The sequence below is a fragment of the Paenibacillus sp. A14 genome (genome assembly GCF_036864815.1).
GTDB lineage: Bacteria > Bacillota > Bacilli > Paenibacillales > Paenibacillaceae > Fontibacillus > Fontibacillus sanfengchensis.
This window is the reverse complement of sequence record NZ_JBAGJD010000008.1, coordinates 1-115343: the sequence shown is the minus strand read 5'-3', so window position 1 is coordinate 115343 and position 115343 is coordinate 1. Positions and strand designations below refer to the sequence as shown.

Sequence of the window (115343 nt, the reverse complement as noted above, 5' to 3'; positions counted from 1 at the left end):
CAACCCATAGGGAAACCATCCGGACAAACGCAATGCCCGCCATCCAAATCCAGACTTCCTTTGCAATCTGCTGTGTCGTTAAAACTACTACTAAAATAACGCTCATCAGAACCATGTCGGCGATGCTGTCCAGCATGGAGCCGAGTTTACTCGACGAGTGGGTCCTTCTGGCAATGTACCCATCGAGTATATCCGTAACGCCGCATACTACGTATAACGTCCAAAACATGGGGTCCACCGGGGGCAAAACGAACAGGAACAGGGAAAAAACAATTCTCAGCATCGAGAGCAGATTCGGTATGGTTTTCATCCGGTACCTCCCTAAAATGTGGATACTCTATCCATTCTCTGCCTCTTCCTATATTCCTGTTAAGCGAAGGAAGCATGACTACTGATACCTATTATGGATAAATATGAAGATCCAGCTTTTTGTATATTCATGACTTGCACGTCCTCAAATTTACCCATAATCTCGTCGCAGTTGCCCTCCTTCACTTCATGTCCTAACGCTTCAAATATTGCGCGGACCGTTCCTTTTCATGTAATTGGACAATTAGTTGATCCACCTTTTACTTTGAGTTTTGAGTGCGCTGTTTTTGTATAGTGGGATTCCCTTCGCCAGGCATTCGTCCCCAAATTGATTCAATTTTTGTCTTTCATCTTTACGCGGAACGAATAGGCCAAGTTCCTAAATTTTGTGCCGATATTGAACGCGGACAAGTAGGAATGTCGATTGAAACCATGTTGAGTATATGTTCTCTGCTTAAACTGTCTCACAACCAACTTCTGTTGGGGGATTCGGGACAGCCTCAAACAAAGGATGAAACGAAATTGGATCATCGACGCCCTGAATCAATGCACAGAACAACAGCGTAAAGATGCCTATGCCCTAAATTAAAGCTCTTTCTTACTGCGATTGGATAGTTAAATCAAAATGACAAAAACACTCGGATCGAAGGAGCGAGCGTCTTTCAGTCTGTATAGGGTTGGTAATGTTTTCCCGTTCTTCTTATATGTACTCCCAGCATCAACCACCAGTGAATGGCGAATTGGTCTGAATAGCATTATTGTTTGACTTAGAGGTGCCGTCCATTATAATCAATACGCAGATTATTAATAGATTGCGATATTAGTTAGCTCCTTAGCAAACAAATGCAGAAATGGTCTGGGTCAAACCCAAGGACCATGTCATCACTAAAAACTTCCCATTGCCCTACCGTCAATCTCCGAATAATATTTCTCTTGGAGATATTCGGAAGAAGAGATTAGAAAACCATACTTACTACATATAGGAATAAATCTCCATTGAAATGCCTCGAAGTTCTCATTTTCAATTTCTTTCCTATCCAGCAAGCCGATGGAACAGTAAGTATATTACTTCCTCAATGACCGTAATCGGGGGTGGAGGTCCCCACCGGCCGGATACCAGAACAGATATGTCGATGTTATTTCGTACTTCTCCTGTTAATTAATGCCCCCTAGTTGTTCTACCCAGTAGTATTGAATGCTCAAACAAATAAGTTAAACTAAAACAGATTTGATAATCAGTACTACACATCATCTTTCTATGTTGAGACCGCAATATCAAAAGAATAATTGGAATTTTTTCATAAATATAGTATAAAGGGATTAAGATTATTAGTCTATTTATACTATTATTTATTAGTTATAGATTGTGACGGAGGAATGGGCCAATGTCGAACTCACTTAAATTTGCAAATGAAACAGTTGTTACTGAATCCTACTGGGATGAATTGCTTGTCAATCATGAAAGAATAGCTGAAACTTTTTCAGAAACTGACAAAACTTTGTTTATCGCTTGCTTGAGCCCACAAGATAAAGAAGGTCTTCAATTGATCCTGAACTTGCCTAATTTTGAAGACCAAGAAAAATGGACTCAGTATCTAAAAGCAGTCCCGGAATTTATACATTTTCTTTTCTTGAAGGAATTCCTTAAAAGAAAGAAAAAGGCTGTAGAAGAAGTATTCGATCATAAAGTATCGGATTATGGGATTTCGTCTGTTTCTCCCCTTATCAAATTAATTCACTTATTTTACACTAATCCATCGTGGTTGCTTGAGATTCTAGTTATGCACGAGTGGAAAAACAAGGCATCTGGTGACGTTTTTACTGCTAATAAATTCCCTGAAACATGGCGCCGATTAAACAAAGAGGAGACTTACAAAACTAAACTGGTAGAAACATTACATAGAAGTTCCAGACAAGGTAATGATTATAGAATTGTCGCGCATTGTGATGATGGGGAAAAAAGATCCATCTATCTTGTATACAAAATGGTAAAAGATACAAAAAAACCTGGATATGACCAGAACAAGCGCATTAAAGACCGTGATCAGATCATGTTTGCTGTCAACGCCGACAATTTTACAGTGGAAATTAAAGCACCGAATAGTGATTCACTTGGTATAAGGAATTATTTAAGCGAACAGTTTAATATTACGCTCCAAAAAACAGAAAATAAGTTGTTCACTGGATATGAGGTGAACGATGTCTTGCGACTTTTTCAGGAGGGCAAACCAGTCGGAGATGAGGAGCCTGAAGACTTTTTAATTGATTATATATCATTCTCGAATTCTCTGTTAATCAAGTCACCGGATGTTATTCTTCAACATAAAGGCAACGATATTTGGCCTAGTGTTATTGATGCATTTCAACGTAGAATAATTGATATATATAGCTTAAAAGATATCAGAAAAATCGCTTTTCGATCAGAAAAGCACTCCAAATCTATACGAACGATTGTACTTGAGGATGGAAGTGTTATTTTCAAGCTGAACGATGGTAATTTGAGTGAAGCCACTAAAACCTCCATAAAAGAGAAGTTCTTTAAAAAATTCGGCTTTCCACTTGATCAGCCCGTAAAGAATAAATTTAACGGTGGTATAGCACAGAAAGTTGATCAAATTTTTAGATTCTCAAGGATTGACCAGTTGAGTCAGGAGCATTTGGATTTACTGAGTGAACTCAGGACTTCTGAATTAATTACTGTAAATGAGGAAATAAGCTATCATTGTTCATACTGTAGCTTTGCAACAGGTGAGCGTAGTTTACTTAAAGAAGATGCTAATAAAAAACTAATTTGCCCTGAATGCGACGAGTCTATCATCGAATCGGTAGAGGAAGAGTTAAGTCCGCATAAGGAAAACATTGAACAATTTATTTACCAATTAATTGATAATTTTATCGAAAATCATGAGCACTGTGAAAGTCAAAACTTATCTAAACAAAAATTTAAAAATATCAAATACACTTTTAAACGCTTCCTATTTAATAAACAACCATATCAAATTCTTGTGACAGATAGGGTTTTATCCAAACGGACACTCGAATGGGTTGAACGAAAGTTAATTCCAACTATTATCATTTGTTATGGAATTGATAAACAAACTAGCGAACGTTACGCCCTTGATACTATTGAACAGATAACATTTGGAGATATTTATATTTCTCTTGAATCTCAGATGTTTAATGATATGTTAAGTAATTACCTAAAGGAGCTGGAGAAACGCTCTTATCATCTCGTAGTCAATGCTGCTATGAAGGCAACAAAAAATCTTAATTTTATTGGTGATAAAACCATTGAACTAAAATATATTTATGATGAACATATGCTAGAGGATGATGTGTTTACTGTCATTAAACATCTATTTCCTAACTCTGAAAAATGGGGAAAGGAATATACCGGAGAAACTGTTCCTGAAGGTATATTTGCAATTCAATATAAGGAAAGCAATGGAAGTATGGCACCAGAAATAAAACACGGGTTCACCTATGATTGTAAATTTACAATGGATAAATCAGGATATAAATTGGGCTCTTCCGAAAATCGAAAAGGACTACATTATGTAAATAAATTAAATAGACTTGTTGATATTTCTTATTATTGTACTTTCAAAGAAATAACTTCTCATATCTTTATAGGCAACAAATTTAAAGAACGTCAAGTACGTGCCATGGCTAATTTTTTCCGTGAGGAAATTACAAAAGGACATAATACAAAACCAGTTTTTATAAATACCAAGGATTTGGCCTATCTATACGATCAAGTCATTCACAACAAAGAAAAAATTGAGAAAGTACTAGATGTTTATTATAAACAAATGGTTTCCATATTTACGACTGATGAAATCATCATAACAAAAGAATACATTGATGAGCAGCTTGAGGATATCGATATCGCCGCTAAAAGTTACTCTACATTAGATACCAGCACCTTAACAAGAAGGTTACTCGGAAGAAAAAAATAGTTATTCTCTTCGATAATAAAATGGTATAATAACGATTAATAAGAACATACGTTCTTATTAATCGTTTTTTGTGAGGTGCAATATGCTTGGTCTAACGATAAGTAATTTAATTTTTGATTCTGACCCTAATCCTTTTATAAGGGAACATATTAGTCAAGTTTTAATTGAACAGTTTAACAAGAGTCATGTAACAGAAAGTTCTTATGGATTAACAGGTTTCAATTTTTACTTCGATCATGCTGTCGTTATGTTTTCAACCAAAAAGGGGGAAATTTATTCATTTCAAAAATTTAATTATGAAGCTATGCTTCCCAACTCATTTTTGCAATCACTATCCTCACTTTCATATTGTCTCCCTTCTCACTGGAAAACATGGTTAAATGATTCACATTTAGAATTACTTCGAAAAGAAATTGCCCAATCTTTAAATTTCAATAGACTGAAATTAAGCTATAACTTGAATGAGAATAAGTTTTATTGGAACTGGAAAAGTCATAATATTACTCTACTAATGAATAGTTCTTTTGTTTTCAAAAATATAAAGAGTGGACAAATATTGGACTGAATACATAGGTATGACGAGTAATGAACAGGATGTAGTTTATAGTTCCACACACTTTAAAGCTGAGCTGCGCCCATTAAAAATCCAAGAATTAAAAATGAATCTTGGATTTTTCTGTTTTATTTTCCCTTAGTAAATAGGGCACCACTTTCCACATACACCGTGCGGAAACACATCCACCCGCAGCCCCACTCGAACCGGAACTCCCCCGACCTACAACGTCTCCGTATTAAGCGTAAACCCTTCAATTACAGCGTCTTCGTCTACCTCGATCAAAATGCACCGTTTCCCTTGATAATTCACCTGTCTCACGTATTTTAAATCTTGCGGGCTAACCGAAATGGTGGCGATCTTCGTATCGATCTTAATCGATTTCGAAGTGAATTTCGGGACGACGCTGCTCGCTTTGATTTCGTAGTTCTTGTTATCGACGATCGTTTCGAACGCCCGTTCCACTTTTTCCGCCGTCACATTCTCCACGCCGCTGACCGTCAGCATGCGTTCCACGTCTTTATAGTCCAGCTTCGGCGGTTCTTCCTCTTCATGGGTCTCGATGACCTGATGAATCTCCTCGTATACGCTGGCGATCGTTGAGGCGTCGAGCTGTTCTCCCGCCACTTCCTTCACGATCTCCTCAAAAATCGCTCGCTCCTCCAACGCCGTCACGGTCTTCTCGGCATTCAGGACTTCCTCGATGAAATGCTGATTCGGTTCGTGCGCCCTTCCCGAGCAGTACAGCACCCGATTCACGTCGGAATAGCCGTCCGTCACGCTGGGGTAGAAAAAGCCCTGCTCCGGCGAACTCAACTTAATGATCGGATCCACGATCACATTGTATTTAAATTCCCGCTCGACATAATCGAACATGAGCGTTTTCTTTTGCTGCTCCGTAGAATTGATGCTGCACAGAATGAACGGGTTGGCGAACATCTCGTCATTTTCGCTTTCCTCGGCCTCTTCGTTTCTGGCTTTGGTCGGTTGATAGTATTGCCCGCGGACGAAAGTAATCACCGTATCCTTTTCATAATGGGTATCCGTGAGCATTTTCTCCACCAGCAGGATCATCAGATCATGCCATTCCTCCGCATCACCGGTCACCAGACCTTGATGGAGAAGCACCCGCGTCGGCGTCTCCGCTTCTTCGTGAAGCTTTAGCTCGAACAGCTTTTGATCCAGTTCGCCGGCCAGCAGCTTTTTGAAATTCCCCATATAGAGCTCCTGCTTTTCCCTGTCCACTAGCGCAAAAGGCTGACGCTCATAATGATAAATCTCGTTCGTTTCCTTCATAATATACACATTCAAAATATCGTAAATTTGGAGCTTTTCGTGATCCAGCTTAAACTGTTTGCGAATATATGCGACTTCTTTCTTTAGCATGTTCTATGGGACATCTCCTATGAAGTGGAATGGTCTTTCCGGAACCGAGGTGCCTCCAGTACTCAGACCCTCAGCGAGCCGCGGAACCCTCTGGCGGCATAGTAGGATTCCGCGCCATTGTGGTACACAAACACAGTCTCGTAGCGCCGGTCGCAAAAGAGGGCTCCGCCAAGTTTTCTAATATTGTCGGGGGTGATCACCCAACTCGATGTTTTCGTATCAAACTTTCCAAGCTTCTGCAATTCCCGGTATTGTGCTTCCGTTAAAAGCTCAATGCCCATGGCGGCAGCCATATCCATCGCGCTATTCTGCGGCTTGTGTTCTTTCCGTGACTCCAGCGCTTCGCGGTCATAGCAAACACTTCGGCGACCTTTCGGGCTTTCCGCGGAACAATCGCAAAAAATGAACTCGTCCGTCTCTTGATCATGACCGACCACATCCGGTTCGCCGCCGGTTCTCTCCATTTCATGGAGCGACCACAATTTTTCAACACTAGCCTCGAGCTTGGCTTGAACTTCACCCCATTCCAGGCCATCATGGCGGTTCATGTTTTTCTCAAATCGGGCTTTCCATGTTGCGAGTAGTTCTGCACGCTGTTCTGGTGCTAACACCTTATTGTCGCTGGTTTCATTACTCTTGGTCATGGTCGATCCTCCCTCATACGTAGTTCTAAAAAAAACGCATTTACTTCATTCTACCTCAGCTCTTTATACCACAACTTCATTATAGTTTAAATCATGTCCAAATAAAAAACAGGGAAAGGCTTGAGAGATCAGGATTCTAGAATAATCATTTTATTCTGTGGTTCCGGTAAATGCCCTGTTTTGCATGAAAATAGAACTTCTTTTACGCCATCCATTCAAAAAGGCATGGATAGTCAAATCCATGCCTTTAATCCCTATGCAATCTGAAATATGTTACCCATCATTTTTTAAGTTCCGCGTTTACTAGCTACCTCGTATGCTAGGTTTTTGCTGATGGTAACCGACACACTTTGTGCTAGCAACATTACCTCATTGATTCTGAAATACACGTTTGGCTGCTGCCACAGCGTTGAGCACTTTGGGGAATCCTGTATAGGGAATGCACTGCATAAAAGCTTCCACTATTTTTTCTTGCGGGATTCCCACGTTTAACGCGCCTTGAATGTGTACCTCTAATTGCGGCTCGCAACCGCCTGCGGTAAGGAGACTGGTGATGGTAATCAATTCTCTTTCCTGCAGGCTCAGCCCTTCACGGCAATAGATGTCGCCAAACGCAAATTCAATAATGTATTTTCCTAAGTCGGGAGCGATATGCTGCAGTGACTCGATGACATGCTTACCTCCCTCACCATCCACTTCCGTCAGCTTTTCCAGACCACGTGCATAACGTTCAGTTTCCATTGCATGACTCCTCCTCTGTGTTGTATAGTACCAGCATACAATCTGGAGTTAACTCCAGATCAAGCATATTTTTAGGAGGCGGTCCAAATTTGTTATTCCATCGGGGAATTTTCGGTCCTTACAGGTTTAAGCATAGATACGTTGCGCTATTATGAGAAGGAGCATCTTATTCGAGTTGCGCGAAATGCGGCTGGCAGACGCTGCTATACCGAAGACGATCAGAACTGGATTTTGTTTATTAAGCGTCTGAAAGAAACCGGTATGGCGATCAAGGAAATAAGGGACTATGCCGGCCTTCGTTACCAGGGCGACATGACGATGCAAAGCAGATTAAGCATGCTGACAAAGCACCGCCTTTTCGTTCTTGCCGAAAAAAAGAAGTGGGAAGACAATTTGAAGCATTTGGACGATAAGATTCGAATCTATGAAGAAAAAACAAACGGCGGCTTCCGCCTTGTTGGCAACAGAGCAGTTCAAACTGAAACGCCCTAAACAAAAGATCATTTCATAAACAAGGCACTGAATATGACGACATCCTGTAAAAAATGAATCAACAGCGCCCAGAAGAATCCTTTCGTTTCCAACATCGATTTGGCCAAAAACCAGCCGATAAAGGCAGCCATCAATACCCCCGGTATCCCGCCGGGGTTTCCAAAATAATGAACGATTCCAAAAGTCGCCGCCGCTAACCCTTGCGCTGCATACGGAGAGAATCCATATCTGCTAACAACGGCCACGAATGAAAATCGAAAAATGATCTCTTCAGTAAAAGCATTCGTAAGCGCAAAACCGAGAATGAGAATAACCCCGGGAAACAGCTCCAGGCTTACGCTTTTACCATGAACCACTTGAAAATAGATGACAACTGCCGTTACCAGTGTAATCACGATCGCAAAGTTTACACCTAGGTTTTTCCACGTTTCCGTTTTTTTTGGCTTAATGCCGATCCACGGTTCAGGCCGTATTTGCCCATCCCGCCTCTTCAGGCTTAAATACGTAAGCCCCTTTTTGCCTGCCAACCCATATACAATGCCGATGACGATAACCGCTAGGAACAATGCCGTGATTTGATAGCTGATCTCTAAATTGTATACTTCGCGATCGAATACTTTTAAGGCCAGAGGCGGACTGCTTCTCATCCACAGCAGGAGAGGGGCACAAGCCATCACCACGACCGCGATGAACAGGATGGGAGCCAGGCTGCGCTGTTTTAGGTTCATTCTCGTTTCTCCTTTTCGGAAGGCTGCAACAATGCCAACGCATGTTGACACCACTCGATAGTCATTCGCAGATATCGCTCACCGTAATCGAGCGTCAGCAACCAGAGCTGCACTTGCTTGCTATTTCCGTTAGGAACATTCGCTTTAATTCCGGCAAGCACCGCCATTAATCGCTCACTCGCTTCTAATTCTTCCTCGAGATAGGTGACTAATTGCGGAATATGACGTTCCTCGGAGACGAAAAGCTTCATGAGCAATTCGTTCCTCATCACCGATTCCTCAGGCGGCACGGCTAACCAGGTATCAAGTTGGTCACAACCCTGCTTGGTAACGCCGTACACGATTTTACGTCTCCCCGTCTCCGTTTCTTCCACTACCGACACAGAGCCCTCTAACTCCAGCTGCTTAATGCTCTTGTGAATATGTCCATAGGATTCGTTCCAGAACAGGCCGATGCTTTCCTTCGAAAACTTAACAAGCTCATAGGCGCTCATAGGCTTAATACGAAGCAAGCCGAGAATGGCAAAATGAGTGGTATTGATTCTTTTCATACGTTCTCCCTCACGAATAATATATCTTTGAGATATATGTACATTTGCATCATACCCCATTAAGCCACAGATTACAATCCAATCCCCATATAAAGAAAAGCCCATGCTATCCTTAGCATGAGCTCTTTTGACATATATACAGAGTACATCCTTTACAACGTATTACGCCGTAGTTCATAAAAATACTGCACAATCGGATGCTTTAACTTCAGCCCTTCGGACATGTTCAAGATCCGCTTTTTCCCGACCCTTCGATCCACCAAAGCCAGAACGTTCAATAGGATATCATCGCTCTCCAGGCTCTCCTCGAATGGGGTAGTTAAGAACTTATTGGCCACCACGATAAAATTGGATTTACTTAATGAAGCCTGTGCGGACAAAAGCGCTTTGGCATGCTCCGAACTTTTTCTGCTTCGGGCAATGACGATTAAACGATCCTCCGGCACGGGTCCCTTGGTATCTTTTCTGACCACCTCAATGTCGTCATGGGTGATCGGAATTTGAATACCCGGATCATTCTTGATTCCCAGTTCCGTTTGGTACCATCTGATGGGGTTCGTCTTATCACTCATATTAAGGATGTTCTTCTTATCCACCGAGATATAACAAATCCCTGATTTATCCGGTACATAACGGTAACCCGGCGCGCGGTATTCTACCCGTCCCTGTAACGCGGGACTGAGAAAGCTCTCCAACTGCTGTTTTAATTTGCTCCAGGACATATAAAACTCCCCCCTCCATATAAAAAACAGAGGAAAGGCTTGTTGGTAGGGGCTTGTCCCATCTCCATTCATCCGATCCTCCATCTTTTTATGCCTCTCTCTATAATTCACGCTCTTCCGCCCCGGCATGCTCCTTGTTTCTAAACTCATCGAGCAGCGCACGCACCTCATTTGTGGACTTAGTGTTCATCAAGCTGTTTCTTAATTCGCTTGCCCCTCGAAACCCGCGGACATATATTTTAAAGAATCGGGGGAGCGGGCTGAACGAACGCGGCGGCCCCAGTGCTGAATAGTGATCATGGAGATCCAGATGCAGCCGCAGCAAATCAAGCAATTCTTCGCTGCTGTGTTCCCTCGGCTCCTTCTCAAAGGCAAACGGATTATGAAAAATACCGCGCCCGATCATAATCCCATCCACCCCGTACTGCTCGGCCAGCTTGAGGCCGGTCTGACGGTCAGGAATATCCCCGTTAATGGTCAAAAGGGTATCCGGCGCCACCTCATCACGAAGCTTCTTGATCTCGGGGATGAGCTCCCAATGCGCGGGTACCTTGCTCATTTCTTCTCTTGTCCGCAGATGAATCGACAAATTCACAATGTCTTGTTTCAAAACATGGGTTAGCCAGTCACGCCATTCTTCGATCTCGCTGAAACCAAGTCTTGTTTTTACGCTGACGGGCAGTCCCCCGGCTTTGGCGGCTTGGATAAGTTCCGCTGCGGTCTCCGGACGGCAAATCAGGCCGCTGCCCTTCCCGTTCTCCGCTACATTCGCTACAGGACAACCCATATTAATATCGATGCCTTTGAAGCCTTCCTTCGCCATACCGATGCTCATTTGACGAAAATACTCCGGTTTATCCCCCCAAATATGCGCTACCATAGGCTGTTCATCCTCCGTAAACGTCAAGCGCCCGCGCACACTATGGTTCCCCTCCGGGTGACAATAACTCTCCGTATTCGCAAACTCCGTAAAAAACACATCCGGTCTGGCCGCTGCACTAACGACATGGCGAAAAACAACATCCGTCACATCCTCCATGGGCGCCAGAATAAAAAAGGGCCGTGGCAAATCACGCCAGAAATTATTTGTCATGTCATAAACCTCTCTATAGATACCAGGACAGTTCTTTATCCCGTAGTAGTAAAATCAACCTGTCTGTTAAAGGTAGACATCTAAACGAGTATATCATAACCCCAGGTGAAGTTCACTTACCCAATAACTTCTAAAAATCCATGAAAACCGAATCATGGGACTGGCCGAACGAACCCTGATAAAATAAAAAGGCATGGGTTACGCAAGCAATGATCCGCTTGGTAACTCATGCCCTTTACCTTATTTTTTACCGCCATAACCCTTATAAGTAGCGTAAACTGCATCTGCATAGAGATTAGCCAGAATAGGACGGCCATATGAATCCGTGGCTCCCGGATACCAGTTATCTCCTCCATTATAGTGTAATAATCCGTTATATATATTTCCAAACTTCACAATCTTCTCATCTAAAATCATTGCGCCCATACATACCTGATCCTGTTCACTGCTGTGATTATACGCACGGCCAAATTTTGAGCTGAATTGCGATAAATAGGCATTGCGTGTGTTTGGTTCTACTTGCATCAATCCGTCGCCGGCTGACGGACTACCTGGTAAGCCTGCTCCAAAACTGCTTTCTTTTTTGATAACAGCACTTAGCAATAAAGCAAAATCTCCGCCTTTACCAAATTTGTTGTCCACATTCATTACATATCTCCATATATGGCTTGGAACTTCGGACGGCTTTGTTACTGAAGGAGATGGCGAACCCGTATAAATTTTAACCGAGGACATTTTATCATTGATCGTGTTGCCAACCCAGGAAGAATTCGAAGTAAAGGTCCACTTTGTTCCTCCGAAATTATCATTCTCATATACTTCAACAGTCCAACCGCTAGGAACCTTGAGAGAGGACATCCAGTCATTCGGAATTCCTTTTGCGTTCAGTTGAGACAATGTGTAATTGCCTATTCCAACTGTTACTGCCTTCCCGCCATAGTTGATATCCGCATAGAATGTCACTCCGGTAGTCGGTGTTGTTGGTGTAGTCCCGCCACCACCCTTCTTCCACAAAGCAGGAGCATTGGCCGGCTCCCAGCCTACGAGGGAAGTGTGCGCCTGAAGACAGTTATAAGTACTTCCATTATAGGTTACCGTGTCATTTACCGCATATGCCGTATTCGGAGCCCATGCTCCTCTAGCTGCTGCGCTCACCGACGGTGGGGCGGTGAACCATGTGGATAGAAATACTGCCAAAACTACCAAAAGTGATAAGGGGTTAAAAAGATACTTTTTTGTAGTCATTTCAAACCTCCTTGGTCATTAATTATTCCAATTATATCTTATTTCCACTTTTTAAATTAATTCCACTTGCGTTCGGGTATTTTATCATTATTTTATAGGTAATGGGAAGGTGATTTACCTACCTCCGTAGTAAGAGGCTACCCTGCAAATCCAGATTTGAGTAAAAAAAATTTTCATATTACAATGAAACCCTGGAAACTTCAGTGCTGCGTCTTCCGCCGCTAACGAGTTATTATCATGAAGATCCACGTCCCGACAAGTTTGGAGGGACTGCACTCACCGGGGTTCAGGCTTATAATGGAAATGATATGAAAGTGGCTGAGCCGAACCTAGGCACTGTATTTGAGATTGTTCCCTTATAAGCAGAATTGTTGAATATAATCATATTCTACCTAGTAAATACGGGATAATACCACTAATATACAGACAGTCACTTTTGAGGATTAAGGGAGAATACCATGCAGAAGATTATATTTACGAAGGATTATAAAAACAATGAAGCACTTCGAAAGAGTTTTTTCGAACTTGCTACCGACACTTTTGGTTTAAGTTTTGAAAATTGGTATCAAAAAGGATTTTGGGGCGAACGATATATTCCTTTTTCATTTGTTGAGGGAGATAAGATTATTGCAAATGTTTCAGTAAACATTCTTGAATTAATTATGAATGGAGAGAGGAAGAAAGCCATACAGATTGGAACCGTAATGACACATCCTGAATATCAAAGAAGAGGATTGTCTGCAAATTTAATGAACAAGGTTTTAGAAGAATATGAGAACAAGTATGATTTTATGTATCTCTTTGCTAATAATACGGTTCTTGACTTTTATCCCAAATTTGGGTTTAAGGCAGTAGAAGAGCATCTATTTTCAATGGACTATACACCAAGCCAATTTGATCAAACAGGCATTAGAAAACTAAATATAAGTCAAGCAGACGATTTACGTTTAATTCATAAATTTGCATCAGAGAGAATGCCCGTTTCTCAACGTTTGGGAACGGATTATACGCAAGGAGTATTAATGTATTATTGCCTGAACGTTTTTAGTGATGATATTTATTACTTGGAAAACGAGAACGCTATTGCTATCTATAAGAAAGAAAACAATCACATGGACATCTTCGATATTATCAACGCAAAGGAAGTCAAAATTCATGATATTTTAACTAAGATTGCAGATCGGGATACCGAAAAAATAACTTTCCATTTTACTCCGGATTATAAAGGTATCGATATAGAAAGTAATACCTTTCATGGCGGCTTATTTGTAAGAACAAATGGCGAGAACCTCTATCCTGTACACGTAAAACACCCAATTACATCAATAGCTTAAGGCTAGGTCGGACATTCGGTAACTCACCTCTAGAAAGCCAATTAATATCTCCATTCCAAAAAAGAGCCAAGAAATAATATCCTTGGCCCTTTCCCGTCAATTCTTACACATTAATACCCAAGATTCTCAACTGTTCATTGATTTTAGCTTCAAGTTCAGCAATTTCTTGTTTGTCCTGCTCTAATTGCTTAATCACTTCATCAAGATCGATGGTTTGCTCTTCTGCAGACGTATCTACGTAGCGAGGAATATTTAAGTTGAACTCGTTTTCTTTAATTTCCTCAAGCGATGCCACATGAGCGTATTTATCAACATCTACACGATCTCGGTACGTTTCAATAATCTTATTGATGTTGTTATCCGTAAGTTTATTTTGATTCTTACCTTTTTCAAACTCGTTGCTTGCATCGATAAACAAGATATCTTTAGTTTTACGATTCTTTTTGAATACTAAAATTGTAGTAGGGATACTTACGCCGTAAAACAAGTTGGCAGGCAGCCCTATAACGGTATCAAGGTAGTTCTTCTCAATAATGGTTTGGCGAATCACGCCTTCTGCTGCACCACGGAACAAGACACCGTGCGGTAATACAATCGCCATGGTTCCCGTATCATTCAGATGATACAAGCTGTGTAAAATGAAAGCATAATCCGCCTTGGTTTTTGGAGCGAGCTTACCGTATTCACTAAAACGTGGATCTTTCAATTTTGTTTCGCTATTGTCCCAATGCGCAGAATAAGGAGGATTCGCAACCACAGCGTCAAAAGAGCGCGGGCGGTCGATTCCCTTTTCATCCGGTCCGTCAGGCCAATCGCTTTCAAGCGTGTCCGCATTAGACAACGTCATGTTGTTAAATGAAACGCCATGCATCATCAGGTTCATGCGAGCCAAGTTGTAGGTTGTCGTATTCTTTTCTTGACCAAAGAATTTAATCGCCCCTGGCTTATCTCCACCAGGCAGCTCCCCTTGAACGGTTAACAGCAAGGATCCAGATCCACAAGTCGGGTCATACACTGCAAAAGTCTTGTCCGATTCTTCCACACCATCCGTGACGATTTTAGCCAGAATTTTAGAAACTTCATGAGGTGTGTAGAACTCTCCACCTTTTTTACCTGCACTTGCTGCAAATTGACCAATCAGATATTCATAGATCGCGCCAAGAATATCTTGGCCATCTTCACCTTTGTAATCAATACCATCAACCAGCTTTACGATCCGGTTCAGTGATTTCGCACGTTCATTTGTAGAAGAACCAAGACGAGAGTCTCCAAGGTTGATGTCGTTAAACACACCGCGAAAATCATTCACGGCTTCTTTGTTTAATTCAGCGTTCTTATTGAAGTTGTCAAACATCGTTTGATAATCACTTGGAATCACCATACTGTTATCAATCTTGTCAACTAAGGATGCCCATGTATCAAGCGGTGCAATGGCATAACCCAAACTTGAGGAGATATCCTCCAGGTAGTCCTTCAAATCGTCCCCCTTCGCTTGCTCTAAATAGGCCTGGTTGATCGACTCGCCTTCGGCAACATCAAGAATATTATTTTCAACTAAATATCGTTCCTGATGCTCGGACAGATAACGATAGAACATAAAGGCTAAAATGTAGTTCTTGTATTCTGCAGCATCCATGCTTCCACGAAGCTCGTTTGCCATCGCCCATAGTTTTGTTGTAATGCTTTGTAGTTTATTACTCATAATGTTGTTATCCTCCTAGATATACAATCGTCACATTTACTGCTCATTTTTGAGGTTTTCCGTTTTAAATACGTTGTACCCCTCATAAAGATAGCTGGCGTCGATGCCTTTCATATAAAGTTCACGGTCATTGATCTTATCGGTAAGCGCTGCTTTAAGGAGAACCTTGATCTCAACGTCCTTAACAGGACTGCTTTCCATGGCAAGCAGATAATCATCTTTATCGACCTTACTCCAATCGACAACTTGCCTCAGTTCCTTAACCACCTTTTGCGATATTTACATCTCGCACTTTTCCGGCGAAGTCATAAATGTCTTCGAACAGATGCTTGTGAATTTCGGATAAAGACTTAAATGTTCCGACCTCAAATGTATCTAGCAGACCCGTTTCAAACATTTCAAGAGCTTTTTGCTTGCTCTACACGAGCAAGTTCTGAAGAATCGGTAATTCCTAACTTGTTTTCTAAAGCCATAACTTTATCCTCCTATCAAACAAACATTTGTTGTAGTAGTGCTTTCTTCTGTTCTTGCAAGTGTTCCAGCTTACGCTGATGAAGGGTGATGAGGTTGTCGAGGCTCTTGAAGAAGATACCTACTTGATTTTGTTCTTTAATTTGGCTAGGAAACATTATATCAAGATTACTTAGTTCGCTTGCTTTGATCAATGGTTGACCTGTTCCGAAAGCAAGATTTTTCAAATTGAATTTTGTCAGTGAGTAGAAAACAAAATCCAAATTTTTTCCTTGCAAAAATACTGTATTATCGCTTATTTTCACGTTTCCAGAGTATCTATACAAATCCCCTGCATTTGCACCTACTCGAGCAGTCAATACAAAATCTCCTGAATAATCATACTCATCGTCATAACTTATTACAGAGGTAGATCCTAGGACTGCATACTTTTTCCCTTCCGTATTTTGAATATTTGAAATGAACTTACTCTTTCCAGTTCCAATAGTATGAACCGTATCATTCAACTTACGCTGTTCCCAAGCGTCAGTAAATCCAGGAAAACGAACTTCAGGAAAACCTTCGCCATCTTTCGGAAACATTTTTTGGAGCAAGCCAGCCTTCATGTTTTTCACGTTATTTAGCTTACTCTGATGAAGGGTGATGAGATGGTCGAGGCTACGGAAAAACGAGCCGATTTGCGACTGTTCCTGCGCTGAAGTCGGATAGCATATTGTTGTTTTGGATAGATTCGTCCGGCTTATCGAGAGGACCTTGATTCCCTGCATGATCGGTAGCAATTGTTGACGATATGATGGTGAGTTCATATAATATCCTAAAAAGTTGGGCTGCATTTTCACCTTAGGTCTGCAAGCTATTGTGTGTAATCCTGATATTACAGGAATGCTTGTAATTCCTGCTACTTCAGTAGCTTTGCCAACCGTTGCATCCTCGGCGGCATCGGCAATCAGAACATCACCGTTTTGGAGAAGATGACTCTGATAATCTGAAACCTCCGCTCCTGTAATGAACGGAAGCACATCTTTGCCGCAATCAGTAACGGCACCATATTTGATGAGAATATCGCCGTAATGAATGTTCTTTATTTTTCCGTCGTCATAGTTCAAATCAGCTCTTGAAAGAGTGTTGCTCCGTACCGGATCGAACACTGAATCAAACCTACGTTGTTCCCAAGGACCAGTAAATCCAGGAAATCTTATTTTAGGTACATTTTCTTTCATTTTGTTCATTTCCGCTCTCCTTGCATGCCCTTAATTTTAAACCTTTTTTGTGTTTTCCTTGTGTTATGTGCATTTTCTGCACTAACCACTTATTAATGGTTGGATTGGTAGTTCTCTAATTGAAATAACCCCATCCCTGCCTTGACCGTTACCTCTCCGCCAATTCATCCGCCAGTTTGTAAATTGCATCGCGCAAACCATTGCGATATTTCATTTTAGGCAAAGATTGCACTCCTTCGTCAAGAGCAAGTGTCTGATAGTTAGAACTTGCTTGAGCGATGATGTCACGGATTTGACCGGTGTCATCCAAATCTTGCATGCCGTAGCGATGGCGGCTGAACAACTCACGCATCCCGGCACTTGTGATAATTTCCGTTATTCCCCACTTTACTCGGAAGTCCAGGAATATTCGATCCAGGCTAACATTGTTCGCTTGCTGGATGATCTGTTCACTGTCAGTTAGCTTTACAGGATACTTGAAGTCAGAGTCTGCTGGGGGAAAATGACCTTTGATAATTGCATCCGCTGCATTCATAATCTTGGCCGCATAGTTGCGATCATCCAATCCATTGGCAAATTGGTTGATTTTTTCCTGCGTCTCTTTGGCTTCTTCCTTCTTACCTTCGTGAACCTGGTTCAGTAATTGTTCAACGAGTTCAGTAAGATAATCATAGTCCACTTTAACATCCTTCACGTGAGTCATCCGCAGTTCGATTTGGTAAAGAGGAATCTTCTTCTCTTTAGCAATATGTGACTTAAGTTCATTGGTTAAGACCGTGGTCAACATCACTTCTTGCTCGGAAGTCATCCCTAACTTCTCTAGTAACTCGTCTGGATCGTCATAGTTAAATCCAACTTTTTCGCCATCCACTTCTTCAGGATCATATTGCTTTAATTTGGCCATGCCCCTGTTGTATTCACGGAGCAAATCAAGCATATCGTCCTTCTGTTTCTCAGAAGGCGGTAACTGTTGAAAATCCATCGTCATGCTGCTTAATTTTTCAACAACTTGTTTCACTTCGTTGAACACATCTTCAAACGGTTTGGCAATGATCCCGTCTTTTTCATTAGAATCGCGTTGTTCATCATCAGACAAAATAGCTGAATTTTTATTGGCATAAACCGCGAGCGCTTTATTCATCAACTTCTCGTTGTGCGCCGGCCAGCGGTAATTGACTACCCGTCCCCAAGGTTTCTCTTGCATATCCGCAATCCGGTTCGTTCGTGAATAAGCCTGGATTAACCCGGCTCCTTTTAAGGTTCGATCCACATAAAGCGTGTTCAGCTCAGGCGCATCAAATCCTGTTAATAATTGATCCACCACGATCACCAAATCGAGGAACTTACCATCTGTGGCAGATTTATTCAAGCGTGAAGTCACATCTTGCGTATAGCCAGAAACATCATCCATCCCGAAAGCTTTACCAAATTCAGCATTATAAGCTTGGATGGCCTCATACAAACCTTGATTTGTAGCAAGCATGCTATCATTATTCGATGAATTTTGACTGAACGTCACGGCAACTTTTAGAGTCTGTCCGCCGTTCTTTTTATTTTCTTCATTAACACGTTGAAACTCCTTAAAATACATCATCGCCATTGGCGTGCTTGCTTTCCCGCCGCCCACATGCGTCGTAAACAAAGCATTGTATTTGCCTTCATTCGAACGGTTGCGCCAATGTTTGAAAATATCCTCCACGACCAGTTTGACATGATCCGGATTTTCATCGTAGAAGCTGGGTTCCACCGCATCATCCATATCTTCCTGGGAGAGATGGTTGATTTTCTGTTGAATTTGCTCATCCGTCCATTTTGGATAACGTTCACGGTAAAACGCAGGAAGATAGACTTCCTTCATCTGTTTTTCGTCAATCGTTGTCTCAAAATCAACCTTGAAGCCTAACACATTCCGGTCCGCAATCGCCTCGCGAATGGTATAGGCATGTAATAACGGGCCAAAAATATCTTCCGTTCGAAGCCCGGTCGTTGTCTCGTCAAACATCGGCGTTCCGGTATAACCCACCCAGGCCGATCTCTTAAAGGCTTTCTGGATATTTTTGAAGGAGTCGCCGCCAGTGGAACGATGTGCTTCATCCACGATAAATACGATATTCTTGTCTGGAGCTTGAAAAGATTTACGTTTCACTAACGTATCCAGTTTTTGAACGGAAGTCACAATGATGCCGTTGTCTTTACTTTTCAGCTTACGACTCAAATCGGTTGTGTTATTGGTGTCTTGAACGCTCCCAAATGTGTCTTCTGCCGCGTCCGGGTCATAGGCTCGATAATTCTCATTCGTTTGCTTGGTCAAGGCAATTCGATCCACCACAAAGACAACCTTATCTACTTTCGGCATCCGGCTTGCAAGCCAGGCCGTCTTGAAACTTGTAATCGTCTTACCTGATCCGGTGGTGTGCCATATGTAGCCGATTTTATTGATGCCGTATTCAAAATCAGCACGTTTTAATCTCTCGATCACATTTTGTGTCGCGTACACTTGATAAGGACGCATCACTTTCAAGGTTTGCTTGTTCTTTGTTCCGTCCAAAATCATGTAGTTGGTAGCCATTTGATGTGCCATGGGAATCGAGAGCATAGAGTCTGCGAATTCCTTCCAGCTGCGTACGATGGTATTGTCACTTTTGCGCTGCCAGTTAAAAGCAAAGTCTTTATTAAATTTATCTGCCGTCGTATTGGCCATGTACTTCACATTGTTTGGCGTGATCGCCACCAAAATCTGCAAAGTTGAGAAAATATCACGATACTGCTGTTCATCCGCATATTGTTTCATTTGATTGAGAGCTTCATCAACATTACGGGTGTCACGTTTCTCTTCAATTTGAATAATTGGCAGACCGTTAATTAGAAGCGTCGTGTCAAAACGGCAATTTTTTTTCCCGGTAATCACTGCAGGTCGATAAATTTGATTGACCACTTGATAGACGGTATCCCCGGCCCCTATTTGTTTTTGATCAAATACTGTAAGGAACACATGCCGTCCGTCATCCAAATCAATCTCAATTTGCGACACCCCGTTAAGGCCATACAGAAACTGCCCTGCTTCATAAGGGGTCTTAATATCCGAGATAATCTTCTTCACTTGATTGAATTCCACGACACTCAAAGGATGATCCAGCGTGTTCTGATTGTGTTGTTCCAGGATGGACTTGAAGTTATCCCAGAGCTGTTCTGTCGTTTTAATATGTGGTTCATATTTCCAAAGTTTAGTTTTCACTATGTAATCAACATTGGATTCTCTGGTAACAAAGTTGCCTATCCCTTCAAGATGTTCTTGTTTTGTAATAGTGCCACTTGTAAGGTATTGAATTAACTCCGTTTCAAATTGATTCTCGGTCATTTATGGACTGCCTCCCTAAGCTTTTCTAATAATATTTGAATTTCCAAGTTTGCCGCTCTTTTTTTTAACGCTTCTAGTCTCAGTTGGTAGAAATAAATATCACCGATTATCCGCTGTCTATCTATTGGTGGCAAATCGGGTAACTCAAGTTCTTTCACTTGTTTCAGCGTATATTTTAGAACTTGAGAACCTTGCAATTCCTTTTGAAACTGTTTCTTGATGAATGAATCTTCATTAAGCAAGAAGGCAAGATATTTTGAATCAACCTTGTCACCCGCCACTAACTTGACGTAGTTTTGTGTGTAGAGATACCCCCGATGCTTCACACCAACGATAGCAGACTTTCCCGATATCAGACTGAAAACAACATCACCTTGACATAGTGTATTGACCTTATCAAAAGTTCGCACTTGTTTGCCGTCACTACCATTAGAATCCATATCAACCAAATCTGCTTCAAGATCGGATTGACCATAATAGGTATACTTTGGCGCCGAAATATCAGATGTTTCTATAATTCTAAATTGTGGCGAACCACTTACAAACTCTACCATATTCTTTAATTTATTCATATGAATTCGTGCCTTTCTTAAATTAATTTTTTCTTGATGTTTCCATTCTATCTGATTGATATTGAAATGGCAATATTTATTTTTTTAGTTTTTATAAATTACATTTTACACATGGGAGGTTGTGCTCAATTCTACACAAAAAAGTTGTCTGCCCAGTAAAGAGCAAACAACTTTATTCTGACTAATTATGACATATGACCTTTGCGGAGCGAATTTCCCTTTCAAATTCCATGTTATTTTTTAGCTGTAACACTTACATTAAGCATATTCAGCGTTTTAGAGAAGTCATGATTAGACTAGCGTCCTCATCTTTAGTCCATTACTTGATCTTTTGCCAATTCATCCAGAAAGGCCGGCCGCCTGCTATATTGAGATTTTAATTGAAGTAGGACCTCTATCTGGCTTGCTTGGCCCTGATTCCAGTGTCCAAGAGACATAATTTTCGAGTTCCCGCTTCAGCGTTCGCAATCTATGTAAAGTTGGAAAACACTCGCGGATCCAGGTATGGTAGGCTTTCGCGAGATCCATCACTACAGCTGTAGGTTTCAGCATTCGCAACTGGGGTTGCAAGCTAACATCGTTACCCAAATCGTTTACGACAGATCTTCTGTATTTCTGATTATATCCCTATTTGTTCCCTTTAGACGACCATGTTTTCATGAAGCAGTTTAAAACTAAATACTACATAATCTTCCTTTTGTTCATAATCGGTAATATACATAATCTGACCTCTAACTTTTCTTCCGGTGTATACTTCACTTGAGGAGTCCCATTCGTTAAGTAGTATCAGATCTCCAACTTGAAAATTTCGGTTATTAAATCTAATTTCGAATGTTTTTATTCCTTTTAAAACCGGATCAAAGAACTCTCTATTGATTTTCAAATGGTGTTCCATAATGGAAGTCCTCTCTAAATCAATAATTAAAGAAAGCGATAAGCTCTGAGATCGGCACACTGCCTTCTTCATATCTGAATAAAGGAATATTATGTTTTCTAGAAAAATTGATTGCTGACTTAATTTCACATTGTTGAAATTCATTTAATAACTCTAAAGGATAGTCGATTCCATCTCTATTCAATAACCTATTTTTAATTATTGAGGGTTCAAGGGTAATTAAAACAATTTTCTTTAAGCTGGTTCCAAGAAAAGTGTCCTCTGGCAGAATAATTATTGATTGCTTATTATCCAATAAACAAAAATGTCCGTCCAATACCAAAACGCCACTTTCGTTTTTAATGTCATTTAATTCTTTTTTCCACAATAGCTGATTAGCTTGTACATCAGCAGTATTTTTATTAGTACTATCTATCCTCTTACCAGCTTTTCTAATCAAATCACTGATTGTATATACATCAAGTCGCAAATATTCATTAAGTGTCTTCGCGAGAGACGATTTACCTACCCCATGAATACCTGTTAATAAGATATAACCATTCATAAGGAGGTCTCTCTTATATAACAAAAGGACTGCGGGGCAACCTTAATATCTTCATCAATATCTTTTAACTCCAGTGGAGTTTCATAGGCTATAAAGTCCCTAATTTGTATCGCATAGCCTATTTCCTTGTTTTCGAAATAACTATTAAAGAAACTTTTCTTTATCCCCGAATACTTCTTCGTTCTTTGCCAAATTTCATAAGGGCTATCTTCCAATATGTCTTCTATCTCAAATTCACCAACCACTTTTCCATAGGGTTTAGTAGCATATACAACAACAGTAGAGATATCTGCTCTCTTAAAGATGCTCTTTCTATACTCGAATTTTTTATTTCCTGACATGATTTCTTCCACAAATTCAGGCTTAATCGATAATAAAACTTTCATTTGTCTCACCTAATTCCAAGATTTTATTAAATTGACTATCCGTTAACTGCATAAATCCAGAATATGCTGTTCTGTCTAACCCTACTTCTTCAATAAGTCTTTGTCTAATTATTCGCTTGTTTAGAGAAAAATTATACAACATTTTTATAATAATGGGATATCGTTTTGTTCCCCAGAAGCTGCGTAATTCCTTGTCAGTAAAAACTACGCCTTTTCCACAATAGCTCAGAAATTCATCCAATCCTTTAAAACTTTCAATTCTTCTCGTCTCAACAACAGTGCAGATTGATGTCGCAACTGAACCGTATTCTGCTGACTTTCCTTCATCTGTCATTCTATATATTACAATTTTGTCTTCCGGTGCTAGGTTTGCCGTTCCTCCCATTTTAGTTAAATATATTTTTTGCACAGTGTTAGTAAAGGAAAGATCTTCGATCCTGTGATCTTTTTCTGTATTCAGTTTAGAATAAGGAAACAGTTTTGTATGATATTCAGGACGAATAGCCAACAAATATTTGTTGTTACCTTCTATTTGTATTCTAGGAAAGTCTTTAAATATATCATTCTGCACTTCCAACATTTTGTTATAGACTAATTCTCCATTCTCCTTTTTGCCCCAAAAGCGAAATCCAAATTTTTCAAAGAGTTTAATCAAACCCTTTTGTTCTTCAAACAAAGTGACATATGTTTCTTCATGAGACTCTTCGATCATTTTTTTTAAAATAATCCCTAGGAATCTTTCTCCTAAAACTGTACCATGAGCCACAATTTTAAATGTCCCAATTTTCAAACGTCTCTTTTTGCAAAAAGGTGGGGTAATAGTGTTGTCTTCCTCATTTTCATCTTTTAAGTACATAAAACCTAACAATTGCTCTTGATCCTCAAGAATATAAACCTTTTCTTCACCCAATGACTTCTTCATAAACCAAGCACTAAACCCATCATAAGCTTCTTTAAGGGAGTCAAAGAAAAGATTGTTAACATCTAAGTCAGAGAACTTCACTATTTGAATCACATCGTTACTCATATTGTATCTCCTCCATCTTATCATTATAGTGAATGAATCACAAACATATGTTCCTAATATCTTGTTCTATATTGCCTATGTATTTGTATGAGTTTCATATATTTATAAGTGAACACCTTCCTTTATTAGCAGCAGTCCATTCTTAAATGGAATTTATTTACTCCTTAATAGTATCAAATGAAGTCCAAAAATATTGTCGAAATATAGCTTATAATCTTCACTTATTCTCAGTTGTTACATTAAAGCTCAAACAAGATCATTTGGGAGCAAAATAGCAACTACTCCCCCCAACATTCACAAACTCCTCCGTTTACCCTCCGGCAAACAGCCGAAGATCAATTCGACAAGCTCATTAAGCACAGACCATTTTTCTTCGGCTTCACCTTGTCATGTCAGTGTGATTTGGTTCATGAATTCGCTGGACGGCGGAAGCCCTGACAAACCTGCTGAAAAACGCTTCGGAATATTCGCCGGTGAACAGTAGGATCACAGTGAACAGCTGCATCAATCCGATTTACCGATGGATCTCCGTGACTGACTACGGCAAAGGAATCCCGAAGGAAAAATATACTGGCCTTTTAAACGGCTTGTATATTCCCAAAGTGAGAACGGGTATGGCATCGGGCTGCCGCTGGCACCATTGTACGCAGTCAAAACGGTGATATTGAAATTGATGGCGGAGGCAAGGGAACCGGCGCTACCTTTACCGTGAAATTTTTTAAGTGAATTTAAGTGAATAGCTTGTCATTTTAAAATGTCCCGTAGTCACGATGCAGTCACTTTTGTCTGCTACAATGTGGGTATGAAAATCATAGGAGACATAAAATGGCGATATTGGAGATCAACGGACTTACAAAAATATATGGGAAGGGCGATACAAGCGTAACCGCCCTGGATCATGTAAGCTTTAGCGTGAGCAAGGGGGGGAATTTGTTGTAATTATAGGCGCATCCGGTTCGTGCAAATCTACGCTCATGAATCTGATCGGCTGAGTTGACCGGCCCTCCTCCGGAAACGTGAAAAATTGATGGGAACGAAATTTACAACCTGAGCGAAAGCGAGCTTGCCATATTCCGCCGCCGATATATCGGGATGATCTATCAGTTCTACAACCTGCTCCCCACCCTGACGGCAGAGGAAAACATTATGCTTCCACGCCTGCTGACCACCGCAAGCCGGCCCCGGATAAGCTTTCTTTCATTCTCGAAACGACTGGACTTTCGGAACGCGCAAAGCACTTGCCAAGCGAATTGTCCGGCGGCCAGCAACAGCGGGTGTCTGTGGCAGAGCCTTAATTAACGACCAGGCCTTTGTTCTTACCGATGAGCCTACGTGCAATCTGGATAGTAAAGCAAGCCGCGAGATTATCGACCTTCTGAAGCTTGCGAATAAGCGCAGCAATCAGACGCTGCTTGTCATAACCCATGATGAAAAAATAGCCTTGCAGGCAGACCGAGTCATCACCATCGCGGATGGTCGGATCCTTTCGGATGAGGTGATGAAAGCGTGGAGAATGTGTACAAAGTATCGTGGACCGAACCAACAGGCACTGATGTTTCTCTGAATTTTATGACCGAGGAGTTACCCCAAAAAAATTTGGCAAAAGAAAAGACAGCCCTGCGGCTGTCGTTGAGTTTAAGCTTTGGATGGTGAATGTAGGGAGTACATTTTAGCTTACTGTCTCAGCACTTTGACTTCTTCCATAGACAACCCCGTTGCTTCCGAAACAGTTTGCAGATCTACCCCTCTGTTCAGAAGTCTGACGGCAATTTCTTTGCTTGTTTCCGTCTTGGCTCCCTCAATTCGGGATTTCTCATCGCTCAGCGCCTTCATTCGGGGCGTCATAAGCCATGCGCGCTGCCCGATCCTGGCTCAGAAACTCCAGCGTATCCATCGCTTTTTTCAGCATCGGCTCCTTCATCGTCAGCACCTCCCAATTTGATTTATCTACACCCTTTAAAAACACAGCCAGTTCACCAGACCGCCTTCTTCAAGCTCTGCTGCATGCTCATTCAGCTTGGTCAGCTCGTTGATGTGAATCTCAATATCATCTAGAGCGGAATCCCTGTACGATCCTTACGTAAATGAAACACACTATGATAGCGGTCGTTAGGCAGAGATGAATAATTCAGTATATTGATAGTCACGCATTTCTTTAAAGTATTGTAATTGCCGCCTTTAGGTATCTGATGGTAGTACATTTCAGACCAATAAAACAGCGTACGTTTTTCCATATGATACGGATTGAACAATTGCATTTCGATATTCAAATGTTCGCCCTTGGCTGTCTTGGCCTTGATGTCCATAATCGACTGCTTATCATCCGGACTGTCTGGCTCAGTGTAAGGGTTGAGCAGCACAATCTCGGTTAGCGGCGATTCGCCAGCCTCACGAAACGTGCTGTTCAAAAAAGCCAGCAACACATCCTCACCTGCCTTCACTACAAAAGTCAATCAAGGAGATCGAATGTGCCAGAAGCATTATCGCCCCCGATGCGTTTCGCGGCTCATTGTGTTTGTTCACAAGCGATACCTCAACCGCCGACAACTCAATATTGCTTGGCATGAGCGCTACGCCCTCCTGATCCATCTGCCCCAAGGCAGTTTTTCTGACTTTCTGACCATCCCGTCAAACATAAAACCAGTAAAATAATTTATTGCTCAACTACCCCAAAATCATCCACATAAACATATGCTGTACCAGAATTCTTGTAAGCATACACGGTTGCCCCGGTCGCGTCTGCTCCGGTTGTAAAAGGGATGTTTACCATTGTCCAGGTTGTACTGTCGGATGTTACAGATGCATCCGTTCCTTCAAAGTCCTTAACGCCAATCTGAATCTGCTCTCCTTTGTCTGCCTTAACCCAGGCGGTACACATATAGCTGGTATTAGGGCTTAGCCCCGTAAGTACCTGCTCGATACCAGCTTCTCCGGGTCCCAATCTTACACTCTTAGAGCCGCTTCTTGGTACCGATACACTTGCAGCAGTATCTGAATATGTTGCTGCCCATGGTGAGATAATCCCTTTCTCGAAATCAGATTGCCTTACGTTATTAACATAAGGTAAGCTGACACTCTCAAAAATCGGGTCCGGAGGTGAAGAAAAATCATGCCCGGCAGTCCAGTCAGTTCCACCGAACTCATATGCTCCAATATCCGGTGCCGCACCAACATAATCATTCGTGATTCCAGCTATTACAACCCCTGCATTAATAGCTGGAGAAGTAGACCGCAACCTGAAATCATATGCTGTGGGATTCACAAATAACGGATTGGTTTCTGAGGTAATATTATTTCCCTCTATATGAGTACCAGGCAGTGTAAAGGCTGTAGTAAAGATATTGTTGAAAATTCTGTCGCCGTACATATCTGACTGAAAATTACTTCCCCAATATCCTACATTTCCGTTACTGTAGGTGGTATTGTTATAAATCAGGTTAAAATTACTGGGTGTATTCAATCTTATCCCTGTATAGTTTCCCCATACAACATTATGATGCACAATATAGCCCTTGCTACCGTTATCCAGATAGATCCCGGTGCCGGAATAATTCTTTGCCAGATTATCATGGATGTAATTATGATGAATTACCGTCCCTTGCCCATCCCAGGCAAATTCATAGAGTATTCCGCAGTCTTTTGTCAGCTTTCCTGCATTGTACAGATTATTATATTGTATCTGGCTGTTTTGGGTAGGCATGAATATCAGATGACGTCCAGCGTTATATACCGTATTATGACTGATTAGATGGTTTGCCCCCAATAGATAGATTGCCGGAATATCCGCTGCCGAATAATTGGCTTCATGAATAAGATTATTAATTACCTTATTTCCTGTTCCCTCTATACTCACCAAATTACCGGAACTGTAGGTCAAAGTACTGTCTCTAAGCTCATTATGGGTACCGGACATAAATATCCCTGTACTGTATTGGCTGGTAACATCCGAATCATGACTGACATATTCCGCAATCATATTAGAAACTTTACAGTAATTAGAATTAGACATTTTAATGCTGGAGGCAAAGATATTAATTCCGGTAATATTTATGTAAGAGCGAGAACTTAAATCAAACGCATAAGTCCGCCTCTTTGCTTCTACTGTCAAAGTATTCGGATCCACTCCACCAGGTGCCCATAAATAAAGTCTGCCAGTAATGCTGTCGTAATACCATTCTCCCGCACTGTCAAGATCTTCAAGATTACCAGTAATATAGTAGCTGTTACCGCCTGTCGCTGCAGTAGCCATTTGATCAAAGGTAATGGAACCTTTACTTGAGCCGGTAATGGTACTTTTATAAGATTTGTAGCCTGTCCCCGGAACACTCCAAACCGTTTTGCCAACCCAGTATCCAGGTGCTTGAGTTAAGTCCTTATCCTTGATGGTTGTAGCGGAACCGGAATCAACGGTTGCATATGTTGAATTTAAGGGATCAAGTGTTGGTGAATTGGGCCATCTGGCTTCAAATTGCATTTGCTTATTAACAAATATTTGATCTTTTGTTCCCAGGGAATCCGTCATTTCCGCATAATAGATGGATCCGGAGTAATTTTCCCAGCCAGTAACCGGATCGGCACCGGATACCGTTACGTTCTCTCCTGGATAAGCCTTAAAGTTTATGGGATTTGCAGAAGTTCCGGAAGTCTGAAGTGTTACTGTCTCCTGATATGTACCCCCTCGTATGATGCAGGTATCTCCGGCTGTCATGGTATCTGCCGCCTTTTGTATGGTTTTCCATGGCTTTGATAGTGTGCCGGTTCCAGTGATGTCATTCCCCGTTGTAGAAACATAATATACGGAATTTGCCTTTACAGTTTCCCCACCCAGATGAAAAGTAATTGCATAAATCATCATAATTACAACTAAAAATCTAATGCCCGTACTCTTACTCACTGCTTACCTCCCGTAATGAATTCTATTTTTAGATACGGCTTTTACGCCAGGGCTCAAGTTCACTACCAGGTATGTTCTAATATAGGAATTTATGTATATAAGCCCTGATTATTTTATCGACTTATAACGACATAAAGTTTATGTTTTTTTCAGCGAAGCTTCCCCGAAACTGAACCAATCCAGCCATTTCATTGACCACCACCCAACATTGAAATTAGGATTAACCACATTGCATAAGAATCTTTCTATTGGCAACCCCCTTTGTTGGATTCGATGTCCCTCAGTATTAGAAAAGGGCTTTAAAAAGCAAACACGCCTCTCTGGATGAACCAGAAAGGCGATAATCAATCATTGTTCAGTTTGCATACAGAGCCTACATGGTAGGTGGTCGTTGGATACGCGACCAGAAGGTAAATTTGGTGAAATTAGTGGAGAACGCATGCATGGTATTATTTTCTTTCCGAAATGGGTGCAGGAGCATCCAGAGATTACAGTACGCTATCATGGTGTCCGCCATTTCCGGCCAAATCTTCACTCCACCACAATAAAAAGCCATACTCGCATCCCAAATATGCCCCTAATAACCATTCCTTTTTGGCTTTTTTATTTTGGAGAATGGTCGTTATTTTGGGTCAACAGTACTGATAAGGTTTTTGTTTTTTCCCTTCATACGTTTATTGTTGCTCGGAAAATCTCCACCAAGCAAATATTCCAACTATTCCGGCTATTCCCGTAGAGCCAAGAATAATTATACTACTCAAATTTAAGAACCCGATGCTTTGAAATACCGACGGGATTGTCCACGGGAAATAGGGGGCAAACCCAAAAGAGGCTAAAACATTTGAGAGAATAACGATTACCAGGATGAGTCCCAATGGGGCCAAGTATCCCCTGCCAACATTTGCCAAAAAAGCGCCTGGTGTGGTAACAATAATAAACAATAGCGATGTTATAATAAATTTTAAGAAAATATTCCAAATAAGAGGATCTGACCAGCCCGTAACCCCAAGAATACCTCCAACAGCAAGAGCCGTGGCAAACATATAGATGGAAAGTAATATGCTCCACGCTAAAATTACCAGCAATTTGGACAGTACAATATTTGATCTTGATACGGGCTTTGCAAGCAAATCCTTAATTGTTTTATCTGTAAACTCTCGCCCAAATACCCATGCAGCGATAAATGTGTATCCGATAAGTCCCAGTGGGGCAAGATTATTAAGCAAATCCGTTAAATACATTTGCCAATTGATGCTATCGGTGTCACTGGATAAAATAATTCCGACTCCCATCATGATTGGTCCAAATGCAAAAACAAGGAACACCAACCAAAACACATTAGCGCGGATAATCTTACGAATCTCACAATGTAAAACAGAAAAAATATTCATTATATTTTTCCCCTCGCCATACCAATTGTACGAAGAAAGTAACCTTCCAAATCTTCCGTAATCACTCGAAGCAGTGTTGGCGGTTGATTAGATTTAACCAGCAGTTCGGCTAGCCGTTCAGGACGATCTGCTGCGTGATCATCGGTTAGTTTGATATAACCGTCCATGGTTTCCTCAAATTCATATCCATGCTCTTTAAGCACTCTCTTTAAAGCATTTTTGTCGCGGCCATTCACCACCAAGTTTTTCTGTAACGATTGTTCCAGCCTATCCATTGCGATTTCCTTCATAAGTTGACCATTGTGAATAATTCCAATGCGTGTGGCAACTTTTGAGAGTTCTTCTAACAGATGGCTGGATATAAAAATAGTTACGCCGAAATTTTTCGCTAAGTCATATAACATATTCCGTATCTCAACAACTCCAGCCGGATCAAGACCATTTATCGGTTCATCCAGTATTATGATTTCCGGATTGTGTATCATGGCTTTCGCAAGTCCCAGGCGCTGTTTGTTTCCTAAAGAAAGATTCTTCGCCTTTTTCTTTTTGTGCGGCTCAAGCCCCAACTTACGGATAACCCGATTAACGGATTCTTTGTCAGGTACTCCTTGCATACGTCGTGCTATGTCAAGATTTTCAACTACGGTTAAATCAGGATAAAACGTAGCTTCCTCCAAATACCCAACCTTATCCCATAATTTATAGTTTCCGGCATCGACCTTTTCGCCTAACATATAGAGCTTGCCGGAGGTTGGCTTGAGCATCGCTAGGAGCGTCTTTATGGTCGTTGTCTTTCCAGCGCCATTCAGCCCTAGAAATCCAAATATCTCTCCTCGGTTCACTTCCAGCGAAAGATTGTTCAAAGCTGTATATTCGCCAAATTTTTTGTGCAATCCCTCAATTTGTATTGCGGCTGTTCCACTGATTGTTTGCTTTGAGAAAATACTCATAGTCTTCAACTCCTCCCTCATGGGCTCTAAGTGTGGAACTCCTGAACAAGCTCAATCAGAAATCTTCTAGCGACCACTTGGGCGAGGTGCGGCCGGCCCAAGCCCGATCGAGCAGAGCCAGTTCAGCACGACCTCGTGCAGCACATTGATGTTGTCTACCTGACAGTGTTCTAATCCGCCAAGTCGTCTATCCTCTATCGGGAAGAACGTCTTGTTTTTCGAACCAGCCTGCTCGTAATTCTTCAATGCTTGTGTCAGCGGATTTGGCTGAACCAATATCTCTTCCGCTCCGTGCATTACTAGAAGCGGGCATTCTATCTGGTGGAGCACGCCCTCGAGATCGTAGGCAAAACGCGGATTGCCCGCAAAGTCATCCAGGCTTTTTGCCCCCAGAATTCTCATGCCGTGCGCGGCCAGACTCGGTGGCATCCATTTAAGCATGGCATCCCAGTCGAACGCGTGCGTACCGCCGTCGGAGATGACGGCTGCAATCCTGTGGTCGAACGAAGCGAATCGCAGAGAGTCGTATGCCGCAAAACTCTCACCGTGCACGATAATCTTATCGGGATCGACTTCCGGCCGTGTTAGAAGAAAGTCGATTGCTCGTGAATGGAAAGCCTCGCTATCAGCTCGTCTCCCCTTCCCCTTTTCATACAGTGATAGGCCGGTGCCAGGCTGGTCATAGACCAGAAAGTTGTATCCACACGCAATAAAGGCGGGACCTAGCCAGAAATAGTTCTCAATTGACCACTCATCGCCACCGTTGAGAGCAAAAACTGTCGGTTTCGGACCTTTTATCCAGGGAGGGGAGAAGAAGTACCCATCCAGCTTGACATCCTCGTAATCGACTTGGATCTTCTCGGGGGGGACATCGAAGTACTTTCCGGCAGCTTCGAAAAGTTCATTTACCTTCCTAAATAGACGGATTTTCTCGGTGTCATCGTCCATCACCACATATTCCGCGATTCGGTAGTAATTGCAGGCTCGAATATAGCAGTTTCGCGCTGTATACCAGTTTCCAACCGCTTCGGCCTCCTTGCCGTGCCTTTCTAGGGCTTGAGCGGTTATGAGCCATTCTCTGTGCCACGTGTCCTTGTCATTTGGGTCGATTTTTTTGCAGGCTTCGTAGATCTCGGTGACGTCCGTAGCACCGAGGCTTGCCATACCCAGAGCTTTGGTGACTTGGTATGACATCATGTAGTTATTGGGCCAACGGCTGAATTCAATTGACATTGCAATATCCTCCTCTTCTAGTTCTAGCGATTATGGCGGTGCCGCGAAAATGACTACAAGTAAGTTTTACGACACAAAGATGAAGCTTCCCTAAAAGGAAAATAAATGTTTGTAAAGAAAATATAAAAAATTATAAAGCACTGAAAAATAAAAATGGCCACTACCTTAGTGCTAACAGCTGGCAGCGGCCTTTAACTTTGTTGTAAAGAAAATGTGCAAAAATAAAATTAGTGTGATGCCACAAGGGGGAGGCTGAACTTTATCCCCAAACCTCCGTATTCGGAAGAATATGCATAAATTTTGCCCCCATGATGTTCAATAATGGATTTACAACTTGCAAGGCCAAGCCCCAACCCGCCCTTTTGGATTTGCCGCGATTTATCCACAGTGAAAAATTTAAGGAATAGGGAAGATATATCCTTATCCGGCACTCCAATTCCATTATCTTCAATTTGAAAATAAGCATAATGTCCTTGTGGGTATCCGGTCATATACACTTTCAACTCATTTTTCCCTCCATATCTTACAGCATTGCTGAAGAGATTGCCGAAAACCCGGCGTATCATCGGTTCATTGACTGTCAGCAACATATTTCCCGTGAATGAATGGCAGCAAGTAAGCTCGCAGTTAAGTCCTGCCAACTCATATTCATATTCTAGGGCAATGTTTTCGAATAATTTTGATGCATCTATAGGTTTGACTATCATTGATTCTAAATCCAGTTTTTCTTTGGTGAAGCTGGAGAAGTCATTGATGAGTTCAACCATATATTTTGCCTTCCGTTGAATCAACTCATAATATTCCTGCTTTTCAGTTTCTGGTAGATTCTTGCGCGTAGCTAGCAGTTCAGCAAAACCATTAATAGATGTTAAGGGTGTTTTTAAGTCGTGGGCGATTGCCGCAATCATATCGGTTTGCTCTTTGTGCGCTAGTCGGAGCCGCTCTTCCATCTTATTAAAGTGTCTATAAAGGTCTCCAATTTCATCATTACTCCTTAGAGCAAGTGGAGGCATTGGATGCACAATATCTACTTTCTCCAACCTGGTATTAAGAAGCTGAATTGGTTTTTCTATACGAAAATGAATATAGATAATCAGAATAATAAATATGAAACAGGCAATGGCAAATATGGGCAGCAGTAATCCTATATATCGCGGGTCCAGCAATGAACTGCGTATAGGCGAATATGCTGCAAAGATAAGCTTCAGATATATTCCAATTGAAAACATAAAAACTATAAACATCAGCAGGAACAGCAGAGGAAGCTTTATTTTCAGTGTCATACGATTACTCTCTTTCCGTGTATTTATATCCTACGCCCCAAATTGTTTTAATAAAGTCATATTCAGGACCAAGTTTCTTACGGATATTTTTTATATGAACCGTAACGGTATTTAATTCTCCGTATTCGTCTCCCCAGACATTTTCATATATCTGCTCACGAGTCAATACATTATTGGGGTGATGCATGAGGATGGACAATATTTGAAATTCCTTCGTTGATAAGTCGAGCTTCTTGCTATTCAGGAATGCTTCAAACGTCTTATCGTTCAAAATGAGCGGAGAATCCGCCTTTTCGTTATTGGGACTAAGTTCATTCCACTCTTTAAACAGCCTGTCAACCTTTCTGAAGTGGGCCTTTATCCTGGAAGTAAGCTCCTGAATACTGAAAGGTTTGGTCATATAATCGTCTGCTCCTATTTCGAGCCCAACGATTTTATCAATATCCTTATCACGCGCGCTTAAAAACAGAATTGGAACATTATAAGATTCTCGGATACTTCTGCAGACATCAAGTCCATCCATATCAGGCATCACTATATCAAGAACGATGAAATCAATGTGATTTTCTTCCAATGCAGATATGGCTTCTTTCCCGGAATATGCCGGAAGTATTTCAAATTGCTCGTACCTTAAACTCTTTGTGATGAGTTTTACGATATCTTCATCGTCGTCTACAACTAATATCGTTTTTAGCATATTTATTCCCATTCCTTCCGCTTTGTTGTGGAATCGATGTTTACAAATCTTTTGTCGTGGCTTGTATCGTTTCCACCAATATATATCCTAAATATAATCTTAAACCTTGGGAGCCACAAATGAGTTGGCAATTACCTGTAGGAGATCCCCGGTGGCATGAGCAAATTTCCTCTCACCCGGTATGCAGGCGGCAAATGATTTAACAATGGCTTGCATGAAGAAATAATTGGGGAATGTTGTCAAAGAGCCAATAAACAAAATACAAGTTTATTTCTAATAAAAAAAGCCCGTATACCGACTAAAAGTGTTAGTCAAGCACACGGGCTTTTGATTGTCTCACTTTACCGGTAATTCGATCTTCGCAAATATTGCACTTTGTCAGCCGGATTTTTGCTCCATCTTCAATTCTAAACCACATTTCGTCATCAGAACCGTACACTCCACGTGGGATGAGTGCTGACGGTTGAATAAAATAAGATGTGGCTGTATTCACCCTTAGAGTCATACCTTTTTAATCGCTTTCTTCATCATTTTACATAGTCTTCTATTAAAATACTGTATATTTCTAAATCGACAATCCCTTTACCTGACCATAATGTTGCTTGTCTTAGCGTTCCTTCTTTGATGAAGCCGTTTTTCAATAGTACCTTTTTTGAATTCTCATTTAGAGGCATCACTTCTGCCTGAATTCTGTTTACGTTGACATCCATGAACAAGAAATTGAGCAATATTTTTAGAGCCTCGGTAGCAATACCTTTTCCCCAATGAGATTCCGTCAAAAAGTAGCCAATCGTTACCACATTTACCTTTTGATTAAAATCAAGAGCTTCAATAATACCAAGCAACCGATCGGGTTGAGAATTGTAGAATATCCCCCACTTAACCCTTGACCTTTTATTATAATCTCTCTCGAAATGCCCTATCATGTTTTTCACAGTATCTTTATTGTGTTTGGGGATTATACCGCAGTATTCAAATACTGTGTCATTGTCATAGATTTCAAAAACTTCGTCTAAATGATGATCTTCAATCTTTTTCAATACGAATTCATCTGACTTTAGGATAGGAAATTGGTCAAAAACTGCTTCAATGTTCATTTCGTCACCGCTCCATATTTTCTTTTTTTATTGGAAAATCTTTAAACTCCAACTCTTTTAGGAATGAATTATTTGTTATTAAACCTTTTACCCTCTCTATAGAGGTTCCCAATAATTCTACTCTCCATGTGGTTATTATATTCTCTTCTTGATCGGTATGTATAAATCGACTTTCCATTTCCCTTCCTTATCCTTAGCGGGATCATTCATACAAAATTCGAGGCATGGTAGCAAATTCATCTACGAGATTTCCATCATCCAATGATATTCCGATAAAATGATGGTTTTTCGGAGTAAGTCCCTGTTGGCTTGCCCAACGTCCTAACTTGTCCCAAGCTATACGAGTATCCAAATAACTCCCGACATGTCTAACGTACGCCACTTCATGTTCTGGAAGTTGCTTGATTGTTACCGCATTTTCCCACGCCCTTTTTAAGAGTTGATTTTCTTTATTTCTATTGTAATCCTGAAGAGGAGATAACTCTTCTTGCTTATTGCTGAAGTGTAATGAGAAATTGCTATTTTTCCTTACGCTATTTCTAACGTCACTTGGTGTTTTGCTGTAGTGTTTCTTAAAGAGGGCATTGAAGGTTGATATAGATTCGAAACCGCTTTGATCAACTCGCCTTTCTATTTGTTGTTTGTGGTTCTATCCACCCTTATAGCAGGGAATATAACGTTATACCTACGCACATTTTACAAGATAATGAAACCCTTCTTTATAGAGAACTTTTCCGACTACTGATTACGGAACCGGGGCTTGACATATCCAGGATCTATGTAGACTTTGCATATATTATCGATTCTTTCAGTGAATTCTAAAAGTACCTGACTGATCAGGGAAATCCTATTGACAGCGACGATCTGTTCGAAAGAGTGGAAACAATGCTCGAAAACCATATAACACTGTGGGAAGAGAAGAAAATAGACCTGTCCATCACGGCGTTCGGCCATTTTGTTCCGGAACTCAGAAAGCATGGAGTAAGATATATCTTAATACGATCCACTTTGGAACACGTTAAGGAGGCCATAAGCGGGATTATCAACGAAATTACCATCCTCAAGCTTAAGAACCGGAGCGCAGTTGTAGCATGTTTGTCGATTGAAACAGAGCACTCGCCATCCGAAGAGCAACTTTATGAGTTGAAAGTCCTGGCCAGCAGGTTTCTGCGAAACCTAAATCTTGCCGACACAGCCCAAATTTCGGAAGGCTCTGTCAGACTTTACACCACCTACGGAAGTTTTAAGAAAATCACCTCTAACGCACAAAACTGCACTCTACTGAAATATCTGGAAGAGTGTGTGATCGACAAGGTGAAAATCGGGTGGGGCTCGGGGTATGAATATTATCAGGCTAACGAAAACGCAGCCAAAGCTCACCGACAGGCCAAAGCCTATACAGGTAGCTGCAGCTTTTTTATAAACGAGGAAGAAAATAAATATGCTCAAACGGTATTTGAAAAACGAGAGACCGGCAAAGGAAGGCCCCAAAAGTACTATGAGCTATTGTTTCTCGACAAGGACGGGCGCAATTCAGGATTGTAACCGCGGTACTGCGGTTTCATTAGCTTGCGGAAAACTACACGGTATCTAATTATTTTGATTTGGCCAACATCTTAGCATAAAGCGTGTATTTACGATTGCCGCGATGAAGCCAAAAACTACGAATGTAATCACATACCCAATTACCTGTTGTATCGAGATAACAACTCCGTATTGCAGTTGAACAGCAGTTTGCCCAACTACAATAACGGCTATTATCATCAAAAAGGTGAGCATAATGGGCGGTAGAATATATCCCATCGGCCTTTTTTGCAGCAATAGAATACCGCCTAATATGCAGGTTGGGAAGATTAGGCCAATGTCAATAATAAAAGTAGGCTCGGTGGTAGAAACCTCTATAATATCCAGAGGTGCATTCGTGAATACAGTAGGCAGTATGCTCATGAGCCAAACCAATACGGTACACCCGGCAGCCATCGTAAAGATGGCTGTTCCAGTGTGTTTTCCGTCATTTTTCACAGGTCTGATTGTTTCATTCAAATCAATCATTGTAACAACAAACGCAAAAAAAGCAGAGGAAAACATAGAAAGATATAATAAAAACATTTGGCTGTAAGCTATACCAAAGGCTGTTGTTGCCGAATAGTACAAAACTGAAACGAGAAAACCGCCGTGCAGGAGCTTCATCTTGGCCCCGGTGTTTCGTTTTAGAGTAGTTATAAGCAATCCAACTGATACCAAGAGCACAACTAAATCCGTACCTTTTGCAGTAGTGGCCTTGAGCACCGAGTTATTAGCATAAGCCCCATTTCCAAATAATTGCACTGTTTCTCCATATATGTTTTCAACCAGTTTGGGGGCTCCTCCATCGTTATAAAGTAGCCCCAGGCCAGCACTACACCAGATAAATATCACAACAATCATAGAGAGTATAGTAATCCCGGGTTTTTTAACCATTATGGTTTATCCTTCTTTCATCTAAATGTTAGTTCTCATAAGAGATTTACTTATCGCATCTATTTTTCTTCCATTACTTCTAAGTTCTGCATGACCTGTGCAAGCAAAAGTCTGCCACTTTCCAGTTTGTCATTTTCGACACCTGCAAAGAATTCTTTCATGAACTTTATTCCGTCATTTTCGGCCGCTTTCCAAAAGTCATGGCTTTTTCCAGTAGCAACAAGCCGTGTGGCCCTTAAATCCTTTTTATCCCTTTCAAGCTTTAACATTCCTTTTTCTTCGAGTTTCAACGCAACTTGCTTTACATTCTGGTGGGAAGAACCCATCTCCTTCGCCACTTCCTTTATTGTTGGCGGGTGCTCAAAAAGATTAAAAAGAATTAACAGCAAAAACCACTGCTTTGAAGTGATATTATGTTTGTTTAAAGCCCTGTCAAGTAAAGTATCCATTTTGTTTGCGACCACCAATACCGAACCAAATATGAAAGCAGGGTCATAAATATTATCAAGATTCTTCATGGATCTTCCTCCTCGTGAAATAGGTAATACATTACTTAATTGGATAACATATTACCCATTATCGTTTGTCAAGGATTGAAGCAAAAATCTCAAGTATATACCGGGCGTGCATTGAATTGTGAGAGTGTGTAGAATACCCCCGTAATTTCGTCGCGCAAGCACCACCATAGCAAAAGGCAACCAACCTTTGCCGGATACGCCGATCAGTATTAGTAACTTATCACTTGTCTTTCTTTCCAAAGGGCCGGTCAAAAAGGTTTGTACTAAAATCAAAACACCTGCCAGCACCATCCAAACAACACCAGCTTGCCCGGTAGTAAATCCAAACTTATCGACAAAATACAGCCCTGTAATACCTTGCAAGCCAAAAACTATTGGTATCAAGAGGTAAATCTGTATTTAATAAATGCTGATGATCAAATTTTTGGTGGAATCGTTAGCGAAATATGTTGGAATTGGATGGAAGTTCAATATTTGTTTGTTGAGGAACAGCTTCGTAAGTTAGGGTATGGGAAAAAGCTTTTATATGCGGCTGAAAAAATCGCTAAAGAAAAAGCGTGCGATTTCATAAAACTTGATACACTAAGCTTTCAAGCATTAGATTTTTATAAAAAGCTAGGTTTTGAAGTTTATGGAGAAATTCAAAATGCAGGCAGGCATACACATTATTATCTAAAAAAGGACATATGAATTGACTTGTAATCACCAAACCGCCTTATTGAGGTTATAACTAAATTCAAGAATCAACATATTCGATAATAAATTCAACAAAAAAAGAGGGGTTCGCCGCCCCTCTTTGCTATTTCCGCCAATACATCTCCGATTTATTTGTCCTTCCGAACTAACAGTGAACAGCACTCCACGTGCACCGTATGCGGGAACATATCCACCGGCTGCACCTCGACCGTCCGGTACCCGCCGTCCTCCAGCACGCGCAAATCCCGGGCCAAGGTCGACGGATTGCAGCTAACGTACACAACACGCTCCGGCATCATTTCGAGAATCGTCTCCAGCAGGCGCGGGTCGCAGCCTTTGCGGGGCGGATCGACGACGATGACGTCGGCTTCGACGCCCTGCTCCTTCCAGCGCGGGATCACGTCCTCCGAGGCGCCGACCTCGAACTTGACGTTGGTCATCCCGTTCAGCTGCGCATTGCTGCGCGCGTCCTCGATCGCTTCTTTGACGATCTCGACCCCGTACACCTGGTCGGCGTGCTGAGCCAGGAACAGCGAGATCGTGCCGATGCCGCAATAGGCGTCAATGACGGTCTCCTTGCCGGTCAACCCAGCGTACTCCACCGTCTTGTTATACAGAACCTCCGTTTGCACCGGATTCACCTGGTAAAAAGAACGTGCCGAGATCGCAAACTGCACCTCGCCGATATAATCATAAATCACGTCGCGTCCCCACAGGACGCGCGTTTCGTCTCCGAAGATGACGTTGGTCTGCTTCGGGTTCACGTTTTGGCAGATGCTGACCACCTGCGGGATTTGCTCCCGAATGAGGCCGATCCAGGCATCGGCATGCGGGATGTCCCGCCCGTTGGTGACGAGAACCAGCATCATCTCGCCCGTGCGGAACGCCTTCTTCACGACGACATGGCGCAGCAAGCCGCGCCCGGTCTCCTCGTTGTAGGCGGTGACGCCAAGCTGGCGGCCGATCGCTTTGACGCGGGAAACGACATCGTCGTTATGTTCGTGCTGAATCAGGCACGTTTCCATATCGACGATGCGGTGACTGCCCCGCGCGTAAAAACCGCCGACCAGGCCGCCGTCGGCGACGCCGATCGGCACCTGCGCCTTGTTGCGGTAGCGCCAAGGCTCCGCCATGCCGAGCGTCGGCAGCACCATGACGCCCGGCCCGCCGGCGGCGTCCGCATCGGCGTCGCCGCGGGCCTCGCCCGCCACGCGCAGCTTGCCGATGCGCTCCAGCGCATCGACCACGTGCTGCCGCTTCCAGGCGAGCTGCCCGGCGTAGCTCCAGTGCTGCAGCTGGCAGCCGCCGCACTGGTCGTAGATCGGGCAGGGCGCAGCCACGCGGTCCGGGCTCGGCGTCAGCACGTCCAGCAGCTTGGCGTAGCCGTACTGCTTTTTGGTCTTGAGCACCTTGACCCGGACCTGCTCGCCGGGTAGCGCTCCCTGCACAAAAAGCGTATACCCCTCCGCGCGCCCCACGCCCTCCCCGTCATGGTTCATGCCGATGATGTCGATGACGGCCTCGTCGTTTTTCGCCACGGGAAGCCCGGCAATCGCTGCGGCCGACTCGCCCGCGTTACCCGCACCGCGCCCCCGGCCGCCCCGCTTGGCCCCGGTTTCCCGGCTTTGACTAAGCCCCCAGCCACTCCCATCCGCGCCCCGCACCTTCGCCCCGCTCTCCCGGATCTCGCCCCGCTTCGCCTGTCCGTTTTGCGTCCCCCGCTGCCTCTGCTGTTTCTTCATGCACATTGCCTCATTTCCGCTTCTATTCCTGTATTCGCGAGCCGCCTCGCTTCGCACCGTTACTTTACTTGTATCTAAGTCCGCTCACCGCAAACTTCCACTTAACCACATTCTCCAACGTTCCCGCAGGACGCGCACCCCTTCGCTCGCAGATCTCGCAATCCCCCTGCACCCAACCGCTTCCATCCGCACAAAACCCCCGCCGCCGGGCAGGGGATTCACCAACACTCGTCATGTTCTGTTCAAAATAACTGGATTTTATACCGCTAAATTCCGTCTTACCGCCTCTTGCGCACAATTAACTGGAAAAACTACCTCTATTTTTTGGGAAAATAGCACTTTTGCGCGTTTCTGCCTCAATTAGCGGTAGGTTCTCCATTTAATTCGCTCCTCTGGCCCCGATACTCGATAATTAACTGGAGAAATTCCAGTTAATCGCCCCAGGAGCCTGGGCATGCGGGGCCTGGGGCTGCCCCCGGCCGACCCGGGGCTTGGGCCCGGGATGCCCGGTTTTGGCCCAAGGCTCGCCTAACGGTCCGAGGCCCCGGGTTCGTTCCCGGGTACTCGGACCGAAGCCGGGCCCCGGCTCGTTGCCCGCTCTCGGCCACGGCCGCCTAGGCCCCAACTCGTGCCCCGCTCCCGGCCACGGCCGCCTAGGCCCCGGCTTGTGCCCCGCTCTCGGCCACGGCCGCCTAAGCCCCGGCCCGTGGCCCCCGGTCACCGCCGCCCAGGCCCCGGCCCGTGCCCCGCTCCGGGGGCCACGGGCCCCTCTGAGCCTAAGCAAAAATCCGCAGATGCTGCGGCAAAATCTCGAACACGCCGGGCAGCTCGCCGCCGAGCTCGCCGTCCAGGTTGAGCAGCACGTTGCCCGGCGAGGTCACTTCCATCCGCTTCGTCTTGAAGTAGACGACGTGCGGGTCGTTGAAGTGATCGCCGCGCAGCGCCATGGTGACCAAGCGGATGAACTCCGCCAGGTTGCACTTGCGCACGGCGATGACGTCGAGCAGGCCGTCGTCGATCTCCGCGCCGGGGGCGAGCTTCTCGAAGCCGCCGACCGAATTGCTGTTCGCGATCAGGAACAGCATGAATTCGCCCTCCATCACCTCATGCCCCTCGGCGTCGATGACGAGATGGGTCGGCGACAGGCTGGCCATCTTCTCGATGCCCTTCATATAATAAGCAAGCTGGCCGATCAGCGTCTTCAGCTTGCTCGGCACTTCGTACGTCAGCTCGGTCAGAGATCCTCCGCCGGCGATGTTGATGAAGTGGCGCCCGTTCACCTTGCCGATGTCGATCGGCCGGGTTTTGTTCTCGATCACCAGGTCGCAGTATTCCTCCCAGCGCTTAGGAATTTTCATCGCTCGAGCGAAGTCGTTCGTCGTGCCGAGCGGAAAAATACCGAGCGGCGGCAGAAATTCCTTCCCCGCCTGCCCGGCCATGCCGTTGACGACCTCGTTCAGGGTCCCGTCACCGCCCGCCGCAATAATAATGTCGTACCCGCGGGCGCAGGCCTCCGCGGCTTCACGCGCGGCATCGCCTTCCCCCGTCGTCGCGTGGCAGGACGTTTCAATACCGGCCAGATCCAGCCGGTCCAGCACATCGGGAAGCAGGCGCCTCATTTCCTCCCGTCCGGAGGTCGGATTATATATTAACCTAGCTCTTTTCATGCAATGAACTCCACCTATTAGTCGTCTTGTATTGTTGATGATTTGCATACATTTGAAGTTTACCCCATCGGAGGCCATACGAAAAGAAGGCCCCTACCTAAAGGAGAGCCTTTTCCCAGGAAATAGGGACCGGTTGACGAAAAAGCCCAGCCGCAGGCTATCTCTCCATTGATCCCATTATATTCAATATTTGCCCTGACATCCAGCGGGACAGAAAAGGATGAGGCAGCAAGGCCTCCCCGGAATACCTGAAGTTAAGTCCCGCAAGCCGGGACGGAATCGCCGTCTTCGTAAAATATCCCGCGCTCAGGAACAGCGGGGCCACCAGGACCGTGAGGCCGCGCTCCTCGCTCCAGTAGCCGACTTTCCGGCGCACGCTGTCCGGATTCAGCAGCGCGTAGTCCGCGTGGGCCAGCCCGCTAACCTCGCCCGTGTGGGCCGCCAGCGACGAAATTCCCCGCTCCCAGCGCTGGCGGAAGCCGTCATGGATGCTGCCGTGGCCAACCAGTAGCAGCACCTCGCGTCCAGGGTCCATAGACAGCGGCTTGACCTTGTCCCAGACCATTTCGGCAATCACCGGGTCGTCGTCGATCGGATCGCCAAAAAACACGCGTGCGGAGCAGCGGAGACGCTCCATGTCGGTCTCCTTCTCCGGCGTGTTCTTCACACCAAAGGCATAGGCAATTTCATCAATATGCGTGCTTCCGGATGAAACGAAGAGGGGGATTACGATCAAATCACTCACTCCCTGCGCCTCCAGCCGGTCTACTCCATCCTGGATCAGCCGTCCTTTCACCGTTTCAAGAAAGGCGGCCTCGATCGGCAATCCGTCCGGCAGCCCGGCCGCCGCGGCTGCGACGGCCTCATCGACCAATTCAACCCAATGAGGGTCGGGCGAGCCGTGGCTGATCACTAACACGCCAGCGCGGACAGGCTTGTCCCCGGTCATCATCTTATCGTCCCAAACGGTCCAGCGTCATTTTATAACCGTCGTTTCCGTAGTTCAAGCAGCGCTTGACCCGTGAAATCGTGGCGGTGCTGGCCCCGGTTTCGGCTTCGATCTGGTTGTACGTGTTCCCCTTGCCGAGCATTCTCGCCACTTCCAGACGCTGAGATAAAGATTGTATTTCGTTGACCGTGCATAAATCGTCAAAAAAGATATAACATTCCTCGATGGTCTTTAATGTAAGAATCGCTTCAAATAATTGATCAATCGTTTTATCGTTCAATTTCTTAAGCTGCACTAGATAATCATCCCCTACCGTTACTTAACCACAATCTCATTGTACCCGAGCGGAGTATCCCTTTTCAAGCATTAACGGTTTCACGCATCACAGAAAGAACGCCCAAATCCGGCGAACTCTTGTTCCACCGGGACATTCGTCTATACGCATTTGCCCCGGGGATCATAAAGTGTACTATCCAAATGCCTAAATCAGCGGAATTAACGGGCAAAACAAATCCCATTTTCTTAAAAAGGAAAGTGATATCATGCCACATTATCAAACTCCCCGCCGAAGTGCGACGCCGCCATCCTATTCGCCGTACACTTCGTTCTATCCGGGGATCAACCCCTATGAAGCCGCGGAGCTGCCGGCCAAAGCCGAGGCCACGGCGCTCGTGCCCTTGTCTCCCGGGTCGGTCACCCCGGTGAACGAGCTGCCCGCGGCGACGGAAGCGGCTTCCAAATCGTCCGGAGGCCTCTCCCTACCCAATCTCGGAGACCTCAAGGGAATCATCGAGCGGCTGGGCGGTATCGAAGGCATCGTCGCCACGATGGGGAAAGTTCAGAAAGTCATGCAGACGGTGCAGCAGTTCGCCCCAATGGCTAAAATGATTACCAGCCTCCTGCCCGGGCTTAAAGGCTCAAAGCAGAAGGGGGGAGGCGGCGGGCTTGACGAATACAAGCCGACCCGCCGGAAGAGCCGCGGCAAAAAAGGCCGAAAAGGCGCTTCCAGTTCCCGCGGCCGCAAAAAAACCGGAAAACGCCGCCGCTAACCGCAGGCGGCGTTTTCCAAACCTACTTGAACCAGCCCCGTCTGTGAAAGGCCAGAATCATCCAAATGGCGAGCACCGCCATCAGGCCCAACACGGCAAAATAACCGTAGCGCCACAGCAGTTCGGGCATATATACGAAGTTCATGCCGTATATTCCCGCGATCAGTGTCAGCGGCATAAATACCGTGGTGATGACGGTCAGCGTCTTCATAATGCCGTTCATCCGGTTGGAGTTCAGAGAAATATAGGAGTCCCTTAAGTCAGCGGTCATTTCCCGGTCCGTTTCGATCATCTCCGACAGCTTTAGCAGATGGTCGTAAATGTCGGTGAAGTAAGCGCGCGGCTCCCGGTCCCCCTGGATATGCTCGGAATTCAGAATCCGGTACATCAGGTCCCGCATCGGCACGATTGTCCTCCGCAGCTTGAGCAGCCGCCCGCGCAGGTCGAACACCTGATTCATCAACAGTTCCACGGATTCGCTGCCTCCCCGATTTTCCAGTTCATCCAGTTCGTCTTCGACGGCGTATACACAGGGAAAATACTGATCCACCAGCGCATCGATGATCAGGTACGCGGCCGCGTAAGTCCCACGATCCCATTTTCTCCGGTGTGCCAGGCGGCTGTCCATCCTCTCCCACACTTCATTGATTTCTATCAGATCGCGGTGATGGAACGAGACAAGACACTTGGCGCCAATAAACAGGTTCACCTCGACCGTACCGAGCGTATCCGGATCCAGGGCATGAAGCACAAGAAACTGGACGTCTTCGTAATAGTCCATTTTCGGACGCTGGAGAATATGCAGGCAATCCTCGATCGCCAGAGGATGAAAATGAAAGAAGGTATCCAGCTTTTCCGACTCTTCCGGCGAGGGCGCATTAAAATCGACCCAACTCCACACATAGTTCGAGCTTTGGATGTCCTCCAGCGAAAGCCCGCTCTCCACCCGATGATCCCGCGTAATCCCCATCACTCGTATCAACCCGCTCATCCTCCCTGGCAAACTTTTAGATAGTGAAAAAGCCAACCTGGACAGATTGGCTTTTCTTGATACTTTTTATGGAACAAGCCGTTAAAACAGCAGCTTATAAATCAATCCGGAAAGCACGGCCACGATCGGAATCGTGATCACCCAGGCGATAACGATCCGTCCCGCCAAGGACCAGCGAACCGCGGAGAAGCGTTTGGCCGAGCCGACGCCCAGGATTGCCGAGGTAATCGCGTGTGTGGTGCTGACCGGCAAGTGAAGCATCGTCGCGCCAAAAATAACCGAAGCCCCCGTAATATCTGCGGCAAAGCCGTTGATCGGCTCGATTTTGAAAATCTTCGTGCCCATGGTCTTGATGATCTTCCAGCCGCCGATGGAGGTTCCCAGCGCCATGGCCGTGGCCGCCGAGAGCTTGACCCACAGCGGAACTTCCATGTGGTCCTGGTATTTGGCGGTAACAAGTGCGAAAGTGATGATCCCCATCGCTTTCTGCGCATCATTAGTACCGTGGGTAAAGCTTTGAATGGCCGCCGTAACGATCTGCATCGTCCGAAAGCCTTTGTTGACCGTATGCGGACTGCGTCTTGCAAAGATCCATTTCAATATCATCATAATAATATAGCCGACAACAAACGCGATTACCGGCGATAGCAACAGGCCTTCGATGATAGTACGAAAACCGCTCCAATTGAGCTTATCCGATCCGGCCCCCACAAACACCGCACCGGCGAGGGCGCCGATCAAGGCATGCGAGGAAGAAGACGGAATCCCGAACCACCAGGTGATGAGGTTCCAGATAATCGCCGCCAGGAGCGTAGCGATCAGCACCTCCAGTCCGTTATCCAGCTTGGCCGGATCGGCCACGCTGCCGCCGATGGTCTTGGCTACCCCGGTAAACATAATCGCCCCCAAGAAGTTCATGAGGGCGGCCATCAGAATCGCCGTCCGCGGCTTCAGCGCCCGGGTGGAGACAGAGGTCGCAATCGCATTCGCCGTATCGTGAAAACCGTTAATGAAATCAAACGCCAGCGCCAGTATGATAACGATGACAATTATAAGTAGACTCGTATCCATATCTTATTTGCACAGACCTTGGTTTCTCTATGTAAATCCGCGCAATTCCAACCTCCCGAAAATCGATTGTAAAACCAAAAGCGTGCTTACGAATTGCGCATAATAATGGATTCCAGCATATTCGCCACATGCTCGCAGGCATCCGTGGTCGTTTCCAGGCGTTCGTAGATCTCTTTTTTCTTGATTAACACAATCGGATCCGAGACCTTCGCAAACAGTTCCTTAATACAGATCCGCAGCAGTTCGTCGCCCTGGTTCTCCAGATCGTTCAGACGGATCGTATGCTCGCGGATAGCCAGAAGCTTCTTGTGGGACAGCAAATGAATCGCCTTTTGGATTTCATAAGCCGAGTTGCGGAGTATTTCCGCAAATTGAATAATATGCTCGTCCGGTTGACTTAAATGATACATAAAGAACCGTGATGTCGTCGCCTCCAGGCCGTCCATGACATCGTCCAACGTCGTCGTCAGGTTCATGATATCGTCGCGTTCAATGGGGGTAATAAACGTCTTGTTCAATTCGACAATAATCGTATGTGTGTAGCCGTCGCATTTGGATTCGAATTCCTTCATTTGCTTGGCAAACTGCTCAACATTCTTAAAGTCCGACACCTGCTGGGCAAAATAATCCGCCGAGTGCACGATCGTATCGGCCATGTTCTCCAAAGTTTGGAAAAAGATATCCTTTTTCTTCCCTCGCATTTGGGTTCCCCTTTTCTCTTTGTGCAATTTTTTTACACTCCTGAAACATTCCCTTAACACCTTGAATATCTTATCACAACTGATACGGCTATAGTAAATTTTGTCGCAAACATTTCACGTTCATTTGCTTATATTTACCCACCGGCTCCCATTCTTATCCTTTACTCGCCAAAATAAGCCATATCCTTCAAAATTCCGACTTAAATTCAAACCTACTCCACCTTAAGATGACTGTCGAAATCCGGCTGATTCGGCACAACATTGAAATAAGTCGTCCCCGGCGCAAGCGGAACCTCCCGGTTGTCCTTCACGAACCGAATGACATCATCCGGGCGGTGAATCCACTGCCCCCGGATCATTTTGCCGCGCTGAAACAGGATGGCTTGTCCACCCAGCTCCAAATCGACGGACAAGCGTCCCACGTCATCCATTATCTTGTGGTCCGCGCCCAGGACGACGACATTGGATGCGGTCAGCGTTTCTCCCGTCTCCAGATCGTTATGAGGGCTCCCGTTGATGTATCGTTTGTATAATTTGCTCCCGGCATCATACTCATAGGTCACTTTATAGTTGTCCAGCTGGAACTTGATCTCGACCGAGGTGGCGGGGTCTCCGGCAACAAGATCGTCCTCTTTAAGAAAAGTGTAAGCCGGAACGGAGGTATCTTCGGTCTTGTACTTGCGCTTGTCCGCCCCTTCCAGCAGCTTTTCCGCGTTGGAGTACAGATTGTGCGGAGCCTTTCGCGACTTGTCCCGCCAGAAAAAAGAACCCGCATTCGTGATCTCGTCGAGATCTTCCTTCTTCTCCCGCTGCAAAATCGCGTAGGCATCGTTGCTCGCCCCGGCATGGACCAGCACGCCGTGGTAGCTCTCGCCAAGCTCGATCATATACGGACGGATGCTGCGGATCGGCCCGATTTTGGCTTCGTCCGCGCGGCTGTGAAAGATCGAGACGAGCCGGGTGACCCCGCCCTCGGCCAGCACTTCGTACACGATATCGGCCCCACCGAGACCCGATTGCGGTCTGGCCGCGGGCGCATTATTGATCATGATCGCCAGCGGGCGCCGGGTCAGCGGTTCGTTCAGCGGCATTCCCGTAAGCGGCGCCGTGTAAGCCGGCGTAGCCGTTTCCTCGGAAACGGGAGGCGCTTCCTCCTCCGTGATCGTCTCGACCGCCGGTTCTTCCGCGGCGGGGGGGTTTTTGGCCGCACCGCAGGCCGACAAGCCAATCAGACAAATCGACAGCAACAGGAACACAAAACTCTTCCTTATCAGGTTTAAATTCATGATTCCTCCGTCAAAATATGTAATAAGTACTATTATACGTCGAACAAAGTCGGCGCGAAAAGAACTTTAGACGAATATGGCGTTATCGGATTATTGTTAAAATTTTAAATATAGGGTTTAATTAGTGAAAAAGGAGGAGTTACCGTGTTTGTAAACTGGCTGAGAAATAGTATGATTGCTTCCTGGCTTTTGGCCATCGTCCGGATCTATGTCGGATATCAATGGCTGACCTCGGGGTGGGGAAAAGTGACGGGAGGATTCGACGCAGGAGGATTTTTAAAGGCGGCTATCGAAAAGAGCGGCGGCGAGCACCCGGCCGTTCAAGGCTGGTGGGCTTCCTTCCTGGAGAGCTTTGCGCTGCCGGGGGTAGGACTGTTTAACATTCTTGTTCCTTGGGGGGAAGTTCTGGTCGGACTGGGACTTATACTGGGCTTGCTGACATGGGAAGCGGCGTTGTTTGGCATGATCATGAATTTCGCTTTCCTCTTCTCGGGGACGGTCAGCACCAACCCGCAGCTGTTGCTGCTGGAAATCTTTATTGCCGTGGCCGGATTTAACGCAGGAAGAATCGGTCTCGACTACTTCGTCACGCCGTTCCTGCGCCGCCGGGTTGGCCGCAATCGGGATTACGGCCATCCATCGGGAGCCAGGTAACCTTTCGGCAGGCTCCCAAATTTCGCGGCAATCGGTCAGCTTTCCGGCCGGTTGCCGAACACCCAGCAGTTCAGGCTGAGGCTGCCGTTCTGGTAAGCCTGAAACAGCTTCTCGGCTTTGCGGTCCGGATCTGCCGCCCCCATAGCGTACAGCAATGGAGCGAAATGTTCCGTCGCATAGGAAGGAACGGCATCCCGGGCATGGGGGGCCTTTTTGTCGTACTCGAACAGGTTGCGGAGATTCCAGGCGGTCAGCTGCTCCCCGATCCAATCGTCAAAAAGAGCCGCCCACGCTGCGGGAGCCGCCCCTTCTCCGGCCATCCGCCGCAAGTTATGGACGAGCCCGCCGCTTCCGATCAGCAGCACATTATCACGGCGGAGTTCCGCCAGCATTTTTCCGATCGCATATTGTTCCTCAGGAGAACGCTTCGAGTCTACCGATAGCTCCACCACCGGAATATCGCCTTCCGGATACATCGCCCTCAGCACGACCCAGGCCCCGTGATCCAGACCTCGTCCACGAACGGGCCGGGAGGGGAGATTCCCCGCGTTAAATCTGGACATGATCTCATCGGCAAGCAGAGGATCGCCGGCGGCCGGGTAATGGATCCGATACATCTCCTCGGGGAACCCGTAGAAGTCGTGCATCGTCTGATGACGCTCATCCACGCTGACCAGTTGGACCGGAGAATCCCAATGCGCCGAAAAGATCACCGCGGCCCGCGGCCGTCTCAGCGTTTCGTACCCCAACCGCCTCAGGAATTTCGTATATTCATTCTTCTCGATAGCCAGGGTCGGCGACCCGTGGGCAATAAACAATGCAGGCTGAACCATCCCTCTACCTCCCGTAACAAGCCTTTCGTTTTAATTTCATTTTATCCCGAAAGGAAGTTATTTACCACTTTTACGGAAAAAGGGGATTAGTTCAGCCTGTCTTTTTGCCATCAGATCATCCAATGTTTCCAATCGTTCTGCTCGGCTTCCCGTCCGCTCAGCCATTCGCGCGTCTTGCGGATCAAAGGCTCCCGGGTCTCGCCGGAGGAGAACGTATGGTCCGCCTGAAAAATAATTTCCTTATCGCAGCGTCCTTCCGAACGCATCCAAAACACCTTCTGATATAAAAACGCATAATCGGCGGGAATGACATCATCGCTCGTCCCATGGACGACCAGCACATCGCCGGTGAATTTCACCGCTTCCTGCAGCGGCTGATACGCGCCCAGAGAATCGAAGAATACCGGGGTCAGCCCATAGCCCAAATAATCCGCCGAACCCTGCTCCACCGCGCGGTCATAGACCTTGCGGCCGGTAATATTGACGATATCGTTGAACGGATAGCCGACCGCGGACCACAGAATCAAGTTCTTCACCCGCCGGTCCCGAACCGCCGTGAGGAGCGCGACCATGCCCCCCAGACTGTGCCCGATCAAGGATACGCGGGTCGGATCGATGTCTCCCAGTCCAAACGCGTAATCCAAAACGGCGCGCGTCTGGGCGATTAAAGAGTCCATACCCTGACTCCCGTACTCCCCGCTGCTCTCACCGCATCCGACATGATCGAACCGGACGACCAGAAATCCCGCTTCCGCCAACGAACGGGCCGTCTTGACGAAAAGGCGGTCAACGCCGATCCGGCTGCCGACAAAGCCATGGCAGATGACCACAAGCGGAACGCGTTCTTTGCAGCGGCTTTCCTGCACCTTCGCCGCCGCATAATGTACGCTTGCCGCAATCCGTTCTTCCCCATACGGTATGCTGATTTGCCGTTCCATTCCGATTCCCCCTGCCGATCATTAAATTAATTTTATTTAATTTAATTATTCCGATAAGTTTAATATGAATAATATTTAAACCTATCTTAGCATCGGGGAAATTTGGTGTCAATCGCTTTTTGCCTATTGGTAATAAGACTGCAGGAAAAAGTTGCGGGTCTCCTCCTTCCCTTCCCACTGATCGGAAAAGCGCCCTTCTTGCATCGTTTCCTGCCCCGCCGTCTGCGCGCCCATCTCCAAATCCAGATTTTCGTCCTCGCCTACGACTTCTTCCAAGCTGCCTCTGGACTGGCTGTTTAATAAGTAGCGGCGCGTCAGCTCCGATTCAAACTTGTCCATCCTTTCCTGCCTCCTTTACCTTTTTGCTGTAGTTTCGGCGCTGAGGACGTTTTTTTATTCCCCCTTCACCAAAACGTCAAAACTTGAATGGATTTTCTGTTGATTCTCCGGTCTCACCATCCAGGTCACATCCGAAGACCCTTGCATCCATGACAAATTTTGCGCTATACTTTTGCCGTACAAGACTGGGGAAAACCGGAAATTTAAATGCAAAATGGGAGAAATTAGAGAAATGGACAGCATGGGAGGAGAGGAAGCCCTTGTATATTCATGAAATGATTCATGAGACGAAGACGCTGAGACAGCAAATGACTCCGGAAAATGAAGCTTACTTCGGGGAAATGGTAAAGTACCTCCGATCCGGCAAAAGTTCTTTAACCGAGGCCAAAGGAGAAGAAGTACTGCTTGGATTAGCAAGGGAAATCATCAAAAACCAGTCTAAAGGCATTTCCGCGGAACAGCTCTACGGCCCCGAACCGACGGCTTACTGCGAACAGGTTGTGGAAGATGTCAACATGCGCAAGCCCCGCAGTACGAAAGAAAAAATCATGTATTACACGATGATCCCCTGGGTGGCTCTAACGTGGGTATTCTTCATATACATGATTACCGGTTTCTTCAGCAAATGGTTTGGCGGAGAGTTGGAGTACACTCTTATCAGCAGTGCATCGCTGCTTTTGATCGCCGGGCTTTCGATCGTTCTGGTCGAATTGGTCATCCGTTTTCTGGGCCCGGGCTCGCGAAAAAACAAAGAGGAAGCGTTCCAGACGTCCCCCCGCAAGTTTAATATCAAAGCACTCGGCATTTATCTGGCCATCGCGGTGGGCATCATCGCCGTCGGCGTTCTTCTGGGCCGTATCATGCCCTCGTTCACCGTATCGCCTTGGGATAGTCTGATTATCTTCGTCGTCGGCATCCTCGGACAAAAATTCATTTTCGGTCGCAGGCCGAAAGCGTAAGTCAACAAAATGAATAAGGGCTGGGAACGTCATTAGATTCATGACTTCCCAGCCCTTTTTGTTTTATCCCTATATAAGTAGAACTTAAGAATTACCCAATAGGCAAGAGTGTAAAATGATTCTGGAGAAGCGAAGCGTCAACTTGTATAGTTAACTTCCCGCCTTATTTCCCCGCTGACTTGACGGGGGTTGGTGCCTTCACCTTATCGATGACGATAATTCCGTCGTACTGCTCCTTCGGTATGAACCGCATGACATTCGGCAGAACCTGATACGTGGTCAGCCCGTCCTCGGAAGCGTAGATCGGCCGGAACATCCAGGCATTTTGCGCATTCTGCACTTTATGCTTGCTCAAATCGATAAAGGAATTTGCGTAACCGCTCTGCATGATCAAGTGCTCGAGACTTCCTTTTGTTGCCGGCTTGATCGTAAACGGCTTACCTGAATCGAGTGTCACCGAAGAACCACGGTTCATATACAGCCCGATCACATACATTTTGTCCTTCAGCTTATGGTGCATCAGCTCGCCCATGCTTGTAAAGCTGTATATCCATTTTCCGTTGTCGTCCTTAACCCGCATTTTCGAAGTGTTTTTGGCCAAATGGTCATTATGGGCCCACAAAATCACCTTTTTTCCCGGGTACAGCGTCTTCATCACCCATTCCAGATTCTCCGTCATCAACCGGTCGCGGGAGGAATAGCCATCCTTAACGTCCTTCAACCCGCTCTCGAGAAAGGCGACATGATCTTTCAAGGACTTGAGAATAATTTCATCGATATGGGGTTGATTAGGAACAGCCGCTTTGATCTCGGCACGATGCTCCTCCACATATTTGATGGTTTCCTGATATTGCGGCACATATTTGTCGATCACGGCCTGCATTTCTTTTTTATAAACCGGATCCTTACTGAACATTGGGTATTTGTTAACCACCTCATACCAGTCAGGGATCGCCTGGAACTCCATTTGTGCGAAAGCTTTCCCTTTATCAAGGTCCAGTTTGGCGATCACTCCGCCAATGAACTGGGTCAGATAATAGCTCGTAAATTGATTGTCATACCCCGCCAGATACAGGGGATCGTCGCCCTTTCCCTGCTCCTTGATATAATTGAACAGCTCCAGGGTTTCTCTGGAATGCCAGGCCCCATGGATCGAACCCCCCATCATCTCCTCCGGAGTAAGGTAATCCCGGGTTTCGAACACAGCGGCCGCATCCCCCATTCCCGATTCAAAAGCGATCACATCAAAGCCCATCTCTTCGTGCAAAAATTTAATCAGCCTTGTTTTTACACTGCTGTACTCGGCCACACGGTGATAATTTTCCCCGAGGCTGACAACGGTTTTGTCCTTCAGCAGCGGCTTTAAAAAGGCGAGATCGCTATAATCCTCGGACTCCAGCGAGTTCAGCTTATGCGCGTTTTGCTGCAGCCATTGCTTCTGGCTCCCGGAGGCAGCCGCCGAGGCGTTTGCGGGTACCAGAAGCAGCGAGCAAGCCACAATCGCGGAAAGAATAGCGGTGGCCGTCTTTTTCAAACTCATTTTCATAATCTACATCTCCCGTGGTTTTATTAAATTTCCATTTTCTTGTGCAACAAATAAGTCATGGTGCAGAACATTACCCCCGCAAAAGCCGCCTCGTACAGGAAAGGAGCAAAGCTCATAAATTCAATGCCGCCCGTAGCTTGGGCCCCCGCGGCATCCGCACCGGCGCCGAGATGAAAAAAACCGATCCGCAACCTCGGAGGGTCGTTGTCCCCGAACAGCAGCCCTTCCAGCCACCCCATCACGCTGCTGATAATAAAAAAGGAAAGGATGGAGATCCAGGTTCCCGCTTTCCCCCGTACACTGATGCTCGCACCGATCGTGGTCGCCGCAAAAATGATCAGCAGCAGCAAAATGTAACCCCATGCCGCAGTCAAAGCGATCATGAACAAGTCCCTCAGGCCTCGGCTTCCCGACCCCATGAAATTGTGATAGGAAATATGGTTATTGTTGAAATATATAAATGCGTGTACGAGCGCGAAAGCGGCAACCACAGCCGCCGTCAGCACACCAAGCAGCAGAGAGGAGAGCACGGTCCAGGCCGGATGAACCGGCAAAAGCCTGCGATGGTAAGCTTTGATATTCGATTCGAACGTTTTACAAACAAGGATCATTGTGATAATGCCCGCGGCTACATAAAAAATAAAGGAAGAAATTATGATCACACTCGCATCCCAGTCCCTGATTTTTCCGATCATCGACAAGATGACTTGAGCCATGACCAGTACCGCCAGCAGACCCGAGAAGGTATTGGCATTACGTTTCCAATCGTATTTCAGCAGCTTCATCATTCCGTAAACACCTCTTTAAACATGTCGTCCACGCTTTTTCCGTGCTTGAGCCGCAGGTCCTCCACATCCTCCTGCAGCACGATCTCACCACCCCGGATAAATATAACCTCATCAAAAATCCGTTCGATATCCCGCACCAGGTGGGTGGAAATCAGCAGGCTGCTGTCTTCGCTGTAAAACTCGACGATCGCGTCCAAAATCTTCGTGCGCGCTACCGGATCAACGCCTCCGATCGGTTCATCCAGCAGGTAGAGCTTGGCTTTGCGGGACAGGGTGAGCGTAAGCTGCAGCCGTTCGTTCATCCCTTTGGACAGCGAACTGACCTTATCGCGCTCCTGCAGGTTCATAAACTCCAACATTTTGCGCGCCTTCTCCTCATCAAAATCGGCATAGAAATCGCGGCAAAACCCTACCGCGTCACGAACGCGCATCCATGACTCCGTTAACGGGCGATCCGGCATAAAGGATACGATCGCTTTGCTCGCCAAGCCTACCGACGTGCCTAGTACGGAGACACTTCCCGCAGTTGCCGGAATCAGACCCGCGGCGATCTTCATCAGCGTGCTCTTGCCGCTTCCGTTAGTGCCCAGCAGGCCGATGATCTTTCCCGGCCCGAGCGTAAACGATACGTTATTTAACGCCCGCTTGGAATGATAGGACTTGGATACCCCTTCAAACTGCAGCAGATTTTCCACCATGTTCTGTATCTCCTTTGACTTGCCCGTTATCATCTTTCCTTTGAATCGACCGCTTCGGCGACGATAGCCGCAATATCCCGATTCGTAAAGCCCAGCTCCTGCATCCCGTGAATGAACCGGTCCAGCAGATCGCCGGCCATTTCCTTTTTAATCGTCATAATTTTTGCTTCCTCGCTTGTTACGTATCTTCCCAGACCGCGTTTGGTTTCCACGATTTCTTCACGCTCCAATTCCTGAAACGTACGCTGCACGGTGTTCGGATTGATTTGCAGCTCGGCCGCAAGTTCCCGCACCGACGGGATCTTGTCCCCGGCCTTTAGCCGACCGGTTACGATTTCCCGCTTGATGTAATTCATAATTTGTATATAAATCGGCAGGTTATTGTCGAATTCCATGGTCACAATCGGCTCCATCCTTTCCGCCGGTATTCGGGCTTCATAATTACTCCCGGCCGCCGAGGGATGCTGTATCCGCATTAAGCGACATCCCGTTTCTTAAACGTAACAAAGCTTACACCGAGAAACAAGGCCAGGTAGACGAAAATGACCGCCAGGGAAAAAGTCAGCGTCATTCCCGGAAACGGCGGGGTTGCCCCGTTCAGGTACACGGATAAATCCGCATGGGTGAAGACCAGATACTTTGTAAAATCATACCTTGACAGGAGTTGAACCGCGATTCTTTCCATCAGCACGATCGTCATCCCGATACCGACGGTGGCCCCCGCAGAGCGGGTTAACACATCGATCAGAAATGTGATCGTCACATAGATGACCGTGTAAGCATAGTGAATAGCGGCAGCAAGCAGCACAGCGCCGGGACCCGCCTGCGTATCCTGGAAACCGAAGGCCACTCCCCCGACGAGCACACTGACCAACATCGTGACAAGAGACAAAGACAAGGTATACAGCAAAACCGTGATATATTTCGAAGCCAGGATTTTACTCCGGCTCTGTGCCCGGATCAGCAGCAGCTTGATCGTCCCCAAGCTGTGCTCCTTGGCCACAACGCCGGCCGCACCGATGATCGCCATGTAGGTGACCAATTGGCCCACCCCGTTTTTGTTGAACAACCATGCAGTAAAGGCGTATCCGGAGGAAATTTCCCCATTCGCATCCATGGTTTTAAACAAATAAGTGACGAACAGCACCAATGCCGCCAGAGCGGCGTATGGAATGAAGAAGCTCCGTTTCTTGGACAGCTTCAACCATTCATTTGTCAGCAACTTGCCAAAACTACGCAATGCGGTTTCCTCCCGTCCATTTCAAAAATTCGTCTTCCAGCGATTCTTTGATTTCTTCAATCCGGAACAAGTCGACGCCCTCCGCCCCCAAAGCGCTGACCACTCGCGGAATATACGCATCGCGCACCGCAACCGCCACCTGATGCTGCTCTTCCGATACTTGGAGAATCGAAATTTCCTCCATTCGTGCCAGCCTTGCTTGGGCCTTGAGCGCGTCATTTACCCGGAGCACCACCTGAACCAGGCTCTCTTGTTTGACTTCAGTCGCGGAACCGAGCGGTCTCTCCGTAACGAACTTGCCCTCCTGAATCACGACGACCCGGCTGCACATCAGTTCCATCTCCGACAATAGATGGCTGGAGACCAAAATGGAAATGCCTTCTTCCGCGGCGATCTTCTTCAAATAATCGCGCATCTCCCGGATTCCCGCCGGATCCAGTCCGTTTGTCGGTTCATCCAGAATCAGAATGGAAGGCTCGTGAAGCAGCGCCTGAGCGATGCCTAGCCGTTGCCGCATCCCGAGGGAGTACGCCTTCACCCTTTTGTTCATCGCATTCTGCAGCCCGACAAGCTCCGTCACCGCTCGAATCCGCTCCTCCGTAATGCCTTCGCTCATCCGCTGATACTGCTTCAAGTTATCGTAGCCGGTCATGTGCGGATAAAACTCCGGGTTCTCGATAATTCCCCCGATATGGGAGATCGCCTTGGCAAAATCGTGGCGGATGCTTTTCCCCTTGACCCGCACATCCCCTTCGCTCATGGAGATCAGTCCGACGATCATGCGGATCGTCGTCGTCTTCCCCGCCCCGTTCGGTCCGAGGAGTCCGACAATTTCGCCGGGATACAATTCAAAAGAAAGCCGGTCCACAATTTTCCGGTTCCTAATGATCTTGCTTACGCCTTCCACGGATAGAACAGCCTCGGTATTGTCCGGTTTATTTCTCTCGCTCATCGACTCTACACTCCTTAGTCAATCCTGCATTGTATTAGTGTCATAGTTGAATAGTACACTAGTATGTTAAGATTGTAAAGGACATTCCTGCAAAAAATAAAAAAGCGTATGCCCCGAGGACTTTTCGTCCTTGGACATACGCTTTATAATCCGGGCTGCCGTAAAACCGCCTCAGATCAGCAGATTGAATAGATTCAGGTCGCGGTTCAATTCGGTAAAGGCAATCCCCTTTGCCTGCATCCGCTCGACCAACCCCTGGTAGTCTTTCTTATCGCTCAGCTCGATTCCGACCAGCGCCGGACCGTTCTCCTTGTTGTGCTTTTTCGTATATTCAAACCGGGTAATATCGTCGTTCGGTCCGAGCACCTGCTCCAGAAATTCGCGCAAGGCGCCGGCCCGCTGCGGGAAATTGATGAGGAAGTAATGCTTGAGCCCTTCGTAAATAAGCGAGCGCTCCTTCATCTCCTGCATCCGATCGATATCGTTGTTCCCGCCGCTGATGATGCAAACGACCGTCTTGCCGCGGATTTGCTCGCGGTACATGTCCAGCGCCGACACCGGCAGCGCCCCCGCCGGCTCCACGACGATGGCGCTGTCGTTATACAGCTCCAGAATCGTCGTACACGCCTTCCCCTCAGGCACCTTGACGATATCGTCCAGCAAGCCCCGGCTGATCTCAAAATTCAGGTCGCCCACCCGTTTTACCGCCGCACCGTCCACGAATTTATCGATCGACTCGAGGGTGACTACCTTTTCCTGTTGGATCGATTCCGTCATCGAAGCTGCCCCGGAGGGCTCGACACCGATCAGCCTCGTTTGCGGGCTTACCGTTTTAATATACGTTCCCACGCCGGAAACCAGTCCGCCGCCGCCGATCGTCACAAAGACGTAGTCCGCAGGCGTGTCCAGACTCTCCATGATTTCCATCGCAATCGTCCCGTTGCCGGCGACGATTTTCGGATCGTCGAACGGATGGATAAACGTCATTCCGCCTTCATTGCAGACCTTCATCGCCTCTTCATAAGCATCGTCGTAAGTGTCTCCGGTCAGGATCACCTCCACGGAGGAACCCCCGAAACGCTTCACCTGCTTAATCTTCTGGTTCGGCGTGGTACTCGGCATGAAGATCTTCCCCTGAATGCCCAGCGCATTGCAGGAAAAAGCCACGCCCTGCGCATGGTTGCCGGCACTCGCGCAGACGATGCCTTTCGCCAGCTCCTCCCGGGTCAAACTGCGGATCATATTGTAGGCCCCGCGTATTTTGAACGACCGGACTACCTGCAGATCCTCCCGCTTCAGATACACCTTGCAGTCGTACTTGGCCGACAACGTCGGATCAAGCTGCAGCGGAGTCCGCCGTACAACTTCCTTAAGAACATGGTGCGCCCGTACAATGTCCTCCATCGCTACCGTATGCTGTTCCGTATGGCTCATCTCTATCTCCTCGCTTCATAACGTATCTCTCATTCTTCTAACGTTACACCGGAACAGTCCGCGATTCAAGAGGTAGATTTATGATAACCCTTTCAACTCGTCGACCCGCAAAAACGCCCCCGATTCCGCCGAAAAAGAGGCAGGTAATCCGGGGCGTTCCGCCGGGAATCTAATCTTTGTTCGGAGTCAGCCGCGGATTGGTGCGCCCTTCGGCATGCTTCACCTGGGCCAGTTCGGTCAGCTTCCACTCGGTCGTGCCCAACACCAGATCGGCGGGAAACTCATCGCCCTTGTGCAAATATTCCGCGCGGCCCGTCTCATCGGCATAAACTCCCTCGACATCCACCTTCTCGTGTGAGACCGGCAGCATGTTCTTGTTCTTGTTGTTATTGCTCACCTCATCGCCTCCTCTTTGATAACATCTCCAAAGTTGCGGCACTTATCCCTAAAGGCCTTTTGGTCATTCCCCGGTTCGCTCTGACTTTCTTCCATGCCATTTCATCACGTCCTGCCGATACACTTGTCATACAGGGCATGAAATCGTCTTATTGTTTTTTCCTTAGCTGCACGGATAGAGGGTGCTAGCTTTGCTAGGTGCGTAGCGGTCCAAAAAGACCTTATTTCCCTACCAAGATCCCCGAAATCAGGGTTTGGCCAGCTTTTTCCCGAAATAAGGGCCTAAAAGTTCAGTCCGCTATGGGGCTCCATTCCCGGCAACATTCCCCCGCTAACAAAACTCAAAAAGACCGCCCGATCCGGGCGGCCTCCTCCAACCTTCTAAACCAACGCCTTGGCGGCGATATCCGTGCGGTTGTGCTTGCCCTCAAAGCGGATCTTCTCCGCCGAGGCGTACGCCCGCTCCCGGGCTTCGGCGATGCCCTTGCCGAGCCCGACAACGCCGAGCACGCGGCCGCCGTTCGTGACCCACTCGCCGGCTTCGTTCTTGGCCGTGCCGGCGTGGAACACGAGGCCTGAGGCGTCCGAGTCGGCGGCGTCCAGCCCCGTCATCGGCAGGCCTTTCGGATAGGACGCCGGATACCCGCCCGACGCCAGGATGACGCAAACCGCCGCCTCGTCGCTCCATTCGATTTCCGCCTCAGCCAGCGTGCCGTTCACAGCCGCGAGGAAAATCTCCAGCAGATCGCTTTTCAGGCGCGGCAATACGACCTGGGTTTCAGGATCGCCGAAACGGGCGTTGAACTCGATCGTCTTCGGCTTGCCGTCCGGCGTAATCATCAGCCCGGCGAACAGCACGCCGCGGAAAGGGCGTCCCTCCTGAACCATCGCTTTGGCCGTCGGCTTAATAATTGTCTCGATCGCTTCCTCGATGATGGAATCGGCGATATGCGGCAGCGGGGAGTACGTCCCCATCCCGCCCGTATTCGGACCCTTGTCGCCGTCGTACACCTGCTTGTGGTCCTGGGCCGCCGCCATGGGACGAACCGTTTCCCCGTCCACGAACGACAGAATCGACATTTCCTGCCCGGCCAGAAACTCCTCGATCACGACCTGGCTGCCGGATTCGCCGAACACTTTGTCCACCATGATTTGCCGCAGCGCCTGCTCGGCGTCCTCGCGCGTGAACGCCACGGTTACCCCTTTTCCTGCCGCCAGTCCGTCCGCCTTGATCACGATCGGCACCGCTTGCGTCCGCAAGTATGCCAGCGCCTGCTCGTAGTCTTCAAACTTTTCATAGGCCGCCGTCGGAATGTCGTATTTTTTCAGCAGGTCCTTCATAAATGTCTTGCTGCCCTCGATCAAAGCCGCGTTTTTTCTCGGGCCGAACACCGGAATGCCTTCCGCTTCAAAAGCATCGACAATCCCGTCCACCAGCGGATCATCCGGACCGACGACCACCAGATCGACCTTTTTCTCGCGCGCAAACGACGTCAATCGCTCAAATTCATGGACTTGAATCGGCACGATTTCCGCAATTTGTCCGATACCCGCGTTTCCCGGTGCGCAATAAATGCGCCTTGCCTTCGGGCTTTTCGCCAGCGCCCAGCAGATCGCATGCTCGCGTCCGCCGCCGCCAATCACTAAAATATCCATTCCATACCTCCTGGGTAACTAAGTTTCCGACAAAAATATCGGCAGGGCCGCCGCAGCGGTCCTGCCGTCCAGGCCTTAGCTAGAGTATTAGTGTTTGAAGTGTCTAACGCCGGTGAACACCATGGCGATGCCATGTTCATTGGCCACCTTGATTGATTCCTCGTCGCGGACCGAGCCGCCGGGCTGAATGACCGCCGTGATGCCGGCTTTTGCCGCCAGCTCGAGCGTATCGCCCATCGGGAAGAACGCATCCGAAGCGAGCACGCTGCCCTTGGCTTTGTCGCCCGCCTGGTCGATCGCGATTTGCGCGGAGCCGACGCGGTTCATTTGACCGGCGCCCACGCCAACGGTCATATCATCCTTCGCGAGCACAATCGCGTTGGACTTCACATGCTTAACGACCTTCCAGCCGAACAGCAATTGCTTCAACTCTTCCTCGGTCGGCTTGCGGTCGGTAACTACCTGCAGATCGCTCTCGTTGAGGGAGTGAACATCGCTTTCTTGCACGACCATCCCGCCGTCGATCGAGGTCACGACAAACTGGCTGTTCCGGGTGCCGCCGGCCGCCAAATTCCCCAGCTTCAGCAGACGGATATTTTTTTTCTGGGTCAGTACCTCAAGCGCCCCGGACGTGAAGCCCGGTGCCAGGATGATTTCCAGAAAAATCTCCTTCAAGAGCTGAGCCGTCGCTTCATCGATGATTCGGTTCGCCGCGACGATGCCGCCATAAATCGATACCGGGTCGGCCTCATACGCCTTCCGGTAAGCTTCATAAATGCTGCCGCCCACACCCACGCCGCAAGGATTCATATGCTTAACGGCAACGACGGCCGGTTCTTCAAATTCCTTGACGATCTGGAGCGCGGCATTCGCATCGTTGATATTGTTGTAGGAGAGCTCCTTGCCATGCAGCTGTTCCGCTGTCGTCAGCGTATCAGCAGCAGCCAGCGGCTTGCGGTAGAACGCCGCTTTTTGGTGCGGATTTTCGCCATAGCGGAGATCCTGGATTTTCTCATAAGTTACGGTATAGCGTTCAGGCAGCGGGTCCCCGGTCACATTCGACAAATAATCGGAGATCAGCGCGTCGTAAGCCGCCGTATGGCGGAAAACTTTGGCCGCGAGCCGTTTGCGCGCTTCCAACGTCGTATCGCCGCCCGTCCGTACCTCTTCCAGCACGCTGCCGTAATCGGCCGCATCCACGACCACACTGACAAAGGCGTGGTTTTTGGCCGCCGAACGAAGCATGGTCGGTCCGCCGATGTCGATATTTTCGATGGCGTCTTCGTAAGTGACATCCGGTTTGGCGATCGTTTCTTGGAACGGATACAGGTTCACGACAACCAGGTCGATATAATCCAGACCCAGTTCTTTCATTTGCGCCTGATGTTCCGCGCTGTCCCTAACGGCCAACAATCCGCTGTGCACCGCGGGGTGCAGGGTTTTGACGCGCCCGTCCAAAATTTCCGGAAAGCCCGTCACTTCGGAAATTCCGATGACCGGAACCCCCTCCTTCGACAAAAGACTCTTGGTCCCACCTGTCGAAATAATCTCCACACCCAGCTTTGACAGCTCGCGGCAAAACTCCACGATGCCTGTTTTGTCCGAAACGCTAACCAGCGCTCTTTTGATACCCACGATTTGGCTCCTCCTTTATGATGGCGAATGATTGACCCGATATTTCTCGGGAAATATCGAAACGAACAAGACAAGGTTCGCTATACCTCAAACGGGTAAAAAAACAAACTCGAATTCGCCCGCTATACCGTCTTAACCGTCACTTTTCTGCCTTCTACAGTGATTCGTCCCTGGGCAAACCAGGTGACGACACGCGGATAAAGCTCCTTTTCCGCTAGGTGAATCCGTTCCTCCAAAGACTTGATGGTGTCATCGGGGAGCAGCGGCACCGCGGTCTGGGCGATCACCGCCCCGGTGTCCATCCCCCCGTCCACCAGATGGACGGTGATTCCGGTGACTTTCACCCCGTACTCCCAGGCCTGCCCGATCGCATCTTTTCCGGGAAAAGCCGGCAAAATCGAGGGATGAATGTTGATCATCCGCCCGGCATATCGGTCTACCAGCACTGAAGTCAGCAGCCGCATATAGCCCGCCAGCACGACCAGATCGACCTGGCGCCGCTCCAGCTCCGCTGCTATTTCCGCCTCGTAATCCTCCCGCCGCGCGTAGCCCTTGGGCTGGAACAAAAATGTGTCCACGCCCGCCAAACGCGCGCGTTCGACAACGGGCGCCTGCGGCTTGTCGCTGACGAGCAGCACGATCTCGGCCCCGCCAAGTCCGCCCGCGCGGGAAGCGTCTAGCAGCGCCTGGAAGTTGCTGCCCTGCCCGGAGGCGAATACGGCGATCCGGTAAGGGGACGGCATTAGACGTCCGCTCCTTTAAACGTCACGATCCGCCCGCCCTCCGTAACGCGGCCGATGACGTACGGCGTTTCCCCCGCGGCGCGGAGAGCATCCTGCGCGGCTGCGGCATCCTGTTCCGCTACGACGATTACGAGGCCGATACCCATGTTGAACGTCGTAAACATGTCGCGGTTGCTGACGCCGCCCTGCTCCTGCAGCAGCGAGAAGATCGGCAGAACCGGCCACGAACCGTAGTCGATTTCGACGTTCACGCCTTCCGGCAGAACGCGCGGAATGTTCTCGATGAAGCCGCCGCCAGTGATGTGAGCCATGCCCTTCACCTGAACCTGCTCCAGCAGGGACAGCACCGGCTTCACATACAGCTTGGTCGGCGTCAGCAGCACTTCGCCGAGCGCGGCGTCGCCCAGCTCGGGCAAACGATCCTGCAGCGAATAGCCGGCTTGCTCCAGCAACAGCTTGCGCACCAGCGAGAAGCCGTTGCTGTGCACGCCGCTCGACGCCAGGCCGATCACGGTGTCCCCGGCGGCGATCGTACTGCCGTTGACGATTTTGCGCTTATCGACGACGCCGACGGTGAAGCCGGCGATGTCGTACTCACCCTCGGCGTACATGCCCGGCATTTCCGCCGTCTCGCCGCCGATCAGCGCGCAGCCCGACTCGTGGCAGCCTTCGGCGATGCCGGAGACGATGGCCTCGATTTTTTCCGGCACGACCTTGTCGCAGGCCAGATAATCGAGGAAAAACAACGGCTCTGCGCCCTGAACGACGATGTCGTTCACGCACATCGCCACCGCGTCGATGCCGATCGTATCATGCTTGTCCATCGCGAAGGCGATTTTCAGCTTGGTGCCGACGCCATCGGTCCCCGAAACGAGCACCGGCTCCTCATATTTGTCTTTGTTCAAGCCGAACAAAGCGCCGAAGCCGCCCAAATCCGTCATGACTTCCGGACGAAACGTCCGTTTGACGTGCTTCTTCATCCGCTCTACCGCTTCATTCCCGGCCGCGATGTCCACCCCGGCGTTTTTGTAAGCTTCAGACACGTAAGGACACTCTCCTTAAAAGTTATTGGTGGTCCATACCACCTATTATGATCGAGCAACCGGATGCCATAACGGCACACCTTCGCCAGAATGACTATGCTCAATGGTGCGAATATGGCGTACGAATCCCAAATTAACGGGAAAACCTCCCGTTAATTTTTTTAGATGCGGCCCTTACGGACAATTAGCTGGAAAACCTCCAGCTAATTGTCTTCAAACGGCCCCTCAAGGCAAAAACCGCCCAAAATAACTGGAGAAATTCCAGCTATTTCCCGAAATCTCCGCCTCGCGTTCAAATTAACGGGAGAAATTCCCGTTAATTGCTAGCGGTCGAAGGTCGAAGGCCGAAGCCCAGGTCACCGCTGACCGCCAGGGGCCCATGTCCCGCCGTACCCGTGATTCGGGGCTGCCCCTGGGCACCACGCTTCACGCCTCGCTAGTTCACGCATCGTCCAACCGCATGTTTCACCCCATGAAACACCTACGAAGTGAAACAAACTGGCCTTGCGTCAGCACGTGCAGCCGAACTTCTCCTCGCCGTCAAAATCGGTCCGCGTCGGATAATCGTTGTCGAAGCAGGCCATGCACAGGCCGCCTTTGTAGTCGTCCCGGTTATCGCCGCCCACGGCGCGGATTAACCCTTCCGGACTCAAAAACTCCAGCGAATCCGCGTTGATCTCTTTACGAATCTCCTCGACCGATTTGTACGAGGCGATCAGTTCCCCGCGATCCGGCGTGTCGATGCCGTAGAAGCACGGGTTTTTGAACGGCGGCGAGGTGATGCGCACATGCACCTCGGTCGCCCCCGCTTCGCGCAGCAGATTGACGATGCGCCGGGACGTCGTGCCGCGGACGATCGAGTCGTCGATCATCACGACGCGCTTGCCTTCCACCACGCGGCGCACGGCGCTGAGCTTCATCTTCACGCCCTGCTCGCGAAGCTCCTGGCTCGGCTGGATGAACGTCCGGCCGGTGTATTTGTTTTTGATCAGACCGAGCTCGTAAGGAATGCCGGTCTGCTCCGCGTAGCCGATGGCGGCGGAGATGCTGGAGTCGGGCACGCCGGTCACGACGTCCGCGTCGACGAACGACTCCTGCGCCATCATCTGCCCCATCCGCTTGCGCGTGGCATGCAGATTGGAGCCGTTCATATCGCTGTCGGGACGCGCGAAGTAAATGTACTCCATCGCGCATAGCGCCTTCCGTTCGGGAGCGGCGTAACGTTCCTCCCGCAGTCCATTCTCGTCCAACACGAGCAGCTCGCCCGGCTGGATGTCGCGGATCGTCTCCGCGCCGACCACCTCGAACGCGCAGGTCTCGGACGAGAACAGGTACGCGCCGCCCAACCGCCCCATCGTGATGGGACGCAGACCGTTCGGGTCGCTGGCGACGAGCAGCTTGTCGTCCGTCAGCAGCAGGAAGGCGAACCCGCCCACCAATTGACGCAGCGCGTCCTTGGCCGCTTCGACGAATTCCTTCGGCGACCGCGCGATCAGATGCGCGATCACCTCGGTATCGCTCGTCGTTTGAAAAATCGAACCGCTCATCTCCAACTCCCGGCGGATCTTGGGCGCGTTTACGATGTTGCCGTTCGTCGCCACCGCCAGATCGCCGTCGCGGTATTTAAAAATCAAAGGCTGCGCATTCGTGATTCGGCTGTCGCCGCTCGTCGAATACCGCACGTGACCGATCGAGCGATCCCCGCGCAGCGATTCCAGCTTGTCGCGGTCGAACACCTCTTTGACCAGCCCCATACCGCGGTGGTAATTGAAGGCTTCACCGTCCGTGACGCAAATCCCCGCGCTTTCCTCCCCCCGGTGCTGCAGCGCATGCAGACCGTAATAGGAAAGAGAGGCGGCCTCCGGATGACCGTAAACCCCGAACACGCCGCATTCTTCCTTCAACTTGTCGAAAATATCGCTGCGCGTCGTTCCCTCATTATAGTAGTCGCCTACCCATAGACCGTGCCCCTGCTTTAGCTGTCTTATTTCATCAGACATGGAATGGTGTCCTCCCAGACCCGCTTGAGTCCCTCCACCGGTCTGTTCAAAGCGGAAGCCCCGCCGATGCGGATGACCAAATCACGGCCTCCGACCTGGCCGATTCGCTCCACAGGCACACCGCGCAATGCGATGAACTCCTGCAGTTTTTCCGCCTGATCGGGAGAGGCCGAGAGCAGAATCCGCGACTGGGTTTCACTGAACAAGGCCACATCGGAACGCAGCGTAGTATCAAAATCAACCTGAGCGCCCAGACCGCCGCTGATGCAGGATTCCGCCAACGCAACAGCCAGGCCGCCTTCCGACAAGTCATGCGCGGAGCGGACCAGACCGCTTTGAATTGCGCCAAGCACCGCGTCCAGCAGCTTCTTCTCCACAGCGAGATCAAGCTGCGGCGGACGTCCCTCCGTCACGCCGTGCACCACGGCCTGGAACTCGCTGCCGCCAAGCTCCGCCTTCGTTTCGCCGAGCAGGAAGATGACGTCGCCTTCGGCTTTGAAGCTTTGCGTCGTAATGTGATCACTGTCGTGCACGAGGCCGACCATCCCGACGACCGGCGTCGGATAGATCGCGCCTTTGGCGTTCTCGTTGTATAAGCTGACATTCCCGCCGATGACCGGAGCGTCCAGCACGCGGCACGCTTCCGCCATCCCGTCGACCGCCTTTTCCATCTGCCAGAAAATTTCCGGCTTCTCCGGGCTGCCGAAGTTCAAATTGTCCGTAATCGCCAGCGGCTCCGCGCCCGAGCAGACGATGTTCCGCGCCGCTTCGCTGACCGCGATCCGGCCTCCGACCTCGGGGTCCAGATAAACGAAGCGCCCGTTGCAGTCCGTCGTCATCGCCAGCCCTTTGCGGGTGCCGCGAATCGTTACGACCGCCGCGTCCGAGCCCGGGCGAACCGCCGTGCTGGTGCGAACCATGTAGTCATACTGGTCGTAAACCCAGGCTTTGCTGGCAACGGAAGGAGAGGCCAGCACTTGTTCCAGCGCCGCGCCCAAATCGGCAACCTCCGTATAACGCAGCGTATCTACCTCGGCATTTTGTTCATAGTAAGCCGGCACCGCCGACGGTTTATCATAAATCGGGCACTCGTCCACCAGCGCCTTGACCGGCATATCGCCGACAACCTCGCCGTGATGGAACAGCTTCAAGCGTCCGTCGTCCGTAACTTTACCCACTTTCGCGCAAATGACGCCCCAACGCTCGAAGATTTCCATCGCCTGGGCCTCGTCCTTCGGCTCGACGACGAACAGCATGCGTTCCTGGGATTCCGACAGCATCATTTCATAAGCCGTCATCCCGGATTCCCGCTGCGGCACCTGGTCAAGGTACAGCTCCAACCCGTTGCCGGCCTTGCTCGCCATCTCCGCACTGGAGCAAGTCAGCCCCGCGGCCCCCATGTCCTGGATCCCGAGCACGATCCCCGTGTCGATCAATTCCAGGCACGCCTCCATAACCAGCTTCTCCATGAACGGGTCGCCGACCTGAACTGCCGTCCGCTTGGCTTCTGACTCTTCCGTCAGTTCCTCGGAAGCGAACGTCGCGCCGTGAATCCCGTCGCGGCCGGTTGGCGGCCCTACGTAGAACACCGGGTTGCCGACGCCTTTGGCCACACCGCGCTGAATTTTATCGTGATCGATCAGCCCGACGCACATCGCATTGACCAGCGGATTTCCGTCATAGCTCTCGTCGAACACGACTTCGCCGCCGACCGTCGGAATCCCGATACAGTTGCCGTAACCGGCGATCCCGGATACGACATGCTCGAACAAGTACTTTACGCGCTCGCTTTCCAGCTTGCCGAAACGAAGCGAGTTCAGCAGGGCCACGGGTCTTGCGCCCATGGAAAAAATATCGCGGATAATCCCGCCCACGCCCGTCGCCGCGCCTTGATAAGGCTCAACCGCCGAAGGGTGGTTATGGCTTTCGATCTTGAACACGACCGCCTGGTTGTCGCCGATATCGACGATCCCCGCGCCTTCGCCGGGTCCCATCAACACGCGGGGACCGCTGGTCGGAAAACGGCGCAGCAGCGGCTTGGAGTTTTTATAGGCACAGTGCTCGGACCACATGACGCTGAATACGCCGATCTCCGTATAGTTAGGCTTGCGGCCAAGGAATCCGCAGATCAGCTCATATTCGCTGTCCGAAACGCCCATCTGTTTGTAAATTTGCTGTTCCGCGATTTGTTCCGCGGTCGGTTCCTTAGCGGACACTTGCTGACTCATGCCGATCCCTCCATGCCTTTAAAATTGAAGTAAACATTCGCTTGCCGTCTTCCGAGCCGAGCAGACTGTCCACGGCGCGTTCCGGATGGGGCATCATGCCCACCACGTTGCCGCGTTCGTTGGAGATGCCGGCGATATCGTCCACCGAGCCGTTCGGATTGTTCACATAGCGAAAAATAATCTGATTGTTCTTTTTCAATTGAGCGAGCGTAGCTTCATCGCAATAATAGTTGCCCTCGCCATGCGCGATCGGGACCGTAATCTCTTCCCCTGCGGCATACTGCGTCGTAAACGGATTGTTGTTGTTTTCCACGCGAAGCACCGTATCATGGCAGCGGAATTTAAGCGACATATTGCGCCGCAATGTTCCCGGCAGCAGCCCCGCCTCCGTCAGGATTTGAAACCCGTTGCAGATGCCGAGAATGTATTTTCCCTGCTCAGCCGCCTTCGCCACCTCTGCCATTACCGGAGCGAACCGGGAAATGGCGCCGCAGCGCAAATAGTCGCCGTAAGAAAATCCGCCGGGAACCAGGATGCCATCATACCCCGAAAGATCCGTGGCCGTGTGCCACACATAATCCACCGGCTGGCCGATCGTATCCTCCACCGCCTTGTAGCAGTCGATATCACAGTTGGAACCGGGAAATACGAGTACCGCGAATTTCATGATTAGCCCTCCAGTTCAAAGCGGTAATCTTCTACCACCGTATTGGCCAAAAGCTTCTCGCACATCGCCTTGATCCGGGCTTCCGCCTCAAAACGGTCATCGGTATCGAGCTCCAGCTCCATATACTTGCCGATCCGTACGCTGCTTACTTCCCTGAAGCCCATCGAATGCAGCGCCCCTTGCACGGCAACCCCCTGCGGATCAAGTACGCTTTCCTTGATGGTGACATAGACTGTCGCTTTAATCATATCCCTGTGTTCCTCCTAGTCATGGATTATGCGGCACCGCCGCGGATTTTCGTATTAAAAAAGATTATTGCATCTCCTGTCCGGTCAACCGGTAAAAAATATCGCGGTACCGCCGGGCCGTCTCCTCCACTACCTGTGGCGGCAGCGGGTCGGGCTGGCTGTTCTTGTCCCAATCGGAGCCGGCCAGGTAGGTCCGGACCGGTTCTTTATCCATGCTGTCGATCTCAATGTCGAGTGCGTAGTTTTCCTTCGCCCAGAAGCGGGAGGCGTCGGGCGTGAACATTTCGTCGATGACGATTAGTTCCCCGTCCACCAGGCCGAATTCCAGCTTGCAGTCCGCCAAAATAATGCCGCGCTCCTCGCAATAATCGCGGGCAAAACCGTAAAGCTCCAGCGTGCGGCTGCGAAGCTGCTCCGCCAAATCGGCGCCGACCATACCGGCCATCGTCTCGAACGAAATGTCCTCGTCATGGCCGACATCATTTTTGGCCGCCGGTGTAAAAATCGGCTGCTCCAGCTTGGCGTTCTTGCGCAGTCCCTCCGGCAGCTTGATGCCGTTGATCGCGCCTCCGCTGACGTACTGCCGCCAGCCTCCGCCGGTGACGTAACCGCGGACCACGCATTCGATATCGATCCGCTGCGCCTTGCGCGTCACCATAATCCGGTTGCGCATCGCTTCCCGGTGCGCCTCGGGAACAACCTCACCAAGCCGATCCACATCGGTATGAATTACGTGATTCGGGATCAAGTCCTTCGTCCCTTTGAACCAGAAAGCGCTCAGCCGGTTCAATACATTCCCCTTGTCCGGCACCGCCGGCTCCAGCACATAGTCGAATGCGGAAATCCGGTCCGTCACGACGATCAAATAATGCTCGCCCAGGTCATAAAGCTCCCGGACCTTGCCTTTGTAGAGCAGCGGGGCATTAACCAGCTCCGCCGCCGTGGAAATTGCCGGTGTCGACATCCTGCGGCCTCCCTTTCCTCAACTGCTTTAATTACTCTTCATTTCATGTCCCCGCACAGTAGACATTTCAAGCAATTTGTCTTTCTAAATGTGGACAAACCCACTATAATCCGTCCCACCGTTTAAAATCCATATATGGTATTTCAATCCCTAACCACCATCGATATCTGGTTAAGAGGACCATCCGCTGCTCAATAAAACGAGCGGTTGTATGTCCACATTTGAAAAGACATTTCACCCCCAAAAGTCCACCTGGCAAGGACGGATTCAATGTCTAATTACTCGATTAAGCCCAGCTTGCGGAAGATCGTGTCCACGTGCTTCAGGTGCCAGGACGGGTTGAAGGCGTCGTCGATGTCCTCGCGGCTCAGCACCGCAGTGATTTCCGGCGTCTCCTCGATGATGTCGCGGAACTGGCGTTGCGTTTCCCATGCCTGCATGGCCCGCGGTTGAACGGTGTCGTACGCCTGCTCGCGGCTGAAGCCTTTGTCGATCAGCTTCGTCATGACGCGGCCGGAGAACGGAACGCCGAAGGTACGGCCCATATTGCGCTGCATGTTTTCCGGGAACACCGTCAAGTTTTTCACGATATTGCCGAAGCGATTCAGCATGTAGTTCAGCAGCATCGTCGCATCAGGCAGAATGACGCGCTCCACGGACGAATGCGAGATATCGCGCTCATGCCAGAGAGTGACGTTCTCGTAGGCCGAGACCATATGGCCGCGAAGGACGCGCGAGAGGCCGGAAATGTTCTCGCAGCCGATCGGGTTGCGTTTATGCGGCATCGCGGACGAGCCCTTTTGACCCTTCGCGAAGGCTTCCTCCACCTCGCGGAATTCGCTCTTCTGCAGGGCGCGGATCTCCGTCGCGAACTTGTCGAGCGAGGTGGCGACCAGGGCCAGGGTGGCCATGTACTCGGCGTGGCGATCGCGCTGCAGCGTTTGGGTCGAGATCGGCGCCGGGCTCGTGCCAAGCTTGCGGCAAACGAACTCCTCGACAAACGGGTCGATATTGGCGTAGGTGCCGACCGCGCCCGAGATTTTGCCGAACTGAACATTGTCCGCCGCCCGGCGGAACCGCTCCAGATTCCGCTTCATTTCCTCATGCCAGAGCGCCATCTTCAAGCCGAAGGTGGTCGGCTCCGCATGCACGCCATGCGTCCGGCCCATCATCGGCGTGTCTTTGTAAGCCAGCGCTTTTTCGCGCAGAATCTCGATAAAGTTGACGATGTCTTTTTCCAAAATTTCATTCGCCTGCTTCAACAAATAGCCGAGCGCCGTGTCGACGACATCGGTCGAAGTCAGCCCGTAGTGAACCCACTTGCGTTCCGGTCCCAGGCTTTCCGAAACGGCCCGGGTAAAGGCGATCACGTCATGGCGCGTTTCCTGCTCAATCTCGTAAATCCGGTCGATGTCGAAAGAAGCGTTTTTCCGCAGCAATGCGACATCTTCCTTCGGAATAACCCCGAGGTCCGCCCAGGCTTCGCACGCGCAAATTTCAACTTCCAACCAAGCCTTGAACTTGTTCTCCTCGGTCCAGATAGCCCGCATTTCCGGTCTGCTGTAACGTTCGATCATGAGTTTTGATTCCTCCAAATATTGGTTTGCTGTATAAAATCAAGCCCGTCCCGGACATCCCCGCAGAGCAGATTCACATGCCCCATTTTGCGCTTGGGAGCCGAACCGTTCTTTCCATATAAGTGTACTTTCGGGATGACCCGAAATCCAGCCGGATCTGCGCTGCCCTCCGCTTCGCCGCCCCAGCGTCCGGTGGCTACCGCTTCCTTGACGGCATCGAGATGCTCGCCAAGCACGTTTACCATAACGACCGGGGTCCGAAGGGCCGGATCCCCAAGCGGCAGGTTGCACACGGCCCGGACGTGCTGCTCGAATTGCGAGGTAGCGCAAGCCTCCATCGTATAATGCCCCGAATTATGAGGGCGCGGGGCGAGTTCGTTGACAAACAATTCCCCGCTCTCCGTCAAAAACATCTCGACCGCCAGTAGACCAACGGCTTCCATCGATTCCGCAATCCGGGCGGCCAGCCGCTCGGCCTCCCGCAGCACCGTTTCCTCCACTCTGGCCGGAACGATGGACAGATGCAAAATATTGTCCACATGAATGTTCTCCGCCACCGGAAACGTGCTGATTTCCCCGCGGGGGCTGCGGGCCGCGATGACCGACAGTTCCTTGACGAACGGGATGAACTGCTCCAGCACAAGCTCCGTGCCCGCGCGGCTCAGCTCGGCATAAGCCGGTCCGATCTCTTCAACGGACCGGATGACCCATTGGCCTTTACCGTCGTAGCCGCCGGTGGCCGTCTTCAAGACCGCCGGCAAGCCCAGGCGCCGGACGGCTTCCCGCAGCGCTTCCTCGCTGCCGATTTCCGCATACGGCGCCACTCTGGCCCCGGCGGCCTCCACCGCACGCTTCTCGCGCAGACGATGCTGCGTCGTGTACAGCAGCCGGCTGCCCTGCGGCACGTACGACTGCTGCTCCAGCAGCGCCGCCACTTCGGCGTCCACGTTCTCGAATTCGTACGTGATCACATCCGCTCGCTTCGCCAACTCCCGTGCCGCCTCCTTGTCCCCGTAGCCGGCGACGATCTGCTCCGCAACCTGGCCGCACGGCGACTCCGGCGTCGGATCGAGCGCGATGAAGCGGTAGCCTAGGTTGCTGCCGGCGAGCGCCATCATGCGGCCTAGCTGGCCACCGCCCAATACGCCGACCGTCGCGCCCGGGAGCACCTGACGCTCCCGCTGCCCGGCGGAAGCCGCCTGAGCGGAAGCCGTTTTGTCCGCGCTCCCCTTAGCCGCGCTTTCCGCCTTGCCGCCACCCGCCCCTGCGCCGGAGGGCTCCAACGAGCCCAGCAACTCGCGGCGGATCATAGCGAATCACTGCTTTCCAGCACTTCGCTTGTGATCCGGTCGCGGCGGGCCTGCACCCGCTGCTGTACCGCCGGGTCGAACGCGCCGAGGATCTGCGCCGCGAGCAAGCCCGCGTTGGTCGCCCCGGCCCGGCCGATCGCTACCGTGGCCACGGGAATGCCTCCCGGCATCTGCACGATGGACAGAAGCGAATCGAGCCCGTTCAGCGCCTTCGACTGTACCGGCACGCCGATCACGGGCAGAGCGGTCTTGGCCGCGACCATGCCCGGCAGATGCGCCGCTCCGCCGGCGCCGGCGATGATGACGCGAATACCTCGTCCCGCCGCCTCCTCGGCAAACCGGAACATCAAGTCCGGCGTCCGGTGCGCCGATACGACCTTTTTCTCATATCCGATTTCCAGCTCGTCCAGCACCTCGCACGCATGCCGCATCGTCTCCCAATCCGAAGTGCTCCCCATGATGACAGCCACCTGTACCGACATTGTTCAACCCACTTTCCGTTTATTTTAGTCATGCCCTTTTTGCCGATTTAGAAAAAAAGGTCCGACCTTGCATAGAGGAAGAAGTTCTCCTACGGGAAGATCGGACGTGTCGGAAATCCTCGCGCAGCCCATTTGTCCCTGAAATCCGGACGAAAAGACGACAAATGTCCGGTTTCCACCCGGCTTGTAAATGGAGCTGGGGGATCACGGCTGACGCTGAATTCCTCGTAGTCCGGAAATTTACGGTTCCCGGGTAGAGACTGCCGGACCTTATTCCCGGCTTTATACGAGATTAATATATTTATTTTATTATTTTAGAAAAAGAAGCTGATTTAAGTTTACCAATCCCCTACGCCGAATGTCAACTTAAACCCGAACATTCATATGTGTAGTTTTTGGAATGTTCGTTTTTGAACAATGTTTCGGCATTCCTCTCTTTTTTCGAGACCATCACGCGTCCTGCTTCCCTTGAAAGTAGGACGGATGAATAGGGGCCTTTTGCGGCGCTATTTTGTCGAATTGGACGGGACGGTATGGAATAGCAGCAGCCAAATCGGGCCGCAATAGCGCCCAAAAAGACCGTTAATTTGCGGGTGGTGGCCGGTACCGAGAAAAAGCCCTCCGGGAAAATGGATGTTATCAGATCCATCTCCCGCGAAGGGCTAATTTTATAAATCCGTTACTTCACGACCAGCACCGGAATCCGGGCATGCTGCACGACGTTGTGGCTGACGCTGCCGAGTACGAATTCGCGGATTCCGCCCAAGCCGCGGCTGCCGATGACAATGACGTCATTGCCGTTTTTGGCTGCGTAATCCAGAATCGCTTCCGCCGGCGCCCCTTGCACCATCTCTACCTTGGCGGTAATGCCGTCGGCCTCCAGCCGGTTCTTCACTTCCTCCACCGTCTTCTCAGCCAGCTCGTAGAAATCCTGGTTCACCTTGGCCGGAACGGGAGCAAATCCCTCCGCGACATAAAAGCGCGGAAAATCAAAAGCATGCAGCACCTCGAGCGTTGCGCCCGGCGTCGCCTTCACCAGCTCCACCGCTTTGTCCAGCGCTTTGTTGGCCGCTTTGGAGCCGTCATAGGCGGCTAATATTTTGGAAAATAACATAAGAAAGCACCCCACTTTACTAAAAGTATGTACTTCTCCAACCTGTCAAACTCGCCAAAAAATGAATGCCTCACGCATAAGGAAGGCCCTCAAGTAAAAAAATACCCGTATAACGCGGCGTTCAAAACAAGGAGCAGCGGAATGCCCACCCGGAAGCTCATATGTTTGGTCTTGTGCCGCTTCAATTGCATGGCCAGCAGCACGCCCGGCGCTCCGCCGATTGCGGCCAGCAGAAACAGCGTCCTCTCGGGAATCCGCTCCTTCCGCTGCCTGGCCCGCCGTTTGTCATCGGACATGACGATATAGGCCACGGCATTGATAAATAGCAGCCAGACCAGCAAGCCCGTCCTCATTTTTTGATCGCCTCCTCTTTCCCGTCGGGCAGTCATGAGATGCCTTCTATTCCATTATACCGCCAACGTTTTAAATTAGAAAACAAATTAAAAAGCCCCCCTTTCGGGGAGCACTTGCATCAACCGCCTAAGACTCCCGCTTCGGAATCTCGTTCAGATTCGGAGGGTACTCGGCCTGCTTCTTGGGCTTCAGGGCGATATGCTCCTCCATGATGCTGGATTTGTTCTGCCGGTTCTGGGTTTTCTCCGCTTTGTTGTGCGGCATAAAGTCACCTCCCGGGCTTAGCATTCCGGGCGGCCGCGGCTTTTATTCGGTCCTTGTTCTACTCTCCCTTTTTCTCCAGCGCCGCTTTCAGAAGATCTCCGAGATTGGAGCCGAGCGATTCCTGCTTCGCATACTGCTTGACCAGCTTTTGCTGCTCCCGCTTGTTGATGTGCTTCGCATCTTTGTTCAGCGTCTCCGTAATGCCGCACGGGAGACACTGCACGTACATGCCGGCCTTGCCTTCCTTCAGTTCCATCTTCTTATGGCACTGCGGGCAGCGCCGGTTCGACAACTGCTTCTCACCCGAACGCCGGTAGCCGCAGTCCTCGCTCGGACAAACCAGCATCAAACCGCGCTTGGACTTTTTCTCGAGAAGCCGTGTCCCGCAGTCCGGACAATGGCTGTTCGAAACATTATGCGGCTTGTAGGTGGCCTCGCTGTTCTTCACCCCTTTGACCAGGGTCTGGGCCATGTCCCGGATTCCGTTCAGGAACGGTTCCGGCTTCCCCTGCCCCCGGGCGATCCGTTCGAGCTCCGCTTCCCATTTCGCCGTCAGCTCCGGCGAGCGGAGATCGGCGGGCGCGAGCTCGATCAGTTGCTTGCCTTTGCCCGTAGGATGCAGGCTGGCCCCCTGCCGTTCGATCGTGTCGGAGCTCACGAGCTTCTCGATGATATCCGCGCGCGTCGCCGGCGTGCCCAGGCCGTGCTTCTCCATCTGCGTCAGCAGCGCGGCCTCCGTGTACCGCTTCGGCGGCTGTGTCCGGCCGGACTGCAGACGGCAACGCTTGACGGTCAGCTTCTCGCCTTCCTTCAGCTCCGGCAGCGAGGCCGAACCGCCCTCTTCCTCGCGGTCCTCGTCGTCCTCCCCGTCCGCGACCGCCTGACCGTCATACACCGCTTTCCAACCGCTGTCCTTGACCGTGACGCCTTTGGCGTGGAGCTTCTCCCCGTCCGCGTCGATCACGACCGCGACGTTGTCGAACCGGGCCGGCGGATAGAACAAGCTGATGAACCGCCGTACAATCAGGTCGTAGAGCTTGCGCTCCTCCGTATTCAACGTGTTCAACAGCACCGTCTGCTCGGTAGGAATAATCGCGTGGTGATCCGTCACCTTGCTGTCATCCACTACGCGTTTGCCCGGCTGAAGCGGCTTGCGGAGCAGCGGTCTGGCCAGCGGCGCATAAGGTCCGACCGCTACGCTGGTCAGGCGTTCCTTGAGCGTCTCCACCATATCGGAGGTCAAGTAGCGCGAATCCGTGCGGGGATAAGTGACCAGCTTATGCTGCTCATACAGCCGCTGCAGCACATTGGACGTCTGCTTCGCGGAGAAGCCGAGCAACCGGTTCGCATCCCGCTGCAACTCCGTCAAATCATAGGCCTGGGGATGCGGCACCTGCTTCTCGCTCTTGGTCAGCTTGACGATCGTTGCGCCGCGCCCCTCCAGCTTCCGCTGCAGCTGCTCGGCCCGACCCGGCTCAAAAATCCGCGAATCGCCGCCGCTTCCCCGCCATACGGCCTCAAAAGATCCCAGATCCGCGCGGACCACTTGATACTCTTCCGACCGGAAGGACATAATTTCGCGTTCCCGCTGCATGATCATGCCCAGGGTCGGGGTCTGTACCCGTCCGGCCGACAAAGGCGAACCGAACTTGCAGGTCAGCGCCCGCGTGACGTTCAGACCGATCATCCAATCCGCCTCCGCCCGGCAGCGGGCCGAATGGTAAAGCCGATCGAACTGCGAACCCGGCTTCAAGGAAGCGAAGCCTTCCTTGATCGCCTTGTCCGTTTGCGAAGAAATCCACAGCCGTTTGAACGGCTTGTTCCATTTCGCCATATCCATTATCCAGCGCGCCAGTAGTTCGCCTTCTCTGGCCGCATCCGTCGCGACGATCAGCTCGCCGATATCCTGACGGCGCAGGAGCTGCTGCACCGCTTTATATTGATGGCTGCTCTCCCGCAGCACCTTCAGCTTCATTTTACCTGGCAGTATCGGCAGGTCCTCCAAAGACCAGGTTCCGAATTTGCCGTCATAATCCTCCGGCTCGGCCAAGCCAACCAAATGGCCAAGCGCCCAGGTAACCACATACTTCGGCCCTTCGAAATGGCTCTTGTGTTTTTCACGGCTGCCCAGCACCCGCGCCAATTCCCGGCCCACAGACGGTTTTTCCGCCAGTACCAACGTTTTCATGACTGTTTGAGCACTCCCTTCTTTCCTTATCCATTATAGCATCCCGAAAGGCGTCGCGCAGAGAGATCGCTTTTTCTTGCCGAGCATTTAAGGGTATGAAGTATAAAGAAAGAGGCTTGGAAAAAGAATACGAAACGGATATAATAGGTTTATCACCAGGTACTAATACCAGATAACAATTTTCGATAATATTTGAAGGAGTGATTTGGAGTGAATCCGAAATCCGCAGCCCGTATTACCGCTTTGGGAACTTATGTGCCTGAGCGCCTTCTTTTGAACAATGATCTCGAAAAGCTCGTCGACACCAGCGATGCCTGGATTGTCCAACGTACCGGCATTCAGGAGCGGCACATCGCCGCCGATGACGAATTCACCTCCCACTTGTCCATCCGGGCCGTGGAAAATCTGCGCGGCTCCGGCGGCGAATCCGTCACCCTGAAGGATGTCGATTTGATCATCGCCTCCACGACAACTCCGGACTACTCCTTCCCCACCGTCTCCTGCCGCATTCAAAAGCACTTCGGAATGGAGGACGCCGGGGCCATCGATCTGAACGCGACCTGCGCGGGCTTTACTTATGCCCTCCATATGGCCAACGGGATGATTACTTCGGGACTGCACCGCAAAGTATTGGTCGTGGCCGGGGAAACGATGTCCAAAATCACGGATTACACCGACCGGAGTACGTGCATCCTGTTCGGGGACGGAGCCGGAGCCGCTTTGGTGGAGTACGCGCCGGAGCAACCGGGCTTCGAATCCGTAATCATGGGAACGCAGGGAAGCGGCGGTATCCACGTCTACCGCTCCGGCCTGTCAACGGAGATGGACGGCGAGCCCCTGGCGGGAGAAGGCCGGATCGTTCAAAACGGCCGGGAAGTGTTCAAATGGGCGGTCCGCACCGTCTCGGCCGGCATTGAAAAGCTGCTGGAGCAAGCGAAACTGACCGTGGACGATATCGACTGGTTCGTCCCCCACAGCGCGAATCTGCGGATGATCGAGTCGATCTGCGAAAAGTCCGGGATTCCCCTGGCCAAAACATTGCAGAGCGTAACGGAGATGGGCAACACTTCCTCCGCCTCCATCCCCCTCGCGCTGCAAGCCGGTGTCCGGTCCGGGCAGCTTCATCCCGGCGACCGGGTATTGCTCTACGGCTTCGGCGGCGGCCTGACCCATTGCGGACTCCTGATCCGTTGGGGGGAAACCCCGAACTAGTTAATAATCCCGAAACATCAGGCATGTATATTCAAATTTGCTGGAGGGGTATTTGAAGACCAGATTGATGCCTCCGCTCTGAATTTTTACCGCTTTAAGAGCGGGGCTTTTGACAAAACACCGCACCAAACGGGAGGCGGCCCGTTGATTGCCTCTCCGAATCGCTCTGGCGAGTGCCGCACAGTAAGAGGGACGGCTGGCCATTTCCCGGTAATAGGGCAAAACCGCCCGGGCGATTCGTTGGTGAATCCTCGAATTGAAGTGAAACTGAACCTGTCCCGGAGGGATGGTCACCCCACACGAATAGGAGGACGACGGCGCGCTGAAAGTGATAAAATATCCGATGCCGTTCGTCCCTATTCCGTGATGGGCCAGCCGGGGCGCCACCACGCACAGCATTTTCTTCAACCCGTCCAGGTCCGCGCCGACCACCGCCCGGCTCCAGGCCTCCGCAAAACGCGGATTGCACGCGACCGCTTTATACAGGGGAAGCATGCCCGCCGCCATCCTCTGCAGCAAATAGGCTGTTGGCGATTGCTTCACCAGTCTTTTTCTGCGCCCTCCTCTCTTACCGCAAAACCGATGTCCGGACATTTCGCATCCTCTCCTCGATGAAGATTTAAATTTTTTTACAACAACCCGCATCTCCATGCTTCATCATATGCATCTGCCCGGGGACACGGTTGGGCGCTCATCCGCTGACAGTCAGCGGCAACTGGACATTCGACAGGTTCGTTGATATGCTGGTGGCAACAAGCGAAGGAACAATATAGAGGGATAGAGGAGATTTTACAACGTGCCAACGATTAGACGGCTTTTGACCGAACAGGACTTCCAGGAAGCGGTGGACCGCAAAATGCCCGTCCGCATCTTCCGCGATAACCATATGGTGGATAGCAGCACCTGCATCATCCGCTTTACCGACGACACCGTCATCACGCAAAAAGGCGTCAGCGAGCTGACCTATCACTCCCGCAGCGACAGCCAATTTTTTGAGCTGAGAAAATAAGGCTCCCATTACGGAAGCGCCACGGGCGCAGGAGCCGCTACGCCGGGCTGAGACAGATATGGGCGGCGAGGCCGGGTTGGGACGGATACCGGCCGGCGAGGCCGGCGTCCCCATGCCGAGTGAAGGCGAGTGCCAAACGGCAGCCAGCCCTTAGTGCTGGCTGGGATCAGGTGTGGGCGGAACGCTGGCAGGGATCAGGCGAGTGCAGCCTGTTGCTCATGCCCCGCAGTTTTGAGGCAGTTTATGAAACTATATAGGTTGAACTATTGATTTTGCCTATTAGACAGCGGTGCAAAGGGTTCTTTTCACACGCTTGACCTGCAACGAATGGTTTGGTTGTAATTAGAGGGAATTCTTCCCGTTAATTTGGTGCGTATGCGGCTGCAGAGGCGAATTAGCTGGAAAACCTCCCGCTAATTCGCCTGAAATTGCGTATATCGGCCATAGGGCCGTGAAATAGATGGAGCTTTTCCAGCTAAATCTGATCGAAGAGCCAAAAGTGGTACATTAGCGGGAGATTTTCCCGTTAATGATGTAGACTCCGACGGCGGGACTTTATATCTACAATTGTGGATGTTGGCCGCGTATCTCCGAAACCATTCACATCCTTGCCCAACGCCAATTCTTTAGTTCAACCTAATATAGCCGCATTTTGGCGTGCGATTTTGCCCGCAACGGGATAATAAGGCCCTTTTAACCGCTATTATTAGAGTCCGACCCCGCAAAAAAACGCAATAACGCCCCCAAAAGGGGCGTTATTACGTTCATGCCAAGATTAAGCAGGCTGATTAGGCGGGGTCTTTTAGCACAGTCGGCTCGGGTTCGGCGGCAGGGGTTTCTTTTCCGTAACGGATAAAGATCCAGACCCCGCTCAAAATGGCCACCCCAGCAACCAGCTGTATACCGGTCAGGCTCTCCTTCAGTAAAAGCCAGGCCAGCAGCGAGGAGAAAACCGGTTCGCCCAGCACGGCCATCGAAACGGCGGCCGCACTGATAAATTTCATCAGCCAGTTGAACAGATAGTGCCCGAACAGGGTCGGGACCACCGCGAGAAGGAGATAGATTCCCCACTCTCTCGGCGAGTAGCCGGTGAAGGCATGCCCCATTGCGGCGTTATAGCCCGCAAGCGTCGAAGCCGCGATGAAGAACACCCAGAAGTTGTAGACGAACGCGCTCATTTTTTTGAGCAATTGTTTACCGAACAGCATATGAACCGCCACGGCGATCGTGCCGAGCAAGGACAAAATGTCTCCGTGCAGGGCGGTACCCGATAATTTGAAGTCCCCCGCCCCGATGGCGATTGACCCGACGAGCGCCAAGCCCATTCCGGCGAGCATCGCCCGGTTTACTTTGGCTCCGAACAGGAAAAAAGAGCCTATCATCACGAGGATCGGCTCCAGCGTCAGGATGACGGTCGAACTGGCCACCGTTGTCAGCCGCAGCGAGCTCATCCACAGCAGAAAGTGGAGGCCCAGCATCACGCCCGACAGCAGCAGGCCGCGCCATTGTTTGGCGGTGAGGGAGAACATTTCCTTACGAAACTTCCAAATGAACGGCAGCATCAGCAGGCACGTCAGATAAAGACGGTACATGCCCACGACGGACACCTCCGCGGTGGACCACCGGACAAAGATCGATGAGAACGAAATCGCGAGGATTCCGATTATGTAGAGAAGTTCAAATGAGACGAATGGCTTGGTACTCGATTTCATGTTGGTGCTCCTTGCTTTTTTATGTGTCGGCGGCGTTTTGACGTATTGAAAAAAGTAAAGTCCGGCAGACCGAACCTAATTATAGTCTAAAGACCGGGCAGTGTGCTACATTGGAAATATCTTTTACTTTGGAATCGAAAAAAACGCCATTTTTCGCAATGGAGTGAAAAGGAGAGCCTGAACTCATATGACCGATCCAATCGTAACGCCAAGATGGGTACTGGCCCGTATGTACGAGCCGGATCTCGTGATTGTCGACTGCCGGTTCGCGCTGGGCCGTCCGGACGCCGGCCGGGAAGCCTATGCGGCTTCGCATATTCCCGGCGCGGTCTTTTTGGACCTGGAGGCGGATCTGTCCGCTCCGGTCCGTGAACATGGCGGCCGGCATCCGCTGCCGGCGCCGGAGCAGTTGGCCGCCCGCCTCGGCCGGGCCGGCATCGGCAACGCCACCCGCGTCGTCGCTTACGACGACCAGGGCGGGATGTACGCAGCGCGCCTGTGGTGGCTGCTGCGCTGGCTGGGCCATGACGACGTGTACGTCATGGACGGCGGGTTCGCCGCCTGGCAGGCCGGCGGCTTCCCGGTGACCGACGCGCAGCGGACCGCGGTGCCGGCCGCGTTTGTGCCGAACGTCCGCGACGAACTGGTCGCGGACGTGGACCAGGTCCGTCGGGCGCTCGGCGATCCCGGCGTCCTGCTGGTGGACTCCCGCGAAGCTTCGCGCTACGCGGGAGCCCAAGAACCGATTGACGCCAAAGCCGGGCATATCCCCGGCGCGGTCAATCGGTTCTGGAAGGACGTGCTGGATGACCAGGGGCGTTGGAAAACGGAGGCTGCGCTCCGCGAGCAGCTCGCCCCGGTCATCCGGGCGCTCGACGACGGCCGCGACGCCGTCGTCTACTGCGGCTCCGGCGTCAGCGCCTGCCCCAACGTGCTGGCGCTGTACCGGCTGGGCTACCCGCAGGCGAAGCTCTATGCGGGCAGTTGGAGCGATTGGATTTCCTTTTCGGAAAACCCAATCGCAACCGGGGAGTAATAGAAGACAAGAGCCCGCGTCGGACGCGGGCTCTTTCATTTGATGATATAGCGGTGTATCCTACATCGGAATCTTCCGAAGGACCCGCGAGTCAACAAGGAGTCTACGTGCGGCCGTTGAAAGCAATTATAGGAAGAGTTGGCCAGTGTATCTTGTCGACAGCGGCAGAATGATGAGGAGGGCGGATTGGTGTGCTTCCCTCAATCCTCGGATGATTCCCGTTCCTGTGCATTCACCAATCCGAACATCTACACGGCTCATTGCCCAGTCCCTAACTTCCTGAGAACAAGGGGCCAGAGACAAAAGAGAGGGCCAATACTACTGACATGGCCCCGGGCCCCCGATCCCGGTGTACTAAACTTTTTTCTGTAAGCCTCGCTTTTTACATAAATAAAGGGGCCGTTAGGCCACTTGCGTTGCATTAACCCTGACACATGATTACAACGGAGCTTGGTGCCCCAATCGCTTTTAAAGAACTTCGCAAAAAAGTAAGTACAGGCCTTAAAACAAGGTTCTGCAGTTAGGAAGTCTAACGGCCGTGAGAGCCGTTATGTTGCGATAGAATCACGTATTGGGATTTTAACGGTCGTGTGGGCCGTTATTTACCTTCATTTTGACCAAAACAGCCATACTTATATGAAATAGGGGCCGTGGCGGCCGTTAGAATTTGGATTCAGCGCAAACCGGGCAAATAACGGCTGTGGCGACCGTTAGCATGGTTTAGAGGGGGGACGACGATCTAAGTTCGGCATGTTGCTTGCCGAAGCGGCAGATTGGCCCGGCCCCAAATGGGCAGCATCAAGGAAGGTTTGGTGCAACGTCATTGCCGTTAGGTCCCTAATCCAATAGCGTCAACAACATTTCAGGTCAAATCAACAGCTGGCCAACAAAGTGAGTAGATCAAACCAGCCAGTCGAATTTCGTCGAACTAGCGTTCGTGAAAAAAACTATGAATAACATGGTAGATATGCCGCTTGAAGTTGAAGAGCTTCAGGCGGCTCATTGCTGTGTCTTCAAGATCACGGAATTAATCGGAAACCGGAGGCCCGTTTTTTCGTAGTAATATGGACTTAGAGTCTAGTAAGGAGTAAGGATTTCTGTGTCGTTATACCCTTTATAGAATAAGAAAGGAGATGAACCGATATGGCAGATCATCCAACTGGAAAAGATATTTTTCGAGAATGTTGTTCCAAGATTGCTGCGGCCTGCGAACCTTACGGATTCAAATACTATAAATCCAGGAGGAGCATGGTCAAGCACGTGGGCTCCTTTACGGCTGAGGTACGTTTTTCGAGTCATGCTTCCAATGTGGCTGGCAGTTATTTGGAGTTTAATACCGATTGCCGAATGATAAATACGGCCAGCGGAAAAACATACTGGTATATCAGCTTGAGCAGTTTCCGAGACAAAGGCAAGGTATGGAATCTGGCTAAAGAAGCCACCCGAGAGCGAGAACTGGCGGAAATTATCACGTTGATTCAAGACAAGGTTGTTCCTTTGGTGGACAAGTATGGTACGAATCTTGAGGAGGTACTTGAGGAAGCCATTATGACTGGATGGTTTTTGCCCCAGGCGAATCCTATGGAGTTTTATGTGCTCGACATCATTGACCTGGTCGTTGATTTCGGCTCACCGGAACAGATCAGCGCATGCGCGCACCTATACATCCGCCATTTACCTGAGGATCTACAAGAGACATTCCGAAAAGACTTTGAAGCCTATCAAAGGGAGGAAAAGGCTGCATCCACGATCGCATTCCGTAAATTGATCCCTCTTATGGTGGAGAGAAATATTTCTTTGCCGCAGTAATCCAAAGGATACTATATAGGTTGAATTAAAGAATTGGCGTTGGGCAAGCATATGATAGGGTTTCGGATATACGCTGCCAACATCCACAATTGTAGATATAGGGTTCCGCCGTCGGAGTCTGTATCATTAACGAGAAAATATCCTGTTAATGTACCGCTCTTGGCTTTTCGATCGGATTTAGCTGGAAAAGCTCCATCTATTTCGCGGCCCTATGGCCGAAATACACAATTTCAGGCGAATTAACGGGAGGTTTTCCAGCTAATTCGCCTCTGCAGCCGCATGCATACCAAATTAACGGGAAGAATTCCCTTTAATTCAAACCAGACATTTAGTTGCAGATCAAGAGTGTGAAAAGAGCCCTTTACACCGCTGTCTAATATGCAAATCAATAGTTAAACCTAATATAGTGCCGTTTTGGAGCGGTCTCCACACGAATACAGTGAGCACTTTTTCAAAAGTTAACATCCAATCCGTATTAAGCCCACGGCTATTAAGGTGCCTAACGCGCTTTCCAACACTTCCAACTCCAAAAAGATGCAAATCTGCAGGTATTTAAATCGATCGGACGAGGGTATGCGAAAAAGATGCAAATCTGCAGGTATTTCTAGCGATTTTAGAGAAACGAGCTATTTCGCCGAAAATTCCTGCAGATTTGCAGGGATTTTCAAATTTTTGTTCTGAACAGGAAAAAAACTTGCAGATATGCAGGAATTCTGTGTTGATCAAGGTTCAAGGCCGTCTGACGGGCTGGGGCACTGAGTAAGGATCGCAGACTGTCATATACTGCGGCCCAGCGTCTCAGCCTGTCCGAACCTTTTGGCTTTGGAAGTGGCCGGCTTCCTTCCGAATCACACCTGCGTCCATCCTTTTGTTATATCTCAGGACCTACAATGCAGCCGCACCTCGCCGCTTGCTTCCGCGTGACAGCAGGTAAAGTCCATAACCGATAATATTTGTTAACAGAAACAGTGCAATCCAGCCTATATTGCCTTTTCCTTCATAATAAGCATTCATCCCCGCCCAGACCGTAAACAACAGGCAGTAGCCGCCGAGCAGGAACAATCCCAGACTGTAGAAAAAGGTATAGTTGAAATAGGTGACCGCCACGCTGACAATGAAAGAACTTTCGTCAACAACCTGAGACTGAGGGTTCTCAACATAGCTACTAAATACATCATGAATCAATGTTCTGATGAAGAATTTGGACTCCGTCGGTCGGGGGCGTTCTTTTTCCTCGGTTCCCTCGGCTTCCATGCGCATGGTGAAGCTGTAAGACTCGTAGGACGAGCCGTAGTGGAGCCATTGTTCTGCGTCCGAATCGGCTGCATACATAAACAGTCTGGAATTCTCATTCTTCTTATTTTGAGCGCGCTCAATATTAATTCCTTTTACCCCCCAGGTGTTATCCACCCAGGCTTTCAGTTTCTCCTGAAGCGGCTGGGAGAGCGTTGTGGTACCGGGGGTCCCGGACTCCTGCTTCACCATTTGATAGGCATCTTCACCAAACTTCTCAACCATCCGTTCATTCCATACACCGCAGATCAATCCTATACAGACGGCGGATAGAACCAGCAGAGTCAGGGCGCTGCAGAGTACGCCGGTGGCAAAACGCCTTTTGACCGTGTAGATTTTCTCCAACTCCCGCTTGACTTCCCCGGCTTCGCCGAACTGCGACAGCGCCATAGCTACCGCCTGTTGCTCGCTGATCCCGGTTTGCATACGCTCCAGTGTTCCCGAGATCAAGTTGGCGGTCATCTCCTCGCGGAAGTCGTTGATTTCCCCGGGGGGTTCTTTCATCAGTCTGCACAGTTGGTCGACATATTCCGTAATCCGGCGGGTGGATTCAGTGGTTAAGCTCATTGTTTTCATCATCGGTTCCCTCCTAGTAATGTATCTATAATGTTGCGGAACACCGCCCAGCTCCGCTGGTTTTCCTGCAAGCGTATTTGCCCTTCCGGCAGCAGCCGGTAATATTTACGCCGTCCGCCGCCGCTCGATTCATCGTCTTCTCCCCAGAAGGCCTCCACCAGGGCCTGCTTCTCCAACCGCTTAAGCGCCATATACAAGGTGGCTTCTTTAATATCCATCGCGCCGCCGCTTACCTCGCGCACTTTCTTGGCAATTTCATACCCGTACATCGGCTTGTCCTGAAGTAGGCTCAAGAGAATGACATCGATATACCCCTTCAACATCTCTTTGTCAAAATCCAAGAAACTATTCACCTCTTTCAAGTACTTCGTAATATTTAACTACCTCGCATCATTAAGTATATTGTAAAATGTATTCTTTTAAATTGCAACCCCCGCAGCTTTTATGATAAAACCGATGCAGCCCAAACCGGGAAGGAATAAATGTAAAAAAGAGCCCTCGCCTGTTTCGCGCGGACTCTTTCTTTTGGAGATTACTGATGTCGGATTTGTTTTCCGATCGTTTTATACATGTCTGCATGACGCTTCAGACCTGCTTCAAAATCCTTTTAATATGAAAAAATGACGCGGGATTACAGGCCGACGACACGCCCATCCCTCCGATCAAGCTTCCTCCTCCGCCACGCCCAGCGCGATATTCCGCTCCTTGAACTTGGGGTTATGGGAGGAGACATAGGCCATCCTGTACGCCTCCGGCTCCAGGTGCAGCTTGGCGCTATTCACCGCCAGGGCGGCATCGGTAAACGCGCCGGCGATCAAGTGCAGCTTGCTCGCATAACTCGCCACGTCGCCGGCCACAAAAACGCCCGGCAAATTGGTCGTCAGCTTTTCATTGGCATTGATATCCCACTCGCCCATATCCAACCCCCAGTTGACGATATTGCCGAAGTCGCCGCGCAGACCGTGATTCACGATCACGGCGTCCACGTCGAGCCGCATGGCAGTGTCCCCCAATTGGCCCTCCGGATTCACCTGGGCGATGGATACCGCCTCAATTGCCTTGCCGTCCGCACTGCCGTGAAGCTGCTTCACCGCATAAGGCGTAAGGACACGAGCGGATGATTCCATCATCCGTTTCACATTGCGCTCATGTCCGCCAAAATGCTCACGGCGGTGGACGACGGTTACGCTTGCGGCGATCGGCTCCAATTCGTTCGCCCAATCCACCGCGGAATCCCCGCCGCCGGAAATGAGCACCCGCTTGTTCCGGAAAACCTCCAGCTCCTGCACGGTATAATGCAGATTGCTGACCTCATAGCGCTCGGCTCCCTCGATTTCCAGCTTTGCCATCTTCAGCACACCCCGCCCCAACGCAAGGATCACCGTTTTGGTCCAATGCCGCTCGCCCGTTTCCGCCGTCAGCAGCATCGTTCCGTCATCCAGACGCTCGAGCCCGCAAATTTGCTGTCCCAGCACGATCGTAGGATCAAACGTCATCGCCTGATCGATCATTTGCCGCGTCAATCGCTCGCAGCGCACAGGCGTGACACCGCCGACGTCCCAAATCATCTTCTCCGGATAAATCAGCGTCCGCCCGCCGAGTTCTTCCTTCGCCTCGATCAGCTTGGTCTTCATATCCCGCATCCCGCTGTAGAATGCCGCATACAAACCGGCGGGCCCGCCGCCGATAATCGTCAAATCATAAAGTTCCAAATCATGCACTTTAGGTTACCTCCCGCTTGTCATATAAGATCTTTCATCTTCTCCATCTATCGATCCGACACTCGGTCAACACGGCCGGCAAAGAACTTCCTTAAGTTCCGAACTGCGCCCGGTGCAAGCGGCTGTATACGCCGCCGGCCTCCACCAGCTCTTGATGCCGCCCCTGCTCGGCGATGCCTTGATCGGTTACGACCACGATGCGGTCCGCCTCTTTGATCGTGGCCAGCCGGTGCGCGATGACCAGCGTCGTACGGCCATTCGCCAGCTCGGCGAGCGATTGCTGAATGGCCAGCTCCGTTTCGGTATCGAGGGCCGAGGTGGCTTCATCAAGAATCAGAATCGGCGGATTCTTCAGGAACATGCGGGCGATCGCCAGACGCTGCTTCTGACCGCCTGACAGCTTGACGCCCCGCTCGCCGATGACCGTGTCCATCCCTTGCTCCTGAGCGCGGATAAATTCATCAAGCTTCGCCTTCCGTGCGGCTTCCCACACCTCTTCTTCGCTGGCGCCAAGCTGGCCGTACAGGATGTTGTCGCGGATCGTCCCCGCGAACAGGAACACATCCTGCTGTACAATGCCAATCTGCCCGCGCAGCGATTCCTGGGTCACGCTGCGGATATCCACGCCGTCGATGCGAATCGCGCCGCCATCCACTTCGTAAAAACGCGGCAACAGGCTGCACAGCGTGGTCTTGCCCGCGCCGGACGGTCCGACAAAAGCCACCGTTTCTCCCTTGCGGATGACAAGGTCAACCCGGTTCAGCACCTTTTTGTCCTCTCCATAGCCGAAGGAGATGTGGTCGAAGTGAATTTCCCGCTGAAACGGCTGCATCTCTGCGGCGTCCGGCGCATCCTCGATGTCCGGCTCCGTATCCAGCAACTCCGTATAGCGTTTGAAACCGGCAAAGCCCTGCGGATAACTCTCCACAATGGCGTTGATCTTCTCGATGGGCCGGAAGAACACATTGGTCAGCAGCAAGAAGCCGACAAATTCGCCGTATGACAAGCGTTCTTGAATGACGAACCAGGTTCCGCAGACCATGACAAACACCGTAACGAACCGCATCATCATATAGCTGATGGAGCCATTGCGGGCGATCAGCTTGTAGGAAGCCAGCTTCGTCAGACGGAAACGTCCATTGTTGACGGCAAATTGCGCTTCTTCATGCGCCTCGTTGGAAAAAGCCTTGACGACGCGAATTCCTCCCACACTATCCTCAATCCGCGCATTAAAATCGCCAATATCGCTGAACAGCTGGTCAACCGCTTTCGTCATTTTTTTATTAAAATAAATCACGATCCACACGATCCCCGGTACGATCACGAAAGTAAGCAACGCAAGTTCCCAATGGATCAGCGCCATCAGCGTGAAAGAACCGGCGAGCGTCATGACGGCGATGAACAGATCCTCAGGCCCGTGGTGCGCCATTTCGCCGATCATATTCATGTCGTTCGTCAGACGGCCGATCAGGTGGCCGGTTTTCGTATTGTCGAAGTAACGGAACGAAAGCTTCTGGATATGCGAAAACAGTTTACGGCGCATATCCGTCTCGATATTGATGCCAAGCATGTGGCCCCAATAGTTCACGATATACATCAGAACCGCGCTCAGTACATACAAAGCAATAAGGGCTACGGAAGCCAGCAGGATCACATTCCACTTGCCCTCAGGCAGCAGATCGTCGATAAACACATTAACGGCCATCGGGAATGCCAGCTCCAGCAAACCCGCGATGATCGCACAGCCAAAATCGAGCAGAAACAAACTCCGGTAAGGTTGATAATAGGAGAAAAATCTTCGAATCAAGCGGAATACCACTCCTTTCCTCCCCCCTTCAGTCAGGGTGGTCTTTTAATGAATATGATAATCATTATCAATTAATAGCCGGACGAATGCCTTTTTAGAGCCAACTGCGCAGTAATCTTTTATTTGAACAGGTCCGGATACATCTCTTTGGCCAAAATCTCAATTCCGTCCAGGGTATTGTATCCATAGCCGAACATGTAGTTATAATCCATGGCGTAGATTTGTTTGTTTTTAATGGCCTTCATGCCGGACAATTTGGGATTGGCGTAAAGCCCTTCTTTGATCTTGTCGGGGCTCGTGCCGTTACTGATTCTCCAATCCGGAATAATCAGCACATCCGGGTCCGCCTCAATCAGCATTTCTATATTCCCCTCGCCGGTCTGATCCTTCAACGCATTATCCAATTTGATCATATTCATTGCCCCGTTAAAGAACGTCTCCCCTTCAAGCGTCAATACGCTCACCTCTTTGGGATCGCTCATATGCAGGTAAACGTACGTCTTGTTCTCCGTAATGCCGCTTAACTTGGAAATGACCGCCTCTTGCCGGCTTTTGAGCTCCTGGGCGAATTCTTTGGCTTTGTCCTGCACTTCGAAAATCTCGCCGAGATTTTTGATATCGTTATAGATGGATTCATACGTCCCCCCGGCTATAGAAGATTCAAGGACATATGTACGAATTCCCATTTCGTTAAGCGTATCTACGGTGCCGACGCCCCAATCGGCATTGTCGAACAAGCCGCCCCGGCCCATGACCAGATCCGGATTCGTTCCCATCGTCACTTCTTTGCCCACATATCCGTCGCTAAGAATGTTCAGCTTGGCGTACTCCGCTTCCACCGCTTTGTCCGGTTGCCCGAAGCTGGCGCCTACCCCTACGATTTTGTCGGCCAAGCCCAGATGCAGCAGGAGTTCCGCGGACGGCCGGGTATTCGCCATGATGCGCTCGGGAGCTTTGTCGAAGACTTGATCTTTTTTCTCCCAGGTTGTTCCGCCTTCCGCCTTTTTGAAATTTTGAATCGTTAAAGGGTAATGACTTGGCGTTTCGGGTTTTACTTCCGCTTCTCCGCTCTTCGCCGGGCCTCCACAAGCCGCTAACGCTAACATAAGGGTCAAACCGATCCCCAGAACTGCAATTCTTTTCACATTTCTTCCTCCCTTTTAAATTCCATAAGCAAAACCCAGTCCGTTCGTCACCGGATTGGTGTAGGTCTGGCACTTGATTTGATATAAAGCCTCGATAACCTTCGGGGTGAGAACCTCTTCCGGGATGCCGTGCGCATACACTTCACCGTCTTTTATGGCGTATAAATAATCGCAATAATGCGCAGCCATTTCCAAGTCGTGCAGAGCGGCCAGAACACCTATGTTCAATTCCTTGACACAGGTTAAAATCTCCAACTGATAGCGGATATCCAAATGATTTGTCGGTTCGTCCAGAATCATAAATTGCGGCTGCTGAGCAATGGTCCTCGCCAAAATCACCCGTTGTTTTTCCCCGCCGGATAAGGACAGATAGCTCCGTTCCCTGTAATCGAGCAGATTGGTTCTCGTTAATGCGTCCTCGACAATCCTGTAGTCTTCCTGTTTGTCCGTCTCCAGCATCCGTTTATGCGGGGTTCTGCCCAGCATCACCATTTGCTGTACGGTCAAATCAAAATGCATTTCGTTAAACTGGCCAACGACGCCCAATCGCTGCGAAACTTTTTTTTCGGAAGTTTTCAACACATCCATCTCATTCAGAAAAACGGAGCCGCTTTGGGGAACCAGGCTTTTGTAAATGCTTTTTAACAGCGTGGATTTCCCGCATCCGTTCGGTCCGATCAAACCGACAAATTGCCCGTTTTTGACCTGAATCGAAACATTTTTTACGATTTCTTTTTTACCGATCCTGATCTCCATTTCCTTCGCGGTCAATTCCATGATTCTACCCTCCGAAATTGTAGCCTTTTTTGACAATCATGTAGATAAATAATGGCGAACCGATCACAGAAGTAATAATTCCGATAGGCAATTCGACATTATGAATCAGCGTTCTCGACAGAATGTCGGCCCAGATGAGAAAGAGCCCCCCCAAAAGCAGGGTCCCCGGCATTAACCGTTTATGATCCGCTCCGAATAAGCCTCTGCATATATGCGGAACGATTAGACCCACAAAACCGATCATCCCCGCATACGCTACCATCGTGCCGGTAATCAGGGCGGTGGCCACCAGATATAATTTACGATATCCGCTCAGGTTGATGCCGAGGGTTACGGCGGATTCATCGCCGAGCAGCATCGTATTCAGCACCCGGTGTTGAAAAAGAAACATCGCGCATCCCAGCAAAACGACCACGGCCATAATCGGCGTTTTCTCCCAACTGGAAGAAGCGAGACTGCCCATAGACCAAAAGGTAACGGTTTTGATCCCTTCCGTGTTGTTGGCAAAATAGATGATCAGACTTGAAAATGAACCGCACAATGCGCCGACGACAACCCCGGACAGGACCAGCTTCACCGAGGTTGCTTTTCCGCCGATGCTGGATAAGAGCAAAACCGCCAGCGAGGTAATCATTGCGCCGACGAAGGCCCCAAACGCGATGCCGAACTGGGACAAGAACGCGCCGCTTCCAAATCCGATCAGAATCGCAAACGTAGCTCCCAACGAAGCCCCCGAAGAAATACCGAGAATGTACGGATCGGCGAGCGGGTTTTGGACGACAGCCTGCATGACGGTACCGCACAACGATAGTCCGATGCCTATAAGGAGGGCGAATATAACTCGCGGCGCCCTGACTTGCAATATGATGTTCAAGTAGGACTCGCTTTCGACATGTTCCAGCGAACCCAGATGACCATTCGTCAATGCATGAAGTAATATGTCCATGGCTTGGCTGAAGGGAATATGTACCTGCCCGATCGATACCGAATACACTGCGGATAACAAAATCATACCTATCAAAACGAGAATCATAGCATAGTAGATGCCCCCTGCTCTTACTCCCGCCGGATTTGCCATACTTACACTCACATTCGTACTCGCGCCCTCACTTTTCAATTTAAAAACTCACCTCCTGCGTTATACTTATATGAAAATGATTATCATTATCATACGGATAATATTACGTGAATCCTTTTTAAAATTCAATCTATTATTTTCCAACAACAAAAAAAGCCCCTACTTAGCGTAAGGGCCGTTCTTTTGTTAGATGGGTTACCATCGAACTATTTTGCGTGGCTTGATTTAATTTTTGGAGATCAGTACAATTCGGGACACTTTCTCATCGGCGAGCTTCTTGGTCGTTTTGCCGTCTTCGCCCATCCAATACAATCGGCCGTTATCTCCCGCGTTGACATAGAAGACCCCTGCCACATCTTCTTTGTACACGCAGAGATCCCACTCCACGCCGACCATCTTGGTGAGGGTCAGATCGGAATTCAGCACATAAGCGCCGCTCTCGGCAAACAAGGCCGTCGATCTCACCTTGCCGCCGCTGGTCAAATTCCGTACATATCCCACATTCGTTAGCGGGATCGCCTTAGTGCTCGCCACCTTGCCATTTGCCAGGGTACTCACATAGGCCTTGCCTTTTGCGTCGACATAAGCGAATTTATTTCCGCCCAGGGCGGCAATTTCGTAAACCCCGGTTTGGTTCAGTTGAATGCTCTTGCCCGTCTTGTCGATCAGGAAGCCTTTGGACTTGGAATAGTCAAAGCCATCTCCGGAACCCGGGCGAACTCCTTTGTTGTACAAATAATAATCGCCCGCCCACAAGCCGGAATATACGGCATTCGCGTCCAACGGGGCTTTGACGTTCAATGCCTTGGCGGTTCCGCCGGCCGGCATCGAATAGAGCACCATGCTATTGAGGGAATATTGGGTTTCCGTCGGTTTGGTATCGACCATGAAGTAAAGGGTGTTGTTTTCCTTATGTAAGTAATAAGAAGATGAAAGCGCACCCTCGGCGATCCACTGAACCGCTCCGCTTCCGTCCGCCGCTTTGGCCGCAACCCAGATGGTTCTGCCGTTTTTGAGCGCATTGTAGTATACTTTGCCATCCAGCACGGTGAACTGAGGATGCTTGGTGTCAGCCATGTCGGCAATCAGCGTGCCTTCATCGACCTTTTTGGCTTCGGCCGGCACCCGATAGATGCGCCCTTTATCATCCATACAGTAGACGAAATTGCCCTCGGTTGCAAAGTAAAGGATGTCGTGATCTCCGCCAAAGTCAGCCGCCTTCGCTTTGGAATCAACCATGGACAATTTCAGCAACGTCAGCGAGCCCTCATCAAACAAGTGGAAAAGATAATCGCCCGCCGGCTTCAGTTCAACGCCGAAGAAATTTTCCCGGATTAACTGGGCGGGGCTACCGTCCGTCCGTACCCGGTACAAGTCCCCGTCCGACACATAATATACATAGGCATCCGTTGACGGGGCCGCCGCCGCTTCCGCTTTCGGAGCGGCCGCTACCGCTCCGGTGAAGGCCAGCACAACGGCCAATAGCGGGAGCAGCATTTTTCTGGCAAATCTGACATAGCTGTTCATTCCAATTCTCCTTCTTCCGAATAAAATATATGTATAAAAGACTATACTTCTCTTTTATCGGAGGCAGCTGTGTATACTTTCCATGAGCCTTTAGACCCATATTTTGCCTGAGATGTTCCATGAAAGCCAAAGAATCAATAGCCGGCTGCTGCCCCCAACCTTATTCATTATTTGAAGTGTTTGATTACCAGATTGCTGAATACCGCCGTGCCCCCTTCAGTATAGAGGGTGATGCCCAGGTCATTCCGTTCGGGAAAGACAAGGTTGGAGAATACCACGGAGCCATCATCCACATAGACCTCAATGCTGGTCTTATCCACCAGTATTTTCAGGTGCACCTTGTTCTTTGCGGGGAGAAACGGCGCTCGACTCTCCAAATAGCGTCCGCTCAAGTCGGGATGCCCGGTATTTGCCCGGTTCACGTAGGCATACCCGCCTTCCGTATAAACCCCGACATCGGCATGACGGCTCCCATCGGCGGATTCCCGGAGCCGGAGCCCTACATTCCTTATCTCTGTCCAGGAAATGTCGGCATCCAGCTGATAGGAATCGCCCGAAGCCAGCAGGGTTCGGGAGCCGCTAACGAAGATCGGTTCGAACGAGTTTTCCGCAACCGCGGCCTTATTCAGGGCGTCTATTGGCTTGGACACCAAGCGATAATCTCCTTCCGCCGACTTTCTGAGTTCAATCTCGCGCACGATCGAGTCCATGCCGTTATAGCCTTCTTTAAGCGTGGGCGTATTGTTGGCGTAACTCCAGTTGTTCATCCAGGCCAAGGCATACCGGTGACCGGTCTTATCGCTCTCTGTTCCATCCTCGAACGTAACCGCTCCATACCAGTCAAACCCATAATCCAGCCACCCGGGTTCAAGCCGGTCCGGTATAAATCCCATGCCATTAAAGCTCCCCGTCCAATAAGCGTAAGTATTGGGCCGTCCCGATGAAATCCCGTTGGCGCTCACGCCAAGCACCCATTTATAGTTTCCGTCGTCCGCCCTCATCACATAGAGATCCGGGCATTCCACCAGACCGATGTTATCGGTTTGGAAATCGCCGGTATAACGCCAATTTTTCAGATCGGCCGACTCATAGAACCCGATCTTTGTTCCCTCGGCCAAAGCCATGACCCATTTTTGCGAACGGGCGTCCCAAATCACCTTGGGGTCTCTGAAGTCTTTTTTTCCCGGATTGTTAAGCACGGGCTTGTCTCCGTAGAACTTGAATGTTCTCCCCCGATCGGTGCTGTACCATAAAAATTGCTCCTGACTCCCGCCGTTGGCGGAGGGCTGTGTCACGATCGCAACCAACGCGCCCTTGCCGAATCCGGCCGTCCCCGACTCATCCACGACAACCGAACCTGACCAGGGGTCGCCGTTCCGGTTCGTGTATTTGGGAATCGCCACGCCCTGATCCTCCCAGTGGATCAAGTCCGAGGAGGTGGCATGCCGCCATTCCGTGCCGTTACCGGTGGGATAATCACGATTATACAAATAGAAGTAGTGATATTTCCCATCCAGATACAGCGGCTTCTGAGGATCATTTTTCCACTTGTCCGGTGCGGTAAAATGATAACTTGCCCGCAAGCCAGACCCAGGAGCGGGTATATTCTTTTGCGCTTCCTGCGCAATTTTCTGCATACTGGTCATGATAGGAACCTGCACGGTTAAGCCAAGAGCCACCAGACAACCGCTGCAGACCGCCCACGCGACAAGTTGTTTTTTCACCCGGTTCTTCATGTTGTTGTTCATAAGGCAACCCCCGCTTGTAAAAATAGCAAAGAAAATGCCAATATTTCATTGACATTTTCTTTGCTTTGACACTATTGGAGAGCGGTTATTCCACTGTCAATTGTCCTTGTTCAAGGACACTATCCTTCACGACCGATGTCTTGGAACCATTAATGTTGACGAGGAAGCTTGGTGCGAAGGTAGAATGATGATCCTCGAAAAAGCCTCTGTTCGTCATGTAACTCGTAATGACCACGTTGTTTCCTTGAACTTGCGGAACGGCAAAATGTGCGTAGGTCCACGTAACGTCTTTAGGATCCAGATCCTGATGCAGCACCAGTCCGGTACCGTTCAACGGCTTGTATGGGCCAGTCAGTGAATCGGATACGTAGCCGAGCATATAGATATCCTCGGCGTCAATGCCGTCCACAAACATTTTGGCGCCTCTTGTATCGGTGAACAGATACCATTTCCCATTCAATTTAAAAATGTTGGGACGCTCAATTTCATCCGTTACGGTGTTTGAGGCGATGAGCGGCTTCATGACCTGTTTTAACGTGTAATCGTCATTCAACTCAATAATCCCCAACGCGCCGTTGGCCAAGGAAATGGATTTCTTGTCAGGGCTTTGCGACAGTTTCTCCTGCTCGGATCTGAAGAAGTTCATGCTTCCTTCGTAGAAGGCCCGGTTGTTGAAGGAATCCTCGCCTTGATAACCCGTTTCCGTCCCGGTGTTCGCTTCAAAAACCAGGTATTTGCGGCCGTTGTCTTCCACATAGTGCGGGTCTCTCAAGGTATGGTTGTCCGTGTAGTCTCCCCCGCTGAAAGCCTGATCGACCGTTTGATACATTTTGCCGTCACCGTCAAAGATCGACTTAAAGTCTTCAACACCGTCCACTTTAAGTGTATCGGATTCGGGCTCGGACAAGTTGATTTGAGCGGTCGTCAACGTTTGCTTGCCGAAAAATCCGTTCGCGGGATCCCAGCCATGACGGTTGGTGTAGAACAGGCGAATGTGGCCATCGGAAGTCAGCGTCGCGGAACCGGACCATTCCTCTCCCTGTTGGTTCAGGATCGGATCGTTCGGCACGTCCTTATCGGTGTTTTTGAACACTCTGCCTGCATTCTTCCAGGCATCGATGGAATTGTCGCCTATTTTCTTATAGAACATATAGATGAACGTGTCCCATCCCCGATCCGGATCGCCGGCCAGACCAAACACGATTTCATAGCCGTTATAGTTAGCGACGGTTCCGTCCGCGTTTTGCAGCGGCCAGGTGTCCCATACGTCCAGGTCAATGACGTTGCCATTTGCGTCCAAGCCTTTGGCGGAAGGAAGATTCCGGATCGTTGAAGCATCGAATTGGGGAACCTTAAATTGCTCGCTTGTTTGTTGTCCCGGGATTTTCAGGGCATCGGAGCGTGTAATATGGGAGAAGCCGTAGCTCTCTTTGTAATCCGAACCTTTTTTTGCAAATACCGACGTTCCTCCTGCTGCCAATAAAGCTGTTGCCAAGGTTACTGCTGATGCTCTTCTTACGATGTGTTTGAGATTCATACTTTCTCTCTCCCTTTCTCGTGTAATTTTTCTGGAGAACAGAAAAAAGACCTAAAAAACCTTAGAGCGTGGTGAATACACCATTCCCTGACGGATTTTTAGGTCTTGCCTGCTTACCAGTAACAATCCCGACATATTCAAATGTCAAAAGTTATTCTATCCTGTCGGAGCCGGTTATGGCTATAGCCCGTATTTCCCGATTATCATCAGGACCAAAGTCCCTTATTCCTATGTGAATAAGAGGATAGGGCTAACTCCATGGTCCCATGCGCCTGGTTCCTATCCGGTTAATCTCCATGGCGATCACGACCCGCTGACTCTCCGTAAAAACATACCCGTAATCTTCCTCAATCCATTCGCCGATTCCACAGGCCTGTCCATAAGCCTCGGCAAAACGATCCCTGGCCAGCGCCGCTAGCTCCGGAACCAATTCATTGCGAAATCTGCCCGATTCATCGGTTTGCAGCATATTCTCAAGCTGGTTCAACAGCCGTTCATAGTTGGCGGAACGCCGGTTCAGCGTTACACCCGAAGCATGCTCCACACCTTCGGCGATATCCCGGATCATTGCCGTTTTCTCCGTCGTCTTCTCACGAGTGCCCGAGTTCTTCCAGGCGGTATGAATATGCATGGCAATATAACCCACCTCATCCTCCGGGATAACCACCTGTAATTTCTCGTAAATCATCGTCTTGGCGCGGAGCCCGATCTGGAATTCCCTTGGATACAGAATACGGATTTCCTCCAGCAGTGTATTCTGAATGGCGATGCCTTTGCGAATTCGTTCCAGCGCGAACGAAAGATGGTCGGTCAGAGCGATATGGATATGCTCACAAAACGCGACTCCCAATTCCCGCTCGGCGAACGTGATAATTTGCTGCGTCACCGCGATTTCTTCTTCGGGCAATGTTCCCAGCATCTCCTGAAGGTGGTCGTATTGCGAAGCATCGCTAATGACGAACACTTTCTCGATCAGGGCGGGATCAACCACGTCATTCTTCCCTTTCCTGAAGACAATGCCGGAACCCAGAACGATTTTTTCTTCTCCTAAATCATTGACAACCGCTGCGTTATTATTAAGTATTTTTTTGATTTTCATGATAGTCTCCTATGTCTGATCGTTTTCCAAGCAGTTTAGCCAAGCCTCCGTGCATAAAAGTTCGCTTGGTACCAAGCAGCCAAGTGGCGCAAAATGCCGTTGTCAGGGCCAGCAAAAAACCCGTTAAATAATGGAACAGGTTCATGGGCCCAGGCTGCACAACAAAAGCCGTCATTGGTATTCCGGTTAGACCGAACGAATTGGACACGACCTTATGAAAAGCGACATACGCACCTCCGACGGCCCCTCCCGCCGCAGCGCCCAGAAAGGGGCGACCCAGCTTCAGGTTGACGCCATAGGTAACCGGTTCGGTGATGCCAAATAGAGCGGTGATGGAAGCAGGCAAAGCCACCTTCCTTAAAGCCGCGTCCCGGGTTCCGGCATACACCGCGAGTCCGGCTCCGGCTTGGGCGATATTCGCCATGGACCAGATCGGCAGCAAAAAATTGACGCCGATGTCCGGATTGGAGATTAATCCGGCTTCCACCGTCTGAATGCCGTGATGGAGTCCGGTGATCACAATCGAACTATACATTCCGCCAAGCAGCAGGCCAAAAAGTACGCCGCTGGAGGCGAACAACCGCTCCAGCCAAACGCCCAGAAAGCTCCCCAACCGGAAGGCCATCGGCTCAATGATCAGTAACGCCATGCCGCCCGCCAGAGCAAAGCTGATAAAAAGAGCGAAAGGAAATGCTCCGGACGACGGAAGCCGGCGGCGCAGCTTTTTCTCTATGAAAGTCAACAATAGTGTCGAAAGAATCGTCGGAATGATCGCCCCCTGGTGCTCAAATTGGGGAGCCATTATCAAGATGTGAACGCTCCATGGTCCCGCACCCGGCTCGGCTGGCCACAGAAAACCGGGATGTGTTATGACAATACCCATCGCCGCCCCAAGAACCGGAGTTCCCCCGAACCGCTTGGCCGTATGATACCCGAACAGGACCGCCATAAGCTGAAAGGCCGATCCCGTCAACAGCGACAAGACCCGGAACCAGACGTTGCCCGGATCATTCCAGCCAAAAGCCCCCATCAAGCCCAATAGGCCAAGCAGGAGCCCCGTCCCGACAAATAGCGGAATAACGGGCACAACCACATCGGAAAAGAATTGAACCGCGTCCAGCGACCGCCGTATAAACGAATGCACCCCATCGTTTTTGTGTTTGGATGTCTTAAGGCCGGTCTGTACCTCTTGCCGCTGTAATGTTGGCAAAGCGGCGGCCTCAAGCATGCCGTTTACCTGACGGGTGACTTTAAAAACGATTTCCGGTCCAAGGATAATCTGCAGTTGCCCGGTTCGCGCGAACAGCCCCCGGACTTCGTTCAACTCGTTCAGACGATCCTCATCAACAAGATCGCTATCTCGCAGCCTGAGACGGAGCCGTGTCGTACAGTGCGTACATTCGATAATATTCCCGACTCCGCCGGACAGCCCCACCAGGCGCGTCGCTAACCCCTTCACCGACCCGTGAGCCCCCGTCACACTTCGCTCATCCTGCTGCATGGATGATCCTCCCTCTTATTTTCAAACTGCTGGAAAAGCTTCCGGTAAAAAGGTTACAATTTCGTCATCTATGGCAATAGTTCTATTTTGACCACTTCACTTTCCAAAATCAATGGTCAAGAAATACCAAAAAAGACGGAAAGCCCACGTATTCACGCGGACTTTCCGTCTTTTGATCTATTGTCTTACACTACTCCGCCACTCGGGCCAAAAGCTGCTGCACATAATCGGTGTAGAAGCGATTCCCGTTGCGGGTATCGAATTTCCCGGCGGCGGTCAGGGCGAGTCCGGTGTAGATGTCCGACAGCAAGGATACATCGCTCGATGCGGCGGGATCGGTAATGTAAGCGGGCAGCCGGATGTCGAATTTCACCTGCTCGCGGGCCAACCGCTTGAACAAGGCAGCCGCCGAGCCGTCAAACATAAGGCGGGACAGCATATCTTCATGGTTGTGGGTTAACGGCGCGAAGGCTTCATATACCTCCAGGCCCCTGAAGGGATCAGTCAAGCTCAGATAAGCCATATGCAGCCCCGCGGGTTCGATAAAGTCGCGTTTTCCCTTGATAAGCCGATAGCTCTTACGTTCCAGTTTGGCCGCTTCTTCCAGCCGTCCGGTACGATACAGCGGCATTAACAGCTTGGGATAGGTGACTTGCGGCACTTCGGCGCAACTCATCCACCTGTCCAGGATTGGCTTCGCTTCTGCCAGAGCCTGCGTATCGTTTCCCCAGCGGAAATGAAATTCCACAAGGATATCCTGCTCGCAAGCAAGGCAATTACTCAGCGAATCCCGGTCAACCGCGGTCCACTTGTCCATAGATTGCTTCGCCTCTTCCAGATCTCCCGTCAACAGAGCCAGACTGAAACGGTAGTAGTGATAAGTCCGTTCCGAATAACCGGCCTTCTTGGAGCGAAGATGAAAATCCTCCAATAAATTATGGATCTGAACAAGCTGAATGTCCGGTAACGAAGAAATTTCCTCCAGAATCCATTTGTATGACCATATCAGGTCATGCAGATCATACTCGAATTGCTCAGGGTGTTTATCGTACTGCCCCAGCTTCCACGAGAAGGCAACCAACGCTTTAACCGGATAGCCGTTAAAAGCCGCTGCCTTCACCAGCTTGCTCCGCGCTTCATATCCTTGTTCTATATTACACGCTGTATCGGCTAAGCGGATGGCCTGCTCCAGCAGAGCTATTTTGGCGTTGGCATCCGGCATATCCATAGCTTCGTCCAATAATTGATCAAAATCAAGCTCCATGCTCATTCCCGCTCTCCTCCCCCGCTATAGGCCGACAAGCCCAATTCGATAAAGCGCAAAATCCCCTCGTTCAGCACCTGCATTTCTTTTCGGTTCAGCGGATAATGCCCCATCATCAGCGCGTTGACATACAGCATCTCGATCGCGGCAATCAGGATGGCGCGATTCCCGGAGCCAAAAATCCGGGCCACGACATCATTGTCCAAATTCAAGTACAAGGTCGAGTAGAGCTGATCCTCATAAGTGGAGCTCAAGGTATTAAGAATCGACGATAATTCCGTTGTGCTTACCTCTTCCGCGGCGATGAGGCTCCGCAGATCGGAGGATTCCTTCGATAGCGTAAACAAGGAAGGGAGCGTGGACGGTTTGAACCGTTTGAGCTGCACGCGACAGCGAAAGCGCTGCAGCGCCGCATCCCCATCCCGGGTTAGTTCGTAGTACTGTCTCCGTTCCTCCGGCGTAAGGTCGATGAAGGTGAAGGAGACGTCTTCCGGGAGCAGCCGCTCGATCTTTTTTTGCGGGTATAGACTTTGCAAGCCTTCGAGCAGGCCGGCATCGTAGACATATCCCCCGTTGATGACCGGCAGGGCCTGCGCGGAAGCCACGTGCGTAATTTGCCGATACTCATCGAGCGTCAGCGTGTAGTAAATCTCATCATTTTCATCCAGCAGTTCCCCCAGATCTCTGCGGCCATAGCTGCTCTCAAAGGGGAGCCAGCGGTGAATGATGCGGAAGAAAGCCTCATCCTCCACCGCCAATGCTTTCATAGACAAGGCATGCAGTTGAATGATTCCTTTCAGTCGTTCCGGGTCCCGGTCAGCCAACGCCATCAACTCCCGGCGCAGCGATTCCCCCAGTTCTCCGCGAATCGTCTCCAGCTTCTCGTTCTCATAGAAATGCTCCCGCGAAGCCGTCGGCTGAAGTTCATCCGTCCAGATGATGCACCTTACGAAAAAGGCCCAATCCGGAACAATGTTCTCCGCCGATTCGGAAACAAGCATATACTTCAGGTATACGCGATGCGACCGCTTGGCACTTAGATTGACGGCGTATGGCAAAATATAAGCGATTCCGCAAGTCCCGCCGGAGGAAGAGGTGAGCGGAATAAAATCACGAACCGGCTCTTTGAGCAGTTGTTCGCCAAATTTGAGAACCTCCTCGCGTCTTCCTTGCGCAAGCGACAGGTTGTTCATCCAATCCGGATGAGGGACATTGATGGTCTTGCCGGTCCCCTCCGCCTCGAGCACAATCGGATACGGCAGGAGGGAACCGTAATCGCCAAGCCAGGCTTCCAGATTCGCCGGTTCAAAGTACAACTCACTGCCCGGCTTGCACCGCAGATAAACTTTTGTGCCCATGGACAGCTCACTTTCCAATTTACGTATACTGTATGTACCGTCCGGTTTTCCCCGCCATTCCAGCGAAGGTCCACCCTTTGCCGACCGGGTCAGAAGCACGATCTCATCGCTTACCATAAAACAGGACAACAAACCGATGCCGAAGCGGCCGATAAATGAAGTTTCCCCCACGAGTTTTCCGTCTTTCCGCTTCGACGACTGGCCAATCATCGCGAGAAATTCGTGAATATCCTCCTCGGTAAGGCCCACCCCGTTGTCTTCCATGGCCAACGTGGCTCCGCTGCCGGACCCGATGACCTCTACTCTCACCTGTCCCCGATGAGATGTCTCCATCTCCCGCATAGCGGTAATGGCATCTACGGCATTCTGCAGCAATTCCCGCAAGAAAACCTTGGGACTGCTGTACAGGTGATTGGACAAAATATTGATCATTCCGCTAAGATCGACTTGAAAGCGGAAATCTTCCTGCGCATGGCGATTCATCAAACTCTCCCCTTTTTTAATAGACTACTTTTATAAATTTACCATAATTTTCACCTGGAAGTGGGGGGGACCTGTCGATTAGCGGTGTTGACACACGCTATTCTTCCGCATATACAATGAGAATTGCCGCATTCGGCACAAAGCGCAGATTGGAGGAGCGTAATGCTATTTATACTATTGATGGCGGGAGCGGTCGTAAATGGCGCCCTATGTGCCATAGGAGGCGGCATTTTAATTATGGGAGTGGTGTTCTATCTGATCGGACTTCCTCAATTCAAGCGCTCCGAGAAAACCAAGGTCCGGGACATGGTCAAAGAATCGCTTCCCATCTTTTTCACTCTGCTGATGATCCTTCTTTATATGATGATCACTTACTGGTGCGCGCGTACTGGAGGAACCTTGGCGTTTTCCCGTTCCGCCCCCGCCGAGGTCTATTTGGATCAGGCCAAGAAACTCGTCTTATTGGGCGTTGTGCAGGGATTCTTCTCCCTATTCGCCTTCAAATGGATTCTGCCCGGTGTCATCGGCGAACTGGGATTGGATAAAAAGCATAAATGGAGAATTGCGGCCGGGTTTATCCTCACGATTGCGGGTGGCGGAGCCGCATGGCTGGCCGCGGTTTAGGTCAATTAATTGCTTCCTGCACCTTATCCTCTATTCAATCCTATGCATCATCCTCCGATATATAGGGGAGTGAGGTAAAAATTAGGAGGTTTTTGTATGAAAATAACGGGTAGTAGTGGTAATCACTCGAGCCTCTCGCTTCCCAGACTGGACCTGTCAAATCGAGCAACTGTACCGCCGCAACTGCGGGGAGGCAATTTTAACGGCTTGTTAAGCCATGATCGGGTCGAGATTAGCAAGGCTGGACGCGAACTGGCGGCTGGTTCGATCAAAACACAACCCGCCAAGTATTACGGAACGACAGAAATTAACGAATCGCTGAACCGGGTTTTGCAGGGACAGCCCGAGGAAGTATCCAAGGCGGTGTACGGCATCATTGAATCCAACTTTATGGTTTCCGACTCATGGAATGATGATCAGCGATCCGCGCTGATCGATATCGGCTTATCGCAGGCGAAATACATAGCCGACCAGTATATGAGCGGCGACCAGGCAAATGAGTTTCTGAACACCATGAATACCATTGCCAACCTTGCCCTAACGCGATCCGTCGATCCTGAGACAGACCAAGTAAGTTATGCGATGCCGGAAGAACGCCCTGCGGGCGCGCCGGAGGATTATATTAATCCGGAATCGCTCATGAAACGGTCCGATCCGGAAAGCTATAAGAAGTTTCAACAAGATATAGCGGGCGGCGGAAACGGATTGGAAATCCTCCTTGATTTTGTAAAGAAGATACCGCAAAATCCGCAATGGACAAAGGATTACAGAAATCAGGCCAGCCGTGCCGGGCAGTCGGAGCCACAAACTCGTCCGCTTAACCGATTCGGCTCGGTGGACACAAGCTCTTTTTCAGCCTATAAAGAGAGCATGCAGAGTCTGATGAAACAATTGTCGCTTACCGATGGCCTGTTTGAGCGGAATATGGAGAATTTCTATCAGACATTGGGAATCAACGGGTAGTTTTGAAAGCCGCCAACCATTTTGGCGGCTTTCTTCTTATTTAATTTGTATAATAGAATGCAGAACTATACTAATAGGGAGCGGCAGGTGACTACTCATGATCTATCTACGCGCATGCGAAGAGCCCGAATTGGGAACTTATTATTTTGAAGTCGATTCGGATGGCATTGCCCTGAGACAAATCGTTATCGAAGAGGACGGCACCCGGATCTCTTCCCATCGGAAGCATGAGCACTATCATTTCATGTTGGCCGAGCGCCCGATCGATCTTTCCGACGCTTACTACGAGAGGATCCCCCAAGCCCGGTTTGAGGGACTATGGTCCGAAATTTTGCTGGCTACTCTGGAGGAATGGCGGCAAGTCAAACAAGCTTTACCTGTCGGAATGAAAATCACGGGAAGCATTGAAGCATTTTTTCCGCAGGGTACTTTGGTCGATATGTTTGAAGATCGGGCGGTTGGCTTAGCGGATACAGCCTCCTTAAGAAAAATATCTCCGCCGGAATGGATGTATCCTGGCCACAAGCTGGAAGCCATTGTGAAAGGCTATGACGAAGTCAATCAATGGGTGTTGCTTAATCAAGCTCGCATGCTGGACGGGGAGCGCCGTTGAACTATAGCCTGTTTTTTTGCTTACAGTTTACCCCAGCCGGATTTTCGTTTTATGGCTAATGGCGGCCATGCTTGCCCGAGGCTGAATGAACACTTGATTAGAAATCATATACGATGAATAAGACCACTGATAGGGGTCATATTTTTGAACCAAGGCTCCCGTCGTGTAATTTCTCACCTGAACGACAGGCGAATCATAGATCCACATCTCTTCGTGCTGCTCGCTGACGTAAATTCCCTCCACATCATACAGGCCCTGATCGAGCAGCACTTCCATCCCTTCCGAACCGCTCCGATACCGGAGGAGGCGAGAGGGGCTATTATGACGATATTGTGCAAAAATGACACGATCTTGCGAATCCCAACAGAGGGCGCCGCAAACGGAATTCTCCGGCATCGGGATATCCTCCGTGAGAATGGCATCCGCATCGTCCCCGGTCAGATGAATGATCCGGACAGCCTGCCGCGACGCATACGCTAACTTTTTACTGTCCCGACTAAACGCAACCGTCTGCGTCATGCCTACCCGGGACGGCAAACCGAGCCAGACAAAATCGTCTTCCCCATACACTGCCCGACCTGTCATATCCCATAACGTTATGTCCTTCCCGAAGCACCCCACGGCCAGCAACTGTTCGTCCGCACTCATTTGGACCGCCGCAATTTTGCACTTCTCGGAAAAGGTGTGCTGCAGAATAACCTCCCCGCTTGCGAACTCCACGCAGTAGAAGGTCCGGTAGGGTTCGGGGATACCGTAACCGTCGTCGCCTTGAGGATCATAGCTGCCTGCGGTCGGCACAATCAGCAAATAACGGCCTGTCTCGCTAAATGCCACGTATGTATACTCCTCATAATATGCGTTCCGCTCCAATTGCTCCCAATCCAGTCCGGGGTAGGCGTATTCCGCGTGGAGTTCCTTTTTCGCAAAATCATAAACTTTCACGATCCCTACGCCCAATCCTACCGCTAGATACCGGGAATCCGGGCTAAACGCCAGGCCGGCTTCGCCCGCCTTTTCCTCTTGGAAAAGAGGCTTACTGTCCGAAAAAGAACATACTTCTTCTCCGTCAGCCGTACGCAGCACTTTAAGCTCACCGTCTCTATACATGACCGCCAGCAATGAAGCATCCGGGTTCAAACTCACCTGTACGATCCATTCCTCGTAATCTCCCAATTCGATAAAAGCCTGATGCCTCGCTCTCAAACTCTTATAATCCAGACGGCTTCGCTCCTTGATTTTCTGACGAAGTTCATCGATCGGGCCGGCGAAAAACGCTGCTTCTTCCTCGGAAATTTCCGAAAGTTTTCGTTCGGCATCCACCACGTTGTAATCCAGGTAGTCCGCCAGCGCCACGAAGTATTTGATCCTGGAGGCCCATACCGGCTGAGGTTTTCCGTACTCCAACGATCCGCCGAAACTCCGCAGACAATCCGTTTTCTCACGTTCCCGCGAAAATAGGAAGGCCATGTCTTGCAGCATATTCTTCATATGCACAGCCTCCCCCAATTCATCTCGATTAGCCTCGGCAGCCACCCGGTAAATCTCCTCAAATTGCCGGGCGGCCTGCGCGGCCTTGGCGAACTCGCCATGCAGAACCGCCGCCTCCGCATAAAAATACAAACCGGGAAGGATTACCGTGCCATGCTGCAGATGGTTTCGGGAGCTTATATCTTGTAGTACCGGCTCCCATAACGCGATCGTGTCCGCATACCTTCCCGTGCGATTCCATTCCCTGGATTTATTCAGCATATGCTCCATTGGTCGTTAACCTCCCGTTTATTTTACATAATAAGACGGCTACCGAGCACCTTCAGGGCGGGCTTACCCAAAATCCGGCCCGCGCCGCTGACGAAGGCCCACGCCGTGCAAGGCACTTACGTCAGCCTGAGCTGCGCACACTTTTACGAAAGTTGGAGCTTCGAGGTGGCTCTATCCGAGGTCCAGGCTGCTCGGCGGCCTAACGGAAATAATAGCCCTTATTTCGCGATGATTGGCGCTTCCGGATTTCTAACGGAACTGGTAGCGCCTATTTGAGCTCATTCCCGTCGAATTGACCTCATTTTGCCAAAATAGCGGCTACTGCTTCCGTTAGATTCCGCAACCGGCCGATTTGGACGATATAGCGGCTAGGGCTTCCGTTAGAAGCTCGGCCACAATCCGGACCGTGACGTTGCGACCGGCCTGACGGTAATAGTTGAAACGGTCTCAGGACCGGGTTTGCTTATAGTAGCCGTAGGCTTGCTGCAATGGAATTTGGAGCCTGTCGGCGATTTCCCGGATTTCGATCTCTTGCTCAAGCAAATCCCGAATTTGCCCGATCAGATTGTCCTCGTAGGTCTGGGCTGCGTCGTACGCGGGGGCCAGCATCATTTCCCATATCTCGACGTCGGCATATTCATCTTCAGCCACAATTTCAGCCACGAGTTTGTCCAGTTCGGATCGGGTGACCGCGATCGGCAGTTTCCGGTTATGCACCAGTCCCTCTTTTTCAGCTATCCGTCGATTCACTTTCTCCAGGGCTTTTCGTAATTGTCCGATCGAACCGGCGATATAGCTGCCCGCTCCAGCTCATGTGGCGCATGAATCGCCATATCAAGCCAATCCGCAGCCTTTTCCCATTCCCGTTTAAGCTGTTTTAATGCTCCCTCTATTTCGGTGTTCAAACGCATTTCTTTATCATCTGCCTATCATCCGATTTTCTGAAAATTTCAACATATCCACATCGGTATTGGCGATAATTGGATTCTACGAACGAATCAAGTATTTGGCAAGTACAGGCGGGCCGTAGGCCGCGAGAATCATTGAAGCCCCCTACTGCCCAAGATATACTAGTGGTTACATGGGCAGACCCTATTTGCCGGGATGGAGGAGGTTAACATGATCACACAGCAACGCGCGGAGTGGAAAAATACAAACAGGCCGGAAAAAGAACGCCTCATGCGCGAGTTGGAAGGAAGACTGCCGGAGGGCTTCTCCTTTCGGGGAATCGAACGGTTTGAGCGCTATGGACAATGCCTGGAAACGGGTGTTTTTACGTATAAGGGGAGTGAATTCCTCTGGGTTCCGGGCAACGAGGTTACGCTAGGCTGGAGCACCGATCAATGGCCGGGCGATATGGACCAGGCCACCCTGGACGATCTGCTGACAGGACTGAAGGCTATGGGGCTGGGCGCGTCGGAGGCGGGCCAGGTGCTGCAGGAGCAGATGTCCCCGCCGCGCACGGCCATAATCGGCCCGATGCTGGTGGAACGGACTCCGCGCTCCGCCGGGTGGACCGAGGCAACCGAACCGGAGCTGGATCCCGAAAAGCACGCGGATATCAGGAAGCAGTTGCCTCTTTTCAAAGACTCCATATCCTTAAGTTATGAAGTGAGTGAGTCCTACCGACTGGAACGCGACGGGGACCGGATTCGGATCTATCTTTTCGAAAATACTGCGGACTTTGCGGAATGGTCCGTCAGCAAATTGGAAAAGCCCTTCAGTATCCTGACGGAAGACGAATGGGAGTACCTTTACGGAGGCGGAAGCCGCACCCTGTTCCCATGGGGCGACAGCTTTGACTATACGATGAAGGTCGGTCATTTCGGCGAACTGGACCGGCCCGAAATTACCGTATTTAATTTGGAAGAGGGGGACGAAAACCGGCCCTATGACCTCGAGCTTCCCAACGGCTTTGGTCTATGCTTCCTCGGCGATCCTTACCGCGTTGAGCTGGTCGTCTCGCCGGAAGGCGCCGCATCCGGCAAAGGCGGGGACGGCGGCTGCAACATTTGCGGCGGGATGGGGATTTTCTGGGGGTACCTTCCGGTTGCAACCTATTATCGGGACCTGAAAGAGAACGAACTCGATTGGGTGGATCGACTGGATTATCTGCATTATCGCCGAATCCTGCGCCTGTAAAAGATGAATCCTTTGGACCTGCTGGTTTAATTCTCCAATTGATATAATAGGATAATTACACCAATATCGGGGGATATCATGGACCAAACGCTTATAGAACAATTGAACCGATGGCATGAGGAAGACGAGCATCAGCAAATTGTCGACACCCTTCTGGCGATTCCCGGAGAAGAGTGGGATTATGAAGCCGTAGGCCGCTTGGGCAGAGCCTATAACAATCTGGGGCTTTACGAGGAGGCCCTCGCTCACCTCGGCACCATCGCCGAGGCGGGAGAGCAGGATCCGGTGTGGCACTACCGGGTCGGTTACGCTCTCTATCATTTGCAAAAATATAAAGAAGCGGCGGAATCCTTCGCCGCCTCGAACCAGCTTGAACCCGGCGATCCGGATTTCGAATATTTCCTGCAAATGAGCCGGGGGAAAGCGGAGAAGCAGCAACGACAGGAGCGGCGCCTTGCCGCCAAACGGGAGGCCGCCTCGAAATCCGGGGGCGAGAGCGAGGACCATGTCCCTTTCGCGGGGATGCCGCTCGCCGATTTTTGGGAGGACAGCGACTACGCCAGGAAGGAATACGTTTCCGCGCCGCCAACCGATGAAATGATCGCTTCGGTAGAGAAGGAGCTGGGATACAAACTGCCCGCATCCTATATCGCGCTGATGAAGCAGCAAAACGGAGGAATTCCGAAGAATACCTCCTTTCCGATGGAGGAAGCGACCTCCTGGGCCGAAGACCATATCGCCATTTCGGGCATCCTGGGCATCGGCCGGGAAAAAAGCTACTCCCTTTGCGGGGATCTCGGCAGCCAGTTTATGATCGAGGAATGGGGATATCCCGATATCGGCGTGGTGATCTGCGACTGCCCTTCGGCAGGCCATGATCTGGTCATGCTGGACTACCGGGCCTGCGGGCCGGATGGCGAACCGGAGGTCATTCATATCGATCAGGAAGACGACTACGAGATTACCTTCGTGGCCGAAAATTTCGAGGCGTTTATTAGAGGACTCGTGCATAGTTCGGAATACGACACCTCCGACGAAGATAAGATCACGGATCTGCACAACGTAGCTCACGGCAGTTTCTCTCCCTTACTCGCGGAACTGTGCGCCCAAGTGACGGAAGTGGAACAGATCGAGCAAAAAATCCGCCGCATCTGCACGCAAATCGTCGAAGAAAAAGGCCATTTTTCCTTTCATGCGGATGAACTTTCGTACCTGATGTATGACGTGCAGTTTTGGCTTTACACCAAGTCCTATCCGGATACGGATCGCCAGCGCTACCTGGACATTTACCCCAGCATCATCGCCTTCGGCGCGGGGGAATTCAGCCAAGGCGGCTATGCGCCCGGATGGATCTCCGGCTGGCTGGACCTGCGCTTGAAGGAGGGGCGGATCGTCAAGGAGCACGAGCGGCTACGGTTTACGGATCTGGCCGCGGCCGAATTGATCGGACAATTGAAGGAAGCCTGATTCGTCCGGCCGGCAGGCCGGCAGATCAGAATGACCGGCCCTCCGCTAACCGAGTGGCATAAGCAAAAGCCCGCGCAAATGGCGCGGGCTCTTTTTCACTCGAGTTCACTTCAACAGCGTCAACATTTGCAGCGCCACCAGCTGTTCCAGGCCTTCCTTCAGCGGAGGCTGAGCTTTCCGGGCCGCTGCGGCCAGTTTTTTGACGTTCCCGAAAATCCGGCACAGCACCAGCTCGCGTTCATGAATCTCTTTGCCCTTCAACGTCTGGACAAGCGCTTCGGCGAGCTCGGGAGTGTCGATGACGGCATTTTTCACCGGCCTCCCCTCGTCATTGCCCCCCAGCAAAATCGCAACAAATACCGGCATATGCTCCGCCCGTAATCCATGCGCCTCTATAAACGCCTCCGCATAGCTGTCCTGTACCATTTGGTGCTCCGTATCCACCAGCTCCATATAGCGGCAGACCAACGGAAAATAAGCTTCGCTGTATAAGCCCAGTCCCATAACGGCGTAGGTGCCGGGCATAACCGATTTCTCCCCCGGCTCCACATCCTCGTACCACGCAAACTCCTCCATCGCGATGCCGGCATATTCCGCCAGCTTGGGGAACAGGGCCGGATAACTGAGCGCGTTGGCAAAAAACTGATGCAGTTTGGATTTTGCCAGCTTTTTCAGCGGCAGAAAATGCTTCTGACTGCTTTTCAACTTCAATTGATAGCCTTTGGGGAATCCCTGACGCAATAGGCCGATGATATAGTCCAAAGCTTCTCCGTAAGCCGACGCTTCTTCGGCAAGAATCCGGATTTCGATCGTCTTCGTCACGTCGTTGTTCTTGCCCTCGACCCGCTCTCCGCGATAGGTGCTGACAAATTTCCCGCTGCCCGTTTTCAAATAATCGGCGGCCCGCTTCGAGCCGAGTTGAACCGCCAGCTCCAGATAGTCCTGACGGTTATCCGGCTCGGTGAGCCCGACCTGCAATGCAGCATAAAGGAAGAAGTCGAGTTCCCCGCCATCAACAGCCGGTATATCCTGTCCAACCTTAAGAGTCCAATAGTTTCCATAGTCACGGGTACGATCGAAATGCCGCGGTAAAAAATATTCCTGCGCCCATCTGTTAAAGGCAGCGGTACAGTGCCGGATCCATTCAGCGTGGCGGCGGGGGTCGGTACGAAATTTTGCGGAAAGCCGGCGGACCAGCGGGTCGATCTCTTTCTCCTCCTGCCGCATCAGCTCCGGATCGACCAGATGATCGGCGAAGAAGAACAGGTCTTTCTCCCCCGGCATGTCGTCGGGCGACTCGGAAACAACCCGCGTTTGAATAAAATGCTCCAGCGTTTTGCGAAGTTCCCCCCGCTTGGCCTCATTTATCAGTCGGCGGCTCAGCGAAATGGTGGACGCCTCCCGTTCAAATTCAAACACGACCTGAAACCGGAAATCAAAAAAGGACGGACCGAACTCCTCCGAACGAAACAGCTGATCCACCCGATCGCACAAGGCAGGGAAAAACTCCTCCGTTAGCTGCTCGTCGGTCAATTCCGCAATATAAGGACCCGCTTCGATTTTATACGAACTATCGCTCCAGGAAAACGGCTCATAGGTATCGATGTGAATTTTTCCCGCTTCCCAGGTGAATTTGCCCTTCCTCCAGGCCACCTGAAGATAATCCATGATTCCTGCCTGCAGCTTGCTTCGGGGCTCAAGTTCGTTGATCCGCCCGCTTTCCTTGGTGTAAATCGCCATGACTTCTTGCCAAACCTCATTAAGAAAAGCCTCCACCGCCTGATTCATTGATCTGTCCTCCCGTGAAATAATTAATAGGGGTAAAAAATAGAATGACGCTTATGCTATGCTTCTTCGTCTAATTTCAGCCGCTGCCTTAACTTCAGAGCCAGCTCCCGCCAAAGCTCCCCTTCCAGGCTCTCCGCAAGTTCCGACTCGTCCTTCTCCAGCCAGTAATCCCCATCCAGCAGCTCGTACATGTCGAACAGAGTAATCTCCGGGATAGCCGGGTTGCCAAATGCGCAGAGCATCGGTTCCGGGCCGTCGTCCCAGTTGTACCCGTCCACGACGGCATGAAGCAGAACCGGGGAGTCCAGACGGCGGATTTTGTCGCACATGTCTTTGCCGGATTCTTCATACAAAATATCGTCCACAACCTCTTGTTCCTGCGGCGTCAATGTGAGGCGGACCGCACCGGCAGTCCCGAGCAGCAGGTCGGCGATCTCTTTGTTCCCGCGGGCCGCGTTCCAGGCCGTTGCCAGGATGCCCTTCGGCGAATCCAGCTTCGCACCGGTCTCAAGCAGCTTGCGGATCGCTTCCTTTTGCTTGAATTTGACCGCTTTTTTGAGCGCCGTATCCCCCAGCTTATCTTCCGCCTCCAGGTCCGCTCCCGCGTCCAGCAACACTCCAATAGCCTCAATCGGCATTCGATTCGTCAGAAACAGCATAAGCGGGGTTCTGCCCCGATCGTCCCGCTCGTTTACGTCCAGCTCGGCTGCGGCGTTCCGGACCGTATCCAAGTCTTTCGTCCGGCTGACCTCATTCCAATTCATAGACTTAGACTTCCTCCCTTTTTGATAGATTCGACTGATAAGCGACAATCCGTCAGGTTAAATATTCCAACCATTTAGCCGATAAACAAGGGGTGGCAACTATTCTCAACCAAAGGAGGTGTTTTCCACATGAAGCTTGAACCGTTATCCCTATTCAGGTCGAATGCTTCCACGCCATCTCCTCCCTCGTCCAGATTGGAACAACTTATGCACATCGCTCAAAACGGCGCCTCCGCGGCAGAGAAACGAAAGATGGCCCGAATGATGCAAATGCGGATGGAGCAGGAATCGGTAGGGACCCTTTTCGCCAATATCCCTGAAGTTAAAGGGAACGCGGAGGTGCAGCCGAAGGAGGACTCGGAGAACGGAGATAAAGTATCGAATGAGCATGGAGATACCGTACAGATTTCCGATACGGCCAAACAGCAATTTGAGACCAGCCGCTCCGAAAGCGGCGGATCGTCTCCCGCTCCGGCCGCTACATCCTCACCCGCCACTTGACGCGGTGATTGGTGGTGTGCAGAGAGGCTGTCCCAAAAGTCATCATAGATGACTGAGGGGCAACCTCTTTTAGTTTGTCAAACAAAAAGAAACCACTCTTTGGTAAAATGGAAGTACCACCAACCATTACCCAAAAGGAGAGGTTTCTTTTGTACATTCAATATACCATGGATCAACTCTGTTTACCAATGGATTTAGAAGAGGATATCCCCGAAAATCATCTCGTTCGCGTGGTTAACGCCGCCGTAAATCGTCTCGACGACGCTATCTTCGACCCGTCTTACCCTGGAGGCGGACGAGACAGCTACCATCCTAAAATGCTCACCAAAGTTATCATTTACGCCTACACACAGCGCATCTATTCCTCTCGCCAGATCGCCAAAGCTGTCCGCGAAAACATCATGTTTATGTGGATCGCGGGTCGTCAGCGCCCAGACTTCCGTACCATCAACCGATTTCGATCAGAACGAATGAAAAGCACACTGGAGACTGTGTTTACTGCCGTTCTTCAGTTTCTGGCAGAGGAGAACTACATACAGTTGGAGCATTATTTTGTAGACGGCACTAAGATTGAAGCGAATGCCAACCGATATACCTTTGTTTGGGGGAAGGCTATGGTGAAGCATAAAGCCAAGCTTCAGGAGAAAGTCCAGACCCTATTTGAAGCCATTGAGGAAGCGGAGAAGCAAGAAGAAGGAATTCACGAAGGTCGGGATCTTCTCGAGCTGGGTGAGTCCTCTACTATGACCAGTGAGAAGCTGGAGCAAGCAGTCAAGCAATTGGAAGAGCGCCTGCGGGAGAAACCGAAAGACAAGCCGCTCAAGAAGGCGGTGCGCACCCTCCGTAAGGACTTGCTTCCGCGTCTTCAAAAGTACGAAACACAACAAGCAATTTTAGGTACTAGAAACAGCTACAGCAAAACGGACCCTGACGCTACATTTATGCGAATGAAAGAAGACCACATGCGAAATGGTCAACTCAAGCCGGGATACAATGTGCAGATCGGCACCGAAAATCAATTTATTGTCGGTTACAGTTTACACCAGCGCCCGACCGATACGCGCTGCCTCATCCCGCATCTTGAAAAGTTAAAATCGCAGTTAGGAAAGCTCCCGGGCACCGTCATCGCCGATGCGGGCTATGGTGGTGAAGAGAATTATGACTACCTGGAGCA

At 49.9% G+C, this 115343-nt stretch carries 106 protein-coding genes, 6 pseudogenes and 1 riboswitch (1 of these 113 running past the window's edge); of the genes and pseudogenes, 24 read left to right on the top strand and 88 right to left on the bottom strand.

All coding sequences use genetic code 11. The features are described 5' to 3' along the window. A protein-coding gene (locus V4U88_RS20050) for a CDP-alcohol phosphatidyltransferase family protein (RefSeq protein ID WP_334075025.1) crosses the window boundary here: on the bottom strand, positions 1-310 show its 5' portion. It extends 230 nt beyond the left edge of the window; only the first 310 of its 540 coding nucleotides appear in the window; its start codon is at positions 308-310; its stop codon lies off the left edge, out of view. Between the two features lie 1384 nt (positions 311-1694). Here V4U88_RS20050 and V4U88_RS20045 point away from each other — a divergent pair. Beyond that, entirely contained in the window at positions 1695-4268 is a 2574-nt protein-coding gene (locus tag V4U88_RS20045; RefSeq protein ID WP_334075024.1) for a hypothetical protein, read from the top strand. Positions 4269-5043: 775 nt separating this feature from the next. Here V4U88_RS20045 and V4U88_RS20040 read toward each other — a convergent pair. The 3 genes from V4U88_RS20040 to V4U88_RS20030 all read right to left on the bottom strand — a co-directional run bounded on the left by V4U88_RS20040 (position 5044) and on the right by V4U88_RS20030 (position 7592). Continuing rightward, entirely contained in the window at positions 5044-6207 is a 1164-nt protein-coding gene (locus tag V4U88_RS20040) for a DUF4317 domain-containing protein (RefSeq protein ID WP_334075023.1), read from the bottom strand. Between the two features lie 62 nt (positions 6208-6269). Beyond that, positions 6270-6851: a DUF4256 domain-containing protein gene (locus tag V4U88_RS20035; RefSeq protein WP_334075022.1), complete on the bottom strand. Its 582-nt coding sequence runs from the start codon at positions 6849-6851 to the stop codon at positions 6270-6272. A gap of 369 nt (positions 6852-7220) precedes the next feature. After that, positions 7221-7592, bottom strand: a complete 372-nt coding sequence (locus tag V4U88_RS20030) for a carboxymuconolactone decarboxylase family protein (RefSeq protein ID WP_334075021.1) — start codon at positions 7590-7592, stop codon at positions 7221-7223. A gap of 87 nt (positions 7593-7679) precedes the next feature. On the opposite strand from V4U88_RS20030, the gene V4U88_RS20025 reads away from it, so the two are divergent. Further along, a complete protein-coding gene (locus V4U88_RS20025; protein WP_334075131.1) occupies positions 7680-8084 on the top strand; it encodes a MerR family transcriptional regulator in 405 nt (134 codons plus the stop codon). Positions 8085-8092: 8 nt separating this feature from the next. On the opposite strand, the gene V4U88_RS20020 is transcribed toward V4U88_RS20025, so the two are convergent. The 5 genes from V4U88_RS20020 to V4U88_RS20000 form a co-directional block, all read right to left on the bottom strand. Beyond that, complete coding sequence (locus V4U88_RS20020; RefSeq protein ID WP_334075020.1) at positions 8093-8812, bottom strand: CPBP family intramembrane glutamic endopeptidase; 720 nt, start codon at positions 8810-8812, stop codon at positions 8093-8095. Continuing rightward, positions 8809-9363 (bottom strand): PadR family transcriptional regulator, encoded by a 555-nt coding sequence (locus tag V4U88_RS20015; protein WP_334075019.1) that lies wholly within the window; start codon positions 9361-9363, stop codon positions 8809-8811. Before V4U88_RS20015 ends, V4U88_RS20020 begins: the two co-directional genes overlap by 4 nt. A 152-nt stretch (positions 9364-9515) precedes the next feature. After that, complete coding sequence (locus tag V4U88_RS20010) at positions 9516-10085, bottom strand: SF0329 family protein (protein WP_334075018.1); 570 nt, start codon at positions 10083-10085, stop codon at positions 9516-9518. A gap of 100 nt (positions 10086-10185) precedes the next feature. Next, positions 10186-11178, bottom strand: a complete 993-nt coding sequence (locus V4U88_RS20005) for a tRNA dihydrouridine synthase (RefSeq protein WP_334075017.1) — start codon at positions 11176-11178, stop codon at positions 10186-10188. Between the two features lie 240 nt (positions 11179-11418). Further along, positions 11419-12423: a carbohydrate-binding protein gene (locus V4U88_RS20000; protein ID WP_334075016.1), complete on the bottom strand. Its 1005-nt coding sequence runs from the start codon at positions 12421-12423 to the stop codon at positions 11419-11421. A gap of 102 nt (positions 12424-12525) precedes the next feature. Here V4U88_RS20000 and V4U88_RS27065 point away from each other — a divergent pair. Together V4U88_RS27065 and V4U88_RS19995 are read left to right on the top strand one after the other, a co-directional pair. Further along, positions 12526-12755 (top strand): annotated as a pseudogene (locus V4U88_RS27065) (PQQ-dependent sugar dehydrogenase); the annotation flags it as partial. A gap of 126 nt (positions 12756-12881) precedes the next feature. Next, complete coding sequence (locus tag V4U88_RS19995) at positions 12882-13757, top strand: GNAT family N-acetyltransferase (RefSeq protein WP_334075015.1); 876 nt, start codon at positions 12882-12884, stop codon at positions 13755-13757. 103 nt (positions 13758-13860) lie between these two features. Here V4U88_RS19995 and V4U88_RS19990 read toward each other — a convergent pair whose 3' ends face one another. The 9 genes and pseudogenes from V4U88_RS19990 to V4U88_RS19950 all read right to left on the bottom strand — a co-directional run bounded on the left by V4U88_RS19990 (position 13861) and on the right by V4U88_RS19950 (position 23932). Next, complete coding sequence (locus V4U88_RS19990; protein ID WP_334075014.1) at positions 13861-15459, bottom strand: type I restriction-modification system subunit M; 1599 nt, start codon at positions 15457-15459, stop codon at positions 13861-13863. 36 nt (positions 15460-15495) lie between these two features. Further along, a pseudogene (locus V4U88_RS19985) lies at positions 15496-15932 on the bottom strand (hypothetical protein). A gap of 15 nt (positions 15933-15947) precedes the next feature. Next, a complete protein-coding gene (locus tag V4U88_RS19980) occupies positions 15948-17159 on the bottom strand; it encodes a restriction endonuclease subunit S (RefSeq protein ID WP_334075013.1) in 1212 nt (403 codons plus the stop codon). A gap of 139 nt (positions 17160-17298) precedes the next feature. Further along, on the bottom strand, positions 17299-20508 hold the full coding sequence (locus V4U88_RS19975; protein WP_334075012.1) for a type I restriction endonuclease subunit R: 3210 nt from the start codon (positions 20506-20508) through the stop codon (positions 17299-17301). Then, a complete protein-coding gene (locus V4U88_RS19970) occupies positions 20505-21080 on the bottom strand; it encodes a restriction endonuclease subunit S (RefSeq protein WP_334075011.1) in 576 nt (191 codons plus the stop codon). Before V4U88_RS19970 ends, V4U88_RS19975 begins: the two co-directional genes overlap by 4 nt. Positions 21081-21720: 640 nt before the next feature. Further along, positions 21721-21975: a DUF3850 domain-containing protein gene (locus V4U88_RS19965; RefSeq protein WP_334075010.1), complete on the bottom strand. Its 255-nt coding sequence runs from the start codon at positions 21973-21975 to the stop codon at positions 21721-21723. Positions 21976-21994: 19 nt separating this feature from the next. After that, positions 21995-22519, bottom strand: a complete 525-nt coding sequence (locus V4U88_RS19960; protein ID WP_334075009.1) for an ATP-binding protein — start codon at positions 22517-22519, stop codon at positions 21995-21997. Next, entirely contained in the window at positions 22516-22905 is a 390-nt protein-coding gene (locus V4U88_RS19955) for an ASCH domain-containing protein (protein ID WP_334075008.1), read from the bottom strand. Before V4U88_RS19955 ends, V4U88_RS19960 begins: the two co-directional genes overlap by 4 nt. After that, positions 22883-23932: a hypothetical protein gene (locus V4U88_RS19950; RefSeq protein ID WP_334075007.1), complete on the bottom strand. Its 1050-nt coding sequence runs from the start codon at positions 23930-23932 to the stop codon at positions 22883-22885. Before V4U88_RS19950 ends, V4U88_RS19955 begins: the two co-directional genes overlap by 23 nt. An 825-nt stretch (positions 23933-24757) precedes the next feature. Here V4U88_RS19950 and V4U88_RS19945 point away from each other — a divergent pair. Then, a pseudogene (locus V4U88_RS19945) lies at positions 24758-25436 on the top strand (ABC transporter ATP-binding protein); the annotation flags it as partial. Between the two features lie 5 nt (positions 25437-25441). Further along, positions 25442-25513 (top strand): annotated as a pseudogene (locus tag V4U88_RS19940) (phenolic acid decarboxylase); the annotation flags it as partial. Between the two features lie 93 nt (positions 25514-25606). On the opposite strand, the pseudogene V4U88_RS19935 reads toward V4U88_RS19940, so the two are convergent. Both V4U88_RS19935 and V4U88_RS19930 read right to left on the bottom strand, forming a co-directional pair. After that, positions 25607-26385 (bottom strand): annotated as a pseudogene (locus V4U88_RS19935) (Rpn family recombination-promoting nuclease/putative transposase). A 200-nt stretch (positions 26386-26585) separates the two neighbouring features. Beyond that, the gene (locus V4U88_RS19930; protein ID WP_334075006.1) at positions 26586-28826 is read right to left on the bottom strand and encodes a right-handed parallel beta-helix repeat-containing protein; all 2241 of its coding nucleotides are present in this window, start codon (positions 28824-28826) and stop codon (positions 26586-26588) included. 377 nt (positions 28827-29203) lie between these two features. Between V4U88_RS19930 and V4U88_RS19925 the strand changes: the two are divergent. Then, a pseudogene (locus tag V4U88_RS19925) lies at positions 29204-29305 on the top strand (phenolic acid decarboxylase); the annotation flags it as partial. Then, positions 29266-29562, top strand: coding sequence for a phenolic acid decarboxylase (locus V4U88_RS27060; protein ID WP_416367271.1), 297 nt, complete (start codon positions 29266-29268; stop codon positions 29560-29562). The pseudogene V4U88_RS19925 and the gene V4U88_RS27060, both read left to right, overlap by 40 nt. On the opposite strand, the gene V4U88_RS19920 is transcribed toward V4U88_RS27060, so the two are convergent. From V4U88_RS19920 to V4U88_RS19890, 7 genes are all read right to left on the bottom strand, one after another. Beyond that, the gene (locus V4U88_RS19920; protein WP_334075005.1) at positions 29501-30217 is read right to left on the bottom strand and encodes an ABC transporter permease; all 717 of its coding nucleotides are present in this window, start codon (positions 30215-30217) and stop codon (positions 29501-29503) included. The genes V4U88_RS27060 and V4U88_RS19920 overlap by 62 nt on opposite strands. Further along, on the bottom strand, positions 30217-31167 hold the full coding sequence (locus V4U88_RS19915) for an ABC transporter ATP-binding protein (RefSeq protein ID WP_334075004.1): 951 nt from the start codon (positions 31165-31167) through the stop codon (positions 30217-30219). The genes V4U88_RS19920 and V4U88_RS19915 overlap by 1 nt, the downstream gene beginning before the upstream one ends. Positions 31168-31233: 66 nt before the next feature. Then, positions 31234-32400 carry an alpha/beta hydrolase family protein gene (locus V4U88_RS19910; protein ID WP_334075003.1) on the bottom strand — a complete coding sequence of 389 codons (1167 nt, stop codon included), beginning with the start codon at positions 32398-32400 and terminating at the stop codon, positions 31234-31236. Positions 32401-32627: 227 nt separating this feature from the next. Beyond that, complete coding sequence (locus tag V4U88_RS19905; protein ID WP_334075002.1) at positions 32628-33683, bottom strand: HAMP domain-containing sensor histidine kinase; 1056 nt, start codon at positions 33681-33683, stop codon at positions 32628-32630. Between the two features lie 4 nt (positions 33684-33687). After that, on the bottom strand, positions 33688-34380 hold the full coding sequence (locus V4U88_RS19900) for a response regulator transcription factor (RefSeq protein WP_334075130.1): 693 nt from the start codon (positions 34378-34380) through the stop codon (positions 33688-33690). Between the two features lie 527 nt (positions 34381-34907). Further along, positions 34908-35477 (bottom strand): GNAT family N-acetyltransferase, encoded by a 570-nt coding sequence (locus tag V4U88_RS19895; protein WP_334075001.1) that lies wholly within the window; start codon positions 35475-35477, stop codon positions 34908-34910. 202 nt (positions 35478-35679) lie between these two features. Then, positions 35680-35859: a hypothetical protein gene (locus V4U88_RS19890; RefSeq protein WP_416367272.1), complete on the bottom strand. Its 180-nt coding sequence runs from the start codon at positions 35857-35859 to the stop codon at positions 35680-35682. A gap of 494 nt (positions 35860-36353) precedes the next feature. Here V4U88_RS19890 and V4U88_RS19885 point away from each other — a divergent pair, with 494 nt between their 5' ends. Then, a complete protein-coding gene (locus V4U88_RS19885) occupies positions 36354-37022 on the top strand; it encodes a hypothetical protein (RefSeq protein WP_334075000.1) in 669 nt (222 codons plus the stop codon). 45 nt (positions 37023-37067) lie between these two features. Here the strand turns inward: V4U88_RS19885 and V4U88_RS19880 are convergent, their stop codons facing one another. The 3 genes from V4U88_RS19880 to V4U88_RS19870 are packed head-to-tail and all read right to left on the bottom strand — an operon-like array spanning position 37068 to position 38818. Beyond that, the gene (locus tag V4U88_RS19880; RefSeq protein ID WP_334074999.1) at positions 37068-37937 is read right to left on the bottom strand and encodes a hypothetical protein; all 870 of its coding nucleotides are present in this window, start codon (positions 37935-37937) and stop codon (positions 37068-37070) included. A gap of 59 nt (positions 37938-37996) precedes the next feature. Further along, complete coding sequence (locus V4U88_RS19875) at positions 37997-38455, bottom strand: MarR family winged helix-turn-helix transcriptional regulator (RefSeq protein WP_334074998.1); 459 nt, start codon at positions 38453-38455, stop codon at positions 37997-37999. Positions 38456-38506: 51 nt separating this feature from the next. Continuing rightward, on the bottom strand, positions 38507-38818 hold the full coding sequence (locus tag V4U88_RS19870; RefSeq protein WP_334074997.1) for a hypothetical protein: 312 nt from the start codon (positions 38816-38818) through the stop codon (positions 38507-38509). On the opposite strand from V4U88_RS19870, the gene V4U88_RS19865 reads away from it, so the two are divergent. Beyond that, complete coding sequence (locus tag V4U88_RS19865; protein WP_334074996.1) at positions 38813-39145, top strand: GNAT family N-acetyltransferase; 333 nt, start codon at positions 38813-38815, stop codon at positions 39143-39145. The two genes, V4U88_RS19870 and V4U88_RS19865, sit on opposite strands and share 6 nt — an antisense overlap. A 134-nt stretch (positions 39146-39279) precedes the next feature. Here the strand turns inward: V4U88_RS19865 and rlmD are convergent, their stop codons facing one another. The 5 genes from rlmD to V4U88_RS19840 all read right to left on the bottom strand — a co-directional run bounded on the left by rlmD (position 39280) and on the right by V4U88_RS19840 (position 43804). Then, the gene (gene rlmD, locus V4U88_RS19860) at positions 39280-40893 is read right to left on the bottom strand and encodes a 23S rRNA (uracil(1939)-C(5))-methyltransferase RlmD (protein WP_334074995.1); all 1614 of its coding nucleotides are present in this window, start codon (positions 40891-40893) and stop codon (positions 39280-39282) included. 412 nt (positions 40894-41305) lie between these two features. After that, positions 41306-41518: a hypothetical protein gene (locus tag V4U88_RS19855; RefSeq protein WP_334074994.1), complete on the bottom strand. Its 213-nt coding sequence runs from the start codon at positions 41516-41518 to the stop codon at positions 41306-41308. Between the two features lie 151 nt (positions 41519-41669). Beyond that, positions 41670-42560 (bottom strand): diacylglycerol kinase, encoded by an 891-nt coding sequence (locus V4U88_RS19850; protein WP_334074993.1) that lies wholly within the window; start codon positions 42558-42560, stop codon positions 41670-41672. Positions 42561-42717: 157 nt separating this feature from the next. Further along, positions 42718-43512, bottom strand: a complete 795-nt coding sequence (locus tag V4U88_RS19845) for a sirohydrochlorin chelatase (RefSeq protein WP_334074992.1) — start codon at positions 43510-43512, stop codon at positions 42718-42720. A 1-nt stretch (position 43513) separates the two neighbouring features. Continuing rightward, a complete protein-coding gene (locus V4U88_RS19840) occupies positions 43514-43804 on the bottom strand; it encodes a YerC/YecD family TrpR-related protein (RefSeq protein ID WP_334074991.1) in 291 nt (96 codons plus the stop codon). Between the two features lie 247 nt (positions 43805-44051). Between V4U88_RS19840 and V4U88_RS19835 the strand changes: the two genes are divergently transcribed. Further along, positions 44052-44558, top strand: a complete 507-nt coding sequence (locus V4U88_RS19835; RefSeq protein ID WP_334074990.1) for a hypothetical protein — start codon at positions 44052-44054, stop codon at positions 44556-44558. 22 nt (positions 44559-44580) lie between these two features. Here the strand turns inward: V4U88_RS19835 and corA are convergent, their stop codons facing one another. The 4 genes from corA to V4U88_RS19815 all read right to left on the bottom strand — a co-directional run bounded on the left by corA (position 44581) and on the right by V4U88_RS19815 (position 48607). Then, entirely contained in the window at positions 44581-45540 is a 960-nt protein-coding gene (corA, locus tag V4U88_RS19830; protein ID WP_334074989.1) for a magnesium/cobalt transporter CorA, read from the bottom strand. Positions 45541-45630: 90 nt separating this feature from the next. Beyond that, positions 45631-46620, bottom strand: a complete 990-nt coding sequence (locus V4U88_RS19825; RefSeq protein WP_334074988.1) for an inorganic phosphate transporter — start codon at positions 46618-46620, stop codon at positions 45631-45633. A gap of 86 nt (positions 46621-46706) precedes the next feature. After that, on the bottom strand, positions 46707-47321 hold the full coding sequence (locus V4U88_RS19820) for a DUF47 domain-containing protein (protein WP_334074987.1): 615 nt from the start codon (positions 47319-47321) through the stop codon (positions 46707-46709). A 212-nt stretch (positions 47322-47533) separates the two neighbouring features. Then, on the bottom strand, positions 47534-48607 hold the full coding sequence (locus tag V4U88_RS19815) for a DUF3048 domain-containing protein (RefSeq protein WP_334074986.1): 1074 nt from the start codon (positions 48605-48607) through the stop codon (positions 47534-47536). A gap of 144 nt (positions 48608-48751) precedes the next feature. Here V4U88_RS19815 and V4U88_RS19810 point away from each other — a divergent pair, with 144 nt between their 5' ends. Continuing rightward, positions 48752-49261, top strand: coding sequence for a DoxX family protein (locus tag V4U88_RS19810; RefSeq protein WP_334074985.1), 510 nt, complete (start codon positions 48752-48754; stop codon positions 49259-49261). A 35-nt stretch (positions 49262-49296) separates the two neighbouring features. Here V4U88_RS19810 and V4U88_RS19805 read toward each other — a convergent pair whose 3' ends face one another. The 3 genes from V4U88_RS19805 to V4U88_RS19795 form a co-directional block, all read right to left on the bottom strand. Continuing rightward, the gene (locus tag V4U88_RS19805) at positions 49297-50094 is read right to left on the bottom strand and encodes a DODA-type extradiol aromatic ring-opening family dioxygenase (protein ID WP_334074984.1); all 798 of its coding nucleotides are present in this window, start codon (positions 50092-50094) and stop codon (positions 49297-49299) included. 110 nt (positions 50095-50204) lie between these two features. Then, a complete protein-coding gene (locus V4U88_RS19800; protein ID WP_334074983.1) occupies positions 50205-51032 on the bottom strand; it encodes an alpha/beta hydrolase family protein in 828 nt (275 codons plus the stop codon). Between the two features lie 123 nt (positions 51033-51155). Next, positions 51156-51371 carry a hypothetical protein gene (locus V4U88_RS19795; protein WP_334074982.1) on the bottom strand — a complete coding sequence of 72 codons (216 nt, stop codon included), beginning with the start codon at positions 51369-51371 and terminating at the stop codon, positions 51156-51158. Between the two features lie 260 nt (positions 51372-51631). Here V4U88_RS19795 and V4U88_RS19790 point away from each other — a divergent pair, with 260 nt between their 5' ends. Continuing rightward, entirely contained in the window at positions 51632-52330 is a 699-nt protein-coding gene (locus V4U88_RS19790; protein ID WP_334074981.1) for a DUF1129 family protein, read from the top strand. 163 nt (positions 52331-52493) lie between these two features. Here the strand turns inward: V4U88_RS19790 and V4U88_RS19785 are convergent, their stop codons facing one another. The 25 genes from V4U88_RS19785 to V4U88_RS19665 form a co-directional block, all read right to left on the bottom strand. Further along, complete coding sequence (locus tag V4U88_RS19785) at positions 52494-53876, bottom strand: erythromycin esterase family protein (protein ID WP_334074980.1); 1383 nt, start codon at positions 53874-53876, stop codon at positions 52494-52496. Positions 53877-53899: 23 nt separating this feature from the next. Next, positions 53900-54664 carry a hypothetical protein gene (locus tag V4U88_RS19780; RefSeq protein WP_334074979.1) on the bottom strand — a complete coding sequence of 255 codons (765 nt, stop codon included), beginning with the start codon at positions 54662-54664 and terminating at the stop codon, positions 53900-53902. After that, positions 54661-55362 (bottom strand): ABC transporter ATP-binding protein, encoded by a 702-nt coding sequence (locus tag V4U88_RS19775; protein ID WP_442951900.1) that lies wholly within the window; start codon positions 55360-55362, stop codon positions 54661-54663. The genes V4U88_RS19780 and V4U88_RS19775 overlap by 4 nt, the downstream gene beginning before the upstream one ends. Positions 55363-55391: 29 nt before the next feature. Then, a complete protein-coding gene (locus V4U88_RS19770; RefSeq protein ID WP_334075128.1) occupies positions 55392-55763 on the bottom strand; it encodes a GntR family transcriptional regulator in 372 nt (123 codons plus the stop codon). A 74-nt stretch (positions 55764-55837) separates the two neighbouring features. Next, entirely contained in the window at positions 55838-56584 is a 747-nt protein-coding gene (locus V4U88_RS19765) for an ABC transporter permease (protein WP_334074978.1), read from the bottom strand. Between the two features lie 10 nt (positions 56585-56594). Beyond that, the gene (locus tag V4U88_RS19760; protein ID WP_334074977.1) at positions 56595-57554 is read right to left on the bottom strand and encodes an ABC transporter ATP-binding protein; all 960 of its coding nucleotides are present in this window, start codon (positions 57552-57554) and stop codon (positions 56595-56597) included. Positions 57555-57725: 171 nt separating this feature from the next. Further along, positions 57726-58988, bottom strand: a complete 1263-nt coding sequence (gene ilvA, locus V4U88_RS19755) for a threonine ammonia-lyase IlvA (RefSeq protein ID WP_334074976.1) — start codon at positions 58986-58988, stop codon at positions 57726-57728. Positions 58989-59157: 169 nt separating this feature from the next. Beyond that, positions 59158-59385 (bottom strand): hypothetical protein, encoded by a 228-nt coding sequence (locus V4U88_RS19750; protein ID WP_334074975.1) that lies wholly within the window; start codon positions 59383-59385, stop codon positions 59158-59160. A gap of 380 nt (positions 59386-59765) precedes the next feature. Continuing rightward, on the bottom strand, positions 59766-61040 hold the full coding sequence (gene purD / locus V4U88_RS19745; RefSeq protein ID WP_334074974.1) for a phosphoribosylamine--glycine ligase: 1275 nt from the start codon (positions 61038-61040) through the stop codon (positions 59766-59768). 87 nt (positions 61041-61127) lie between these two features. Then, complete coding sequence (gene purH / locus V4U88_RS19740) at positions 61128-62675, bottom strand: bifunctional phosphoribosylaminoimidazolecarboxamide formyltransferase/IMP cyclohydrolase (RefSeq protein WP_334074973.1); 1548 nt, start codon at positions 62673-62675, stop codon at positions 61128-61130. A 122-nt stretch (positions 62676-62797) separates the two neighbouring features. Further along, positions 62798-63418 carry a phosphoribosylglycinamide formyltransferase gene (purN, locus tag V4U88_RS19735; RefSeq protein ID WP_334074972.1) on the bottom strand — a complete coding sequence of 207 codons (621 nt, stop codon included), beginning with the start codon at positions 63416-63418 and terminating at the stop codon, positions 62798-62800. Next, positions 63418-64461, bottom strand: coding sequence for a phosphoribosylformylglycinamidine cyclo-ligase (gene purM / locus V4U88_RS19730; RefSeq protein WP_334074971.1), 1044 nt, complete (start codon positions 64459-64461; stop codon positions 63418-63420). The genes purN and purM overlap by 1 nt, the downstream gene beginning before the upstream one ends. 509 nt (positions 64462-64970) lie before the next feature. Beyond that, on the bottom strand, positions 64971-66461 hold the full coding sequence (gene purF / locus V4U88_RS19725; protein ID WP_334074970.1) for an amidophosphoribosyltransferase: 1491 nt from the start codon (positions 66459-66461) through the stop codon (positions 64971-64973). Beyond that, on the bottom strand, positions 66446-68689 hold the full coding sequence (purL, locus tag V4U88_RS19720; protein ID WP_334074969.1) for a phosphoribosylformylglycinamidine synthase subunit PurL: 2244 nt from the start codon (positions 68687-68689) through the stop codon (positions 66446-66448). Before purL ends, purF begins: the two co-directional genes overlap by 16 nt. Next, positions 68667-69356: a phosphoribosylformylglycinamidine synthase subunit PurQ gene (gene purQ / locus V4U88_RS19715; protein ID WP_334074968.1), complete on the bottom strand. Its 690-nt coding sequence runs from the start codon at positions 69354-69356 to the stop codon at positions 68667-68669. The genes purL and purQ overlap by 23 nt, the downstream gene beginning before the upstream one ends. 2 nt (positions 69357-69358) lie before the next feature. Then, on the bottom strand, positions 69359-69604 hold the full coding sequence (purS, locus tag V4U88_RS19710) for a phosphoribosylformylglycinamidine synthase subunit PurS (protein ID WP_334074967.1): 246 nt from the start codon (positions 69602-69604) through the stop codon (positions 69359-69361). 64 nt (positions 69605-69668) lie between these two features. Then, entirely contained in the window at positions 69669-70568 is a 900-nt protein-coding gene (locus V4U88_RS19705) for a phosphoribosylaminoimidazolesuccinocarboxamide synthase (RefSeq protein WP_334074966.1), read from the bottom strand. A gap of 278 nt (positions 70569-70846) precedes the next feature. Continuing rightward, the gene (gene purB, locus V4U88_RS19700; RefSeq protein ID WP_334074965.1) at positions 70847-72145 is read right to left on the bottom strand and encodes an adenylosuccinate lyase; all 1299 of its coding nucleotides are present in this window, start codon (positions 72143-72145) and stop codon (positions 70847-70849) included. Then, positions 72142-73455: a 5-(carboxyamino)imidazole ribonucleotide synthase gene (gene purK, locus V4U88_RS19695; RefSeq protein ID WP_334074964.1), complete on the bottom strand. Its 1314-nt coding sequence runs from the start codon at positions 73453-73455 to the stop codon at positions 72142-72144. The genes purB and purK overlap by 4 nt, the downstream gene beginning before the upstream one ends. Next, positions 73452-73937 (bottom strand): 5-(carboxyamino)imidazole ribonucleotide mutase, encoded by a 486-nt coding sequence (purE, locus tag V4U88_RS19690; protein ID WP_334074963.1) that lies wholly within the window; start codon positions 73935-73937, stop codon positions 73452-73454. Before purE ends, purK begins: the two co-directional genes overlap by 4 nt. Positions 73938-74145: 208 nt before the next feature. After that, positions 74146-74247: riboswitch (purine riboswitch) on the bottom strand. Between the two features lie 51 nt (positions 74248-74298). Continuing rightward, positions 74299-74586, bottom strand: a complete 288-nt coding sequence (locus V4U88_RS19685; RefSeq protein WP_334074962.1) for a hypothetical protein — start codon at positions 74584-74586, stop codon at positions 74299-74301. 30 nt (positions 74587-74616) lie between these two features. Beyond that, on the bottom strand, positions 74617-75051 hold the full coding sequence (locus V4U88_RS19680; protein ID WP_334074961.1) for a universal stress protein: 435 nt from the start codon (positions 75049-75051) through the stop codon (positions 74617-74619). Between the two features lie 89 nt (positions 75052-75140). Next, positions 75141-75404: a DUF1294 domain-containing protein gene (locus V4U88_RS19675; RefSeq protein ID WP_334074960.1), complete on the bottom strand. Its 264-nt coding sequence runs from the start codon at positions 75402-75404 to the stop codon at positions 75141-75143. Positions 75405-75531: 127 nt separating this feature from the next. Continuing rightward, on the bottom strand, positions 75532-75669 hold the full coding sequence (locus tag V4U88_RS19670; protein WP_334074959.1) for a hypothetical protein: 138 nt from the start codon (positions 75667-75669) through the stop codon (positions 75532-75534). A gap of 58 nt (positions 75670-75727) precedes the next feature. Further along, positions 75728-77857: a DNA topoisomerase III gene (locus V4U88_RS19665; RefSeq protein ID WP_334074958.1), complete on the bottom strand. Its 2130-nt coding sequence runs from the start codon at positions 77855-77857 to the stop codon at positions 75728-75730. A gap of 210 nt (positions 77858-78067) precedes the next feature. Here V4U88_RS19665 and V4U88_RS19660 point away from each other — a divergent pair, with 210 nt between their 5' ends. After that, on the top strand, positions 78068-79069 hold the full coding sequence (locus tag V4U88_RS19660) for a ketoacyl-ACP synthase III (protein WP_334074957.1): 1002 nt from the start codon (positions 78068-78070) through the stop codon (positions 79067-79069). Here the strand turns inward: V4U88_RS19660 and V4U88_RS19655 are convergent, their stop codons facing one another. Beyond that, positions 79070-79663 carry a hypothetical protein gene (locus tag V4U88_RS19655; RefSeq protein WP_334074956.1) on the bottom strand — a complete coding sequence of 198 codons (594 nt, stop codon included), beginning with the start codon at positions 79661-79663 and terminating at the stop codon, positions 79070-79072. Between the two features lie 202 nt (positions 79664-79865). On the opposite strand from V4U88_RS19655, the gene V4U88_RS19650 reads away from it, so the two are divergent. Then, positions 79866-80078: a hypothetical protein gene (locus tag V4U88_RS19650; protein ID WP_334074955.1), complete on the top strand. Its 213-nt coding sequence runs from the start codon at positions 79866-79868 to the stop codon at positions 80076-80078. Between the two features lie 788 nt (positions 80079-80866). Here V4U88_RS19650 and V4U88_RS19645 read toward each other — a convergent pair. Then, complete coding sequence (locus V4U88_RS19645; protein ID WP_334074954.1) at positions 80867-81790, bottom strand: DMT family transporter; 924 nt, start codon at positions 81788-81790, stop codon at positions 80867-80869. 229 nt (positions 81791-82019) lie between these two features. Between V4U88_RS19645 and V4U88_RS19640 the strand changes: the two genes are divergently transcribed. Both V4U88_RS19640 and V4U88_RS19635 read left to right on the top strand, forming a co-directional pair. Further along, positions 82020-82826 (top strand): sulfurtransferase, encoded by an 807-nt coding sequence (locus tag V4U88_RS19640; protein ID WP_442951899.1) that lies wholly within the window; start codon positions 82020-82022, stop codon positions 82824-82826. A 1143-nt stretch (positions 82827-83969) separates the two neighbouring features. Continuing rightward, the gene (locus V4U88_RS19635) at positions 83970-84635 is read left to right on the top strand and encodes a hypothetical protein (RefSeq protein WP_334074952.1); all 666 of its coding nucleotides are present in this window, start codon (positions 83970-83972) and stop codon (positions 84633-84635) included. An 885-nt stretch (positions 84636-85520) separates the two neighbouring features. On the opposite strand, the gene V4U88_RS19630 is transcribed toward V4U88_RS19635, so the two are convergent. The 14 genes from V4U88_RS19630 to V4U88_RS19565 form a co-directional block, all read right to left on the bottom strand. Next, positions 85521-86507, bottom strand: coding sequence for a permease prefix domain 1-containing protein (locus V4U88_RS19630; protein ID WP_334074951.1), 987 nt, complete (start codon positions 86505-86507; stop codon positions 85521-85523). Beyond that, positions 86504-86845 (bottom strand): PadR family transcriptional regulator, encoded by a 342-nt coding sequence (locus V4U88_RS19625; protein WP_334074950.1) that lies wholly within the window; start codon positions 86843-86845, stop codon positions 86504-86506. Before V4U88_RS19625 ends, V4U88_RS19630 begins: the two co-directional genes overlap by 4 nt. Positions 86846-87166: 321 nt before the next feature. Continuing rightward, positions 87167-88225: an NAD(P)/FAD-dependent oxidoreductase gene (locus tag V4U88_RS19620; RefSeq protein WP_334074949.1), complete on the bottom strand. Its 1059-nt coding sequence runs from the start codon at positions 88223-88225 to the stop codon at positions 87167-87169. Between the two features lie 91 nt (positions 88226-88316). Then, the gene (locus V4U88_RS19615; RefSeq protein WP_334074948.1) at positions 88317-90032 is read right to left on the bottom strand and encodes an ABC transporter ATP-binding protein; all 1716 of its coding nucleotides are present in this window, start codon (positions 90030-90032) and stop codon (positions 88317-88319) included. 119 nt (positions 90033-90151) lie between these two features. After that, on the bottom strand, positions 90152-91138 hold the full coding sequence (locus V4U88_RS19610) for an ABC transporter substrate-binding protein (protein ID WP_442951904.1): 987 nt from the start codon (positions 91136-91138) through the stop codon (positions 90152-90154). Between the two features lie 54 nt (positions 91139-91192). Beyond that, entirely contained in the window at positions 91193-91954 is a 762-nt protein-coding gene (locus V4U88_RS19605; RefSeq protein ID WP_334074946.1) for an ABC transporter ATP-binding protein, read from the bottom strand. A 4-nt stretch (positions 91955-91958) separates the two neighbouring features. After that, a complete protein-coding gene (locus V4U88_RS19600; RefSeq protein WP_334075127.1) occupies positions 91959-93032 on the bottom strand; it encodes a FecCD family ABC transporter permease in 1074 nt (357 codons plus the stop codon). Positions 93033-93257: 225 nt separating this feature from the next. Beyond that, positions 93258-94559, bottom strand: a complete 1302-nt coding sequence (locus V4U88_RS19595; RefSeq protein WP_334074945.1) for a DUF5050 domain-containing protein — start codon at positions 94557-94559, stop codon at positions 93258-93260. Positions 94560-94726: 167 nt separating this feature from the next. Further along, positions 94727-96295, bottom strand: a complete 1569-nt coding sequence (locus V4U88_RS19590) for a glycoside hydrolase family 32 protein (RefSeq protein ID WP_442951903.1) — start codon at positions 96293-96295, stop codon at positions 94727-94729. 97 nt (positions 96296-96392) lie between these two features. Then, positions 96393-97844, bottom strand: coding sequence for a glycoside hydrolase family 68 protein (locus tag V4U88_RS19585; RefSeq protein ID WP_334074944.1), 1452 nt, complete (start codon positions 97842-97844; stop codon positions 96393-96395). A 250-nt stretch (positions 97845-98094) separates the two neighbouring features. Continuing rightward, the gene (locus V4U88_RS19580; RefSeq protein ID WP_334074943.1) at positions 98095-98943 is read right to left on the bottom strand and encodes a PRD domain-containing protein; all 849 of its coding nucleotides are present in this window, start codon (positions 98941-98943) and stop codon (positions 98095-98097) included. Beyond that, entirely contained in the window at positions 98921-100444 is a 1524-nt protein-coding gene (locus V4U88_RS19575; RefSeq protein ID WP_334074942.1) for a PTS transporter subunit EIIC, read from the bottom strand. Before V4U88_RS19575 ends, V4U88_RS19580 begins: the two co-directional genes overlap by 23 nt. 190 nt (positions 100445-100634) lie before the next feature. Further along, positions 100635-101714 (bottom strand): hypothetical protein, encoded by a 1080-nt coding sequence (locus V4U88_RS19570; RefSeq protein ID WP_334074941.1) that lies wholly within the window; start codon positions 101712-101714, stop codon positions 100635-100637. Next, a complete protein-coding gene (locus V4U88_RS19565; protein WP_334074940.1) occupies positions 101711-103549 on the bottom strand; it encodes an HSP90 family protein in 1839 nt (612 codons plus the stop codon). Before V4U88_RS19565 ends, V4U88_RS19570 begins: the two co-directional genes overlap by 4 nt. A gap of 162 nt (positions 103550-103711) precedes the next feature. Here V4U88_RS19565 and V4U88_RS19560 point away from each other — a divergent pair, with 162 nt between their 5' ends. The 3 genes from V4U88_RS19560 (at position 103712) to V4U88_RS19550 (ending at position 105749) form a co-directional block, all read left to right on the top strand. After that, positions 103712-104173 (top strand): hypothetical protein, encoded by a 462-nt coding sequence (locus V4U88_RS19560; RefSeq protein WP_334074939.1) that lies wholly within the window; start codon positions 103712-103714, stop codon positions 104171-104173. A gap of 96 nt (positions 104174-104269) precedes the next feature. Continuing rightward, positions 104270-105136, top strand: coding sequence for a hypothetical protein (locus V4U88_RS19555; RefSeq protein ID WP_334074938.1), 867 nt, complete (start codon positions 104270-104272; stop codon positions 105134-105136). Between the two features lie 97 nt (positions 105137-105233). Beyond that, positions 105234-105749, top strand: a complete 516-nt coding sequence (locus tag V4U88_RS19550; protein ID WP_334074937.1) for a hypothetical protein — start codon at positions 105234-105236, stop codon at positions 105747-105749. Positions 105750-105776: 27 nt separating this feature from the next. Here V4U88_RS19550 and V4U88_RS19545 read toward each other — a convergent pair whose 3' ends face one another. The 3 genes from V4U88_RS19545 to V4U88_RS19535 all read right to left on the bottom strand — a co-directional run bounded on the left by V4U88_RS19545 (position 105777) and on the right by V4U88_RS19535 (position 108412). Then, on the bottom strand, positions 105777-107507 hold the full coding sequence (locus V4U88_RS19545) for a WD40 repeat domain-containing protein (RefSeq protein ID WP_334074936.1): 1731 nt from the start codon (positions 107505-107507) through the stop codon (positions 105777-105779). A gap of 447 nt (positions 107508-107954) precedes the next feature. Next, on the bottom strand, positions 107955-108224 hold the full coding sequence (locus tag V4U88_RS19540) for a hypothetical protein (protein WP_334074935.1): 270 nt from the start codon (positions 108222-108224) through the stop codon (positions 107955-107957). Positions 108225-108253: 29 nt separating this feature from the next. Further along, on the bottom strand, positions 108254-108412 hold the full coding sequence (locus tag V4U88_RS19535) for a hypothetical protein (protein ID WP_334074934.1): 159 nt from the start codon (positions 108410-108412) through the stop codon (positions 108254-108256). Between the two features lie 214 nt (positions 108413-108626). On the opposite strand from V4U88_RS19535, the gene V4U88_RS19530 reads away from it, so the two are divergent. Continuing rightward, the gene (locus tag V4U88_RS19530; protein WP_334074933.1) at positions 108627-109649 is read left to right on the top strand and encodes a hypothetical protein; all 1023 of its coding nucleotides are present in this window, start codon (positions 108627-108629) and stop codon (positions 109647-109649) included. A 78-nt stretch (positions 109650-109727) separates the two neighbouring features. Continuing rightward, positions 109728-111116, top strand: coding sequence for an SMI1/KNR4 family protein (locus tag V4U88_RS19525; RefSeq protein ID WP_334074932.1), 1389 nt, complete (start codon positions 109728-109730; stop codon positions 111114-111116). A gap of 105 nt (positions 111117-111221) precedes the next feature. Here the strand turns inward: V4U88_RS19525 and V4U88_RS19520 are convergent, their stop codons facing one another. Together V4U88_RS19520 and V4U88_RS19515 are read right to left on the bottom strand one after the other, a co-directional pair. Then, positions 111222-112904 carry a DUF6138 family protein gene (locus V4U88_RS19520; RefSeq protein ID WP_334074931.1) on the bottom strand — a complete coding sequence of 561 codons (1683 nt, stop codon included), beginning with the start codon at positions 112902-112904 and terminating at the stop codon, positions 111222-111224. Between the two features lie 56 nt (positions 112905-112960). Further along, positions 112961-113668 carry a DUF4274 domain-containing protein gene (locus V4U88_RS19515; RefSeq protein WP_334074930.1) on the bottom strand — a complete coding sequence of 236 codons (708 nt, stop codon included), beginning with the start codon at positions 113666-113668 and terminating at the stop codon, positions 112961-112963. Positions 113669-113797: 129 nt separating this feature from the next. On the opposite strand from V4U88_RS19515, the gene V4U88_RS19510 reads away from it, so the two are divergent. Together V4U88_RS19510 and V4U88_RS19505 are read left to right on the top strand one after the other, a co-directional pair. Next, positions 113798-114169, top strand: a complete 372-nt coding sequence (locus V4U88_RS19510; protein WP_334074929.1) for a hypothetical protein — start codon at positions 113798-113800, stop codon at positions 114167-114169. Positions 114170-114318: 149 nt separating this feature from the next. After that, positions 114319-115343: IS1182 family transposase (locus V4U88_RS19505; RefSeq protein ID WP_334074676.1), on the top strand; the 1025-nt coding region annotated here is incomplete at its 3' end.

Bases quoted from the DNA above. Each gene is read 5' to 3' on its own strand.
- V4U88_RS20045 (WP_334075024.1), top strand. From the start codon at position 1,695: ATGTCGAACTCACTTAAATTTGCAAATGAAACAGTTGTTACTGAATCC.
- V4U88_RS20040 (WP_334075023.1), bottom strand. From the start codon at position 6,207: ATGCTAAAGAAAGAAGTCGCATATATTCGCAAACAGTTTAAGCTGGAT.
- V4U88_RS20035 (WP_334075022.1), bottom strand. From the start codon at position 6,851: ATGACCAAGAGTAATGAAACCAGCGACAATAAGGTGTTAGCACCAGAA.
- V4U88_RS20030 (WP_334075021.1), bottom strand. From the start codon at position 7,592: ATGGAAACTGAACGTTATGCACGTGGTCTGGAAAAGCTGACGGAAGTG.
- V4U88_RS20020 (WP_334075020.1), bottom strand. From the start codon at position 8,812: ATGAACCTAAAACAGCGCAGCCTGGCTCCCATCCTGTTCATCGCGGTC.
- V4U88_RS20015 (WP_334075019.1), bottom strand. From the start codon at position 9,363: ATGAAAAGAATCAATACCACTCATTTTGCCATTCTCGGCTTGCTTCGT.
- V4U88_RS20010 (WP_334075018.1), bottom strand. From the start codon at position 10,085: ATGTCCTGGAGCAAATTAAAACAGCAGTTGGAGAGCTTTCTCAGTCCC.
- V4U88_RS20005 (WP_334075017.1), bottom strand. From the start codon at position 11,178: ATGACAAATAATTTCTGGCGTGATTTGCCACGGCCCTTTTTTATTCTG.
- V4U88_RS20000 (WP_334075016.1), bottom strand. From the start codon at position 12,423: ATGACTACAAAAAAGTATCTTTTTAACCCCTTATCACTTTTGGTAGTT.
- V4U88_RS19995 (WP_334075015.1), top strand. From the start codon at position 12,882: ATGCAGAAGATTATATTTACGAAGGATTATAAAAACAATGAAGCACTT.
- V4U88_RS19990 (WP_334075014.1), bottom strand. From the start codon at position 15,459: ATGAGTAATAAACTACAAAGCATTACAACAAAACTATGGGCGATGGCA.
- V4U88_RS19980 (WP_334075013.1), bottom strand. From the start codon at position 17,159: ATGAACAAAATGAAAGAAAATGTACCTAAAATAAGATTTCCTGGATTT.
- V4U88_RS19975 (WP_334075012.1), bottom strand. From the start codon at position 20,508: ATGACCGAGAATCAATTTGAAACGGAGTTAATTCAATACCTTACAAGT.
- V4U88_RS19970 (WP_334075011.1), bottom strand. From the start codon at position 21,080: ATGAATAAATTAAAGAATATGGTAGAGTTTGTAAGTGGTTCGCCACAA.
- V4U88_RS19965 (WP_334075010.1), bottom strand. From the start codon at position 21,975: ATGGAACACCATTTGAAAATCAATAGAGAGTTCTTTGATCCGGTTTTA.
- V4U88_RS19960 (WP_334075009.1), bottom strand. From the start codon at position 22,519: ATGAATGGTTATATCTTATTAACAGGTATTCATGGGGTAGGTAAATCG.
- V4U88_RS19955 (WP_334075008.1), bottom strand. From the start codon at position 22,905: ATGAAAGTTTTATTATCGATTAAGCCTGAATTTGTGGAAGAAATCATG.
- V4U88_RS19950 (WP_334075007.1), bottom strand. From the start codon at position 23,932: ATGAGTAACGATGTGATTCAAATAGTGAAGTTCTCTGACTTAGATGTT.
- V4U88_RS27060 (WP_416367271.1), top strand. From the start codon at position 29,266: ATGCATGGTATTATTTTCTTTCCGAAATGGGTGCAGGAGCATCCAGAG.
- V4U88_RS19920 (WP_334075005.1), bottom strand. From the start codon at position 30,217: ATGAATATTTTTTCTGTTTTACATTGTGAGATTCGTAAGATTATCCGC.
- V4U88_RS19915 (WP_334075004.1), bottom strand. From the start codon at position 31,167: ATGAGTATTTTCTCAAAGCAAACAATCAGTGGAACAGCCGCAATACAA.
- V4U88_RS19910 (WP_334075003.1), bottom strand. From the start codon at position 32,400: ATGTCAATTGAATTCAGCCGTTGGCCCAATAACTACATGATGTCATAC.
- V4U88_RS19905 (WP_334075002.1), bottom strand. From the start codon at position 33,683: ATGACACTGAAAATAAAGCTTCCTCTGCTGTTCCTGCTGATGTTTATA.
- V4U88_RS19900 (WP_334075130.1), bottom strand. From the start codon at position 34,380: ATGCTAAAAACGATATTAGTTGTAGACGACGATGAAGATATCGTAAAA.
- V4U88_RS19895 (WP_334075001.1), bottom strand. From the start codon at position 35,477: ATGAACATTGAAGCAGTTTTTGACCAATTTCCTATCCTAAAGTCAGAT.
- V4U88_RS19880 (WP_334074999.1), bottom strand. From the start codon at position 37,937: ATGGTTAAAAAACCCGGGATTACTATACTCTCTATGATTGTTGTGATA.
- V4U88_RS19875 (WP_334074998.1), bottom strand. From the start codon at position 38,455: ATGAAGAATCTTGATAATATTTATGACCCTGCTTTCATATTTGGTTCG.
- rlmD (WP_334074995.1), bottom strand. From the start codon at position 40,893: ATGAAGAAACAGCAGAGGCAGCGGGGGACGCAAAACGGACAGGCGAAG.
- V4U88_RS19850 (WP_334074993.1), bottom strand. From the start codon at position 42,560: ATGAAAAGAGCTAGGTTAATATATAATCCGACCTCCGGACGGGAGGAA.
- V4U88_RS19845 (WP_334074992.1), bottom strand. From the start codon at position 43,512: ATGATGACCGGGGACAAGCCTGTCCGCGCTGGCGTGTTAGTGATCAGC.
- V4U88_RS19835 (WP_334074990.1), top strand. From the start codon at position 44,052: ATGCCACATTATCAAACTCCCCGCCGAAGTGCGACGCCGCCATCCTAT.
- V4U88_RS19825 (WP_334074988.1), bottom strand. From the start codon at position 46,620: ATGGATACGAGTCTACTTATAATTGTCATCGTTATCATACTGGCGCTG.
- V4U88_RS19820 (WP_334074987.1), bottom strand. From the start codon at position 47,321: ATGCGAGGGAAGAAAAAGGATATCTTTTTCCAAACTTTGGAGAACATG.
- V4U88_RS19815 (WP_334074986.1), bottom strand. From the start codon at position 48,607: ATGAATTTAAACCTGATAAGGAAGAGTTTTGTGTTCCTGTTGCTGTCG.
- V4U88_RS19805 (WP_334074984.1), bottom strand. From the start codon at position 50,094: ATGGTTCAGCCTGCATTGTTTATTGCCCACGGGTCGCCGACCCTGGCT.
- V4U88_RS19800 (WP_334074983.1), bottom strand. From the start codon at position 51,032: ATGGAACGGCAAATCAGCATACCGTATGGGGAAGAACGGATTGCGGCA.
- V4U88_RS19795 (WP_334074982.1), bottom strand. From the start codon at position 51,371: ATGGACAAGTTTGAATCGGAGCTGACGCGCCGCTACTTATTAAACAGC.
- V4U88_RS19785 (WP_334074980.1), bottom strand. From the start codon at position 53,876: ATGAAAATGAGTTTGAAAAAGACGGCCACCGCTATTCTTTCCGCGATT.
- V4U88_RS19780 (WP_334074979.1), bottom strand. From the start codon at position 54,664: ATGATGAAGCTGCTGAAATACGATTGGAAACGTAATGCCAATACCTTC.
- V4U88_RS19775 (WP_442951900.1), bottom strand. From the start codon at position 55,362: ATGGTGGAAAATCTGCTGCAGTTTGAAGGGGTATCCAAGTCCTATCAT.
- V4U88_RS19760 (WP_334074977.1), bottom strand. From the start codon at position 57,554: ATGAGCGAGAGAAATAAACCGGACAATACCGAGGCTGTTCTATCCGTG.
- ilvA (WP_334074976.1), bottom strand. From the start codon at position 58,988: ATGAGCCATACGGAACAGCATACGGTAGCGATGGAGGACATTGTACGG.
- purD (WP_334074974.1), bottom strand. From the start codon at position 61,040: ATGGATATTTTAGTGATTGGCGGCGGCGGACGCGAGCATGCGATCTGC.
- purN (WP_334074972.1), bottom strand. From the start codon at position 63,418: ATGCCGTCCCCTTACCGGATCGCCGTATTCGCCTCCGGGCAGGGCAGC.
- purF (WP_334074970.1), bottom strand. From the start codon at position 66,461: ATGTCTGATGAAATAAGACAGCTAAAGCAGGGGCACGGTCTATGGGTA.
- purL (WP_334074969.1), bottom strand. From the start codon at position 68,689: ATGAGTCAGCAAGTGTCCGCTAAGGAACCGACCGCGGAACAAATCGCG.
- purQ (WP_334074968.1), bottom strand. From the start codon at position 69,356: ATGAAATTCGCGGTACTCGTATTTCCCGGTTCCAACTGTGATATCGAC.
- purS (WP_334074967.1), bottom strand. From the start codon at position 69,604: ATGATTAAAGCGACAGTCTATGTCACCATCAAGGAAAGCGTACTTGAT.
- V4U88_RS19705 (WP_334074966.1), bottom strand. From the start codon at position 70,568: ATGTCGACACCGGCAATTTCCACGGCGGCGGAGCTGGTTAATGCCCCG.
- purB (WP_334074965.1), bottom strand. From the start codon at position 72,145: ATGATCGAACGTTACAGCAGACCGGAAATGCGGGCTATCTGGACCGAG.
- purK (WP_334074964.1), bottom strand. From the start codon at position 73,455: ATGATCCGCCGCGAGTTGCTGGGCTCGTTGGAGCCCTCCGGCGCAGGG.
- purE (WP_334074963.1), bottom strand. From the start codon at position 73,937: ATGTCGGTACAGGTGGCTGTCATCATGGGGAGCACTTCGGATTGGGAG.
- V4U88_RS19685 (WP_334074962.1), bottom strand. From the start codon at position 74,586: ATGGATCTGATAACATCCATTTTCCCGGAGGGCTTTTTCTCGGTACCG.
- V4U88_RS19680 (WP_334074961.1), bottom strand. From the start codon at position 75,051: ATGTTATTTTCCAAAATATTAGCCGCCTATGACGGCTCCAAAGCGGCC.
- V4U88_RS19675 (WP_334074960.1), bottom strand. From the start codon at position 75,404: ATGAGGACGGGCTTGCTGGTCTGGCTGCTATTTATCAATGCCGTGGCC.
- V4U88_RS19670 (WP_334074959.1), bottom strand. From the start codon at position 75,669: ATGCCGCACAACAAAGCGGAGAAAACCCAGAACCGGCAGAACAAATCC.
- V4U88_RS19665 (WP_334074958.1), bottom strand. From the start codon at position 77,857: ATGAAAACGTTGGTACTGGCGGAAAAACCGTCTGTGGGCCGGGAATTG.
- V4U88_RS19655 (WP_334074956.1), bottom strand. From the start codon at position 79,663: ATGTCCGGACATCGGTTTTGCGGTAAGAGAGGAGGGCGCAGAAAAAGA.
- V4U88_RS19645 (WP_334074954.1), bottom strand. From the start codon at position 81,790: ATGAAATCGAGTACCAAGCCATTCGTCTCATTTGAACTTCTCTACATA.
- V4U88_RS19640 (WP_442951899.1), top strand. From the start codon at position 82,020: ATGTACGAGCCGGATCTCGTGATTGTCGACTGCCGGTTCGCGCTGGGC.
- V4U88_RS19635 (WP_334074952.1), top strand. From the start codon at position 83,970: ATGGCAGATCATCCAACTGGAAAAGATATTTTTCGAGAATGTTGTTCC.
- V4U88_RS19630 (WP_334074951.1), bottom strand. From the start codon at position 86,507: ATGATGAAAACAATGAGCTTAACCACTGAATCCACCCGCCGGATTACG.
- V4U88_RS19610 (WP_442951904.1), bottom strand. From the start codon at position 91,138: ATGTTAGCGTTAGCGGCTTGTGGAGGCCCGGCGAAGAGCGGAGAAGCG.
- V4U88_RS19605 (WP_334074946.1), bottom strand. From the start codon at position 91,954: ATGGAATTGACCGCGAAGGAAATGGAGATCAGGATCGGTAAAAAAGAA.
- V4U88_RS19600 (WP_334075127.1), bottom strand. From the start codon at position 93,032: ATGGCAAATCCGGCGGGAGTAAGAGCAGGGGGCATCTACTATGCTATG.
- V4U88_RS19595 (WP_334074945.1), bottom strand. From the start codon at position 94,559: ATGAACAGCTATGTCAGATTTGCCAGAAAAATGCTGCTCCCGCTATTG.
- V4U88_RS19590 (WP_442951903.1), bottom strand. From the start codon at position 96,295: ATGAAGAACCGGGTGAAAAAACAACTTGTCGCGTGGGCGGTCTGCAGC.
- V4U88_RS19585 (WP_334074944.1), bottom strand. From the start codon at position 97,844: ATGAATCTCAAACACATCGTAAGAAGAGCATCAGCAGTAACCTTGGCA.
- V4U88_RS19580 (WP_334074943.1), bottom strand. From the start codon at position 98,943: ATGAAAATCAAAAAAATACTTAATAATAACGCAGCGGTTGTCAATGAT.
- V4U88_RS19575 (WP_334074942.1), bottom strand. From the start codon at position 100,444: ATGCAGCAGGATGAGCGAAGTGTGACGGGGGCTCACGGGTCGGTGAAG.
- V4U88_RS19570 (WP_334074941.1), bottom strand. From the start codon at position 101,714: ATGAGCATGGAGCTTGATTTTGATCAATTATTGGACGAAGCTATGGAT.
- V4U88_RS19565 (WP_334074940.1), bottom strand. From the start codon at position 103,549: ATGAATCGCCATGCGCAGGAAGATTTCCGCTTTCAAGTCGATCTTAGC.
- V4U88_RS19560 (WP_334074939.1), top strand. From the start codon at position 103,712: ATGCTATTTATACTATTGATGGCGGGAGCGGTCGTAAATGGCGCCCTA.
- V4U88_RS19555 (WP_334074938.1), top strand. From the start codon at position 104,270: ATGAAAATAACGGGTAGTAGTGGTAATCACTCGAGCCTCTCGCTTCCC.
- V4U88_RS19550 (WP_334074937.1), top strand. From the start codon at position 105,234: ATGATCTATCTACGCGCATGCGAAGAGCCCGAATTGGGAACTTATTAT.
- V4U88_RS19545 (WP_334074936.1), bottom strand. From the start codon at position 107,507: ATGGAGCATATGCTGAATAAATCCAGGGAATGGAATCGCACGGGAAGG.
- V4U88_RS19530 (WP_334074933.1), top strand. From the start codon at position 108,627: ATGATCACACAGCAACGCGCGGAGTGGAAAAATACAAACAGGCCGGAA.
- V4U88_RS19525 (WP_334074932.1), top strand. From the start codon at position 109,728: ATGGACCAAACGCTTATAGAACAATTGAACCGATGGCATGAGGAAGAC.
- V4U88_RS19520 (WP_334074931.1), bottom strand. From the start codon at position 112,904: ATGAATCAGGCGGTGGAGGCTTTTCTTAATGAGGTTTGGCAAGAAGTC.
- V4U88_RS19515 (WP_334074930.1), bottom strand. From the start codon at position 113,668: ATGAATTGGAATGAGGTCAGCCGGACGAAAGACTTGGATACGGTCCGG.
- V4U88_RS19510 (WP_334074929.1), top strand. From the start codon at position 113,798: ATGAAGCTTGAACCGTTATCCCTATTCAGGTCGAATGCTTCCACGCCA.